The organism is Burkholderia sp. APQ4-4ca, from assembly GCF_057837105.1.
This window is the reverse complement of the sequence record NZ_JBYQCG010000243.1, coordinates 179428-265107: the sequence shown is the minus strand read 5'-3', so window position 1 is coordinate 265107 and position 85680 is coordinate 179428. Positions and strand designations below refer to the sequence as shown.

The window sequence follows — 85680 nt, the reverse complement described above, 5'->3', positions numbered from 1 at the left end:
CGCTACATCGACGTCTGGGAGTATCCGGATGGTCGGATCGAGATCCAGGCTGATGGCGAGGTATTGCGATGTCGTCTTTACGACAAACTGGCAGAGGTCGATCAAGGCGCGATCATCGAACACAAGCGCCTGAGCCACGCGCTGCAAGTGGCTGAAGCGATTCAAGCGCAGCGCGATAACCGGCGGATTTCGGGTTCCCCGTCGCGCGCCAATCGAGGGCTACCGGTACGAGCCAAGGCATCGTTGCCAGGTGCCAAGAAACAGCGCGCGTTCACGGAAACTGATATCGAAGCAGCCATCCTGCAGGTCGCTTCACAAACACATCAAACGGAATCGAATCGGCGGTCTGCGAAGGCCCGCGGGTGAACGTAAGCGCCCTGCTGCTTCAAGCTCGGCGCTTCAACGTTAAAGGGATGGAAAGGCCGATGAAACATGCGACATCTGTATTTAGCTGGCGCTACGACATCTGAATCCGGGTATGACAAAGGGGGCGAATCGATGTTTCGACTCCGATCGGGCCGCTTTTGTCGGAGTTAGAATAGCGCCCCTTCACATGGGAGACGACAATGTCCTGGTTCGTTTATGAAGTGCCCGAATATCACGAAGACGCCGCGCGCATCGAACCCTTCAGCGAGCTGCGTAGCCGTGTGCTGAAAGCCGGTGGGCCGGCCATGGCAGACGACCTGGAAAGCGTTCGTGAAAACGCCGCGGCGACAGCCGACACGCCGGAGCATCCGCTGCGTACGCCGGAAAATCCGCAGGTCTTTCCGATTCCTTACGCCGACTCCATGATCCTGGTCGGGTTCATCTTCGATCTGAAACGCGAATTCCGGCAACTGGTCGTGTCGCCCGTGGAAATGCCCTGGCTGAAAGACGCGTAAAACCTGACAGACGCGTAAAGCGTTGCGTCGACGTGATCGTGCTTTCGTCACGAGCCGGCCGGGGCGCCGCGTCCGCGTGGCCCGCGCCTTGCTCGCGTACACGGTGCGCAACATCCCAGGTTGCGACCAGGAGAGCAAGATGACACATCAACAGCCACAAGCAGACAAGCAGACAGGTAACGAGCAGCCCGCGGAGAAGCGCGACGATGGGCAGCAGACCTTCGAAACCGATATTTCCGAAACGGGCGACGACGGCACCACGGTGCGTCAGGCCGAGGTTCGCGAGGACGACCTGTCCGAAGTGAAGCCGCCGTCCGGGCCGTCGCGCTGAACGGAGGGACGCGACGGCGCAGGGACGCCGCCGCGTCTTTTCCAGCGTGCCATTGCAAATTCCGCCTTCTATCGCCGTGCTCCGATCCGCGCAACGTCGGCATGTCGGACCCGGCCATCTCGACGCCGACCATGCCGGCCGCTCCGACGACGATTTCCCACAGGGCACACGCACGTATCGACGGAATGCCGCCGCCCCTCCCCTTGAAATTCACGCGCCGTATCCTATTTTAGGTATCGCTCAAGGCAGTCGCGGTTGACGCGCTGCGTGTTTCGATTTGTTAGTCAGCGACCCTGTCGCGGATAGACGAACTGGAGCGCGTGGTCCGGTTCGTTCCCTCGCAGGGAGCACCCCCAGGAGCCAGTCATGAGCGATATCTTCTTCCCCACCGATCTGCTGGCGGAATTCGACCGCCTGCAACGGCAGATGGCCAGCGCGTTCACGGGTTTTCCGACCAGTCTGCGCGCCCCGCGTCCCGGTGCATTTCCACCGGTCAATATCGGCAGCACCGACGACACGGTCGAGATCGTCGCGCTCGCGCCGGGTCTCGACCCCGCGAAGCTCGACATCTCCGTCGATCGCCGGCTGCTGACGATCAGCGGCGAGCGCACGCCGCCGGACGATGGCGCGACCGACGACGAGCGGCGCATCTACGCGAGCGAGCGCTTCATGGGCGCGTTCCGCCGCGTGGTCGAACTGCCGCAGCACGCGGACCCCGACAAGATCGACGCGCGCTATGCGAACGGCTGCCTGACGATCAGCGTCGGCAAGTCGGAAGCATCGAAGCCGCGGGCGATTACCGTCCAGTAAACAGCACGGCGTCACGAACGCATGACGGAGGACATCATGAGTGACACGAACACCACTGAACTGACCGCCCGTCCGGCCGATACGCGAACGGCCGTGACGAACCGCGAGCCGGGTCGGCGCGACACGCCGCGCACGCGGATTGCGCCAGCCGTCGACATCGTCGAGGATGCGCACGGCATCACGTTGTACGCGGACCTGCCGGGCGTGCCGCGCGACAAGCTCGACGTTCGCGTGCACGACGGCCGCCTCGCCATCGACGCGGAGGCCGTCGTTCCGACGCCACCGGGATTGCGTCTGCAACACGGTGAAGTGCAGCATCCGCACTTCTCGCGCGCATTCACGCTGAGCCCGGATGTCGACGTGTCGCGAATCGACGCGCAACTGCGCGACGGCGTGCTGAAACTGCGCATCCCGCGGCGCGAAGAAGCGAAGCCGCGGCGGATCCAGGTGACGGCGGGGTGAATGTATCGGCCCCCGTCAGTCGGCGACGATTTCGATCGTCGCCGACTGACGGATCGCCACGCGACACAGCTGCAGGAACATCGGCGGGCAGCGTGTAGGTGGCATCCGTGACCACGTAGGGGTTCGGCGCCGGAGGCGCCGCCAGCCGCGGCAGCTCGCGCACGGCCTGCGCGAGCCGCGCGGCCATGCCGTCCGCCCGGGACGACAGCAGCCGGCGCAGCGTGCCGAGGCTCGGCGCATAGCCGTGGGCCGCGTAGAAAGTGCCGTAGTCGTCGCCGAGGTAGTAGCCGGTCGTGCCGTTGTTGTCGAGCCCGTGATCGCCGACGCGCACCGGCAACGACACCCGCGTCAGGCCGCCGTCCTCGTCCTTGCCGGTCGCGCTCCAGCTCTGCCGCACCCACGGCCGCCCGGCCACGCCGAACGACGTCGCCATGCGCACCACCGCGAGCAGCCGCCCGACCAGCACGGACAGGTTGCCGCTGTTCGGAATGCCCGACCCCGTCGGCAGGATCGACGCGAAATCGGCGGCGTCGAGCGTGACCAGCGTGGCCGAACCCGGCGGCACCGCCAGCGTGAGCGCGCTCAGCGTCTGGCCGGTGAAACGCCCGGTCGTGTCGCGCCACGCCAACGCCGTCGCATGGACGCCGCGACACGCCTGACCCCGCCGGAATCATGCAAAATGCTGCGCATCTGAGTGGCGGAGAGTGGCCGGTGGGCATCAATTTCGATTTGACGGACTTGCAGGCGTTTCGCGCGGTCGTGGAAACGGGCAGTTTCCGCAAGGCCGCCGAAGCGGTCAGCCTCTCCCAGCCCGCATTGAGCCGCCGGATCGACAAGCTCGAGGACGCGCTCGGCGTGCGGCTGTTCGAACGCACCACGCGCCGCGTCGCGCTCACCACCGTCGGCCGCGTGTTCGCGCAGAGCGCCGAACAGCTGCTCGACGATCTCGACGCCGCGCTGCTCGGCATCCGCGACGTGTCGTCGAGCCGCCTGGGCCATGTGACGATCGCGTGCGTGCCGTCGGTCGCCTACTACTTCCTGCCGCCCATCATCGCCCGCTATCATCAGCGCTTTCCGCGCATCCGGGTGAAGCTGCTCGACGCCAGTGCCAACGAAGTGCTGGGCGCGGTCATCAGCGGCGAGGCGGATTTCGGCGTGAGCTTCATCGGCAGCCAGGAGGCGGAGGTCGAGTTCAAGGTGCTGCTCCAGGAACGGTTCGTCGCCGCCTGTCGCCGCGACCACCCGCTCGCGCGCAAGAAGCGCGTGACCTGGAACGAACTCTACGAGCACGATTACGTGTCGGTGGACAAGACGTCCGGCAACCGCCTGCTGCTCGACCAGGCCCTGGCGGCCGTCGCGCCGCGCAAGCCGAGCGTCTGCGAGGCGCGCCACGTCACGACCCTGCTCGGGCTGATCGAGGCCGGGCTCGGCGTCGCCGCGGTGCCGTCGATGGCGATGCCGGGGTATGACCACCCTGTCCTCACGAGCGTGCCGCTCGTCGAGCCGGCCGTGAAACGGCGCGTGGGCATCGTCAAGCGGCGCGGGCGCTCGCTCACGCCGGCTGCCGAGGCGTTTCACCGGATGATCGTCGACGCGAAGCGCGGCGGCGCCGACGGCGGCGGTACATCGGCATGACGACGACGGAACGGAAACCAAGGAAGGCGGCATCGTGAGGTGGACCCGGCTGTTCAAATCGCTTTACGTGCAGGTCCTGCTCGCGATGATGCTCGGCATCGGCATCGGTCACGTGTGGCCGGCGGCGGGCGCGATGCTCAAGCCGCTCAGCGACGCATTCGTCGCGCTCGTGAAAATGACCATCGCGCCGATCGTCTTTTGCACGATCGTGTCGGGCATCACGTCGCTGTCGAACGGGCGGACCATCGGCCGCACGATCGCGCGGGCGCTCGCGCTCTTCTATCTGTTGACGGCCGCCGCGCTCGCGTTCGGGCTCGCCGCCGCCTACGTGCTGCAACCGGGCGCCGGCATGCACGTCGACGTCCGTCATCTGGATGCGAGCATCCTCGCGCCGTACGCGAAGCATGCGGAGCCGCGCAGCCTGGTGGCGTTCGCGCTCGGCGTGATTCCGGACACGATGCTCGGCGCGTTCGCGACCGGCGAAGTGTTGCCGGTGCTGCTGCTGTCGCTGTTGTTCGGCTTCTCGCTGAATGCGCATCCGCGCGCCGCCCGGCCCGTGCTTGCGCTGATCGACGGCATCGCGCAAGTCGTCTTTCGCGTGCTCGCGATGATCATGCGGCTCGCGCCGCTCGGCGCATTCGGCGCAATGGCGTTCACGGTGGGCCGCTTCGGCATCGGCTCGGTCGGCTCGCTCGCGAAGCTGATGGTGTGCTTCTACGTGGCCTGCGCGCTGTTCGTCGCGCTGGTGCTCGCCCCGCTCGCGCGACTGCACGGCTTCGCGCTGTGGCGGCTCCTGCGCTACCTGCGCGAAGAGTTGCTGATCGTGCTCGCGACCTCGTCCACCGAGCCGGTCCTGCCGCGCCTGATCGTCAAGCTGGAAGCGCTCGGCTGCGACAAGGGCGTCGTGGGGCTGGTACTGCCGGCCGGTTATTCGTTCAATCTGGACGGCACCGCGATCTATCTGACGCTCGCGGCGTTGTTCATCGCGCAGGCCTGCGACGTCCCGCTTTCCGCGCCGCAGGTCGCGACGATGCTCGCGATCATGCTGGTCACGTCCAAGGGCGCGGCCGGCGTGTCCGGCAGCGGGCTCGTCGCGCTGGTCGCGACGCTCGCCGTGATGCCCGACCTGCCCATCGCCGGGGTTGCGCTGCTGGTCGGCATCGATCGCTTCATGTCCGAAGCGCGCGCGCTGACCAGCGTGATCAGCAACGCGTGCGCGGTGATTTTCGTGTCGATGTGGGAAGGTGCGTGCGACCGGACGCATCTGGTGCAGCGGCTCGCGGCGGCCGGGCCGGCGTTGCCGGACGCGGCCGATGAGGACAGCGCCGCGGCGGACGGCGGCGGCGGTCGCGACGGGAAGACGATCTGATGCGCGCCCTCCCGTCGATCGGGCTCAGTGCGCGGAAACGGAATCCAGGCCGGTCGCTTTCACGTCGGCCTGCACGCCGGGCGACGCGAGATAGTCGAGCAACGCCTTCGCTTCCTTCGGATGCTGCGCGCCGACCGGGATGCCGGCGGCGAAGCGCGTGACGGACTGCAGCGATTCGGGAATCTTGCCGACGAAGGCCGCGCCCTTGACGGGCAGCAGCTCGCTGACCTGCTGGAAGCCGATTTCGTAGTCGCCGTTCGCGACGACCGACGCCACTGGAATCCGCGGAATCATCTTCGCCTTCGACTTCACCTGCTCCTCGATGCCGAGCTTCTTGAACAGCTCGCGCTCGATATACACGCCGCTCGCGCTGTCCGAATAGGCGATCGACTTCGCGTGCAGCAGCACCTGCTTGAGCCCTTCGGGGGTGCTGATGTCGGGCTTGGCCGCGCCGTCGCGCACGACCATGCCGATGCGCGAGTCGGCCAGATCGACGCGGGAGTCGGGGATGACCTTGCCCTGCTTGATCAGATCGTCCAGCGCGTAGCCGACCATGATCACGGCGTCGGCGGGCTCGCCGCGCGCGAGCCGGTTCGGAATCGCTTCGGGCGACTTGCCCATCGACGGGCCGAGCGCGGTCGCGAGCGTATTGCCCGTCGTGGACGCGAATCGCGGGCCGAGCACCTTGTAGGCGGCGGTGAAGCCGCCCGAACTCATCACGTGCAATTCGGCGGCCTGGACGTTGGCCGCGACCGCCGCGGTGGCGACGAGCGCGGTCGCGCAGCATTTCAGGAACAGGTTTCTCATGGTCGGGGTCGTGCGGATGCGTGGGTGGGGATGAACGTTGCGGATGGGCCGGACATCAATGCGCGGGCGTCAACGTCGCCGTGCGGTGACGATAGAGCGCGAACGTCGCGAGCAGCGCGCACACGGCGGCGAAGCTCATCCAGTAACCCGGTGCGGCCTTGTCGCCCGTCGCGTGAATGAGCGCGGTCGAGATGGCCGGCGTGAAACCGCCGAACACGGCCGTCGCGAGGCTGTACGCGAGCGAGAAGCCCGCGACGCGCACCTGCACCGGCATCACTTCGGTGAGCGCGACGACCATCGCACCGTTGTAGATCCCGTACATGAACGACAGCCAGAGCAGGACGAGCAGCATGTTGGCGAACGACGGCGCGTGAGCGAGGAACGACAGCGCCGGATAGGCGGTCACCACGGTGAGCATCGTCATGCCGACCAGCAGCGGCCGACGGCCGATCCGGTCGGACAGCGCCCCGCCGATCGGCAGCCACACGAAGTTCGACACGCCGACGCAGAGCGTCACGAGCAGGCTGTCGGCGGTGCTCAGGTGCAGCACGGTCTTGCCGAAGGTCGGCGCGTAGACGGTGATCAGATAGAAGCTCGTGGTGGTCATCGCGACCAGCATCATGCCGGCGATCACGACGCCCCAGTTCTGCACCAGCGTAGCGAACACTTCCTTCATGCCCGGACGATGCTGGCGGGCCTTGAACTCCTGGGTTTCCTGCAGGTTGCGGCGCAGCAGGAAGATGAACGGCACGATCATGCAGCCGACGAAGAACGGCACGCGCCATCCCCAGGCGGCGATCTGCGACGTGCTCAGCCACTGATTGAGCGCAAAGCCGAGGGCCGCCGCGATGACGATCGCCACCTGCTGGCTGGCCGATTGCCAGCTCGTGAAGAAGCCCTTGCGGCCGGGCGTCGCCAGCTCGGCGAGATAGACCGACACGCCGCCCAGTTCGGCGCCCGCGGAGAAACCCTGCAGCAGGCGGCCGATCAGCACGAGCACGGGCGCGAGCAGCCCGATCGTCGCGTAGCCGGGGACGAACGCGATCAGGATGGTGCCGCTCGCCATGATCGACAGCGTGACGATCAGGCCCTTGCGGCGGCCGACCTCGTCGATGTACGCGCCCAGCACGATCGCGCCCAGCGGACGCATCAGGAAGCCGGCGCCGAACACGGCGAAGGTCATCATCAACGATGCGAATTCGCTTTGCGCGGGGAAGAAGACGTTGGCGATCTGCGTGGCGTAGAAGCCGAACAGGAAGAAATCGAACTGCTCGAGAAAATTGCCGGCCGTGACGCGAAAGATCGCGGCGGCCTTCGAGCGTTCGGCCGGAAGGCTGGACGAGGGGTGCATCTGGGTGTCTCCTGAAAATCCTGGAATACGCGGGAGGGGCTGGTCGATTGTCGTTTTCCGGCATGTTGGCGCGGGATCGATCAAACGATAAGTGCGATTTTTGGAAGGATTGATGCAGTCCGGTTATCAATCGACGTGATCTGCGTGGGGCCGGGCCGCGCTCGGGCCGTCCCGCCGCATGGCCGCACACGTTTGCGTCGTCGCGTCGGGCCGCGGTCGTCGATGGGCTGTCGACGGGCGGCCTCGATTTTTCATTAACCGTGCCGTTAACCAGAACTGGACCCGCGCCGGCGCACGTGCAGCCGGCGTCTCAAAACGAGCGCGAGCATGCCCGCATTCACTTCGATCGAGAAAATCGCCGACTGGGCCGGACGCCACCCGTTCGTCGTCGGCGCGTTGGGCACGCTGATGTCGCTTGCGGCGCTCGCGATCAGCGCGGTGACGCTGTGGGTCGCGCGCAGCGGAATCATCGAGCATGCGCACGAGACGTCGCGCAACGTCGTCGCCGTGCTCGCGAGCCAGATATCGAGGACGGTCGACACGTCGAACACCGCGCTGCTCGCGCTGGCGGCCGATCTCGGCAAGCCGGCCGTGCAGCGCATGGACGCCGGGCTGCGGCACGATCTGCTGTTCGAGCGCACCGCGGCGCAATACATGACCGGCATGGGCGTGACCGACAGGCAAGGCCGGCTGATCGACGGGTGTTGCGGCACGGTCCACCGCTGGGACTTCAGCGATCGCGACTACTTCAAGGTCCATCGCGATGCGGACGACGTCGGGCTCTACGTGTCCCAGCCCTATCGCGCCCGCTCGCGCGGCGGCAAGGAGTCCATCGCGCTGTCGCGGCGCGTCGAGCGGCCGGATCATACGTTCGACGGAATCGCGGTCGTCGCCGTCGATCTCGCTTACTTCGAGCAGTTGCTGTCCCGCCTGGACGTCGGGCCGAACGGGGTCAGCGCGATCGTACGCGCGGACGGCACGATCCTCGCGAGAAACCCGTCGTTGAACGACGGCCAGATGAAACGCCTGCGCCGCTCGACATCCTTCAAGCGGATGGTGAACAGCGAATCGGGCTTCTATCCCGCGCGTTCGAGCATCGACGGCACCGTGCGGCTCTATACCTACCAGCGGATACCGGGCACCCCGCTGATCGCGGTCGTCGCGCCGGCCGAAGACGACGTGCTGGCCGGCATCCGGCGCCTGTCGTGGGCGGTCGGCGTGTCGGCATCCGTGATCTGCGCATTGTTCTGCGCGGTGGTCTGGCTGCTGGCCTTCGCGTTGCGCGACAACTTCCACAAGCAGACGCTGCTGACCGATCTCACGCGTACCGATCCGTTGACCGGCTTGCGGAACCGTCGCGCGCTCGATACCGCGCTGGCCGACGAATGGGAGCGGCTGCAGCGCGGCAGCGGCGGCACCCTGTCGGTGCTGTTCATCGACGCCGATCACTTCAAGCAGTACAACGACCGGCACGGGCACGCGCAAGGCGACACCGCGCTGCGCTTTCTCGCCGAATGCATCCGCGCGCATACGCGGCGGCGCGGCGACCTCGCCGCGCGCTACGGCGGCGAGGAATTCGTCGCGCTCTTGCCCGATACGGATGAAAACGGCGCCACACAGGTTGCCGAAGCGATTCGCCGCGAAGTCGAACGCAACCGGCTCGACGGGTTTGCGGAAACCGTGCCGGCTTTCACGGTCAGCATCGGCTGTGCGACCGGCCGGCGCACGCGGCATGCGTCCATGCTCGCGCTGTCGCACCAGGCGGACATGGCGCTCTACCGCGCAAAGCGCGAAGGCAGAAACCGCGTGTGTTGCGCGCAGACGGACCCGGTGTGAAAGCGCCGGTTCGATCGGGACCGACGGCAGCACGCGCGGCGCCGGTTCCGACGGCATCCCGCTCGGAACGTCGCGGCCACGCGCGTGCGCTGCCGCGACCGTGGCCGTTTCACTGCCCGGGTTCGATATACGCCGCCAGTTCTTCCGGCTCGCCCGACGGAAACGCGTCCTTCAGGTGATCGAGAAACGCGGACACGCGCGCGCTCAATAATCGCCTGGACGGATACAGCGCCCACAGCGCGATATCGGAACCCGGCACGTCGCCCCAACTGACGAGCGTGCCGGCGTCCAGGTCGCGGCCCACGAGCGATATCGGCAGGCACGCGGCGCCCAGGCCGAGACGGACCGTATCGCGCACCATGCTCAGCGACGACAGCCGCGCCACCGGTTCGACCGGGATGCGCGCGGCCCCGGCCGGCCCGGTGACCTCCCATGCAGTGCGCGTGTCGTTCGCGCCGCGCACCACGGCCGGTGCCGGCGTGGGCGCGTCGCCGCCGGGCCGCGCCAGCGCGGGCTTCGCGACGACGACCAGCCGGTCGCGCAGGATCACGCGCCCGATCAGGCTTTCGTCGGGGTCCGGGTTCACGCGGATCACGAGGTCGTACCCTTCCTCGATCATGTCGACGGGCCGGTCTTCGGTCGTTACCTCCAGCCGGACGTCCGGGTATTTCAGCGCGAACGTCGCCACCAGCTTCCCCATCGCGAACTGGGAAAATAGCATCGGCGCGCTGATGCGCAGCCGGCCGCGCGGCCGCTCGCTCCCCGCTGCGATCGCCGACGCGCTGTCGGCCAGCTCCGCGAGCAGCGCGCCCGTCCGCTCGTAGAGCGCGCGCCCTTCCTGCGTGAGTTTCACGCCGCGCGAGCCGCGCTCGAACAGACGCAGCGACAGGCTGTTCTCCAGTTCCGCGACACGGCGCGACAGCGTCGCCTTCGGGCGATCGGCGACCCGTGCGGCCTCCCCGAAGCTGCCATGGCGGGCGACGAGATTGAAATCGGCGAGAGCGAGCAGGTCCATGTGTTCCACCAGTGAGACGACACGTCTATTTATCACACCTTCCGGATCGTATGTGGATCACCTAACTTACGTGTGCAGTCAATCCCATCGTTATCTCAGGAGTGAACATCATGACCATTCTCGTTACCGGCGCCACCGGCCGTATCGGCCGCCAGCTCGTCCGTCAACTTGTCGATCGTGGCGCCGACGTGCGCGTGCTGGTGCGCGATCCGGCCAAGGCCGACTTTCCCGCGGCCGTGACCGTCGCGCAGGGCGACATGCTCGACGTCGACGCGTTGCGGGCGGCCTTCTCCGGTGTACGCACGCTATTCCTGCTCAACGGCGTGGCGGGCGACGAATTCACGCAGGCGCTGATCGCGCTGAACCTCGCCCGCGAAGCAGGCATCGAGCGCGTCGTCTATCTGTCGGTCCTGCACGCCGACCGCTTCGTGAACGTGCCGCACTTCGCGGTGAAATCCGGCGCGGAGCGGATGATCGAGCAGACGGGTTTCAGCGCGACGATCCTGCGGGCCTCGTATTTCATGGACAACGATGCGATGGTCAAGGACGTGATCGTCGGACACGGCGTGTACCCGATGCCGATCGGCGGCAAGGGCGTCGCGATGGTCGACGTGCGCGACATCGCGGAAGTCGCGGCGATCGAGTTGATCCGCCGCCACGATGCGCCGGGCAAGCTGCCGGTCGACACCCTCAACCTGGTCGGGCCCGACACGCTGACCGGCCCGCAGCTGGCGTCGATCTGGTCGGACACGCTCGGGCGCCCGGTTGCCTATGGCGGCGACGATCCCACGCCGTTCGAAGACAATTTCGCGAAATTCATGCCGAAATGGATGGCATACGAAATGCGGCTGATGGCCGAGCGCTACGTCAGCGACGGGATGGTGCCGGAGGCCGGCGACGTCGAACGGCTGACCGCGATCCTCGGCCGCCCGCTGCGGACGTATCGCGACTTCGTGGCCGCGCTCGTGCGTTGAGGGCGTGCCGAGCGTTCGTGCATCGGGCGGCAGAGCAGGCAGTCGCCAAGCGGTTGCACCGGCAGCGCGCGCGGCCGGTTCGTCCATCCGGTCACCCTGCCGTCGCCGGCGACGCGGCCACGGGGTGGCATCGCCGCGTGCGCGGCGGATTTCGCGGCATCCCGACATCCGGCAGCGAAGCGGCGGCGTCAATATAATCGGCTGTTCCTGCCGCGCGGCACGCAGCACAATCCGGTCGCCGACGACGAATGCTGGATCGTGCTGATCGAGCCCGTGCAGACCCGGCATACCGGCGACGTCCAGTCGCCGCTGACGCGCACGATCGACGAGCAACTGGGCCGGGCGCGCTGAATTCGCCGGGCGCGGCGGCGGCCGACGGCTACAACATCGCCTGACTGACCAGCCCGTACAGTCCGACTATCGGGTCGGCCGCGCCCTCGTGTGCCGCGGCCGGCGCGTTGCGAACCATCTTCGAACAGGTATCCACCTGCTTCAGTCCCTGTTCGCTCAACCAGTCCGGCAAACTGCTCCCGTCGGGCACATCGATACGCACGAATTCGCCGTCGCGTTTCGTCAGCCAATAGCCGATCAGCGCCTTCGCGCGCGCATCGTCGCTCGAACGCGGCGCGACCACCGGACCGACCACGTAACCGCGACCGAAGCGCCGCAGCACCGAAAACCCGATGATCTCGCCGTCGCGTTCGAGCACGACGCTTTCTCCCCGCGCCTGCAACGCGGACAACAGCGCTTCGCGCTCGAGGCCGGACGCACGCGCGTCGAGTTCGACCAGGCGTGGCCAGTCGGTCGGCGAACCCGCACGCAGACGCTCGCCGTCGGGCACCGCGACGGCGGCGGGCCGATCCACGTTCCCCTGATATTGGCCCAGCGAGCCGCACACGGTGAACCCCAGTTTCTCGTAGAGCGGCCGACCGGCCGGCGTCGCGTGCAGGAACGTGATGCGCGGCCCCAGTTCGTCGAGGAGCGTCTCCATCAGCTTGCGGCCGATTCCGCGGCCCTGATGCGCGTCGGAGACGATCACATGCCCGATCGCCGCGCGATCCGCACCGTACTTCCAGCACATCGCCGTGCCGATGACGACGCCGTTTTCCTCGGCCGCGAATGCGGTCGACGTTTCCGCGGAAAACTGCCAGTCTTCCGCCCGGAACGGCCAGCGAAGCGCCGTGGAAAGCGCATGGGCGGCGGGGACGTCCGCCGCGGTGAATCCGCGGTAGTGAAGCGCCGACGTCGCGCCGGCCTCGTTCATTTCGTGTTCCTGTTGCATCAAGCAGTCCTTCCAAACGGTGTTGTTTTGCAATGCGGCACGCAAGAAAAATGCGGCGCGCTCACATCGAAGGGACGGCAAATCGACGTTTGCGTCCCGATGTTCGAGATGCCCGGATCTCGCCGATTGGCGCGTGCGCCCGACGACCGGACGTCGACCGGTTTCCACGCCGCCCGACGCATCACGGCGATCGCGCGAAGTAATGCTGCGCCAGCGCGACCCAATAGCGGACGCCGGCCGGAATGATCTCGTCGTTGAAGTCGTATTTCGGGTGATGCAGCGCCGGTGCGCTCGCGCCGTCCTGCGCATTGCCGATCAACACGTACGCGCCCGGCCGTTCCTCCAGCATGAAGCCGAAATCTTCGGAGGTCATGTTCGGCGGCACGTCGCGATCGACGCGCGCGTCGCCGAACGTGTCGCGAATCACCGCTTCGCACAGCGCCGTCTCGGCCGGCGTGTTGACCGTCGCCGGGTAGTACTGAAAAAACTCCACGTCGACCTGCGCGCCATAGGCTCCCGCGAGCCCTTCGCACGCGAGCCGCACGTCGCGCTGCAGCTTCTGCTGCAAGGCCGACGACAGCGTGCGGATCGTGCCGCGCAGCTCGGCGGTGTCGGGAATCACGTTGTCCGTCGTGCCCGCATGGAACATGCAGACGGAAATGACCGCCGGGTCGACGGGATCCTTGTGCCGCGCGGCGATGGTCTGGCACTGCAGCACCATCGAGCATGCGAGCGGCACCGGATCGATGCCCAGATGCGGCTGCGCCGCGTGCGCGCCCTTGCCCGTCACCGTGATCCTGAAGCGCGAGCCGGCGGCCATGATCGCGCCGGTGCGCAACCCGAAATGCCCGGCCGGCAGACCAGGCCAGTTGTGCATGCCGAACACCGCTTCCGTCGGGTATTGCTCGAACAGCCCGTCGTCGATCATCCTGCGCGCGCCCGCGCCGCCCTCTTCGCCCGGCTGAAACACGAAATGAACGGTGCCGGGCAACTGCGGCAGTTCCTTCAGCACGCGTGCGGCGCCGAGCAACATCACGGTATGGCCGTCATGGCCGCACGCGTGCATGATCCCGTGCGTGCACGACGCGTGAGCGAAGTCGTTGGCTTCGTGGATCGGCAGCGCATCCAGATCGGCGCGCAACACGATGCCGCGGCGCGGATCCGCGCCGGGCAGGCTCGCGACGACGCCCGTGCCGCCGAGTCCGCGCGACACCGCATAGCCGAGCGCCTCGAGCTCGCGGGCGACGACGTCGGCCGTCCGGTGTTCTTCGAATCGCAACTCGGGATGCGCATGCAGGTCGCGGCGCAGCTTCGCCCAGTGCGCGTGATGCGCATGCAGCGACGAGTCGGGGATGACGGGATTGTCCAATTTCGGCACCTTCGGAATGTAGCGGGCTTCCAACTGTACTGCCGGCGCGAATCGCGCGCCGTGGCTGCGTCAGTCGTAATAGCCGACGATCGACTTGGTTTCCATGTATTCCTCCATCCCTTCGATCCCGTACTCGCGGCCGTTGCCCGACTGCTTGTATCCGCCGAACGGCGCCTGAGGGTCCCATGCCGGGTAGTTCAAGTGCACTTGGCCGGCGCGGATACGCGCGGCCACCGCGCGTGCACGCTCCTTGTCGGTGCCCTGCACGTGCGCGCCCAACCCGTAGACCGTGTCGTTCGCGATCGCGACCGCTTCGTCCACGGTGTCGTAAGGCAGGATCGCGAGCACCGGGCCGAAGATCTCCTGCTGCGCGATCGCCATGTCGGTGCGCACCTCGGAGAAAATCGTCGGCCGCGCATAAAAGCCGCGGTCGAGCCCCTTGGGCCGGCCTGGGCCGCCGGCGATCAGCTTCGCGCGTTCGTCGATGCCCACGTCGATCATCTGCGCAACGCGCCCGAACTGCGCGCGATTGGCGAGCGGCCCGTGCGTCGTGGCTTCGTCGAACGGATCGCCGACGACGAGCGTTTGCGCGGTCGCGACGGCCAGCGCCTCGACGTCACCGAGCACGGCGCGCGGCACGATCATGCGGGTCGGCGCACTGCACGACTGCCCCATGTTGCGGAACGCGGCGGCCACGCCGGGCGGGATCGCACGCGGCAGGTCCGCATCCGGCAACACGATATTCGGCGACTTGCCGCCCAGTTCCTGCGCGACGCGCTTGACGGTCGCCGCCGCCGTCTGCGCGACGAGCACGCCGGCGCGCGTCGAGCCGGTGATCGACACCATGTCGACCTCCGGGTGCGACGACAGCGCGGCGCCCACCGTTTCGCCGCTACCGCTCACGAGGTTGAATACGCCGGCGGGCACGCCCGCATCGGCAACCACTTCCGCGAACAGTAGCGCGCTGAGCGGCGACAGCTCGCTCGGCTTCAGCACCACCGTGCAGCCGGCCGCGAGCGCCGGCCCGACCTTCGCGGTGATCTGGTAGATCGGCCAGTTCCACGGGGTGATCAGCGCACATACGCCGACCGGCTCGCGCGCGACCGCGGTCGTGCCGCGCCGTTCGACGAACGGGTAGCGCGCGAGGTTGTCGCGTGCGACGCGGATATGTTCAGCCGCGAGCGGCACGTGCGCGCCGCGCGCATAGCCGATCGGCGCGCCCATCTCCAGCGCGAGCGCGGTGGCGAACAACTCGGCGCGCGCCAGCATCAGCGCATGGATGCGGTCGAGCAACGCCGCGCGTTCCTGCGGTGAAGTCGCGGACCAGCGTTCGAACGCACGGCGCGCGGCCTGCACCGCGCGATCGGCGTCGCGCGCGCTGCCGAGCGGGATCTCGCCCAGCGTGCCCTCCGTGGACGGGCTGATGACGGCAAACCGATCGCCGCCTTCGGGCATGACCCAGTCGCCGTCGATGAAGAAGCGATCGAGCCTTCCGGCTTGCATCAGGTGAACAACAGGGGAATTCATTGAAGAGTGTCCTTGAGTCGATACCAGGCGCCGACGAACGGCAGAAACCACGGTTTGCCGAAGTGGCCCGGAATCGCGGGCCAGCCGAAACCTTTCCACGGGTTCAGATCGGCGCGTCCGTCCATGATCTCGGCCATCAACGTGCCCATCAGCGTGGCCATGTGCGTGCCGTGGCCGCTATAGCCCATCGAGTAGTAAACGCCGTCGCGCTCGCCCGCGCGCGGCAACCGATTGGCCGTCATGTCGACCATCCCGCCCCAGCAGTAGTCGATGCGTACGTCGGCCAGCTCGGGAAACACGGCGGCCATCTGCTGCCGCAGGATCGCCCCGCTCTTTTCGTCGGAGCGCGGATTCGACGCGGCAAAACGCGCGCGCCCGCCGAACAGCATCCGGTTGTCGGGCGTGACGCGAAAGAAATTCACGAAGTTCTTCGTGTCGGTGGCCATCCGGCGCGTCGGCAGCAAGCGGTCGAGCAGGTCGTTCGGCAATGGCTCCGTGACGATGATGAACGCGCCGACCGGCACGATCCGGCGGCGAACCCAGCCGAACGGCCCCACCTGCGAAATGCCGCTCGCGAGCAGCACCTGGCGCGCGCGGATCTCGCCGAGCGGCGTACGCACCGCGTACGCGCCGCCCGCTTGCCGCTGCAGGCCGAGCACCGGCGCATGCTCGAGAATATGCGCGCCGCGGGCTTGCGCGGCGCGCGCGAGGCCGCGCACGTAACGGCCGACGTGCATCCCGGCGCTCTTGCCGAACAGCAGCCCGCCGTGATAACGATCCGAGCCGATCTCGTCGCGCAGCTCCGCCTTCGTGACCACGCGCGTGTCGGGGTCCACGCTCGCCGCGAGCAGCGCCTGACTGCGCACGAGCTTGTCGTAATGCTCGGGCTTCGCCGCGAGCTTCAGCTTGCCGCGGCGCACGAAATCGCAATCGATCGACTCCTCCCTGACCAGTCGCTCGACCGTGTCGACGCCCGCGTCGAACGCGAGATAGAGACGGTTGGCCAGTTCCGTGCCGAGGCGCTGCGACAGCGACGCGTAATCCTGCGCGAAGCCGTTGTTGCACATGCCGCCGTTGCGTCCCGATGCCGCCTGCCCGACGGTGCCCGCCTCGCAGACGATCACGCGCGCGCCTTTCTTGGCCAGCGCCAGCGCGGCGGCCGAACCGGTGATCCCGCCGCCGACCACCACCACGTCGCAATTTCCGTCATGCAACGCCGGCGAGCTGCTCACGAATGGCTCCGACGTATCGAGCCAGTAGGAACTGAAACGCATCAGGCACTCCTAAGCTGTCCATCGCACCGCACCGCACCGCACCGCACCGCACCGCACCGCACCGCACCGCATCGCACTGCACTGCGCTGTCAGGCTGCCGCGCCGATCGGTCGCTTGCCCGCGATCCGGATCGAAGCACGTCGTCCGCAGGCCCCCCCGCATCGGCGCGACGCGCCCTGCATCAGAAATCCGCGACCTTGCCCCAGGCGGACTCGCTGAACCGGCCGGGCCGGTACGGCGTCGGGTCCACGAACGGCTCCGCACCGGACGCGAGATCGGCGATCAGGTGCCCGGCGCCCGGGCCGATCCCGAAGCCGTGCCCCGAAAACCCCGCGGCGAGGATCAGCCCCGGCACGCCCGGCACTTCGCCGATGCCCGGCACGCCGTCCGGCGTGCTGTCGACGTATCCGGCCCACGCGTGCGTGATCTTCGCCTCGCGCAATTCGGGCAACAGTTCGGATGCGCGGCGGTACGTTTCGGCGACCGTCGGCATGTCGGGCTTCGGATCGAGAATGCGCACGGCTTCCATCGGCGTCGGCGCGTCCAGGCGCCAGCGCTTCAACGTTTCATGGCCGCCGCGCACGCCTTCGAGGCCGCCCGGCAGCAGATTGCGCCAGCGTTTCGCGAACATCGGCACGAATTGCGGCGCGAAGCGCAGGAACTGCGGCGTCAGGTCCACGCGCGCGCGGCCGCTGATCGCCAACGCGTAGCGTCCGTCGCAGCGACGCGTGATGGACACGCCGGACGTGTACATCGCACCCGGCAGCGGCGTATCGACGGGCGACACGCTCAGGATCGACTGACGGATCGACGCTTGCGGAAACCGGATGCCGAGCTGGCGGCAGAACGACGACGCCCATGCGCCGCCGGCCATCACGACCGTTCGGGTCTTGATGACGCCGGCCTCGGTGACGACGCCGGCGACACGGCCGCCTTCGAGCTCGATGCCGCGCGCCGCGCAGTGCTGGTGGACACTGCCGCCCAGCTTGATCAGCGCGGCGGCCACGGCCGGCGCGGCCTTGCCTGGATCGGCCGTGCCGTCGGTCGGCGAGAACACGCCGCCCTTCCATTGCCGCCCGGTTGCCCGTCCGCGCTCGGCGGCCTGCTTGCTGTCGAGCATGTAGGTGGTCACGCCCGCGGTCTTCGCGAATTCACCCCAGCTGGCCCAGCGGGACAGCTCGGCCTCGTCGTTGCTGAGATACAGCAGCCCGCAGCGATGAAAGCCGGTGTCTTCTCCGGATTCGGCGGCGAACCGTTCCCACAGATCGATGCTCTTGCTCGCCATCGGCAACTCGCGCGCGTCGCGGTTCTGCTGGCGGCACCAGCCCCAGTTGCGGCTCGACTGTTCGGCGCCGATGCGCCCCTTCTCGACGAGCGCGACCGATATGCCGCGGCGGGCCAGGTAGTAGGCGGTGAAGACGCCGATGATGCCGCCGCCGATCACGACGACGTCGGCCGCGGCCGGCGGCGTGGACAAGGTTTCGATATGGCGCAGCGGAGGGGACATGCTCAGTCTCGTTCGGTGGAGGGTTTGACGTTCTGCATCACGTAGAACTTCGCCACGCGTTCGCTGCTTTCCCACCCGATCGACGCGCCGCGCGGCACGAACAGCGCGTCGCCGTTACCGAGCGCCTGCACGCTGCCGTCGGGCGCCGCGAACCGGACGCCGCCGTCCAGCAGGAACATGAACTCGTTCGCGCGATGCGGCCGGACGATCCGGTGATACGGCGTCGAATCCCACGTGCCCGCGCAGTACCCGGCGCCGTCGTCGGTGAATACGTTGTCGCTGCGGCATTGCGGCGCGGGGCCGAGCAGCACGTCGGCCGGCAGCGTGGCGGACGGTTTGAAGTTCGCGTCGGCGTGCAGCGCGAAGAGGCCTTGTTTCGTCGGTGTCTCGCACGCTGCCGAGCAGAACGTTAGCCGCACGGGCGATTGCGCGGCGATGCGCAGCGCGGTGCCGCGGCCGATCACGACGCCTTGCCGCGGGCCGAGCACCAGCGGCGCGGCCCCGGCCGCTTCGAGCGTCAGTTCGCCTTCGACGACGACGAGGGTTTCGATGTGCGGAAAACTCGACACGTCCTGTTCGCCGACGAAGCCGATGCGCCCCGCGGCCATCGCGTCGGGGCCTTCCCACGCGATCTCGCGATGCGACGCGAACGGATCGCTCGCGCCGAACGCCTGCTTGCGGAACGCGGTGGAAGACGGTGCGCCGTCGGCCCGGTGCAACACGAAAACTGCGGTCATTTCTGCTCCTGTGCAGTGCGTGACGGATTCGTTCGAAAGCGGTCACGCGATATCGGAAATCGTCGTTCGCCGGCTCGCCTGCCGGACGTCCTCAGCGGGTCATGTCGTCCATGCACGTGTTACGCCGCGTGACACGACGCATCGCGGCGTTCGCCACGCAAGCGCGTCGATGGCGTTCGCACCGGCGCGCCGCCTGTTCTGGCGACCACGTAATCGCGCGGCGTGATCCCTAGCACGCGCCGGAAATGCCGGCACAGATGGCTCTGATCGAAGAAGCCGACGTCGGTCGCGACGACCGACGGCGCGAGACCGGCGCGCAACAGGTCCTGCGCCCGCCGTATCCGCACGAGACACAGATACCGGTGCGGCGACAGCCCGGTTTCGCTGCGAAAGCGCGCGGTGAAACGCGACACGCTCAACCCGGCCACCGCCGCGAGCGTGTCGAGGTTCAGCGGCTGCGCGAACGATGCATCGATCGTGCGCAGCACGTCGCCGATCGCCGGCGACACGGGCCGCGCGACACGCGGCGAGCCCACGAATTGCACTGTCATGTCGAGTTCTCCCGGCGCTTGCTTCAATGCAGGAAATCCTGCATCCGGTAATACGCGCCGACGAGCGGCAGGAACCACGCGTGCCCGAAATGGCCGGGTATCGCCGGCCATTCGAGCTCGCGCCACGGATTCGACGCGGCCGCGCCATACAGCACGTCGGCCATCACGCGGCCCATGTGCACCGACATCTGCACGCCGTGGCCGCTGTAGCCCATCGAGTAATAGAGCCCGTCGTGCTGGCCCGCGCGCGGCAGCCGGTCGGCGGTGATGTCGACGAGGCCGCCCCAGCAGTAGTCGAGGCGCACGCCGGCCAGTTCCGGGAAGTAGCCGGCCATGCCGGCGCGCAGGACGTCGCCGCTCTTCGCGTCGGAGCGCGGGCTCGACATCGCGAAACGGGCGCGGCCGCCGAACAGCAGCCGGTTGTCGGGCGTCACGCGGAAGTAGTTGCCGATCTGGCGCGACGTCACGTATGCGCGGCGGTGCGGAAACAGCCGGTTCAGCTGCGCATCCGGCAGCGGCTCGGTCACGACGATGAAGCTGCCGACCGGCGCGATGCGCCGCCGGAACCACGCGAACGGCCCGTGCTGCGATGCGCCGGTCGCGACCAGCACGCGATCGGCGACGATCGTGCCGCGGGCGCAGGTGACGCGGTGGCGCTCGCCGTCGAGTCGGTCGAGCTGCGTGACGGCCGCGTGCTCGTACACGCGTGCGCCGGCACGCACGGCCGCTTGCGCGAGGCCGACGCCGAACTTGCCCATGTGCATCTGCGCGCCGTTGCGCTGCAGGAGCCCGCCGTAGAAACCGTCGGATGCGATTTCATCGCGGATCCGCGACGGCTCGATCAGTTCGATGTCCGGATCGACGTCGCGCCGCAACGCATCGAACGTCTTCGCGAGCCCCGCGAAATGCTGCGGCTTCGCGGCGAGCTTGAGCTTGCCCGCGCGCCGGAAATCGCAGTCGATCGTCTGCTCGGTCACGATCGTCTCGACGCTCTTCACCGCGCTTTCGTACGCGAGATAAAACTGCTTCGCCTGCGCGGCGCCGATGCGAGCCGCCAGCGACGCGTAGTCCTGCGCGACACCCGTATTGCACTGGCCGCCGTTGCGGCCGGACGCTTCGCCCGCGACCTGCGCGGCCTCCAGCACGACCACCGAGACGCCGCGCTGCGCGAGCGCGAGCGCCGCCGACAAGCCGGTGAAACCGCCGCCGATCACGACCACGTCGGCGCGCCCTTCGACGGGCCCAACGCTGCCGTCGCGAAACGCGGGGCGGGTATCCAGCCAGTACGATTCCAGTTTCATCGGATCCTTCTCGAGCATTTCCGCAACGACGATCGGCGATCGTTCAATGAGAATCATTTAATCACCGTCAAAAACCGCAGTTGCCGCGTATTCGCGCGCGGCACGCGTGCAAATTGCCGTTTTGCGCGATCGCCGCGGCAGACTATGCGGCGGGCCGTCCACCGCACCGCGCGATGAACGGTTCGCGCGCCACGCGCTACAGCCGCACCGGCGCGACATCCGCGGGAACCGGCTCCGCCTGGAAACTCGCGAGATCTTCCTCGCTGCGATGGCACAGCACCTGCGCGCCGTTGCCGAGCGTGCGCAGCGACGGGGCCGTCCGGTTGCACACGCCGTCCACGCGCATCGCGCAGCGCGACAGGAACGGACACAGCTCGGCGTCGTTCTCGCGCGCGCCGATCGGCACCAGCGGCCGGTGGCAACGCTCGGCCGCAGCGTCGAGCCAGCCCGCGCGCAACTCCGGCGCGGACGACACCAGCAAATGCGAATACGGGTGATAAGGCGGCGCGCACAGCGCGTCGCGGCTGCCCGTCTCCACGCGGCGGCCCGCATACAGCACGACGATGTCGTCGCTGATCGCGCGCACCTTCGCGATGTCGTGCGTGATGAACACGTACGACACGCCGAGCTTCGCCTGCAGGTCGCGCAGCAGTTCGATGATCGCGGCGCCGACCACGGTGTCGAGCGCCGACGTGACCTCGTCGCACAGGATCAGGTCGGGCTCGGCCGCGAGCGCGCGCGCGAGGTTCACGCGCTGCTTCTGCCCGCCCGACAGCTCGCCGGTCCGCCGCGACGCCACCGCCGGCGGCAGCCGCACGAGTTCGAGCAGTTCCGCGACGCGCTGGCGTGCACGCGCGCCCTTGATCCCGTGGTAGAACGCCAGCGGCCGTGCGAGCGTGCGCTCGACGGTGTGCACCGGGTTGAGCGCGGTATCGGCGTTCTGGAACACGATCTGCACGCGGCGGTGCTGCTCCTTGGTGCGCTTGGCGATGTCGCGCGCGAGCGGCTCGCCGTCGAGCAGGATCGTGCCGCCGGTCGCCGGCACGAGGCCCGCGATCACCTTCGCGAGCGTCGTCTTGCCGGAACCCGATTCTCCGATCACGCCGACCGTCTGCCCGCGCCCGATGCGCAGGTCGACTTCGTGCAGGATCACCTTCGCGGGCCAGCCGTTCGCGGCGCGGCCGCCGTAGCCGGCGATCGCGCCGCGAACGTCGAGCAGCGGCGCCGGCGCGGCCGGCTCCGCTGCCTGTGCTTGCGCGGTGCGTTCGGCGTCGTTCGGCGTGACCGCCGCGATCAGGCTCTGCGTGTACGGGTGCGTCGGCGCATGCAGGATCTGTTCGGTGTGGCCCGCCTCGCGGATCACGCCGTCGCTCAGCACGACGATCCGGTCGGCCATCTGCGCGACCACGGCCAGGTCGTGCGACACGTACACCGCACTCATCCCGTAGCGCTTGATCACGTTCTTGAACGCCTGCAGCACGTCGATCTGCGTGGTCACGTCGAGCGCGGTGGTCGGCTCGTCGAGGATCACCAGCTCCGGATCGGTGATCAGCGCCATCGCGGCCATCAGCCGCTGCAGCTGCCCGCCCGACACCTGGTGCGGATAGCGCTTGCCGATCGTCTCCGGCTCCGGCAGCGCGAGCGCGCGAAACAGCTCGATCGCCTTCGCCTGCGCGTCGCGCTTCGTCATCGTCTTATGGATCAGCGCGCTCTCGATCACCTGGTCGAGAATCGTGCGCGACGGGTTGAACGAGGCAGCCGCGCTCTGCGCGATATACGCGACCTTGCGGCCGCGCAGCGCGGTCAGCGCCGCCGCGGACAGCGTGCACACGTCGGTGCCGTCGAGCTTCACCGAGCCGCCGGCGATCCGGCATCCGGTGCGCGCATGGCCCATCAGCGACAACGCGATCGTCGTCTTGCCGGAGCCCGATTCGCCGATCAGCGCGAGCACCTCGCCGCGCCCGATCTCGAAGTCGACGCCGTGGACGATCGTCGTTTCCTCGCCACCGGGCCGGCCGCCGACCACGCGCAGCCCGCGCACCTCGACGAGCGGATTCGATTCGTGTCGCATCAGTGTCCTCCGGCGGCGCCGGCCGCGCCCTTGCGGCGGCCGCGATGCGGCAGGCCGTCGATCATCAGGTTGACGCCCACCGTCAGGATCGCGATCGCGACCGCGGGAATGATCGCGACGGCCGAGCCGTCGCCGAGGCTCGCGATGTTCTCGCGCACGAGCGAGCCGAGGTCCGCGTAAGGCGGCTGCACGCCGAGCCCGAGAAAGCTCAGGCCGCTCAGCAGCAGCACGACGAACGTGAAGCGCAGCCCGGTGTCCGCCAGCATCGGGTGGATCATGTTCGGCAGCATCTCGACGCACGCGATGTACAGCGCGCTTTCGCCACGCGCCTTGGCCACCTGCACGAATTCGAGCGTGCTGATGTTGACGGCCAGCGCGCGCGCGATCCGGTACGAGCCGGGCATGTAGCTGACCGCGGCGGTGAGGACCAGCAGCGGCAGCGACGAGCCGAACGCGGCGACGAACATCAGCGCGAACATCTTCGACGGAATCGACGTGAGCGCATCGAGCAGCCGGCTCATCGTCTCGTCGACCGCGCGGCCCGACACCGTCGCGAGCAGCCCGAGCGTCGTGCCGGTCACCGCGGCGAGCAGCACCGCGGCCAGCGCGAGCAGCACGGTCAGCCGCGTGCCGTACAGGATCCGGCTCAGCATGTCGCGGCCGAGGAAGTCGGAGCCGAACGGCAGCTTCGCGCTGAACGGCGCAAATACGTCCGGCGTGACGATCGTGCCGACGTCATGCGGCGCGATCAGCGGCGCGAACACCGCGACGAACAGCATCAGGCCGGCCATCGCGAGGCCGACGCGGCCGCCGGTGGTCAAGGCGATGCGCGCGGCGCGGCGCTTGCGCGGCTGTTCGGGGGCAGGCGCGGCAGGCGGCATGCTGCCCCGCCCCAGGGGCGGGTCGCCGGAGGGCGGCAGCGCGCTGCTGCGTTGTACGGGTTCGATCGGTTGCATGGGCGGCATCTCGGAAGAAAGACGAAACACTCAGGTGCGCAGTCGCGGGTTCGACACGATCGAGCACAGGTCGGCGAGCAGCACGAGCGTCAGGTAAGCGACGCAGAAGATCAGCGTGCACGCCTGGACCAGCGGGAAATCGCGGTTGCTGACGGCGTCGACCATCAGGCTCGCGAGGCCCGGATAGTTGAAGATCGTCTCGACGACGATCACGCCGCCGAGCAGATACGACAGGCTCAACGCGATCGCGTTGGCGATCGGGCCGATCGCGTTCGGCAACGCATGGCGCAGCACGACGCGAGCCGGGCTCGCGCCCTTGAGCACGGCCATCTCGACGTACGACGCGCTCAACTGCTCGATCACCGCGGCGCGCGTCATGCGTGCCATCTGCGCGATTACGACCGCGCACAGCGTCAGCACCGGCATCGCATACGCACGCAGGAAATCGTGCAGGCTTTCGATCGGACCGCTGTACGACAGCGCGGACAGCCAGTGCAGCTTCACCGCGAACACGAGCACGGCGACGGTCGCGATCAGGAACTCCGGCGTCGCGACGAGCGACAGCGTGCCGAGGCTGATCACGCGGTCGACCACCGACTCGCGCTTGACCGCCGCGAGGATGCCGAGCAGCAGCGCGATCGGCACCGACACGGCGGTCGTGATCGCCGCCAGCGTGAGCGACTTCGGCAGGCGCCCGCCGATCAGCTCCGACACCGGCATGTCGCCGGAAAGCGACCGGCCGAAATCGCCGTGCAGCAGCCCGCCGAGCCAGTGCAGGTAGCGCACGTGCGCGGGCATGTCGAGACCGAACTGCTGGCGCAGCGCGGCGACCGTCTCCGGCGTCGCCGACTGGCCGAGCGCGGCCTGCGCGGCGTCGCCCGGCAGCAGGTTCGTGATCGTGAAGATGATCGCGGACACGATCAGCAGCGTCAGCGCGGTGACCGCGATGCGCCGGCCGATCAGCCCGATGAGGATTCGGTTCATGGAGCGAGACTCCGGAAAAAACCGCGCGTGGCCGGCGCGGGGGCCCGCACCGGCCGCGCGACGGCGGCCAGCGACAACGTCATGCGTTCCACCACACGTTCTCCGCGAACGTGAAGCCCATCATCGGGCCGGTCGGGATCGAACCGAGGCCCGCGAGACGCTTGTCGTATCCGTCGAGGAAGCTGATGAACGCCGGAATGCCGACCCGGCCCTGCTGCGACACGATCACCTGCATGTCACCGTACATCTGCTTGCGCTTCGCGTCGTCGGTTTCCGAACGCGCGGCAAGCAGCAACTGGTCGAACTTCGCGTTCTTCCAACCCGACTCGTTCCACGGCGCATCCGACTTGAAGAACTGCGTGAACAGCACGTCGGCGCTCGAGCGCGGATTGATGTTGCCGAAGGTGAGCGGGTGCTTCATCCAGTGGTTCGACCAGTAGCCGTCGGGCGACGCGCGGTTGACCTGCAGGTTCAGCCCGATCTTCTGGCCGGCCTGCTGCAGCAGCACGGCCATTTCGATCGACCCGTTCGCGTCGGACGTCGCGTAGATCGGCGGCAGCGTGGCGCCGAGCGCCCCCGCCTTCTGGAACAGGAACTTCGCCTTGTCCGGATCGTGCGCGCGCTGCGGCAGCGACGCGTTGAAGTAGCGATGCCCCGGCGGAATCGGCTGGTCGTTGCCGATCACCGAGTAGCCGCGGAACACCGCCGTGCGGAGCTGCTCACGATCGAACAGGTACTTCATCCCTTCGACGAAATCGGGGTTCGCGACGATCGGGTTGTCGCTGCGCATGATCAGGTCGGTATAGAGGCCCGACTTGGTTTCCTTCAGCGCGTAGCCCGGCGTCGACGAGACCCGCTGCGTCGAGCGCGGATCGATCGCGTTGATCAGGTGCACGTCGCCGGACAGCAGCGCGTTCAGGCGCGCGGCGCTGTCGCTGATGCCGATCAGCTCGATCTCGTCGAGATACGGCTTGCCCGGCTTGAAGTAGCTGTCGTTGCGCACACCGACGGTCGATACACCCGGCTTGAACGACTTCAGCTTGTACGGGCCGCAGCCGATACCGGTCGAGAAGTCGGTCGTGCCGTCCTTGACGATCACGAGCTGCGGCGTCGCGAGGATCACCGGCAGATCGGCGTTCGCGCTCGCGAGCGTCAGCGTGACTTCGTCGGGGCCGGTCGCCTTCGCATCCGAGAACTGTTCGGCGAGCGTCTTGACCTTCGACGCGGTGGCCGGGTTCTTGTGGCGCATCAGCGAAAACACCACGTCTGCCGGGCCGACGGGCTTGCCGTCGTGGAACGTGACGCCCTTGCGCAGCTTGATGATCCACGTCTTCGCATCGGTCGTTTGCAGCGACTCGGCGAGGTTCATCTGCGGCGTCAGGCTCGCATCGAGCTGCGTGAGGCCGCTGTAGAACATGAAGAAGCGCGTGTAGTCCGCGCCCGTCGAGCCCTTGGCCGGGTCGAGCGTATCGGCCGTCGAGCCGGCTTCGTTCGCGACCCGGATCTTGCCGCCGCGCTTCGGCGCGGGTGCGGCGAATGCCGAGCCGGGGGTCATCAGCAGTCCGCCGGCACCGGCGGCCATCATGCCGCCCGCCGCCATGACCTTCATCATGTCGCGGCGCGTCAAGCCGCCCTTGCCGCCATTGTCGATATCGTCGCTCATCCGAACTGCTCCTGACTGTGGAAAGTGGGTCCAAGGGTCCAGCGTGGTTGTTCAATCCCGCCGCGTCCGCTTGCTGGTGGCGGGCGCAACGTCGTACACATGCAATTCATTTAAGCATCGCCAAAATGCGGTTTGTCGCGATTCGGGCGGCCCGCACGATACGAATCGACCGTTTTGTGCCGCCCGCGCAGCATGAATTGCTGCGTGCGCGCCCGTGTCGCCGTGTGCCCGGCGGCGTGTCGCGGCGGCTGCCGCACCCGTGTCGATGAAGGAAATCGTAAAGCCGCAGCCGCCGCAGATTGCGCCGACAAAATTGCCCGTTCGGCATCCGGCGCGCGTTTGGCTCACGCAAACCGCACGTTTGTGTCGAATGCGTGTCCGCATGCCGACGACGGCTGAAGCGAGCGGTACGACGCGGCAGATCGCCGCGTGCACGGGCGTCGACGGTGGGGATCGCGACGGGATGTCGCGCAGGAAAGTTCAGAAGAATGCCGCTCGATCGGAACGGCCTGGCGGGAAGACGGGAAGATGACGGGACTGGCGGAAACCGGGTTCGTGCAGCCGTGAGGCGACGCGTGCGCGAGCGGCGACGCGTGCGTCACCGGCCTCTCGGCGCGCGCGCCGGCCAGGCGGCAGGATGACGCGCCGGCCGCGAGCGGCCGGCGCGAAGCCGTCACGCGGCGAGCCGGAATACCGACACGGCGGCTCGCAGGCGCGCCGCCTGCTCGTCCAGCGACGAGGCAGCCGCGGCCGCCTGCTCGACGAGCGCGGCGTTCTGCTGGGTGACTTCGTCCATTTGCGCGACCGCCAGCCCGATCTGTTCGATGCCGGTGCTTTGCTCGGCCGATGCCGCCGAAATCTCGCCCATGATGTCGGCCACCCGGTCGATCGACCGGACGATCTCCGTCATGCGCTCGCCGGCCGTCTCGACCAGCCGGCTGCCGCTGCCGGCCCGCTCGACCGACGCGTCGATCAAGCCCTTGATGTCCTTCGCGGCCGCGGCGCTGCGTTGCGCGAGCGAGCGGACTTCCGACGCGACGACGGCGAACCCGCGCCCCTCCTCGCCGGCCCGCGCGGCTTCCACCGCCGCGTTGAGCGCGAGAATGTTGGTCTGGAATGCGATGCTTTCGATCACGACGGTAATGTCGGCGATCCGCACCGATCCATCCGAAATCTGCCGCATCGTTTCGACGACCGCCTGCACGGCGGCGCCGCCGAGTTCGGTCGCATCCTTCGCGTGGGCCACGAGCGCATTCGCCTGGCGCGCGTTGTCGGCGTTCTGTTTGACCGTGGACGTGATCTGCTCCATGCTCGCGGCCGTTTCCTGCAGCGACGCGGCCTGCTGCTCCGTGCGCTGCGACAGGTCCAGGTTGCCTTGCGCGATCTCGCCGGTGCCGGTGGCGATCGAGTGGGTCGTGGTCTGGATTTCGGCGATGGTGTCGGTCAGCCGCGCCTTCATGTCGCCCAGCGCGACGAGCAGGCTGCCGGGCGCGGCATGCGCCGTATCGAACTGCACGTCCAGATCGCCGGCCGCGATGCGGGCGGCGATCTGCGTCGCATGCGCGGGCTCCCCGCCGAGCGTGCGCTTGACGCTGCGCAGCACGCCCCATGCGATGGCCGCGAGCGCCGCGGCGATGCCGAGCGCGACGGCGCCCAGCACCATCGCGAGCCGGGTGAACGCCGCATTGATGTCGTCGTAGAAGAATCCGGTGCCGATCCACCAGTTCCAGTCGGGAATCGCGACCACGCCCTGCAGCTTCGGCTCCAGGTCCGCGTCGGGGCTGCGCTTGACCAGCACGTCGACGAGCGCGAAATGCGCCTGCGCCATCCCCGCGCGATACGCCTCGCTGTCGGTCATGCCGCTGGTCGTGCGGTTGCCCTTCGCGCGCGTGCCGATGAATTTCGCGTTCGGGTGCACGAGGTTGACGCCATCGGACGTCGTGACCCAGAAGTAGCTCTTCGAATTCGCGTTGAGCGCCGACAGCGCGGCCTTGGCCTGCTGCTGCGCCTGCTCCTGCGTGAGCGCGCCGCTCGTCTGCATCGCGCGATACGAATCGACCAGATGCTCGGCCTTGGTCAGCAGAATCACGATCTCTTCGCGGCGGCTGTCGATCAGCGCGTCGCGCAACGTGTGCAGCGACAACGCGGCGAGCAGGACGACGCCGAGCAGCGCCGCGCCGACGAGCATCAGCAGTTTGGTGGACAACTTCATGCGAGGGGCCTCGAAATATTAACCGTTCGGTACATATATCGGCCTGGGCGGCCCCCGCCTTGAACGACTCCGTATCGGTAATTACCCTCGTTCAGTACGCTGATCGTACGCAGCGGGACGCGACGGCATCGCGGCCGCGCCCCGGCGCTCGATAGCCTGGCCGACGCAGGCGGCTTACAGCCCGAGCTGCGTCGCGAGCTGACCGATGTCCGACACTTCGTAATAGTTGTAGAACGGCGTGCCCGGCTCGTGGCCGCGGTTCACGAACGCCTTGTGCTTGATCCCGAGATCCTCGGCCGTCATCAGGTCGTAGCGCAGGCTCGACGACACGTGCAGCACGTCCTCGGGCTTGCAGCCGAGCTTGTCGAACATGTATTCGAAGCCCTGCATCCGCGGCTTGTACGACTGCGCCTGCTGCGCGGTGAACACGGCGTGGAACGGCGCGCCGAGCTTGTCGACGTTGCTCATGATCTGCTCGTCCATCGCGTTCGACAGGATCACCAGCTTGTACTTCGACGCCAGCCGCGACAGCCCGGCCGGCACGTCCGGGTGCGGGCCCCACGTCGGCACCGCATGATAGAAAAGCTCGGCCTCGGCTTCGTCGAACTTCACGCCGAGCCGCGCGCAGGTGCGGCGGATCGCGTTGACCACGACGTCACGGTACGGCTTCCACGCGCCGAGCACTTCGTCGAGCCGATAGGCGGCGAACGCGCGCACGAAGGCCTCCATCGTGGCCGGCGACAACCGGTCCGCATAGATTTCGCGCGCCGTCTCGGCCATCCGGAAATGGGTCAGCGTGCCGTAGCAGTCGAAGGTGATGTACTTCGGTTCAAACTGGATCATGGTGACGTCCTGTCGGTGTGAAGCCCCGGCAGGGCCGGGGATGGGCTGGGTTTAACGAAATTGAATCAGGGCAAAAAGTCGTTCGCGCATCGTTCGGCGCCGCTCAAAACGCAGAATCGCCGCGTGTTGCCCGCCCCATGCAGCACGATCTGCGGCGCGATCGGGCGCGCGGCGGCGGGGCCGGCCGACGGGTGCCGTGCGAGCGCGGCGGCGCCCGTCGGCCGGTGCGCCGTTCGACAAACGGCGGTGCCGCCGTGCATTGATCGTAGTGGCATTCCACAGCATGCGTGGCCGGATTGACCGGCCTCGCCAGCACGATCCGCGCGTTCGTTCGCGCCGACCGAGCCGGTTTGCATCGATCTCGCGGGCGCGCCCGCCGCCGCCGGAAAACAGGCGAATCGTCCTATCCGTGCCGCCACCGCGCTGGCAGAGTGACCGGACCATTCCCACCCATCCGGAGTCCGGCGTGTCCGACCTCAATCCTTCCCGCACGCTCATCTATCGCCCGTTCGCCGAAACCGACCTGCCCGCCGCCCATCGACTGTCGGAGGCGGTCAAGTGGCCGCACCGGCTCGACGACTGGCGCTTCGCGTTCCAGCTCGGCGGCGGCTTCGTCGCCGAAGACGAAACCGGCGTCGTCGGCACCGCGTTCGGCTGGCGCTTCGACGAATCGCACGCGTCGCTCGGCATGGTCATCGTGTCGCCCGAGCGCCAGGGCCGCGGCATCGGGCGCGAGCTGATGACCCGCGTGGTCGACAGCCTCGGCGCGCGGACCATTTTTCTGCATGCGACGCCGGCAGGCGAGCCGCTGTACGCGAAATTCGGCTTCGACGTGATCGATACGATCGATCAGCACCAGGGCGCCGCGTTCCAGCCTCCGCTGATCTCGCTGCCGCCGGGCGAGCGCCTGCGCCCGCTCGGCACCAACGACGGGCCGCGCCTCGCCGCGCTCGCGTCGCGCGCGGCCGGCTATGAACGTGGCGCGGTGATCGAAGCGCTGCTCGACGTCGCGAACGGCATCGCGCTCGACCGCGACGGCGAGCTGCTCGGCTTCGCGCTGTTCCGCCGGTTCGGCCGCGGCCACGTGATCGGCCCGGTGATCGCGCCGGATGCGCTGCGCGCGCAGGCGCTGATCAGCCACTGGCTCGCGCTGCACGAGGGCATGTTCGTGCGGCTCGACGTGCCGGGCGACAGCGGGCTGTCCGACTGGCTGCAGGGGCTCGGGCTGCCGCGCGTCGACACCGTCGTCGCGATGGCGCGCGGCGCGACGCCCGAACGCGATCCGGCGCTGCGCGCGTTCGCGATCGTGAACCAGGCGCTCGGTTGAGCGGAGCGCACGATGAGCTTTCTCTACAAGGCCGACCCGGTGCGCGGCGCGCAGTGGGCGGCGCGCTTCGCGCAACAGGCGCCCGATCTGCCGTTCCGGATCTGGCCGGACCTCGGCGACGCCGAAGCCGTCCGCTATCTCGCCGCCTGGCAGCCGCCGGACGACCCGGTCGCGCTGCTGCCGAATCTCGAGGTCGTGTTCTCGGTCGGCGCCGGCATCGATCAGTTCGATCTGTCGCGCGTGCCTTCGCACATCCCCGTCGTGCGGATGATCGAGCCGGGCATCGTCGAAGGGATGGTCGAATACGTGACGCAGGCCGTGCTGACGATCCATCGCGACCTGTTCGACTATGCGGCGCAGCAGCGCGACCAGGTGTGGCGCGAGCATCCCGTGCGCGCGGCCGGGTCGCGGCGCGTCGGCGTGCTCGGGCTCGGCACGCTCGGCCAGGCCGTGCTCGACATGCTGCGGCGCTTCGGTTTTCCATGCGCCGGCTGGAGCCGCACGCCGCGCGCGCTCGACGGCGTCGACTGTTATGCAGGCGATGCGGCGCTCGACGCGTTCCTCGCGCGCACCGACATCCTGATCTGCCTGCTGCCGCTCACCGACAGCACGCGCGGGCTGCTCGGCGCGCGCGTGTTCGACGCGCTGCCGGCCGGCGCGTCGCTCGTGCAGGTCGGGCGCGGCCCGCAGCTCGATGAAGCCGCGCTGCTCGCGGCGCTCGCGAGCGGCCGCCTCGACAGAGCGATCCTCGACGTGACGGATCCCGAACCGCTGCCCGCCGGCCATCCGTTCTGGACGCATCCGCGCATTCGCATCACGCCGCACATCGCCAGCGCGACGCGGCCCGACACCGCGGTGGACGCGGTGCTCGCGAACCTCGCCCGCCATCGCGCGGGGCAGCCGATGATCGGCGTCGTCGATCGCGCGCGCGGCTACTGACCCGACACGCGCGCCCGGCCCGCCGGGCGCGCAGCAGAAAATGCCGAAGCGCCCCGCACAAACGCCGCGCGCATACGTTTCGGGCCTCAAATTGAAGACGCATGCGGATTTCTCGCCCGTTAGCATGAACTCACCGCTGACACCTGACGAGAGTCCCGCCTTCCCATGAACCAAGCCGCGCTGATCGAAGCCGATCGTCAACACCTGATCCATCCCGTCGTCAATTACCGTGCGCACGAGGCGCGCGGCGTCACCGTGCTGGAATCCGCCGACGGCGTGTTCCTGCGCGACGCCGCGGGCCACACGCTGCTCGACGCGTTCTCGGGCCTGTGGTGCGTAAACGTCGGCTACGGCCGCGACAGCATCGTGAAAGCCGCCGCCGACCAGATGGCGAAGCTGCCCTACGCGACCGGTTATTTCCATTTCGGCTCGCAGCCGGCGATCGAACTCGCCGAGCGGCTCGCCGCGCTCGCGCCGCCGTCGCTGAACCGCGTGTACTTCACGCTCGGCGGCTCGGACGCGGTCGATTCCGCGATCCGTTTCATCACGCACTATTTCAACGCGACCGGCCGCCCGTCGAAGAAGCAGATGATCGCGCTGGAACGCGGCTATCACGGTTCGTCGTCGGTCGGCGCGGGCCTCACCGCGCTGCCCGCGTTCCACCGCCACTTCGACCTGCCGCGCGCGGACCAGCACCATATTCCGTCGCCCTACCCGTACCGCCATCCGCTCGGCGACGATCCGCAGGCACTGATCGCCGCGTCGGTCGCAGCACTCGAAGCGAAGGTCGCCGAACTCGGCGCGGACAACGTCGCCGCGTTCTTCTGCGAGCCGGTGCAGGGTTCCGGCGGCGTGATCGTGCCGCCGGCCGGCTGGCTGAAGGCGATGCGCGACGCGTGCAAACGCCTCGGCATCCTGTTCGTCGCCGACGAGGTGATCACCGGCTTCGGCCGCACGGGCCCGCTGTTCGCCTGCGAGGCCGAACAGGTCGACCCGGACCTGATGACCGTGGCGAAGGGCCTGACCGCCGGCTATGCGCCGATGGGCGCGGTGCTGATGTCCGACGAAATCTACGAAGGGATCGCGGGCGAGCGCGCCGATTCGCCGGTGGTCGGCCACGGCCATACGTATTCCGCGCACCCGGTGAGCGCGGCGATCGGCCTCGAGGTGCTGAAGCTCTATCACGAAGGCGGGCTGCTCGCGAACGGCCAGGCGCTGGCGCCGCGCTTCGCCGCGGGGCTCGATGCGCTGCGCGCGCATCCGCTCGTCGGCGACGCACGCTCGGTCGGCCTGCTCGGCGCGCTCGAACTGGTGGCCGACAAGGCGCACAAGACGCGCTTCGACCCGGCGCTGAACGTACCCGACAAGATCGCGGCCGCCGCGTACGCGAACGGCGTGGTGTTCCGCGCGTTCGGCGACGGCGTGCTCGGCTTCGCGCCGGCGCTGAGCTTCACCGCGGGCGAATTCGACCTGCTGTTCGAACGCGTGCGCAAGACGCTCGACGACGTGCTGGCCGACGCGGGCGTGCTGCGCGCGCTCGACGCCGCGCACGCGCAGCCGGCCTGAGCGGCCAAGGGAAAGCCGGGCTTGTGGCCGCCATCGTTCGACTCTAAAGTAACCGGACATTCCATTTTTGCCTTCTCACGTGAACATGACGGACAGCAAGCTGGATCGCATCGACCTGCGCATCCTCTCCCAGTTGCAGAAGCGCGGCCGCATGACCAACGTCGAGCTGGCCGATGCGGTCGGGCTGTCGCCCAGTCCATGCCTGATCCGCGTGAAGCGGCTCGAGAAGGCCGGCTACATCGGCGGCTACGGCGCGCACATCCAGCTCGAGAAACTCGGCGACGTGCAGGTCGTGTTCACCGAGGTCACGCTGGCCGACCACCGGCGCGAGGATTTCGACCGTTTCGTCGCGGCGATCCGCAACGTCGACGAGATCGTCGAATGCCATCTCGCGAGCGGCGGCTACGACTATCTGCTGAAGTTCATCACGCGCAGCGTGAGCCATTACCAGACGATCGTCGAAGGGCTGCTCGAGCAGAACATCGGCATCGAGAAGTATTTCAGTTACGTGATCATCAAATCGCCGTTCGTCAAACGGCACTACCCGCTCGAATCGCTGTTCGGCGAACGTCACTGACGCACCGGCGTGCGTCGCCCCGTCACGCGGCAGACCGCTGTCCGCGCAGGGGCGTCGCACGCCCGCTCCGCCATCGTTGCCGTCGTCGCCGAACCGCCTCATTCAAGGAACCGTCATGCCGCTTACGCTGTCCCGAACCGAACTCGTTCGCACCGCCAACCTGATCGACGGCGCCTGGCGCGATGCGCTCGACGGCCGCCGCTTCGCCGTCACCGATCCGGCCACGCTCGAGACCGTTGCCCACGCACCCGACAGCGCCGCCGCCGACGCGCGAGCGGCGACCGACGCCGCGGCCCGCGCGTTGCCCGCGTGGCGCGCGACGCCCGCGCGCGAGCGCGCCGCGATCCTGCGTGCCTGGCATGCGGCGATCGTCGCGCACACCGACGATCTCGCGAAGCTGATGTCGCGCGAACAGGGCAAGCCGCTAGCCGAAGCGCGCGGCGAAGTCGCGTACGGTGCGTCGTACGTGCTGTGGTTCGCCGAGGAAGCGACGCGCACGTACGGCGACCTGATCCCGCAGCAGCAGCGCGGCAAGCGGCTCAGCGCGGTGAAGGAGCCGATCGGCATCGTCGCCGCGATCACGCCGTGGAATTTCCCGCTCGCGATGATCGCGCGCAAGATCGCGCCCGCGCTCGCGGCCGGCTGCACGGTCGTCGCGAAGCCGGCGGAGGACACGCCGCTGACCGCGCTCGCGCTCGCGTTTCTCGCGCAGGAAGCCGGCGTGCCGGCCGGCGTGCTGAACCTGATCACCGCGTCGCGCGAGCGCGGCGTCGAAGCCGCGGCCGACTGGCTTGCCGACGGCCGCGTGCGCAAGATCACGTTCACCGGCTCGACGCCGGTCGGCAAGCTGCTCGCGCGCGAATCGGCGGCGACGTTGAAGAAGCTGTCGCTGGAGTTGGGCGGCAATGCGCCGTTCATCGTGTTCGACGATGCGGAACTCGACGCCGCGGTCGACGGGCTGATGGCCGCCAAGTTCCGCAACGGCGGGCAGACCTGCGTGTCGCCGAATCGCGTGTACGTGCAGGCCGGCGTCTACGACGCGTTTGCCGCGAAGCTCGCCGCGCGCGTCGCCGCGCTGAAGGTCGCGCCGGCGACCGACCCGGCCGCGCAGATCGGCCCGATGATCAACGCGCGCGCGGTCGACAAGATCGCGCGGCACGTCGGCGATGCCGTCGAACGCGGCGCGCGGGTGCTGACGGGCGGCAAGCGGCTGACCGAACTCGGCGCGAACTATTACGCGCCGACGGTGCTCGCCGACGCCACCGGCGACATGCAGCTGACCTGCGAGGAAACCTTCGGCCCGGTCGCCGCGCTGTTTCGCTTCGATACGGAAGACGAAGCGGTCGATGCCGCGAACGACACGCCGTTCGGGCTCGCCGCGTATTTCTATACGCAGGACGTGCGGCGCATCGCGCGCGTGTCGGCGCGGCTCGAAACGGGCATCGTCGGGATCAACGAAGGCGCGCTCGCGAGCGAGGCCGCGCCGTTCGGCGGCGTGAAGGAATCGGGCTATGGTCGCGAAGGTTCGCGCTATGGGCTCGACGATTATCTGTCGATCAAGTATCTGTGCCAGGGCGGGCTCGACTGAACCGGCGTCGGCGCGCGTTCGGTTTTCCGTTGCGCGTCCCGCGCCCGCTGGTCAGTCCTGGCGAGTTCGGGCGCCGCGAAACGGTAGGCGCGGGCGCGAAGCCGAATCATGCGTGCCCGACGCGTCGCCCCGTCGTCCCAGGTGGAACCGCGCCCGCAGCCACGGGTAAAAACGCATTGCCAACCGGAATTTGTGTGCGCATTGTCGGCGGACGCCTCGTCCATCGCCCCACTCGACCATGCATTCCGCTCCGTTGCCGTCCACCGCAGGCCTTGCCGACACCGCGCCTGACGCGCCGCCGTTGATCCGGCGCTTCGCCAGCGAGGATGTCGACACCCACGCGGAATGCACACACGGCTGGTCGATCCGGCTCGATCAACTGTCGCCCGGGCCGTTCCGCGGAACACTGCACGAAATCCGCTTCGACGGCATGCAGTTGCTGCGCGAACGCGTGAACCGCGCGCTGCTCAAGCGCGGCGACCAATGCGCCGGCAGGACGTCGTTCAGCATCCCGCTGGAAACCGCCGGCGCCGGCTTCTGCGGCGGCGCGCCGCTGCGCGACAAGGCCCTGCTCGTCTCCGGCGGCACCTCGTTGCCGGAATTGCGCACGCCCGACCATCAGGACGTCGTGCTGTTGACGGTGCCCAACGCCACGCTGCGCCAACTGGCGTGGCTCGGCGACCGGGACGAAAACGGCGACGGCGTATCGTCGAGCGAAACCCGCATCCTGAGGGTGCCCTCTGCCCGCCACGACGCGCTGACCGCGTTGCTCGTGGCCGGCTTCGAGGCGGCCGATACGCCGGAGCGCCCGCTTGCCCGGCCGCACACGCGCAAGTCGCTGCGCGACGCCATTCTAGTCGAACTCATGCACGCGACCGAGGCGGCCGGCCGCCCCGTCCGGCTCGATCCGTCCGCGCGGCACCGCGTCGTCGATCGCGTGCGCGAACTCGTCGCGGCGCGGCCCGATGTGCCGTTGACGGTGCTCGACGTATGTCGCGAAGTGGGTGCGAGCCGGCGCAAATTGCAGTATTGCTTCGAGGAAATCCTCGGCACCCACCCCGCGTGGTATCTGCGCGTGCTGCGGCTGAACGCGGTCCGCCGCGAACTGCGCGAACATTCCCCGGCCAGCGCGTCGGTCAGCGACGTCGCGTGCCGCTGGGGCTTCTGGCACCTGAGCCGGTTCGCGTCGCACTACCGGGAACTGTTCGGCGAGCTGCCGTCCGACACGCTCAAACGCGCGCCGCGATAATTACCAAAAGCGGATAACGCCCCGGATTTTGACGTTCCTAGACTCCGTACACATTTCAACTGTACGGGGAACGGCACGATGGAAATCCTCAGACGTCCGCACGGCGTGCGGCGCTGCCGCACACGCACCACCGCCGTCGCGATCGGCACGTTGGCGGCCACGCTCGCCTGCCAGCACGCCCATGCGCTCGAAAACGACGGCCCGATCACGCCGTTCGGCGTATTCGATTTCGGCGCGGGCATCACGCCGCCGCCCACGCCGAACGGCACGCTCGCCACCCGCTTCGCGTACTACTCGACCCGTACGATCCGCAACGGCGGCAACGCGGACTTCTCGCTGACGGTCGCGTCGTGGAGCCTCGCGTACATCCGGATGACGAACGCGAAGCTGTTCGGCGCAAACGTCGGCTTCGGCGCGATCGTGCCGTTCCTGAACATGAACGGGCACGTGAACGTGCCGACGCCGGTAGGCACGCTCGCGATGTCGGCCGCTCCGACCAACATCGGCGACGCGGACTTCCAGCCGCTGATCCTCGCATGGGCCTCGCCGAACCTGTTCGTCAACGTCGCCCTGCAGGTACAGGCGCCGACCGGCGCGTATCGCGCCACACGGCTCTTCAATCCGGGCGTCAACCATTGGACCTTCTCGCCGATCATCGGCGCGACCTACATCACCGATAGCGGATTCGAAATCTCGACCAGCATCGAGCTCGATCAGAACACGACCAACCACGCGACGAACTATCGCAGCGGCACCGGGTTTCGCCAGGAATTCGCGCTCGGCCAGCACATCGGCCCGTTCACGGCGGGCCTGGGCGGCTACATCGAGCGGCAGTTGACCAACGACCACGGCCCGAACGTCGACGGCAACCGCTCAAGCGTGAATGCGCTGGGCCCGGCGATCAGCTACGTCGAGCCGGGCAAGCCCGCGTTCTGGCTGCATGCATACAAGGAATTCGGCGCGCAGAACCGCGCGCAGGGTTACCAGATCGCGCTGCGTGCCGCGCTGTCGTTCTGATGTTCCGATTCGGGAGCTATCGATGAATCCGCTTTCTTCCGCGCAATCCGCACCCTATACGCATGCGGCCAGACAGGCCGGCGCAAGCCAGGGCGCCGTGCTGTTGCTCGGCAGCAGTCTCACCGTGATGGGCGCGGTCATGATCGCGCCCATCCTGCCGAAACTCGCGGCCGAATTCGTGCCGGCCGACCCGCGGTTGGCGGCGCTCGTCCCACTCGTCGCGACAGGCCCCGCGCTCGCGATCGCGCTGTGCGCGCCGCTCGCCGGCTGGCTGGCCGATCGGGTCGGACGCAAGATGTTGCTGTTGCTCGCGACGCTCGTGTACGGAGTCGTCGGCGCAGCGCCGGCGTGGCTCGACAGCCTCGCCGCGATCCTTGTGTGCCGGCTCGCGCTCGGTGCGGCCGAGGCGTGCGTGATGACCTGCTGCACGACGCTGATCGGCGATTACTGGCATGGCGAACAACGGGTGCGCTACGTGAACCGGCAGGTCGTCACGATCGGTATCGTCGGCACGGTGTTTTTCGTGCTCGGCGGCGCGGCCGGCGAGCACGCGTGGCGCTATCCGTTCTATCTCTACCTGCTGCCGATCCTGCTCGTGCCGGCGATTGCGGCCGTGCTGTGGGAGCCGCTGCGCGACGCTCAGCCCGCCGTGCCGGCCGACAGCGCGACGCCGCCGGCCGGAAACCGGCTCGTGCCGACGCGCGCGACCGGCTACGGACTGATCTGCATCGGCATGATCAGTTCCTTCGTGGTGCCGGTGCAGATGCCGCAGTTGATGGTCGACATCGGCCAGCGCTCGTCGACGATGATCGGCGCGGTCGCGGGCGTCGGCCTGCTGTCGACGTTGGCCGGTTCGATCGCGTGGCCCTGGTTGCGCGATGCGCTCGGCCGCCGCTTCGTCAACGTCGTGCTCCTGGCGCTGCTCGCGGCAGGCCTGACGCTGCTGGCCCGTGCGCAAACGGTGCCGGCCATCGTCGTGGCGGTCGTGATTCACGGCTTCGGCGGCGGCATGCTGGTGCCGAATGCGATCCTGCCGCTGATGCGCACGCTGTCGCTCGCGATGCGCGGTCGCGGCCTGGGCGGTTTCACGGCCGCGCTCTATCTGGGCCAGTTCGTCAGCCCGCTCGTCGTGCTGGGCTGTGCGCACGCATTCGGCGGGTTGCGCGCGGCTGTGTTCGCGGTTGCGGCGGGCACGGCCTTCACGGCGTTGCTGTGGTTGTTGCCGGCGCTTCGCCGTCGCGACGACGAATGACCCATTCACGTTTTCCTGTTCTTGAACGATCCCATCCATGACAGATTTCCAGACGCTCATCGCCACGCACGACGGTATCGCGCTCGCCGCGCTCGTACGTGCGAAAGAAGTGCAACCCACGGAATTGCTGGACGCCGTGCTCGCCAGTCTCGATACGCTCAACCCCGTGCTGAATGCCGTGGCGGAACGACTCGACGACTCGGCGCGACAGGCCGCCGCGTCCGTCACCGGACGCGAAAGCATCCTCGCCGGCGTCCCGACGCTGATCAAGGACCTGTTCATGCCGGTACGCGGCGCGCGGATGTCGAACGGATCGTTTTTGTTCGGCGACCACCGGCCGGACTTCGACGGCGAACTCGTGGCGCGGCTGCGGCGGGCCGGCATACCGATCGCGGGCACGTCGTTGTCGCCGGAACTGGGCACGTCTTATTGCACGTCATCGGCGCGTTTCGGCGTCACGCGCAATCCGTGGCATCCGCACATGAGCGCCGGCGGTTCGAGCGGCGCCGCGGCGGCACTCGTGGCCGCCCGCGTGCTGCCGTTCGCGCACGGCAACGACGGGGGCGGCTCGTTGCGGGTGCCCGCCTCCTGTTGCGGCGTATTCGGGCTGAAGCCGACGCGCGGCCGAACGCCGAATGGCCCGATGATCGGCGAGGGATGGGCCGGCATGGGCATCAACCACGCGATCACGCGCTCGGTCCGCGACAGCGCCGCGCTGCTCGATCTGACCGCCGGCGCCGATATCGGCGCGCCTTATGCGTCGCCGCATCAGGCCGACACGTTTCTCTCGGCCACGCAGCGCGACCCCCGGCCGCTGAAAATCGCCGTGATCGAGCGGGCGTCGCCCTGGCCGCTTGATCCGGCATGCCGGGCCGCGCTGGACCATACCGTCGGGTTGCTGCGCGCGCTCGGCCATCACGTCGAACCGCTCGCCAGCCCCGTCGATTCGGCCGTTTTCTATGACCGCGTGTTTACGATCATCGGCGCGCAAACGCGCGCGCTGCTCGATACGGTCGGCGACCAGCGCGGCACGCCGGTGCGCGACGACGAAATCGAGCCCCGCACCCGCATCATCCTGCGCGAAAAGGGCAACGTGAGCGGCGCCGAATACGCGAGTGCGGTCGACTGGATCCATGCATTGGGCAGGACGTTCGGCCGGCTGATGGAACGCTACGACGCGTTGCTGACGCCGACGCTCGCGATGCCGCCGCTCGCGCCGGCCGCACTCGCGACGGTGGACGACGCGCAATCGTTGAGCGACGTCATCGATCGGTCGCATCGGTTTTCGCCGTTCACCGCGTGGTTCAACGCGACCGGGCAGCCCGCGATGTCGGTGCCGCTTTACCAGGACGAGCACGGTTTGCCGATCGGCAGCCAGTTCGCGGCGGCATTCGGCGCCGAGTCCTTGCTGTTCTCGCTTGCTGCCCAGCTCGAACGCGCCGCGCCGTGGGCCGATCGAGCCCCGCCGGTGTGCGTCGGGCTGTCGGGCGCGGACCGGTTCGGTGGCGAGCGACAGGTGCGCGGCAGCCGGGTTTGAGCCTCGCGTGCGTCGCGTACCACCATCATCGGTGGCCAGAGCAGCCGGTGTGCCAGCCGTGGCCGACGTAACGTCGCGCGAACGCGCTACCGCCCCACACGGCGGCCGCGGCCGTGCCGTAATCCGTGCCAGGGCGGGCTCGACTGATCGGATGAATCCGGGCCGTCCGCGAGGACGGCCATCGCCGCGCCTAGTCGACATACGCACGTTGACATCGGAACCGATCGGTCCATATAATCCATCCAACTTCAGGCACCGCATCGTTTGCGAAACCGATCAATGGCAAATCCGGCTGGCGTGGGCCGTCCCCGCGAATTCGAACTTGGCGATGCCGCGCGCGACGCGATGGACGTTTTCTGGGACCGCGGCTATGAAGGCGCGTCCCTGCCCGATCTGATCGCCGGCACCGGCCTGTCGCGCGGCAGCCTGTACAAGGCGTTCGGCGACAAGAAGGCGCTGCTGCTGGCGGCGCTCGACCTGTACATGGCCGACGGGCTCAAGGCGACCGCCGACATCCTGTCGCAACCCGGTGCCGTGAAGGATGCGATTCGCGATTCGCTGCTGCGTTATGCGCGCCTGTCCGTCGGCGAGGCGGGCCGGCGCGGCTGTCTCGCAGTCGCGATGACCACGGAACTGGCCGCGCGCGACGCGGATGTCGCGGAACGCACCGGGCGCATGTTCCGGCGGCTGCAACAGCTCTATGCCGGTGCGATCGTCCGCGGCCAGGCGAGCGGCGAAATCGCCGAGCAGGACGAACAGGTGCTGGCGCGTTTGCTCGTCTGCCAGATCGAAGGCATGCGCGTGCTGGGAAAAACCGGTATGTCCGAGCCCGACATGCTCGCGCTTGTCGACCGCACGATGCGCATCCTCGACTGATATTTTTTTACCCATTTTGGAACCGACCGGTTCCGTATGGAGAGCCGTCCATGTCACGGAATGACCCCGTATCACCCGACCCGCGTCGCTGGGCCATGTTTGCGGTCCTGCTCGTCGGTGCGTTCCTGCCGCCGCTGGATTTCTTCATCGTCAACGTCGCACTGCCGTCGATCCGCGCGGAACTCGGCGCCTCGTCGTCGGCCGAGCAACTCGTCATTTCATCGTATGCGGGCCTGTACGCGGTGACGCTGATCACCGGCGGCCGACTGGGCGACCTGTTCGGCCGCGGCCGCGTGTTTTTCCTCGGATTGATCGGCTTTGCGATCGCCTCGACGCTGTGCGGTCTCGCGAGTTCGCCGTGGACGCTCATCGTCGGCCGCGCGTTGCAGGGCGTGACGGCCGCGATCATGGCGCCGCAGGCGCTCGCTTCGATCCAGGCGATCTTCCCCGAATCGGAAAAGCCGCTCGCGCTCAGCTTGTACGGCGCGGTGTTCGGCCTCGCCGCCGTGGTCGGGCAGGCGCTGGGCGGGATCCTGATCTCGCTGAACCTGTTGAATCTGGGCTGGCGCACGATCTTCCTCGTCAACCTGCCGCTGGCGATTCTGGTCGTCCTGTTCGGCATTCGACTGTTGAAGGAAACGCGTGCGCAGCATGCGCGCAAGCTCGACCTCGGCGGCACCGCGCTGTCGATGCTGACGCTGGGCGCGCTGATCGTGCCGCTGATCGAGGGGCGCGAAGCAGGCTGGCCCGTCTGGGCATGGGTGTCGCTGCTCGCGGTCCCGGCCCTCGCCGGGTTCTTCTGGCACTACGAGCGCCGGCTCGGCCGCCGCGGCGGCGCGCCGCTGCTCGATCCGGCCGCGCTGCGCGCGCCGGGGCTGGGGCGCGCGTTGCTGATCGCGCTGTTGCTGTACTCGATCGGCGCGTTCTTCCTGCTGTTCTCGGTGTATCTGCAGAATGCGTTGCACGTCGACGCGCTGAGCGCAGGCCTCGCGTTCTTGCCGTTCGGCGTCGGGTTCCTGCTCGGCCCGTTGTCGACGCCCTTCTGCTCGCGTGTCATCGGCGCTTACGTCAATCCGTTCGGCATGAGCCTGGAGATCGTCGGGCTCGTCGGCCTCGCGTGGTTGATCCATGCCACGCCGATCGGGATGCCGCTTGCTGCCGCGCCGCTCGCCGTCGTGCTCTTCGTCATCGGTTTCGGACAAGGTCTCGCGCTGCCGACGCTGATGCGCATGGTGACGGGACGCGTCGCACCGGCGCTGTCCGGCATGATCGCCGGCATCGCCAGCTCGACGCTGCAGGTCAGCACGTCGCTGAGCGTGGCGATCATCGGGGGCATTTTTTATACGACGCTCGGCACGCGCCAGGATCCGGCGGCCATCGCGCACGCGTTCATCGTCGCACTGCTGTCGATCTCGGTGTTCCTCGCGGTGGGCGCCGCGCTAGGCATCTCGCTTGCACGCGCGCCCGCCGCGCATACGTCGATGCGCGCCGCCGCCCGTTCGGGCTTCGGCCCTGAACGCAAACGGCCTTGATCGCCCGTATTTGCCCCTATCCGTCCGTATCGACACTCATCGGCGTATCAGTCCGACCTGGAGGTTCTTCATGTATCTCGTCGTTTCCTATCGCCGAGCCGCGGGCACGCGATTCGATGCCCGTTACTACGTCGAACAACACATTCCGCTGGTGGAAAAGTCCTGGAAGCCGTACGGGCTCGACTATATCGACGCTTTCTTTCCGGCACGTGAGGATAGCGAACTGATCGTCGTGGCGATGTGCCGCTTCAAGGACAGCGCGGCGCTGGACGCCGCATTCGCTGCCGCAGAGACGGCAGACGTCATGGCCGATATCGATGCGTTCACCGATATCGAGCCTGATCGGCAAGTCACGGATGCGTTATCGCGCGTGTCGTAGCGACGATCGCGCGCCGCCATGCAGCGGTTTCGGCCGGCGCCATCGGTCACTTGTCCGATAGCGCCGCGAAAGGTCGGGTGTCAGGATAGGCAATCGTCACGCGAATACCGGACCGGGAGGATCACCGCAATGTCCGTACGTCAGATCTTCATCGTTGCATTGGCGAACGGCCTGCCGCGTGCGTTCGGCGTGCTCGCTATCGTGTCGGGGCTGTTTCGGATTGGCGCAGCAATGCATCGCGGGAAGCACGCCGGCACGCCGGCGCAAGCGATCTCGGGTGGAGCGCGAACGGCGCTGGCGGGCGCGCTGCTTTCCTGCGAGGCAGTCGGTGCCGTCTACTTCGCAATCGCGGCGTTGGGGTACGGTTGGGCCGACGCCGAGGCTACAGCCCCCGATTGCAGGCAACGGATGAACGACTGGCCGACTTGAATGGGGCAACCGCCATCTGGGATACGCGGGATAAACCACCGGACAGGCGGAGCGTCAAAGCTCGCGCCGGCCTGACCGGCGGTCCGCGTACATACGAAAGCGAATGCGCATCAGAGCAGCCCCAGCGTAGACGCCTTGAGGGTCGCCGCGGCACGTGTCGAACATTCGAGCTTGCGGAACGCCTTCTCGACATGGGTGCGCACCGTGCTCGGACTCATCGCGAGCGCCTGTGCGACCTGCTTGTTGCTCGCGCCACGGGAGATCGCCCGCAGGACGTCGATTTCCCGTGCGGACAGGCGCGGGCCAGCGGCCGACGCGCCCGTGGCGATGCGCCGGAGCACGGGCGCCTCGCCCGTCACGAGCGCAGCCACCACTTCGCCGCATAGCCGGCCGCACACAACTTCTTCCTGCAACTGGCCGGAGGCGGCTGCATCGCTCAACGCCGCGCGCCACGGACGCGCCGAGCGCAACGCGACCCACGCCAGCGACGCCGCCAGCACGCGTGCTTCCAGCGTCAGCGCCGCATCGCGCGCGCCGCGGAAATAGCCCGAACCGTCCTGCCGCTCGTACGCATACGACGCAAGCATCGCGGCTTCGCCGAGCGCCCCCGTCTGCCTGCCGGCGCGCTCGGTCCAGTACGGTACGAGTCGCACCTTTTCCCATGCACTCGCAGGCAGCCGCGTCGGCAGATTCCACACGTCGTTCGGCACCGCGGCCCGGCCGATGCCATGAATCAGTCCGGCACGGTACACGCGTTCGCGCGCGGCTTCGTCCGGCGACAGACGGCCGTAACACGCGGCGGCCGTCGCGGCGACCGAACGCGAAAAACCCGTCATCCACGGCAATTTCAGATCGATGACGTCCGCGATCAATTCGGCGGACGTCGCGCCCTGCATGTCCGGCGTGGCCAATGCGGCGTCCAGGTCGGCGGGCGCCATGTGCTCGAGCGCCGCCAGCCAGCGCGGTGCGTCGCGCGTAGCCGTCTCGACGAGCGCGGCCGGATAGCGTGACTCCGCGCGTTGACCGATCAATTCGAGGGCCTGCTCGATGCCGTACGTGCGGCTGAGCACGTCGAGGTCCCCCGCCAGCGCGACGATCGACACGGCGGGCGGCACCTGTTCGCGCACGAGCCGAGCAGGCAGCCCGTTGCCGTCCCAGGTTTCGAAAATGTGCCGCAGCGCGGTTTCCGTCGCGCTGGACAGACCGAGTATTCGCGCCACCTCGCCCGAGACTTCGCAATGAATCTGCGCGAGCGGGATCAGCGCGGCACCCGCGCCGCCGACCGCTTCAGCCACGCCGGGCCGGCTCTCGAGCATCGAGGCGCGGATCGCGATGTCGTCGCCGAATACCTGCGCGAAGCCCGCGGCGTTCGCCGTGCAGCCCGACCAGCGCAACAGCGCCACCTCGCGAGCCGTGTCGCACACCGAGGCATCGAATCGTGCCGCGTGCGCGAGCTGCGCCGCCAGCCAGGCGGTGCGCGGCGAATGGTCGGTCGGCTGGCCCATGCTGAGGTCGCCGATGAAGGCCAGCGCGCGTACGGCGTCGACTATGCGCAGCGGGGCGTGGCGGGCTTCGGCGTCGGGCATCGGGTGGGCGCAGACATTCGCGAGGGCGGGAAAACGATCATACGCGACGGCGTCGCGGCGTGCATGAGCATGCGCGCCGGCGGCGCGCCGTGGCCAAGCCGGTGCGATGTTGGCCCTCGTCGGTGCAAGCCGCCTGTGGCCTTCGCCATCGGACATCTGACCGATGGCGGCAGGCGCGGACGATTGCGATACTCGGTGCACTGGAGATCCGGCCGGCGCCGCCCCCGAATCCGCACTGCGGACATGCTGCATGCCGGCCGGAACAACGATTCAATGCAAAAGGAGTACAAATGACTGATCGCTACCCCGAATTCCATGCGCCTGCCGACGAACACTGGCTGAAACGGTATTACTTTTCCCGGGCAGTGTTCTCGCTGATCTGGGTCGCGCTGGCGTTTTCCGTCGGCCGGCAGAGCGCGGCCGGCGCCGCGGTCCTGCTGGTCGTTTATCCGGCCTGGGATGCGCTCGCCAATTTCGTCGACCTGTCCCGCAGCGGCGGGATGGCGGCAAACCGCACGCAGGCGGTGAACGTCGCGATCAGCGTCGTCACGACACTGGCGGTATTTCCGGCGTTGAGTGCGGGCCTGCCGGCGGTACTCGCGGTGTTCGGCGTGTGGGCGATTCTGTCTGGCGCGCTGCAGCTCGGCACCGCCGTGCGGCGGTGGAAGCATGCCGGTGCGCAGTGGGTGATGGTGCTGAGCGGCGCGCAATCGGCGCTGGCCGGGTTGTTCTTCATTTTGCAAAGCCACGCGCCGATGCCGCCGGCGATCGTCAAGATCGCGGGTTACGCGGGAGTGGGTGCGCTTTATTTCCTGATATCCGCCATTTGGCTGCAGGTGCGGGGGATGCGGCGCAGGGTGTCGTAAGCGGTTGATCGAAAATGAAGATGTCACTGCACGGATTGTCATCGCCGTGCTTGCGGGCAACGTAAAGCGTCGTGCAAAGCATGCGCTCTTGCAGACGATCGTAGTCGTGAAAACAGGGTTTGTTTTGCGGTCGCGAACGGCTCTGAACGACCCGAAGCGGTCGGTCGGATTCGCCGGTAGCAGACATTCGCCGCGGAGTCAGGGCGCTGGTAGGATGCGAAATTTGATCGAGATGCCTCGCAATGAACCGATGAAATTCGAAGCTGAGGGTAAGGCGGGGATCACCACTCCTAGTCCAGCCCAAATCACAAAGGGGATCCGGACTTTGAGAAGCTACGGGAAGTCATCTTATGCGTCGTTGACCGATCCAGAAGGCAACTATGTTCAGGTGGCCGGCGGTGGCGTTAGTTGCCTGATCGAGCGTTTCGAAGTCAACGCGTCGCAACGATGGAGAGCATTCCACGATAGACCTTCCCCAGTGCGCCCAGATGGCACGCTCCTTGTCTTCCGAGCGGGAAGCATCCTGATGCGTGCAGATGAATGGTTCATATCTGATCAGGTTCTGGAAGTCTTCCTAGCCTTTCTCAAAGGCACGCCGTTCCCGGAAAATGTCCAATGGAGGCCATCCGTGGGCTTTTGACCTCTCAGGTTTGGTGAACATCGCGTGTCCGATACGCATAATCCGACCTGAGCAGACCTCAGATTTGTCGAAAGCAGCCGTTTATATATTTTTCCCGTGTCGTCAGGAAATCATCCATGCTCGCGAAAAGCATCGCATTTTTTATCGTGTGCACGTTGCCGTGCACGTCGTTTTCCCAGACTGATTCGTCGCGATTGGTACGCCCTGCCAGCCAACGTGAAATAGAGGGTGACTGGCAACTGGCGCGTTTCCCCGATGCACTCCAGGCGAAAATTCTTCGGGCGAACCCATGGCCATCAGAGTGTCAGTGGTTCGCTTACCGGAAAGATGGTGTATTCAAGAGCTTGAGCCGACCAGCTGCGCCTTGTCCTCCACTAACGGCTACCGACATGGACGCCCCGCCGTTTGCCTCACCACCGAATCTGCCAGAAATTTCATGGAAGTACGAAACAGTCGAGGCGAGTGGAGAAGGCTATATCGTCATAAGTCGCTCAGATAAGAAGGGTTATCACGAGATATGGCAAGCCGACATCGTTCAGAACAGCTTCCAGAAAGGCGATATCGACTTCGTGCAAGGCGACCTAATTCTCTCCCTTGTTGACCCCAAATCAAACAAGGCTCTCTGGTATCGCCATCTTCGGCATCTCGATTGACGCGATAGGCCACACGGTGTTTGTTGGCCGATTGTCGACAACCAAAGTCCGAATGACGAACGACCGGACAGCCGCCCGACACGTTTGACCGTCACCTCCCCGGAGAAACCGCCAGCCCCTGCGCAAACCAGCCTTTCGCACCGGTCGGTGCGCCCGGCGCGACCTGCATCCCTACCGCCTACTCAACGCCTGAGCCAGCGCATCGCCCGCCGCCAGAATATGCGCGGACAGCGCCGCACACGCCGCGTCCACATCGCCATCGCGTATCGCCTGCACGATGTCCCGATGCTCGTCGTTCGAGCGGTCCTGCCAGTCCAGTTGCTGCCACGTCGCATACAGATGCCGTGAACTGGCCCGATGCATGTCGCCAATCGCGGCGACGAGCCGCGGCATCCCGCACCGCGCGGTCAATGCGCGATGAAACCTCAGGTTCAGCGTGCCGAGCACAGCTATGCCGTGCGCCGCCGACTCCTGATCGAGGATCGCATCGAGTTCCTCCAGCGCATGTGCATCAAGAGCGGGCATCGCCTCCCGCAGCGCCAGCGCCTCGAAAGCAGCGCGCATCTTCGCCATTTCAAGCACGTCCGCCGACTCGAGCGGCGCCGCCCGCACGCCCCGCCGCGGCTCCACCACGGCCAACCCCTGCGCTTCCAGCCGTCTGAACGCCTCGCGTACCGGCACATGGCTCGCGCCGAACTCCGCCGCGATGTGGTCCTGACGCAGCCACTCCCCCGGCGCGATGACGCCCGAGATGATGCGGTCCGCCAAGGCGGCAGCGATCCGATCGGCCAGCGAGCGATCCTCCTTGACTTCAAAGTTCATTCCTACCACCATGCATATATTATCTATTAAATTGTAACAAAACCGGAGGCTCGATGCGCCACCACCGTCCTGTGCGCCTGCAGCACATTGCCGGCATCGGCGTCGATCGCATGGGTTCGATCGCCGATCATGCCGACGTCGACCTTTTGCGACTCGAAAATCTCGACACCGACATCCCACCCACTTCCGAGGCGCTCGCGTTCACCCGAGAGGCCATCCAGCGAGACTCGGCCAACTCCTATTTGCCGTTCGTCGGTCAGGACCGGCTGCGCGCGAGCGCTGCCGCCCACGTGTCGGCGCTGTCGGGGCAGCGCTTCACGGCCGACCAGGTGGTGGTGTCTGCGGGCGGGCTCTCCGGCATTCTGAACACGCTGCTCGCCACCGTCGAGACGGGCGATGAAGTCATCGTCACCGACCCGACGTACGCAGGTCTGCTGAACCGCGTCCGCCTGGCGGGCGGCGTGCCGCGCCAAGTGCCGTTCGCCTTCACGCCGGGCGGCGAATGGAAGCTGGACCAGGCCGCGCTGCGCGCAGCAATCGGCCCGAAAACGCGGGCCATGCTGCTGATGTCTCCGTCGATGCCTTCGGGCGGGTTCTTCGATACGTCCGACTGGCAACTGATCGCGAGCCTGTGTGTGGAGAACGATCTGCTGCTGATCCTCGACAGCGCGATGGAACGGCTGCTCTTTGATGGACGCGAGGTCATCCATCCCGCCGGCCTGCCCGGCATGGCCGAGCGTACGGTCACGGTCGGCGCCGCGTCGAAAGAGCTGCGCATGATTGGCTGGCGGGTCGGCTGGATCGTCGCGCCGGAATGGCTGATTCCCGATCTTGTGGCCGTGTCGCTCGCCAATGTCGTGGTGCCGGTCGGCATTGCCCAGGAGGCCGCGGCGGTGGCGCTCGAACACTCCGCATCCGATCTGCCTGGCTACGTGAGCGAACTCGAGAGACGGCGGGATGCGGTCGCCGCCGAACTGTCGGGGCTCCCGTTCGGCATGCCGGCGGGCGGCTGGTCGATGCTGCTGCGCGTGTCCGATTTCGGCCTGACCGGATCGCAGATGTCGGGGCGGCTGCTCCGCCGCGGCGTGTGTGCGACGGCCATGACCGGATGGGGTGCCGCACACGGCGAGCAGTACGTCCGTTTCGTGTTCTCGAACGAACCGGTCGAGCGGTTGCGCACGCTCGGGGGCAAAGTGCGCTTCGCACTGGAAGACGCATGACGCCCGCTCACGAGAAAGCGGCGTCGCGCGCAGGGCGTCACTGGCCGGAGGTATCCGGAATTCCGTGTGTGATGGTCGAGCGAACTCACACGAGATCAATCCACGTGACGCGATGCATCCGGCGCCGGGGCGACGCGATGCCCCAGCCCCGGCCGGACGTCACGTCGCGCGAACGCCCTATCGCCCCGCCGGCGGCCGCAGAATGTCGCGCGGAATCGACGCAATCAGCACGCAGCTGACCAGCAGGCAGGCGCCCAGCGCATAAGTCCCGTTGTTGATGTTGCCGGTCATCTGCTTGGCGACGCCGGTGATCATCGAGCCCGTGAAGCCGGACAGGTTCCCCACCGAGTTGATCAGCGCGATGCCGGCGGCCGCGGCCGTGCCGGACAGGATCTGCCCCGGGAAGGTCCAGTAGATCGGCATCAGCGCGAGGATGCCGCACGTGGCGATGGTCAGGAATACGATCGACAGCGCCACGTTCTGCGCGAACGCCGCGCTCAGGATCAGGAACACGCCGCCGATCAGCGCGGGAATGGCCGCATGCAGACGGCGTTCGCCGGTCTTGCGCGAGTGCGACGCGTTCCACACCATCGCGAAGATCGCCGTCAGGTACGGAATGGCCGTCAGCACACCGATGTGCAGCGGGCTCTGCACGCCCGACGCGCGGATGATCGACGGCAGCCAGAAAGCCAGCCCGTAGAAGCCGGTATTGAACGTCAGCAGGATGAAGGTGAGCAGCCAGACGCGCGGGCTGCGCAGCGCGGCGCCGATGCTGTGCGACTTGTGCGCGGCCTCGGATTCGAGGTTGCGCGACAGCACCGCTTTTTCGTCGGCGGACAGCCACTTCGCCGTCTGCGGCCCGTCGCCGAGGCAGGCCAGCACGATGAACGCGACCACGATCGACGGCAGCCCTTCGAGCAGCAGCATCCATTGCCAGCCGCTCATGCCCGACAGGCCGTGCGTCTGCTCCATCAGCCAGCCGGACAGCACGCTGCCGAGCGTCAGGCTCAGCGGGATCGCGACCAAAAAGCCCGACATCGCCACACTCTGGCGCCGCGCCGGAAACCAGTAGTTCATGTACAGGATGACGCCCGGGAAAAACCCCGCTTCGCACAGCCCCAGCAGGAAGCGCAACGTGTAGAACATCGTGGTCGTCTGCACGTGGAAAAACTGCGCGAGCGGCACGATGAACGCCATCGACGACGACACGATGCCCCACGTGATCATGATCCGCGCGATCCAGAAGCGCGCGCCATAGCGGTGCAGCAACAGGTTGCTGGGCATCTCGAACAGGAAATAGCCCCAGAAGAAGATGCTGGCGCCGAGCGCATAAACGCCGTCGCTCAGGTTCAGGTCGTCGAGCATCTGCAGCTTCGCGAAGCCCACGTTGACGCGGTCCAGGTAAGCCACGACGTAACAGAGCAGCAGCAACGGCAGGATGCGCCGCATGACCTTGCGGTAAAGGGCGTCTTCGGACGAGTCGGCCGCGGCCGGTGCAGCAGCGGCCTGCGTAAGGGATGGCATCGGTCTGTCTCCTGATTGTGTCGATCTTCTTCGTACCGTCGCGTGCGCTTCGCGCATCGATGTTACCGATAACATCCGGTGGCAAAAAAAGCCGACGATGCGACGGGAGCGATCTGCATGCTGATACCGGTAACAAAACTGAAGGTAGCATGCTGCGATACGCGCGTACAAGTGCCGCCGAACGCGTGGTTTCCCTAGTACGGCCCTCATCGCGACGGGCACGCCGCGACCGTGCCTGCGCGGTATGCCGCACCGGTATGATGTAGCCTTTCCGGCCTTCCCCCGATCGCGATTCCGATGCCCAGTCCCACCGCCGTCCGGCCCGCCGGGCCGCCCCGCATGTCCGACGTAGCGCGCCTCGCCGGCGTATCGAAGATGACGGTGTCGCGCGTGCTCGCCGGCCACAGCGTGGCCGCCGAGACGCGCGCACGGGTCTGCGAGGCCATCGACCAGCTCGGCTACGTGGCGGATGCCGCCGCCGGCGCGCTGTCGTCGGGGCGCTCGGAATTCGTCGCGGTGCTGGTGCCGTCGCTGTCGAGCTCCAACTTCTCGGACACCGTGCGCGGCCTCACCGACGCGCTCGAGCCGCACGGTCTGCAACTGCTGCTCGGCGATACCGACTACGACCTGGAACGGGAAGAACGGCTCGTGCGATCGATGCTGCGACACCAGCCGCGCTGCATCGCACTGACGGGATCGCAGCACACCGACGCGACGCGCAAGGTACTGGAGCGCTCGGCGATTCCCGTGGTCGAGATGTGGGACCTGCCCACGCGCCCGATCGACACCGCCGTCGGCTTTTCGAACGTGCGCGCCGCCCGTGCGATGGTGCGCCACCTGGCCGAGCGCGGTTATCGGCGCATCGGCTTTCTGGTCGGCGCGAGCGAGCTGGATCGCCGCGGCCTGGACCGGCTCAAGGGCTACCAGGCGGAGATCAAGGCGCTGGGCCTGGGCGAACCGCGCGTCGTGCGGCTGGGCGAATCGCCGATCACGATGAGCCACGGCGGGCCCGCGATGGCCGCGCTGCTGGAGCAATGGCCGGATACCGACGCGGTGATGTGCGTGAGCGACATGTCCGCATTCGGCGCGATCATGGAGTGCCACCGGCGCGGGCTCGCCGTGCCTGCCGACATGGCCGTGGCCGGCTTCGGGAACTTCGAAGTCGCGACGTGCTGCCACCCGACCATCACGACCGTGTCGGTCGACGCGTACGGCATCGGGCTGCGCACCGGCGAAGCATTGCTGGCGGCGCTGCAAGCGCGCGACGGCGGCGAGCGCACCGAATCGAAAAGCATTCGCATCGACTACACGATCATCGCGCGGGAAAGCGCCTGACGGGCCGACGGCCGCGCGCATTCCAGTACGCGACGCGTGCGGCCTCGTACCGCCTCTACCCCACGCCTTCGCCACGCGCGCACGAAATCCCTTCCGTGACGCAAAAAACCCGTGCTAACATCCAAGCGATGTTACCGGTATCATCCGGCACGCAAAATGAAAAAGGCCCTCAGGAGACAGCCTGCCATGTCACACACCCCTCGCCGCCTGCGCAGCCAGGAATGGTTCGACGACCCCGCGCACGCAGACATGACCGCGCTCTATGTCGAGCGCTTCATGAACTACGGGTTGACGCGCGAGGAACTGCAGTCGGGCCGCCCGATCATCGGCATCGCGCAGACGGGCAGCGACCTCGCGCCGTGCAACCGCCACCACATCGAGCTCGCCGAACGCACCAAGGCCGGCATCCGCGACGCGGGCGGCATTCCGATGGAGTTCCCCGTGCATCCGCTGGCCGAGCAGAGCCGCCGGCCCACCGCCGCGCTCGACCGCAACCTCGCCTACCTGGGGCTGGTCGAGGTGTTGCACGGCTTTCCGCTGGACGGCGTGGTGCTGACGACCGGCTGCGACAAGACCACGCCCGCGTGCCTGATGGCCGCGGCCACCGTCGACATGCCCGCGATCGTGCTGTCGGGCGGCCCGATGCTCGACGGCTGGCACGAGGGCAAGCGGGTCGGCTCGGGCACGGTGATCTGGCATGCGCGCAACCTGCTCGCGGCAGGCGAGATCGACTACGAAGGCTTCATGCAGCTGACCACGGCTTCGTCGCCGTCGATCGGCCATTGCAACACGATGGGCACCGCGCTGTCGATGAACAGCCTCGCCGAGGCGCTGGGCATGTCGCTGCCCGGCTGCGCGAGCATTCCCGCCGCCTATCGCGAGCGCGGCCAGATGGCTTACGCGACCGGCAAGCGCGCGGTCGAACTCGTCCGCGAAGACCTTCGCCCGTCGACGATCATGACGCGCGCGGCATTCGAAAATGCGATCGTCGTGGCCTCCGCGCTGGGCGCATCGACCAACTGCCCGCCGCACCTGATCGCGATTGCGCGCCACATGGGCGTCGAACTGAGCCTGGACGACTGGCAGCGCCTGGGTGAATCGGTGCCGCTGCTCTTGAACTGCATGCCGGCCGGCGAATACCTCGGCGAGAGCTTCCACCGCGCCGGCGGCGTGCCGGCCGTGCTGCGCCAGCTCGACGCGGCCGGCCTGCTGCGGCGCGACTGCCTGACCGTATCGGGCCGCGCGATCGGCGAGATCGCCGACACCGCGCAGGACGCCGACCGCGACGTGATCCGCACGCCCGACGCGCCGCTCAAGCATGGCGCCGGCTTCATGGTGCTGTCGGGCAACTTCTTCGACAGCGCGATCATGAAGATGTCGGTGGTGGGCGACGCGTTCCGCCGGACCTATCTTTCCGAGCCGGGCGCGGAGAATACGTTCGAAGCGCGCGCGATCGTGTTCGACGGCCCCGAGGACTATCACGCGCGCATCAACGATCCCGCGCTGAACATCGACGAGCGCTGCATCCTCGTGATCCGCGGCTGCGGCACGGTCGGCTATCCGGGCAGTTCGGAAGTCGTGAACATGGCGCCGCCGGCCGAACTGGTGAAGCGCGGCGTGACGTCGCTGCCGTGCCTGGGCGACGGACGCCAGAGCGGTACGTCGGCCAGCCCGTCGATCCTCAACGTGTCGCCGGAAGCCGCGGTCGGCGGCGGCCTCGCGCTGCTGCGCACGAACGATCGCGTGCGCGTCGACCTGAATCGCCGCAGCGTCGACGTGCTCGTCGACGAGGACGAACTCGCGCGCCGCCGCGAAACCGCCAGCTTCACCGTGCCGCAGGCGCAAACGCCGTGGCAGGAACTCTATCGCCGGTTCGTCGGCCAGCTGTCCACCGGCGGCTGCCTCGAACCGGCCACGCTGTACCTGAAGGTGATCGAGCAGCGCGGCAACCCGCGCCATTCGCACTGACCCCACCGCCCCCGACTCTTGCCGAGCTGACCATGCGTACTCCTTCCGTTTCCGACTGCCTGCCGCACGACCTCGACCACGCGCTGCTGATCGGCCGCGTCTGGCGGCACGACGGCGCCCACGCGGGCCCGAGCGTCGTCGCCGTGCGCGGCGGCGAAGTGTTCGACATCACGCGCACCGTGCCGACCACCGCCGACCTGTTCGACCGCGCCGATGCGCTCGCCATCGCGCGCACCGCTGCCGGCGAATCGCTCGGCCGCGTCGAGCCGCTGGTGCAGGCGGCGCTGGACGGCACGCCGGGCGTGACGCACCTGCTTGCGCCGTGCGACGTGCAGGCGATCAAGGCATGCGGTGTCACCTTTGCCGTAAGCCTGATCGAGCGTGTGATCGAGGAACAGGCCGGCGGCGATCCGGCCAAAGCACGGGAGGTGCGCGACACCATCGCCACGACCATCGGCACCGACCTGTCGAAGATCGTGCCGGGCTCGGAGGCCGCGCTGCGCCTGAAGGCGGAACTCGAGCGCCGCGGCGCGTGGTCGCAATACATGGAAGTCGGCATCGGCCCGGATGCCGAGGTGTTCTCCAAGGCGCAGCCGATGTCGGCGGTCGGCTTCGGCGCGGACGTGGGGCTGCTGCCCATATCGGTGTGGAACAACCCGGAGCCCGAGATCGTGCTGGCGGTCGCCAGCGACGGCCGGCCGGTGGGCGCGACGCTCGGCAACGACGTGAACCTACGCGACGTCGAAGGCCGCTCGGCGCTGCTGCTCGGAAAATGCAAGGACAACAACGGCTCGTGCGCGATCGGCCCGTTCGTGCGGCTGTTCGACGACGGCTTCACGCTCGACAGCGTGCGGCAATGCAGCGTGTCACTGCGCGTCGACGGCGCGGACGACGGCTTCGTGCTCGACGGCATCAGCCATATGCGCGAGATCAGCCGCGACCCGGCCGACCTCGTCGCGCAGACCTGCGGCGCGCATCATCAGTATCCGGACGGCTTCATGCTGTTCCTCGGCACGATGTTCTCGCCGATCCAGGATCGCGACGCGCCCGGCGGCGGATTCACGCATCACCTCGGCGACCGCGTCACGATCTCCACGCCCGCGCTCGGCGCACTCGTCAACACCGTGCGGCTTTGCACGGAGATCGCGCCGTGGACCTTCGGCGTGCGCGCGCTGTACGCGAATCTCGCGGCACGCGGGCTGCTTGCCTGAACGACACGACAGCGATACCGGCCTGCCCGCCCGCGATCGATCGCGGTCAGCCACGGCGTGAGCGACGCCTCCGCGGATCGGCGCCGGCAACGGGCGCGATCCTGCCCGTTGCCGGCGGGCATGCCGGCCGGACCGGCCGCGCGGCGCCACCCTGCTCCCGCGGTGCGGCGGACGAAGCCGGCGCTCGCCGGCCCGGTTCACCCGGCCATCACGCCGGCACCGCACGCTCCGCCAGCTTGAACTCGCCGACCGTCTGCGCGAGCCGGGCCGCCTGCTCGCGCAGCGACGTCGCGGCAGCCGCCGATTGCTCGACCAGCGCCGCGTTCTGCTGCGTCGTATCGTCGAGCTGCGACACCGCCTGATTCACCTGCTCGAGCCCCGTGCTCTGCTCCTTCGCGGCGACGCTGATTTCAGCGATCACGCTCGTGATGTTGCGCACGCCGTCGACGATTTCGTCCATCGTCGCACCGGCCGTCTGCACGAGCCCGGAGCCACCCTCGATCTTCTCGACCGACGAGTGGATCAGCTGCTTGATTTCGCGCGCGGCCTGCGCGCTGCGCTGCGCGAGCGCACGCACCTCGCCGGCGACGACCGCGAAGCCGCGGCCGTGCTCGTTCGCGCGGGCCGCCTCGACGGCGGCGTTCAACGCGAGAATGTTGGTCTGGAACGCGATGCCGTCGATCACGCCGACGATGTTGGCGATCTCTGCCGACGCCTGCGTGATGTCGTTCATCGTCGAGACGACGTCGCGCACGACCGTGCCGCCCCGCAGCGCGACATCCGACGCCGATTCCGCCAGACGGTTCACCTGGCTCGCCGCATCGGCCGAATTGCGGGCCGTGCCCGCGATCTCCTCGAGCGCCGCGGCCGTTTCCTGCAGGCTCGACGCCGCGTGTTCGGTGCGGGCCGACAGATCCTGGTTGCCCTGGGCGATCTCGGCGCTCGCGAGGTTGACGGACGTGCTGAACTCGCGGATCTGCAACAGGATCGCACTGATCTTCTCGGCGAACGCGTTGAACGCTCGCGCGATCTGCGCGGCTTCGTCCGCGCCGTCGGCGGGCAGGCGCTTCGTCAGGTCGCCGCTGCCGCTCGAAACGTCCGTGAGCGCGTCGCGCACCATCAGGATGCGTTTGAAGGCCGCGTTCGTCATCGCGCCGACGAGCGCGGCGGCGATGCCGGCCACGATCACGATCGCCAACAGCGTCGTCGTCGCGACCGCGCGCATGCCGGCCGTCACGTCGCCCTTGTCGAGCGCGAGCACCAGCGACCAGTCGGTGCCGGCGATCGGTTGTGCGCGCATCAGCTTGGCGGCGCCGTCGATATCGACCGCGACGGGCGCGGACGCCGTCTGCAGCGCGCCGAGGCGATCGGCATCGAGCTCCGGCGACAAACCAGTGGCCGGCTTCATGATCAGGTCGGTCTTGGCCGACGCGATCACGCGGCCGCCCTTGTCCACCAGGAACGCGAAGCTCGCCGGCGTCGGGTGAACGGAAGTCACGATCGAGCTCACGCTCTCCATGAACAGGCTGGCTGCCAGCACGCCCTTCACCGCGCCGTCGCGCACCACCGGCACCGCGAACGCGACGGCCGGCTTGCCGCTCGTCGCATCGCGGTAGAGCGCCGTCACGACCAGATGGCCCGCGCCGACGGCCTGCTTGTACCAGGGCCGCCCGGTCGGATCGTAGCCGGGCGCGAGCGGCACGTTAGAGAACGCCGTCTTGTCCGGCAGGCCGAGCGTCAGCACCTCGAAGCCGCCCGACTTGCCGAGCAGCTTCAACGCCGGCACCGGGTCGCCCTCGCCGATCGCGATCGTATCCGCGAGCGCCTGGGTTTCGCGCGACCGGCTGGCCACCCATTCGTCGATCGCCAGCGCGTGGCCGGCGAGGATCGACTTGTGATTCTGGTCGATGGCCTCGTCGTTGTGGGTCTTGACGACGTAATAGACGAGCCCACCGGTGACGGCCAGCGCCGTCACTACGATGGCGACACACGTCGCCAGTATCCGTGCGCGAATTGATGACAGCATGATGACTTCGGTCTCCGTTACCGCGTGATTGAACTGGATCGCTGAACAGGGCGACCCTGATCCGTTTAACGGCACCGGAGGCGGGAAGTTGAGCGATGCCGGCAGGACGGCGGCACGCAGGAGGCCGCAAGACGCGCTATCGCGCGAAGCGCGAACATGGATACCGGTTGTAACGTGCGGATCCGGAGCCGTTCGCGCGCTCGGCGTGACGAACGCGGACCGCGGTCGAATTTTTTTTGACGTCAGGCAACACGCAAACGATTGCCCGGAGAGCCCGTCCTAAACTGTTCGTTCTCCATTCCGTTAATCAGGAAATCTATTTGATACTCCCAACTGGATTCCTCCTATGAATGATCGACGATTGACGGTTCGCATGAAGCTGACCATGGCTTTCGGACTTCTTACATGCCTGGTCGTGCTCGTCTCGCTCCTCGGCATCATCTCGCTCGGCAACGCAAACGATGCCTTCGAGAATTACGTCAACGGCACCAACGCCCGCGCGAACCTGGCGGACAAGATTCGCTTCGCCGTCGACCGGCGCGCGATCGCCGCCCGCAACCAGGTCCTCGCGGCCAGCCCGCGCGATGCGGACCTCGAGAAGGAAGCGGCGCTGCAGGCCGACCGCGAAGTCGGCATGCTGATGAGCGAACTGACGAATGCGGTCCGCGACGGAAGCGGCGCGTCCGACAAGTCTCGCGAACTGGTTCGGCAAATCGGGGCGATCGAGACGCAGTACGGCCCCGTGGCGCGCGCCATCGTCGACGCGGCGGCGAACAACCGGCGCGACCAGGCGATCACGATGATCAACGAACAGTGTCGACCGCTGCTGGCGCAGCTTGTGGCGGCCACCGACACGTATGCGAAGTACTCGCGCTCGCGGGCCGACCAACTGGTGAAGGAATCGGACGACCGTTATACCTCGCGCCGACTGATGCTGATCGCCATCTGCATCGCCGCCGCCGCCGCGGCCGCGCTCTCGGGCCTCTTCATCACCCGCGGCCTGCTGCGCGCGCTGGGCACCGAGCCCGCCGTGCTCAGCGATATCGCCGGCCATATCGCCGCCGGCGATCTCGGCGCCGAATCCGCGACCGGCGCCGCGCCGGCCGGCAGCGTGCTGGCATCGATGCGCGACATGCAGGCGAACCTGATCCGCCTGATCTCGGAAGTCCGTACCGCATCGGGCAACGTCGCGACCGGCGCCGGCGAAATCGCGTCCGGCAACCAGGATCTGTCCTCCCGCACCGAACAGCAGGCCGCGTCGTTGCAGGAAACCGCGTCGAGCATGGAGCAACTGACGTCCACCGTGCGCCTGAACGCCGACAATGCGCAACAGGCAAGCGGCCTGGCCAACAACGCATCGGAGGTCGCGCAGCGCGGCAGCTCGGCGGTCGGCCTGATGGTCGACACGATGACCGACATCAGCTCGAGTTCCGCCAAGATTGCCGAGATCACCGGGATCATCGAAGGGATCGCGTTCCAGACCAACATCCTCGCGCTCAACGCGGCCGTGGAGGCCGCCCGCGCCGGCGAACAGGGCCGCGGCTTCGCGGTGGTGGCGAGCGAAGTCAGAAGTCTCGCGCAGCGTTCGTCGAGCGCCGCGAAGGAAATTCGCGAGCTGATCTCGCAATCGGTCCGGAAAATCCAGGACGGCTCGCATATCGCGAACACCGCGGGGGACACGATGAGCGAGGTCACGCACGCGATCTCGCGCGTGACCGACATCATGGGCGAGATCGCCGCGGCGTCGAGCGAACAGAGCCGCGGCATCGAGCAGGTCAATCTCGCCATTACGCAAATGGACGAGGTCACCCAGCAGAATGCGGCGCTCGTCGAGCAGGCAGCGGCCGCCTCGAAATCGCTCGAGGAACAGGGAAACCGGCTTGCCGAGGCCGTCTCGCTGTTCCGGCTGGACACGCGCACGGCAAGCGCGTAAGCCAGCTCCCGCCACCCTGTATCGGTGACGGACGACGCATCGATTCCGGCGTCCGTCATGTTCAGCACAGGAAATTAACCAGATAGTGGGAATTTTCGCCCGCTGCGTACGACGCGAAACAATTCCGTAACGACCGTGTAACGATCGCTCACCACAATCCTCCGTCTTCTACCCTCAGGATGGAGTTGTGCATGTTTGCGTCACCAAGCCGTTTCCCGCTGCACGTCGCGGCATTGTCGAGTGCGCTCGTATTGGCTGCCTGCGGCGGCGGCGACGACGTCGCGCCGACCGCCACGATCGCCGCGGCCGTTCCGGCGCCGCCCGCCGACCCCGGCTTCGTCGACAGCGCGCCGATCCCGAGCGCGCCCGCTTTCGTCGACAACATCGCGACCAACCAGCGCGGCGATGCGCGCTATGCGACGCTCTCGACCAACGCCGCGGTGCGCGTGTTGAGCCGTTTCCTCGATCTCTGGCAGCCGGCGACGATGCTGGTCGACGCAGGCGTGAGCGCGCCGGCGAACGGCGCGTTCCCGGCCATCTCGCCGTCGACCTGCTCCGGCCTGCCGAACAGCGGCGTGCCGTGCGGCACGATCCTGAACAATGCGGTGCTGTCAGCCAACGTGCAGTACGTGGTCAACGCGACGACCGCCCGCACGCCGCAGCAGGCCGATGCCGCGTACTACGACGACCGGCGCGGCAAGGGATACAGCGTGACCGACGGCATGGGCCCGCTCACCGCCGCATGGCGCACCGCGGCCCAGCAGACGACCAGCATCACCAGCGTGCCCGCCGATGCGACGACCGTGCTGTACAACGACTCCGGCAACAACGTCGGCGTCGGCAGCAGCAGCGGCAACGCCGGCTTCGGGAAGGTCGTCGACCTGCTCAACGAAATGGGCAACAACGCATCGACCGAACCGTCGAAGCGCTTCTTCAAATATGCGCGCCCGTACCGCTGGAGCTCCAGCGTGGTCGTCGCGCCGACGCTCGTGCCGGCCGAAAGCACGACGCCCGCGACCGACGGCGGCTTCATCAGCGGCCACACGGCCGAAGCGATGCGCGATGCGACGACGATGGCGTGGCTCGTGCCGGAACGCTTCCAGGAAATGGTCAGCCGCGGCCTCGAACTCGGCGAGAACCGGATTCTCGCCGGCATGCATTCGCCGCTCGACGTGATCGGCGGCCGCACGCTCGCGCTGGCCATCAGCGCGGCGAACCTGACCGCGTATGCGAGCGACGCGCAAGCCGCCTACACGCAAGCCCATCAGACGCTGCAACAACTGACCGGAACGAACGCCACGACCTTCTCCGCATTCGCGCACTCGGGCACGACGGCCACCGACCGGTTCGCCGACTACACGACGAACAAAGCCGCGTTCCTGCGCCGCATGACGTTCGGCTTCGGCGCGATCGAATCGACGAACGCACCGCCGGTCGTGCCGAAGGGCGCGGAGATCCTGCTGCAGACGCGCTTCCCGTATCTGAGCGCCGACCAGCGACGCGTCGTGCTGAAGACGACCGAACTGTCGTCCGGCTATCCGGTGATGGACGATGCGGAAGGCTGGGGCCGCCTGAACCTGTTCGCGGCCGCCGACGGCTACGGTGCGTTCAACGGCAACGTGATCGTGTCGATGGATGCGTCGCAGGGCGGGCTCAATGCCGCCGACCTGTGGCGCAACGACGTCGCGGGCGCCGGCAAGCTGACACTGCAAGGCAGCGGCACGCTGACGCTGGCGGGCAACAACGCGTACACCGGCGGCACGCAGGTGAGCGGCGGCACGCTGGCGGCCGCGTCGCCGACGGCGTTCGGCACGGGCGACGTGTACGTCGGCTCGGGCGGCAGCGTGCGGATCGCGGCCGCCGCGCCGGTGACGGTCGCCACCCGCTACACGCAGCTCGACAACACGACGCTCGAACTCGACATCGACGGCAACGGCGGTGGGCGTCTGCGCGTGGGCGGCCCGCTCACCGTCACGGGCGGCACGCTGCACGTGAAATTCGTGAACGGCTACGCACCGAAGGCCGGCGACACCATCGCGCTGATCGACGGTGCGGCGGGTGCCGCGAAGTTCGCGACGGTGACGGTCGAGGGGTTCAAGGCCACGCCGGTCTACACGGCGACGGGCGTGTCGATCAAGCTGTCGGCGGCGTAACCGGCAGCGAAGATCGATCCTGCAACGGCGCCGCTCACGGGCGGCTTCGGCTTGGACTACGCGAGGCGACCGGAGGCTGCCATGCCGGCGCCGTCCGGGCCGGATCGCGTACCGAAGCGCCGTTGCAGTTCGATGATCGTCGGCAGGTTGAAATCGTGAACGTCCGGCGCGGCGGCGCCCTGCCGCCGACTGACCTCCACGCAGAGCTCCAGCGCACGGGCCCGCGTCTCGGCGAGCAAGCGCAGCGCTTCGCCGAGCAACCCCTTCTCCAGTTCCGACAGCGAGCCGTCGTGACCGGCTTCGCCGATCGCCGGCTCGCTCATGCTGGTTTCCATCGCGGCTTCTCCTTCGCTGTCCGATTGCGCGCGCGGCAGCACGTCGCCTCACGCGTCACATGACCGCGCCGCGCAGCCACGGCACGAATTCGCGTTCGCCGATGCCGTTGTCCTCGCTGCGCGATCGCCGCCCGGAGGCGACGTCGAGCATCAGCCGGAACAGCCGCTCGCCCGCTTCGTCGACCGAGAGCGAACCGGCGACGATCCCGCCGCTGTCGAAATCCATGTCCGATTGCATCCGCTCGAACAGGCCGCTCGTCGTCGCGATCTTGATCGTCGGCACCGGCTTCGAGCCGAATACCGAACCGCGGCCCGTCGTGAAGCACACGAGATTCGCGCCGCCGGCGATCTGCCCGGTGGCCGACACCGGGTCGTAGCCGGGCGTATCCATGAACACGAGCCCGGCTTGCCGCACGGGCTCCGCATAGTCGTAGACCGCGCGCAGCGGCGAGCGGCCGCCCTTCGACACCGCGCCGAGCGATTTCTCGAGAATCGTCGTGATGCCGCCGGCGAGATTGCCGGGCGACGGGTTGTTGTTCATTTCGCCGCCGTTGTCGGCAACGTAGCGCTCCCACCACTGCAACCGACCGAGCAGGCGCTCGGCCACGTCGCGCGAGGCCGCCCGCGCGATCAGCAGATGCTCGGCGCCGTAGATCTCGGGTGTCTCGGACAGAATCGCGGTGCCGCCGTTGCGGACCAGCAGGTCGACGGCCGCGCCGAGCGCCGGATTCGCGGTGATGCCCGAGTAGCCGTCGGACCCGCCGCATTGCAGGCCGACCGTCAGCCGCGAGGCCGGCACGGCGCTGCGACGCGCGCCGTCGGCCGCCTCCACCAACTCGCGCACGATCGACACGCCTTTGGCCACGGTGTCGCGCACGCCGCCCTCGTCCTGGATCACCAGCGTGCGCACGGTGCCGGGCGCCGCCGCGTCGAGCCGTTCCGCGAGCGCGCCGACCTGGTTCACCTCGCAGCCGAGGCCGACGAGCAGCACGCCGGCGAAATTCGGGTTCCGTGCATAGCCGACGAGCGTGCGCCGCAGCAGTTCGATGCCGTCCCCGCTCGCGGACATGCCGCAGCCGCTCTGATGGGTGATCGCGACGACGCCGTCGACGTGACCGAACGCATCGAGCGCGCCGTGCCGGTATGCGTCGGCGATCGCATGACAGACGCTCGCCGAACAGTTGACGCTCGCGATCACGCCGACGTAGTTGCGGGTCCCCACGCTGCCGTCGGGCCGCACGAATCCGTCGAAGGTGTCGCGGCGATCCGCCGCAACGTCGTGCGTGTCGCCCGCAGGCCCATCCTCGTGCGCATGCCGATCAGGCATCCCGACGTTGTGCACGTGCACGTGCTCGCCCGCGGCAATGTCACGCAGCGCGACGCCGATCGGCTGCCCGCATTTGACGATCGCGTCGCCGCGCGCGATCGGCGCGGTGGCGACCTTGTGGCCGGCCGGCACCGCGGCCGCCGGCCGCAGCGGTGCGCCGCGCACGTCGATCGGCACGTCGGGCGCCAGCGCGTCGAGTGCGACGGCGACGTTGTCGTTGCCGTGAAGGATCACGATTGCCGGTTGCGTCACGATGTACCTCTTCCTGTCGTTGCGATGGCGGCCCCTGGAGCGCCGGCCGCCAGCTCATGGCGGGCGACGAGTTGCCGCAACCGCGATTGTTCGGCCGGCAGCGCCAGTGAATCCGCGAGTGCGAGCAGCGGCTCGATCCGCCGTGCCACCTTCTCGCGATGGTTCACCGCGATATCGGCGATGCGATGCGCGAGAAACGGATTGAGAAAGCGCTCGCGCACGCTGTCGACGTAGCGTTCGGCCGTTTCCCGCAAGCCCAGCGCGACGAACACCGGCGCGACTTCATCGCGCCACACGGCTTCGAGACCATCGCGCAGCCGCGCATCGTTCATCGCGTCCAGCACCGTTTCCGATGCGTCGCGCCCTGCCGTGAGCCATTGCTCCGCGAGCCAGCTGTGCCCGAGATTGAGGAAGAACAGCTTCAGCCGCTCGTGGCTGCGCAAATCGTCGGTGACGACAATCCGAGCATGCGTGCACGGTAGCGCCATGCCCGCACGTCGTTCGATCGCCCATAGCGCATAAGGCTCGGCGATCGCGCCGACCGGATGAAGCGGCTCGGACACGATGCGGTCGACGAGCGAGTTGATCCATACGCAGCGGTTGCACAGATAGTCGGCGAACGCGTCGGGCAGCCGCCACTGGCGCGCGAGGCCCAGCACGATGTCGCGCAGCGTGTCGCCGTTGTTCGTCACCAGTTCGCATGGCAGGATGGAAACGCCGTCATCAGGCCGCGCCTGCCAGCGCGCATGCAGCAGCGCGAGCAGCTTCGCCGGAAAACCGTGCGGTGCGTGCTCGGGCCGGGCCAGCAGATCCGCGGTGTCGCGCGGATCGGCGCGATAGCCTGCGTCGCCGGTGTTCGACACGATCACGCGCACCGTCTCGATCGCGGCGTCGCGTATCTCCGCCCAGTCGCGCTCGGCGTCCCATGCACGATGTACGGCGTGGCACTCGACGACTTCGTCGACCACGCCGCCGCGCTCGCGCCCGCGAATCCGCACCGGATAGCGACCGGTGGCGCGCAGCGCGTCGATGCGGGCGCGGCTGGCCGGATTGCCGGTCGTCTGCACGATGCCGATGCCGCCCATCGCGTTGCCGTCGTCCAGCGCCTGCGAGACGAACAGGTCGACGTGCGCGAGCAGGAAGCGGCTCGTGCCGAACTGCAGGATCGGTGGCGTCATCGCATGCGCTCCGCACGACGGATTCGATCGCTCAGCATTCGACGAGCGCCTTCACGACGGTCTGCCCCGCATCCAGCAAACGCGGCAGCGCGTCCGGCACCTCGTCGAGCCGCATCCGGTGCGTGTTCAGCGCGCGGTCCGGAATGCGCCCCGCGCGCATCGCGTCGAGCACCGTCGCGAAATCCTCGGCCGTCGCATTGCGGCTCGCGAGCAGCGTGGTCTCCCGCTTGTGGAATTCGGGATCCGAAAACGCGACGTGCCCGCGCACGATCGAGATCAACGTATATTTGCCGCCGTGCGCGACGAACTCGAAGCCGCGATTCATCGCATCGAGATTGCCCGTCGCGTCGAACACCGCATCGAAATACTCGCCGTTCGTCAACGACGCGAGACGCTCCGTGTCGCCTTCCCCCACCTCCACCGCCGCATCGACCGCCAGATGCTGCCGGCAAAACGCGAGACGGTCGGCCCGCGTGTCGAGGCACGTGACGTCGGCGCCGCGCAGCTTCGCGAAGATCATCGCGGCCATGCCGATCGGCCCGGCGCCAACGACCAGCGTGCGCTGCCCGGCGCGGACGTCCGCGCGCCGCACCGCATGCGCGCCGATCGCGAGAAATTCCAGCATCGCCGCCTGGTCGAGCGAAATGCCGTCGGCCTTGTGAACGAACTGCGCGGGCACGCTCAGGTATTCGGTCAACGCGCCGTCGCGATGCACGCCGAGCACCTTGATGTTCACGCAGCAGTTCGTGTTGCCGTGACGGCAGGCGATGCAGTGTCCGCACGACAGATACGGCATCACGTACACCGCGTCGCCGGCGGCGAGCCCCGACTCGGCTTCCGCCTCGACGACCACCGCCGACAGCTCATGGCCCATCACGCGCGGATAGTCGAGGTACGGCTGGTTGCCGGTGAAGATGTGCAGGTCGGTGCCGCAGATGCCGACCCGTTGCACGCGCAACAATACTTCGCCGCTGCCGCGCACGGGCGGTTCGCGATGCTGCACGCGCAGCACGCCGGGGGATTCGCAAATCACGCTGAGCATGTCGGGTTCCTTTCGTTCTGGTTCATTCGTCGTGGCGTGCGGTGTCGATCCGGTAGAAGCGGCGCGCGTTGCCGCCGAAGAGGCCATCCAGCGCCGCGGCGCCGAGCAACCGCGCGCAATCGTCCTCGCACGCGGCCAGCCATTCGCCGTAGCCGCCGCACGCCGACGCCAGCCGCAGCACCGGCCAGTCGCTGCCCCACATCAAGCGCGTCGGCCCGAACAGCTCGGCCAGCGCGTGGACGTACGGCCGCGTGCGCGTGCGGACGGCATCGGCGCCGGCCGACGGCCCCGCTTCGGTCCACAGGCCGGACAGCTTGCAATGAAGATTCGGCAGGCGCGCGAGCCGGCTCATCGCGGACAACCACGGCTGCAATTCGCCGCGCTCGATGAACGGCTTCGCGCCGTGATCGATCACGATCGGCAGCTCCGGATGGCGTCGCGCGAACGCATGCAGCGCATCGAGATGGCGCGGCATCACCAGCGCATCGAAACTCAGCGCATGCTCGAGCATCGCGGCGACCGCGCGATCCAGCCGCGGGTCGTCGATCCACGCATCGTCGGGCAGATCCTGCAGCATCGGTCGCAGGCCGCGCGCCTTCGGTGCGGATGCAAACGCCGCGATCCGCGCCGGTGCGCCGTCGGCCTTCAGGTCGACCCAGCCGACCACCGCGCCGACGGTCGGCGTGTCAGCCGCGAGATCGAGCAGAAAGCGCGTGTCGGCTTCGCTCGGCAACGATTGCACGAGGACGGTGGTATCGATGCGCGCGGCGTCGAGCAGCGGAGCCAGATCGGCGGGGCCGAAATCCCGGTGAATCGCATCGAGTTCGGCAGGCGGCCAGCAGCCGGCCCGCGCACCGATGCGCCAGTAGTGCTGATGGGCGTCGATCCGTGCGGTCATGCGCGAGCTCCCGGCACCGGCGCGTGCGCGTCGATCAGCCCTTCGTCGCGCAGCGCGTCCCACAGTTCGGCCGGCGCGGGGCGCTCGAACCAGTCGATGTTCTGCTGCAACTGCGCCACGCTGCGCGCGCCGACCACGCACGACACGACGGCCGGATGGCCGAACGGAAACTGCAGCGCGGCGGCGGGAAGCGGCACGTCGAAGCGCTCGCACAGCGCGCCGAGCCGCGTCGCCTTGTCGATCACGTCGGCGCTCGCGTCCGCATAGTTGAACTTGCCGTTGCCGGCGAGCAGGCCGGAATTGAATACGCCGCCGATCACGATTGCCGTCCCGTCACGGGCGCACGCGTCGAGCAGCGGTTCGAGCGCCGTCTGTTCGAGCAGCGTGTAGCGGCCGGCCAGCAGCACCGCATCGAGCGCCGCTTCGTTCAGCGCGTCGGCCGCCACTTCCCATTCGTTCACGCCGAGGCCGAATGCGCCGATCTCGCCGCCCGAGCGCAGCGCGTCGAGCGCGCGAAACCCGCCGCCGCGCGTCAACTGCTCCCAGTAGTGCGCGTGACGATCGCCGTGCGTCATCGCGCCGATGTCGTGCACGTACAGCATGTCGACGCGCGCGAGCCCGAGCCGTTGCCGGCTGTCGTCGTGCGAGCGCATGATCCCGTCGTAGCTGTAGTCGTAGACCGGCCGGAACGGCAGCGGCTCGGCCCAGCCGTCGTCGCCGGGGCGCACGCTCGCGTCGGCGCGCATCAGCCGCCCGACCTTCGTGCTGAGCGTGAACGCGCGGCGCTCGCGCGGGGCAAGCCCGGCCCCCACGCGCCGCTCGGACAGCGTGTAGCCGTAGTACGGCGCGGTGTCGAAATAGCGCAGGCCGGCCGCCCACGCGGCGTCGACGAGCGCGGCGGCGTCGGCGGCCGCCATCGGCCGATAAAGGCCGCCGAGTTGCGAGCAGCCGAGGCCGAGCGCCGACACCGTCAGCCCGCTGCGCGGCAAGGTGCGCGTATCGTGTGCGTTCATGAGGCGTGACTGGATACGGGGAAAGGGATCAGTACAGGACGTTCTTCGCCGCCTGCGAATCGAGGTTCTGCTTGTCGACCATCACGACGCCGGTATCGATCAGCTTCGGCGTGGGCTTGTGCTCGATCACGTCGAGCGCGGTGCGCACGCCCTGGTTCCCCATCTGCCACGAGCCCTGCACGGCGATCGCCTGCACGGTGCCATCGCGCACGAAGCCCTGCAGATCCTCGTTGCCGTCGAATCCGATCGCCACCACCTTGCCCGCCTTGCCCGACTGCTTCAGCGCACGGCCCATCCCGACCGCGGTCGGCTCGTTCGCGCCGAAGATGCCCTTCAGGTCCGGGTTCGCCGACAGCACGTCGGTCGTCTGGTTCAGCGCGGTCGCCATCTGCGATTGCGAGTAGTACGGACCGACGATCTGCAGCTTCGAATGGCTCTCGATGTATTTGCGGAACCCGCCGACGCGGCTGACCTCGGAGCCCGCGCCCGGCACGTACGACATGATCGCGATCTTGCCCGACTGCCCGACGCGGTCGATCAGCGCCTTCGCGCACAGCGCGCCCGCCTTCTCGTTGTCGGTCGACAGGAACGCCTGGTAGTACGGCTTGCCGGCGTCCGCGATCGCCGAGTCGATCAGCACGACCGGGATGTGCGCTTCCCACGCCTTCTTGATCGCGGGCACGAGCGCATCGGGATCGGACGGCGCGAGCACGATGGCCGCCACATGCCGCGTGACCGCGTTGTCGACCATGTTGACCTCCCCGCTGATGTCGGACTCGGCCGCCGGCCCCTGGAACGTCATCGTGTAGCCCTTGGCGCCGTCGAGCGCCGCCTTCGCACCTTTCTGCACGTTCTGCCAGTAGTTCGAATTGACCGTCTTGACGATCACCGCGATCTCGCCGCCCGCCGCATACGCGCCGCTGCTGCACACCGCGAACACGCATGCCGATGCCGCCAGCAGGATGGATTTGTTCATGTCTCGCTCCGCTTCTCGTTGGTAGGGACTGCTTGCTGCCGGTCAGGGCCGGCGGTTGCGCAACTGGTCGATCCACACCGTGCCGAGGATCACGACGCCGATGATGATCTGCTGGATGAAGCTCGATACGCCATTCATGTTCAGGCCGTTGCGCAGCACGCCGATCACGAACGCGCCGATCGCCGTGCCGGAGATCGTGCCGACGCCGCCCATCAGCGACGTGCCGCCGATGACCGAACTGGCGATCGCGTCGAGCTCGTACATCACGCCTTCGTTCGGCTGCCCGGTGACGAGCCGCGACATCAGCACGCAGCCTGTCACGCCCGCGAGCGCGCCCGACAGCACGTAGGTGAACAGCTTCACGCCCTGCACGTTCACGCCCGATAGCCGCGCGGCTTCCGCGTTCGACCCGACCGCGTAGATGTGACGGCCGAGCGACGTTCTCGACAGCAGCACGGACACCACGACGAACAGCACGATCATGATCACGACCGGATACGGAATGCCGGGAAACGTCGTGTCGGGGAACCCATCCGCGCCGATGTGCGAGATCCGCAGCAGCGCGCCGTTGCCGAGCGCGCCGAACGCGTCGCCGAGATCCGATACCGGCCGCGCGCCCGTGATCTGCAGCGCGATGCCGCGCGCGACGAGCATCATGCCGAGCGTCGCGATGAACGGCGGCAGGCCCATCTGCGTCACGCAGATGCCGTTGACGAGCCCGCACAGCGCGCCGACCAGGACGCCGGCCGCCATCGCCGCGGGCACCGGCACGCCGACCTTGACCAGCAGCGCGGCACAGACGCCGGCCAGCGCGAGCACCGAGCCGACCGACAGGTCGATGCCGCCGGTGATGATCACGCAGGTGGCGGCCACGCCCAGATAGGCGATGGAGGTGACCTGCAGGCCGACGGTCATCAGGTTGTCGACGGAGAAGAACGCCGCGCTCGATATCGAGAACGCGAACACGAGCACGACGAGGCTGCCCAGCGCCGCGAACTTCTGGATCAGGTCGCGCCGCCGCTGTCGCGCCGCCCGCTCGTCGGCCTGGCTTCGATCGGATGTCATTTCAAGCATGGGAACGCCCCGACGCGTAGTGCATGATCTCCTCCTGACTGGTGTGTTTCGTATCGAGAAATGCGGTCAATCGACCTTCGTGAAAAACGGCGATCCGGTCGGTCATGCCGAGCAGTTCGGGCAGTTCAGAACTGATCAGCACCACGCCGACGCCGTCGGCCGCGAGCCGGTCCATCAGCCCGTAGATCGCAAATTTCGCGCCGACGTCGATGCCGCGTGTCGGCTCGTCGAAGAACAGGATCTTCGAGCCGCGGTAGAGCCATTTGCCGATGACGACTTTCTGCTGGTTGCCGCCGGACAGGTTGCGCACGCGCTGGTGCACGGACGGCGTGCGAATCGCGAGGTCCTGCACGTAGCGGCGCGCGACGTCGAGTTCGTCGTCGAAGCGCAGGAACCCGAAACGTGACGTGATGCCGCGCACGTTCGCGAGCGTGAGGTTCGCCGCGACGGGCATCGGCAGCGCGAGCCCCTCCTTCTTGCGATCCTCCGACAGATACGCGATGCCGTGCCGGATCGCCTCGCGCGGCGAACGGATCGTCACGGGCCGGCCGTGCAGCGCGATCGTGCCGCCGTCGGGGCGGTCCGCGCCGAAGATCGCGCGGGCGATCTCGGTGCGCCCCGCGCCCATCAATCCCGCGAAACCGAGGATCTCGCCGCGGCGCAGCGCGAACGACACCGGCCCGAACACGCCGTCGCGGCGCAGGTCCCGCACGTCGAGCAGCACCTCGTCGGTCGGCACCGATTGCCGCGACGGATAGGCGTCGTCGAGCGTGCGTCCGACCATGCGCGCGACGATGTCGTCGATGCTCACGTCGGCGAAATCGTCCGTCGAGATGTGGCGCCCGTCGCGCAGCACCGTCACGCGATCGACGATCTGCGCCATTTCGTCGAGCCGGTGCGAGATATACAGAATCGCGACGCCGTCCGCACGCAGTTCCTCGATGATGCGAAAGAGCTGCACCGTCTCCGCTTCCGTCAGCGACGACGTGGGCTCGTCCATGATCAGCACGCGCGCGTCGTGCGACAGCGCCTTCGCGATCTCGACCATCTGCTGCTGCGCGATCGACAGCACCCCGACCTTCGTCGTCGGGGCCACGTTCAGGCCGATGCGCGCGATGCAGCGCGCCGCATCCGCGTTCATGCGCTTCGTATCGACGAACGGCCCGCGCCGCGGCTCGCGCGCGAGGAACAGGTTCTCCGCCACGCTCAGGTGCGGAACGAGATTGAGTTCCTGGTGAATGATCGAGATGCCGGCCGCCTGTGCTTCGGAAGCCGAACGAAACCGCACCGGCGCGCCGCGATAGTGAACGACGCCGTCGTCGGGCAGGTACTGGCCGCTGATGATCTTCATCAGCGTCGATTTGCCCGCGCCGTTCTCGCCGCACACCGCATGCACCTCGCCGCGGCGCAGGTCAAGGCGAATCCCGTCGAGCGCGAGCACGCCGGGGAAGCGCTTGCGAATCCCGTCCAGGCGCAGGATCTCCCGGTCCGCTTCGTCGTGCGCGGCCTGACCGGGCAGATTGCGAGGCATTGCCATTGCGTCTCCTTGGGGTGGATCGACCTCGGCACTATCCGGTCAGTCCAATTTGGATGAATTACAGCAATCAAACCACTTTTGGTCAAGCCAATTTAACTATTCACATCCGATCTTACCAATAGTGAAAACCCGGACATCCGGAGGACCGCGCCGCCACACGGGGCGATGCGGCAAGCATGATAGACTCCGCGACACGCACTTTCGCCCAAAGCGCATCGATCCCTATCAATCGGATGAAATCGACAGAACCCAAGCGGCTTTACCAATCGGTCGCGGCCCAGATCGTCGCGTTGATTCGTCAGGGCGAATTCGCCATCGGCGAGCGGCTGCCGCCGGAACGCGAGCTGGCGCTGACGCTCGGCGTATCGCGCCCGTCGCTTCGCGAGGCGCTGATCGCGCTGGAAATCGGCGGCCAGATCGAAATCCGGATGGGCTCCGGCGTCTATGTGCGCGACACGGCGGCCGACGCTGTCGGCACGATGGTCACGCTCGGCGACAGTCCGTCGGAATTGATGCAGGCGCGCGCGGCCGTCGAGGGCAGCGTCGCCGCGCTGGCCGCCGCGCGGATGACGGCGGCGATGCTCGAGCGCTTGCGCCGCACGGTGCAGCGCATGAAGCGGCTCGCGGAAGCCGGCAAATCGCCGGTCGAAGCCGACCGGCAGTTCCACATGCTGATCGCGGAAGCCGCCGGCAATTCGGTGCTCACCCGCTTCGTCGGCGAGCTGTTCGACAGCCGTCACGACCCGATCGCGACCGCGATGCGCGGGCACGCGGAGAATCCGCAAACGTGGACCGCCGCCGTGCGCGAGCACGAGGACGTTCTGCTTGCGTTGCAGGCCGGCGATCCGATCGCGGCCCAGACGGCCATTCGCGCGCACCTTCGCGCATCCGAAGCGCGGTGGATCGAGGGTGGGCTGAAAGCCGATCCGGATTGAGCGTGCGCTGGCGCGGACACGCGTCGGCGATCACGCAGCCTCGGCTACGCGCTATTCAACGCCCTGCCACGCGGCCCGTTCGCTCGCCGTGCGGCGCGACGGCAGCGTGCGCGGCACCAGGCTCGTCACCAGCACCGAGCCGACCACCAGCAGCCCCGCGACCACCGCGAACCCTGCATACGGGGCGCCCGTACGTGCGAACAGGACGCCGACCAGCCACGAACTGAACGCGCCGCCGAGCGAACCCAGCATGCTGATCACCGCGATGCCGGCTGCCGCCGCCCGGCCGGTCAGCTGGGCAGCCGGAATCGTCCAGAACACGATCGGTACGGTGAACGCGCACAGCTGCGCGATCGCAAGCAAGGCCACGGTGATCCCTACATGGCCGACCGAGAAGCGCAGCAGCAGCAGGCTGCACGCGGTGACGAGCATGCAGGCCACCGTATGCCAGCGGCGCTCGCCGTATCGGTCGGAACTCCATGCGATCGCCACGTTGCCGATCATCGTGAACACGGAAATCAGTCCGGACAACCAACCGATTCCGGTGACGCTCGCCACCCCGGCCGCCTTCAGCACCGTCGGCGACCAGAACGTCACCGTCCCCATCCCGACGTAGACGCAGAAATAGATCGCCGCGAGCCCCAGCACGCGCGCGTTGCGAACGATGTCGAGCACGCCCGCCCGGTCATGGCCGACCACGGCCGACGCACGCTCCGCGTCCAGATCGCGCAAGAGCGCCTGCCGGTCCGCAGGCGACAGCCATGCCGCCCGCTCCGGCCGGTCGCTCAGCATCAGCGGCGCGACCAGCCCGAGCGCGATGGCCGGCAATCCCTCGATCAGGAACAGCCACTGCCATCCGCGCAACCCCATCGTGTCCTGCAGGTGCGCCATGATCCAGCCGGACAGCGGTCCGCCGATCATCCCCGCGACCGGCACGGCAAGCAGCAGCACGCTGTTGACGCGGGCGCGCACCGCATCCGGAAACCAGTACGACAGATACAGGATCAGGCCCGGAAAGAAGCCGGCCTCGGCGGCGCCGAGCAGAAAGCGCACCACGTACAGCGACACGCTGCCGGTCACGAACATCTGCGCCACGGTACACAGGCCCCACAGCACCATGATTCGCATCAGCGTGCGGCTCGCGCCGATGCGCGCCAGCACCAGGTTGCTCGGCACCTCGAAGGCGGCGTAACTGATGAAGAAGATGGCCGTCGCGGAGCCGAATACGGCTTCGCTCAAGCCGAGATCCTGCAGGAACTGCAGCTTGGCGAAACCGATGTTGACGCGATCGACGAAGTTGATCACGTAGCAGACGAACAGAAACGGAATCACGCGCAGCGCGATCCGACGATACAACAAGGCAGGGGGTGACTCGGACATGGACCGCTCCCGGTATGTGGACATGCGTCACGAACAGGCGAGGCGTGGCGGGACAATTATACAAATCCCGTATTTCGGGATTTATTGGTAGTTAACACGAGGCGAGCTGTTGCATGCCGCCTGTGCCAGGTTGTCGGCCTTCATTCATCAGTTTTATAATAAATTCTTGACCCTTCTCGATTGCCTTGACCGTGAAGCCCACGTTACCAGGTCGCGCGGGACACCCTATGTAAACCCCACCTCATAAATAAACCCAATCCCTTATAATGAGATTAATAAAAAATATTGGTTGTCAACGACATTCGCTGGCCGATATCGCCCGGCACCCCCGCATTTCTTTCGATTTAGTTACGCTCCGTCACCTTCCGCGGGGGTGTTCGCTCGACGAGCGCCCGCAGGCTCTTCGATCGCGTCACGCGGTGTTTTTTTCTGGATATGATCGTCGGCAGGACTGACCGCATTGCACCGCGCGTTCGGAAGCCATCCGGGCCGCGCGCGCATGGCACGATCGCGCTGCCCGCGCCAGCAGCATGAGCCGGCTTCGGCCGGCATCGAATTTGAAACGGGATGCATTCGCCACGCCATGAACCTGCGCGCTGAAACACTGTGCTTCTCGGATGTGTTCCTCCATTCCCAGGCGATCGTGAACTGGTCGCAGCACTACGACCAGATCAGTCCGGGCACCGCGACGACCACGCTGCGCCAGGTCGCCGGCCAGCGTTTTCACGTCTTTCGCGAACGCATCAACCAGCGCGTGATGCAGCACGGCCTCGCGCCGCGCGACCGGCTCTGCTTCGCGCTGCCGATCGCCAGTGCGGTCGCGCCCGTGGTCCAGGGGCGCACCGTCGAGCGCCCGAGCCTGCTGACGCTGCGCGGCGGCGAGGAGTTCGTCGCCCATCTGCCGTGCGACACCGAGGTGCTCGCCTTCACGATCGACCGCACGCTCGCGGCCGATCGCGAGGTGGATGAACTCGCGAACCTGCCCGCGCGTTTCCTGAAGCAGCCGGTGCTGCCGATCTCGCCCGCGCGCTACCGCAACGCACTGGACGGCCTCGAACGCGTGCTGGGCCAGGCGCTCGACAGCGGTTCGCTCACCGCCCGCGATGCGTTCGACGAACGCGTGCTCGCGCACAGTCTGGTCGGCATCCTGCTCGACCTCGTGCAACCCGACGACCCGGATGCCGGTGCGCTGCCGTCGGCCTCGACGCAAAGCTACATCGTGCGCCGCAGCCAGGAAATCGCGCTGGAATCCGACGACGTGCCGACGGTGATCGATCTCTGTCACCATCTGCGGATCAGCCGCCGCACGCTGCAATACAGCTTCCAGAACGTGGTCGGCACCACGCCGACCGCCTATCTCCGCTCGATCCGGCTGAACGCCGTGCGCCGCTTCCTGATGACGACGCCCGACACGATACGGATCGGCGACGCGGCAGCGCAATTCGGCTTTTGCCACTTCGGACGCTTCTCCGCCTACTACCAGCAGCATTTCCACGAGCTGCCGTCGCATACGCCGCGCCTGAGCTGAGCCCGCAACGGGCGCATGGCGGCGTCGCATGCGGGTAATCCCCTGCCGCCGCCGCGCATGCGGATTGCCGATTACGGACAACGCCCGTTTTTTCGGCACCGTAAATTTTTGTCGTCGGCCCTGCTCGCATGCGCGCTGCACCGCATCGAGCGGCCGTCCAAGCGCACACCCGTGTCGTCGGCGAACGTCGGCATCGCTTGCCGGCGCGTCAGGATCGGCGCGCGGCACGGGGCTATCGATCAGGCATGCCGGTGTCGACTCCTGACGGACGATCCGGCCAGCGGGACTACTCATGAACGAATCGTCACCCCGGTCCGAAGCGGGGCTCAGCAGGAACGCCGTCGGACTCTCCCACATCGTCTTCTTCGTCGTCGCCGCGGCCGCGCCGCTCACCGCGATGGTCGGCGCGACGCCCGCGGCATTCTCGCTCGGCAACGGCCCCGGCGTGCCCGGCGTATTCGTGCTGGCGGGCATCATGTACCTCATCTTCAGCATCGGCTATGCCGCGATGAGCCGGCACATCTCCAATTCAGGCGCCTTCTATGCGTACATCGCCAACGGACTCGGACGCCCCGCCGGCGTGGGCGGCGCGTTCGTCGCGATCGTCGCGTACAACGCGGTGCAGATCGCGATCTACTGCATGTTCGGCTTCTTCCTGAACGACAGCATCCAGCGGCACTACGGCGTCGACGTGCCGTGGTGGGCGTTCGCGCTCGCGTGCGTCGTCGCGGTCCACTTCTGCGGCGCGCGTCGCATCGAGTTCAGCGGCCGGCTGCTCGGCATGCTGATGATCGGCGAAATCGCGATCGTGATGCTGCTCGATCTCGCGATCGTCGTGCACGGCGCGAGCGCCGGCGGCTTCAGCGCGAAACCGTTCAGCCCCGCGATGGTGTTCGCGCCCGGGCTCGGCACCGCGCTCGTGTTCGTGCTCGGCTCGTACATGGGCTTCGAGGCGACGGCGATCTTCTCCGAGGAGGCGCGCGACCCGAAGCGCACGATTCCGCGCGCCACCTATCTGGCCGTGATCCTCATCATGGCGTTCTACGCGCTGTCGTCGTGGGCGATCGTCGAGGCGTGGGGCGAGCGCGCGATCGCCGCGCAGGCCGCGCGCGATCCGGCCAATCTCTGGTTTGCCGTCAGCGGCCGGCTGCTCGGCGGCATCGCGACGGACGCGATGAACGTGCTGCTCGTCACGAGCCTGTTCGCGGCCATCCTGTCGTTCCACAACACGATCACGCGCTATTTCTACGCGATGGGCCGCGAACGCGTGCTGTGGCGCAAGCTCGGCCATACGTGCCCCGTACATCGTTGCCCGGACGTCGCCGGCAAGGTGCAGACGTCGATCGCGCTCGCGGCCATCGTCGGGGCGGCCGCGTTCCGCCTCGATCCGTTCGCGGTCGTGTTCTCGTGGATGAGCGCGCTGGCCACGATCGGCATCATCGCGGTGCAGATCCTGGTGGCGGCGTCGGTGATCGCGTTCTTCGCGCGCGATCACCGCGACGCCGGCGTCGTGCATCGGCTGATCGCGCCGCTCGTCAGCGTGATCGCACTGGGCGCGTGCCTCGTGCTGGTCGTGCGCAACCTGTCCGTGCTGAGCGGATCGGATTCGACCTTCGTCGCGATGTTTCCGTATTTCCTCGTCGCCGTCGGCGCGCTCGGCATCCGCGCCGCGCTGCGGTTGAAGCGCAGCGACCCCGACCTGTATCGCGAACTCGGGCGCGCCGCCCAGTAACCGCCGCCCGGACGGTGCCGCGCCGCACCGTCGTCTCGTTGCGCCCTCCCCGAGCATTTCCCGCTGCCGACGCGACCCGCCATGCGTCGCGCCGGCGCGGGTATTCCCTATCCCGCTCGCGCCGCAACGATTGCCGATAGCGGACAAGGCGGGCGTTTTCATCGACATACAGTGAATGCGACGTCGAAGCCGCGCCGCGGGCAGTTGCCATCGCCCTCACCCGTTCGGCCCGACGATTCGCCCCTCGGAAACACGGAACACCATGATGAAAATTCAGAATCTGATCGACGGCAGGCATTGCGACGCAGCGGCCGGCCGTACCTTCGAAAAGCTGGCGCCTGCGACCGGCGACTACGTCGCCGCCGTGCCCGCATCGACCGCCGAAGACGTCGATCGCGCGGTGCGTGCCGCGCACACCGCGCTGCACGGCGACGCGTGGGCACGCGCGGGCGGCCCGGCCCGGGCCCGCTGGCTGCTTCGGCTGGCCGACCTGGTCGAGCGCGACCGTGACGCGCTGGCGGAATGCCTGGCCGTCGAACAAGGGCGCCCGCTTGCCGAGATGCGGATGATGGACCTCCCGATGTGCATCGACACGCTGCGCTATTTCGCCGGCTGGGCCGACAAGCTCGAGGGCCGCACGATTCCGACCGACGGCTTCATGGGCCGCCCGACGCTCAGCTACACGCGGCGTGCACCGGTGGGCGTCGCCGGTCAGATCATCCCGTGGAACGCGCCGTTGATGATCGCGGTGTGGAAGCTCGCGCCGGCGCTCGCGGCCGGCTGCCCGGTGGTCGTCAAGCCGTCGGAGGACGCGCCGCTGGCCGTCGCCCGGCTCGGCGAACTCGTGTGCGAAGCCGGCCTTCCCGCCGGGGTGGTCAACATCGTCCACGGCGTGGGCGCGGAAGTCGGCGCCGCGCTGGTCGCGCACCCGCTCGTCAACAAGATCAGCTTCACCGGCAGCACCGAAGTCGGGCGCGCGATCGCGGGCGTGGCGGCGAAGACCTTCAAGCGCGTCACGCTCGAACTCGGCGGCAAGGCCGCGCAAATCGTGTTCGCGGATGCCGATCTCGACCGTGCGATTCCGTCGCTGATGGCCGGCATGTTCGCGAACCAGGGGCAGACGTGCGCGGCCGGCTCGCGCGTGCTCGCGCACCGCTCGATCGCGCAGGCACTCGAAGAACGGCTTGCCGACGCGGCCCGCGCGATGCGCGTCGGTCCGCCCTCGGAGCCGGGCGTGCAGATGGGCGCACTGATCAACCCGCGCCACCTCGCGCGCGTCCGGGCGCTCGTCGACGGCGCGCTCGCCGAAGGCGCGGTGATGCTCGCAGGCGACGAACAGGTGCCGCCGCGCGGCTGCTTCATGCGCCCGACGATTCTGGGCGGCGTCCATCCGGGCATGCGGATCGCCCGCGACGAGGTGTTCGGCCCGGTCGGCATGGTGATGCCGTTCGAGACCGAGGACGACGCCGTTCGCATCGCCAACGACACGCCGTTCGGCTTGTCCGCGTCGGTGTGGACGCAGGACGTCGGCACCGCGCACCGCGTCGCCGAGCGGCTCGACGTCGGCGCGGTCGCGATCAATGCGTGGAGCCCGATCGACGCGCGCCTGCCGTGGGGCGGCACCAAGCAAAGCGGGATCGGGCGCGACCTGTCGAAGGCCGCGCTCGATTCGTACCTCGAGGAAAAGATCGTCACCGCAGCCCTGTGATCCGGCGGCGCACACCGCGCCGCCCCCTGTTCAAGCACTTCGTAAGAGAGACGAGAGACACCATGGACTATCAAAAGCGTCAAAAACGATTCTGGCACCCGATGAGCTCGGCGGCCGCCGGGCATACGACGCCCACCGTGATCATCGAGCGCGGCGACGGCAACTACGTGTACGACGTCGACGGCCACCGCATGCTCGACGGCGTCGGCGGACTCTGGAACGTCAACGTCGGTCACAACCGCCCGGAAGTGAAAAGCGCGATCGCGCGGCAGATGGACGAGCTGTCGTACTACCAGACCTTCGACGGCGTCGCCCATCCGCGCGTCTACGATCTGGCCGACCGCCTGTGCGCGATGTTCGCGCAGGAAGACATGCAGCGGGTGATGTTCGGCAGCGGCGGCTCCGACGCGATCGAGACCGCGCTCAAGATGGCGCGCCAGTACTGGGTCGCCGCGGGCGAGCCGTCGCGCACGAAATTCCTGTCGCTGCGCAACGGCTATCACGGCGTGCACATGGGCGGCACGTCGATCGGCGGCAACGGCGTCTACCATTACAATCATGGCCCGCTGCTGCCCGGCTGCGTGCTGCTCGACACGCCGTGGCTCTATCGCAATCCGTGGAATTGCGAAGATCCGCACCAGCTCGTCGAGCACTGCATCCGGCAGCTCGAGGAAACGATCGCGTTCCACGGCCCGCAGACCATTGCCGCGTTCGTCGCCGAGCCGGTGCAGGGCGCGGGCGGCCTGATCGTCCCGCCGGCCGATTACTGGGCGCGCGTGCGGGCCGTGTGCGACCGCAACGGCATCCTGCTGATCGCCGACGAGGTGGTCACCGGCTTCGGCCGCACCGGCAGCCTGCTCGGCAGCCGCGGCTGGGGCGTCGCCGCCGACATCCTGTGCGTCGCCAAGGGCATTTCCGCCGGCTACGTGCCGCTCGGCGCGACGCTGTACAACGGGCGGATCGCCGACGCGATCGAACACGGCGCGGGCTTCTCGCACGTGGTCATGCACGGCTATACGTACAGCGGGCATCCGCTCGCGTGCGCCGCGTCGCTCGCGGTGCTCGACATCGTCGAGGCCGAGGATCTGCCGGGCAATGCGGCACGGGTCGGGCAGCGCCTGCTCGAGCAATTGCTGCCGCTGAAGGCCGACTTCGAAACCGTCGGCGACGTCCGCGGCAAGGGGCTGATGCTGGCGCTCGATCTGGTGACCGACAAGGCCAGCCGCACGCCGCTCGATCCGGGCAAGGGGTTCGCCGCCCGCGTGGCCGATGCCGCGCGCCGGCGCGGCGTGCTGGTGCGCGCGATCGCGAACAAGCTGGTGATGTCGCCGCCGCTGACGCTGCAGCAAGGCGAAGCCGACTTCATGGCCGTGACGCTGCGCGAGGCATTGCAGGAGTGCTGCGCGGATTCGCGCGCGATCGCCTGACCTCGCGAAACAGCCTGGCGCACGGGCCTTTCGTCGAAGGTCCGTGCGTATCGCCATCCGGCCTCGGTTCGACGAAGATCGCCGCGGGACGTCGAAGTCGACGATCGGCATCCCGCCCGTCGCAGTGTCGTTTCAAAGGAAGACAAGTCAAATGGACAACCAGGCCATTGCATTCCCCGCGGAGAAATACCCGCTCGCGCTTCGGCTGCTGCACTGGGTCAGGGCGATCCTGATCGGCGCGCAACTGTGGACCGGCTGGACGATGGTCCGGCTCGACGACAACCTGCCGGCCAAGTTCGACTGGTACTACCCGACGCACAAGGAGTTCGGCGTACTCACGCTGCTGGTGGTCGTCACGCAACTGGCGATTCGCTCGATGAAGCCGTTGCCGCCGCTGCCTTCCACGCTGCCGACGCTCGACCGCAAGCTCGCCAAGATCGGCCACTACCTGCTGTATGCGCTCGCGATCATCGTGCCGCTGATGGGCTATTCGATGTCCAGCACGTATACGCAGAGCGACGGCGTGCCGTTCTTCTTTTTCCGCGTACCCGAGCTGCTGCCGAAGAACGACCATTGGTTCGAGGCGTTTCAGTGGTTGCACAAGACGCTCGCCTATACGTTGCTCGCGCTCATCGTGCTGCATGTCCTTGGCGCGCTGAAACACCGGTTCTTCGACCGCAACCCGGAAAACGACGTGCTGCGGCGGATGCTGTAGCGCCGACGCCACGCGGAACCGCGAGCCCTGCGCGGTTCGTCATTCGGTCCGCTCAGTCGCGCGGACCTCTTTTCTTCAAATTTTATATTTCGTTTTACTAACAAGAAGCGGACCCACTGCATGCGTCCGGTGCTGGCGTATGCCGTCTGAAATCGCACCACGCCGCGTGGGCCGCCACACCTGGAGATCGACGATGAAGAAGATGATGGCGGCCATATCGGCCGCGAGCGCGATGGGATGCGGCCTGACGGCCCACGCGCAAAGCACCGTGACGCTGTACGGCCTGATCGACGAAGGCGTCAATTTCACGAGCAACGCGGGCGGCAGCAAGGCTTACCAGATGGTCAGCGGCGATACCGTCGGCAGCAACTGGGGGCTGAAAGGCACCGAGGATCTCGGCGGCGGGCTGAGAGCACTGTTCCAGCTCGAGAACGGCTTCAACGCGAGCAACGGTGCGCTCGGCGTGACGTCGCGGATGTTCGGCAGGCAGGCCTACGTCGGCCTCGATTCCGACCGGTTCGGCACGCTCACGTTCGGCCGCCAGTACGATCCCACGCTCGACATGTGGAGCCCGTTCACGGCCACCGGCAACTGGCTCGGCGATTTCGGCGCGCACCCGTACGACAACGACAACGCCGATTGGGACTACCGCATCCAGAACAGCGTCAAGTACGTGTCGCCTTCCTACGCCGGCTTCAAGGGCGAAGTGCTCTACGGGCTCGCGAACCAGGCGGGCGGCTTCGCGCGGAACCGCGTCTATAGCGCCGCCGTGCAGTACCAGGCGGGCGCGTTCTCCGCCGCCGTCGCGTACCTGAAGGCCAACAATGGCGGCGCGACCGCGGGCGGGGCATTGTCGAGCGACGACACCGTCTTCAGCGGCCGCTCGCAGCAGAACATCGATGCGGGTGCCTCGTACAAGTTCAGCGACAAGCTGACGCTGTCCGCCGCGTATTCGCACGTCGACGTGACCGACCCCGAATCGAATCTCTACTTCGCGAACCAGCCGGCCGCAGGCTCGCAGAACGCGTGGAAATTCGACAACTTCGAGGTCAACGGCCAGTATTTCTTCCGGCCGGACGTCTGGCTCGGCGCCGCCTATACCTACACGCATGCACACGTCGCGACGGCGGCGGGCGATGCGTCGCCGAACTGGCACCAGGTGTCGATGATGCTCGACTACGATCTCAGCAAGCGAACCTCGACGTACATCCAGGGTGCGTACCAGCACGCGACCGGCCATACCGGCACCGACTTCGACTACGCGCACGTGCTCGGCACCGCTGGACAATCGTCGGGCCGCAACCAGTTGGCGCTGCGCGTCGGGATGATGCATCGCTTCTGAACCGAGTGGGAAAGCACGGGCTCTCGCGCGACGGACGCGGCAGCCCGTGTTTCTCGCGCGTCGTCAGAACTGATGCCGCAAGCCGAGCCGAACCGCGGTCTGCGTCGAGCCGGACGCCGCCCCGCCGAGCGCCGCCTCGACCTGCGCGCCATACGCACTGTCGTGCCCGCGTGCGAATACCGCGTAAAGGCCGGTGCGTTTCGACAGCGAATAGTCGGCGCTCAACGTGACCTGGTTGGCCGAGCCGACGTCGCCGCCGCGCTGCTGGTACTGGAAGCCGCCGCCCAGCTGCAACGACGACGTGACGGCATAGGTCAGCCCGGCGTCATAGGTGGTGGCCCGCAGCGGCGCGGCCGCGCTGATCCGCACGTCCGACACCATGCCGAAGACGCGAAACGGCCCGACGTTGTAGCCGGCACCGCCCGAGAAATTGCGCAGATTGCCGCCGGCAGTTACGTCATGCTGGCCGAAATAAGCCAGCGCGGCGCTGAACGCGCCTTGCGTGTAGGACAGCATCGCGCTTTGCACGCTGCTGCGCGCGACCGTGCCGGGCACGTTGCCGAAGCCCCACAGGCCGCCGAACGCCACACCGCCGAACGACGGGCTCACGTACTTCACCGCATTGTTCACCTGAACGCCCCACACGCGGTTGTCGAGCGCGCCGCCCGCCGACGCGTTCGCCGGCAAGCCCCACGCGAGCAAACCGGCCGGCGTGTTCGCGCCGATCGCGAACGCCGGCAGCAGATCGCCGACGAAATCGAACTGGCGCCCGAGCGTCACGGTCCCCCAGTCGCCGCCGAGCCCGACGTACGCTTGCGAACCGAACGCGGCGCCCGGCACGGTCAGCGCGCCGTCGGAGGTCTGAAACTGGCTTTCGAGCCGAAAGACCGCATAGTTCGCGCTGCCAAGATCCTCCCTGCCCGTCAGGCCCCACACGTCGTTGCGCGACACGCCGGCCTGCAACGCGAGCTGACGCCCGCCACGCGGCGCGGACGCCACGTCGCTCGTATAGGTCACGCCCGTGTCCAGCGAACCGTAGAGCGTCACGCTCGATTGCGCGAATGTCGGTGCAACGGCACCGCAGCCGCACCATGCCACCATCCTGAGCCACCCCTTCATCTGCTTCTCCTCATCGAATTTTCCCGGCCGATGCGCGCGTGAACCGACCGGCGCGCCAGCAACATCGATCCAGTGCGATTTCCTCGTTAAAAGTAGGAATCCCTATCAATCGGCGTCGAAACGAACGACCTGGCCACGGCCGGCATGCTGACCGCATATGCATCGATGCGGTTGCGGTTCCCGTTGCCGCCCGCACGACTTAAGTTAGACTACGGCCTGTCGCCCGCGGCACTGCATGCCGTGCCGCAGCGCGGCAACCCCGAAACCGCCTTCGTCGTTTACATTCCATAGCCGCAAGCCGTCTGAGCCCGGATTACGTCATGTCGAGCCTCACCAAAATGCTGTCCATCCTCGACGTCTTTTCTTCGTCCGCGACGTCGATGACCGCCGAGGAAATCGCTGAACACATGGGCTTTTCGCGCACCACGTGCTATCGCTACGTGAAGGAACTGGCATCGGTCGGCCTGCTCGTCGGCACCAACGGCCGCTATACGCTGGGCCCGCGCATCATTCATCTCGACTACAACATGCGGCAGTCGGACCCGACGCTCACCGCGGCGAAGCCCGTGATCCAGAAGCTGGTTCACGTCACCGGCGGCGATGCGCTCGTATCGACACTGTTCGACGAGCAGATCATCAACGTGATGCACGAAACCGGCGCCGAGAATCTGCAACTGGGCTTCGGCCGCGGCCGCATCATGCCGTTGTTCCAGGGTGCTTCGTCGAAGGTGATCGTCGCCGCGATGTCGCGCGCGCGGCTGAAGCGCCTGCACGAACGGCACAACGCCGAGCTGGGCGAGTTCGCGGCCGACTGGACGCAGTTCTGGCGCGCCTGCCAGCAGATCGTCGAGGCCGGATACTGGATCTCGCGCGGCGAGCTCGACGCCGGGTTCGTCGGCATCGCCGCGCCGATTCGCACCGCCAGCAGCGGCGAGGTCAACAGCAGCCTGTCGCTGGTCTTTCGCGCCGAACACTTCGCGCTGTTCGACGAACACGTGCTCGGCAAGCTCCTGATCGACGCCACCGCCGAGATCGGCGACGCGACCTGAGCATGCGCGCGGCATCGCGCACGATGCCGTGCCCGGTCGCCCACGTGCGCACGGTCAGTTCATCTGCGTGATGAACTTGGTGACCAGGTAACCGTCGAACGTCTCCGTGCCGCCCTCGCTGCCGAAACCGCTGTCCTTCACGCCGCCGAACGGGATCTCCGCCGGCCCCATCCCGAAGTGATTGATGTTGACCATGCCGGCCTCGAGCGCCCGGCCGATCCGGTGCGCATCGCGCGCCGACGTCGTGAACGCGTACGATGCAAGGCCGAACGGCAAGCGGTTCGCTTCATCGAGCGCATCGTCGAGCGCGTCGAACGGCACGATCCCGACGATCGGACCGAACGGCTCCTCGTTCATCAGCCGCGTGTCGCGCGCCGGGCCCAGCACGACCGTCGGCGCGAAGTAGTGCCCTGGCCCCGCCCCCGGCAAGCGCGTCCCGCCCGCGGCAATCTCCGCCCCTTTCGCCTTCGCGTCGGCGACGAACGCGTCGATCTCGGATACGCGTCGTGCGTGCGCAAGCGGCCCCATCGTGGTCCCCTCTTCCAGCCCGTAGCCGACGCGAATCTTGTCGACCGCCTCGAGATACGCGCCGACGAACCGGTCGAACACCGGGCGCTGCACGAAGAAGCGCGTCGGCGACACGCAAACCTGTCCGGCATTGCGAAACTTGTACGCGGCCAGCATCGCCGCCGCACGTTCGATTTCCGCGTCCGCGCAGACCAGCACGGGCGCATGCCCGCCCAGCTCCATGGTCATGCGCTTCATGTGCGACGCGGCGAGCGCCGCCAGTTGCTTGCCGACCGGCACCGAACCCGTGAACGAGATCTTGCGCACGAGCGGCGACTCGATCAGTTGCCTGGACACGTCGGCCGGCACGCCCCAGACGATGTTCAGGCAACCCGCGGGCAGGCCCGCATCGTGAAAGATGCGCGCGAGCGCGACGATCGCGCTCGGCGATTCCTCCGGCCCTTTCAGCACCAGCGTGCAGCCCGACGCAAGTGCGGCCGCGATCTTGTGCATCGCCTGGCTGAACGGAAAATTCCACGGCGAGAACGCCGCGCACACGCCGATCGGCTCGCGCAACACCATCTGCGCGACCTCCGGCGAGCGCGACGGCACGACACGGCCGTACGTGCGACGCCCCTCCTCCGCATGCCATT

General features: G+C 67.7%; 71 protein-coding genes and 2 pseudogenes (1 of these 73 only partly in view). 40 read left to right on the top strand and 33 right to left on the bottom strand.

The features are described from left to right. From AC3IFE_RS33675 to dctA, 7 genes and pseudogenes are all read left to right on the top strand, one after another. Nucleotides 1–366 (top strand): annotated as a pseudogene (locus tag AC3IFE_RS33675) (ISNCY family transposase); the annotation flags it as partial. A 200-nt stretch (nucleotides 367–566) separates the two neighbouring features. Next, the gene (locus AC3IFE_RS33670) at nucleotides 567–881 is read left to right on the top strand and encodes a helicase (protein WP_489194693.1); all 315 of its coding nucleotides are present in this window, start codon (nucleotides 567–569) and stop codon (nucleotides 879–881) included. Between the two features lie 139 nt (nucleotides 882–1020). Further along, a complete protein-coding gene (locus tag AC3IFE_RS33665) occupies nucleotides 1021–1212 on the top strand; it encodes a hypothetical protein (RefSeq protein WP_489194691.1) in 192 nt (63 codons plus the stop codon). A 366-nt stretch (nucleotides 1213–1578) separates the two neighbouring features. Beyond that, entirely contained in the window at nucleotides 1579–2022 is a 444-nt protein-coding gene (locus AC3IFE_RS33660) for an Hsp20/alpha crystallin family protein (RefSeq protein ID WP_489194689.1), read from the top strand. Between the two features lie 36 nt (nucleotides 2023–2058). Beyond that, nucleotides 2059–2484, top strand: coding sequence for an Hsp20/alpha crystallin family protein (locus AC3IFE_RS33655; protein WP_489194687.1), 426 nt, complete (start codon nucleotides 2059–2061; stop codon nucleotides 2482–2484). Nucleotides 2485–3195: 711 nt separating this feature from the next. After that, nucleotides 3196–4119 carry a LysR family transcriptional regulator gene (locus AC3IFE_RS33650; RefSeq protein ID WP_489194685.1) on the top strand — a complete coding sequence of 308 codons (924 nt, stop codon included), beginning with the start codon at nucleotides 3196–3198 and terminating at the stop codon, nucleotides 4117–4119. 34 nt (nucleotides 4120–4153) lie between these two features. Beyond that, the gene (gene dctA / locus AC3IFE_RS33645; protein ID WP_489194683.1) at nucleotides 4154–5488 is read left to right on the top strand and encodes a C4-dicarboxylate transporter DctA; all 1335 of its coding nucleotides are present in this window, start codon (nucleotides 4154–4156) and stop codon (nucleotides 5486–5488) included. 24 nt (nucleotides 5489–5512) lie between these two features. On the opposite strand, the gene AC3IFE_RS33640 is transcribed toward dctA, so the two are convergent. Beyond that, a complete protein-coding gene (locus AC3IFE_RS33640) occupies nucleotides 5513–6295 on the bottom strand; it encodes a substrate-binding domain-containing protein (RefSeq protein WP_089471308.1) in 783 nt (260 codons plus the stop codon). A 55-nt stretch (nucleotides 6296–6350) separates the two neighbouring features. Then, a complete protein-coding gene (locus AC3IFE_RS33635; RefSeq protein WP_089471309.1) occupies nucleotides 6351–7646 on the bottom strand; it encodes an MFS transporter in 1296 nt (431 codons plus the stop codon). Between the two features lie 327 nt (nucleotides 7647–7973). Between AC3IFE_RS33635 and AC3IFE_RS33630 the strand changes: the two genes are divergently transcribed. Further along, entirely contained in the window at nucleotides 7974–9482 is a 1509-nt protein-coding gene (locus AC3IFE_RS33630; protein WP_489194680.1) for a GGDEF domain-containing protein, read from the top strand. Nucleotides 9483–9591: 109 nt separating this feature from the next. On the opposite strand, the gene AC3IFE_RS33625 is transcribed toward AC3IFE_RS33630, so the two are convergent. Further along, the gene (locus tag AC3IFE_RS33625; RefSeq protein WP_489194678.1) at nucleotides 9592–10497 is read right to left on the bottom strand and encodes a LysR family transcriptional regulator; all 906 of its coding nucleotides are present in this window, start codon (nucleotides 10495–10497) and stop codon (nucleotides 9592–9594) included. 110 nt (nucleotides 10498–10607) lie between these two features. Between AC3IFE_RS33625 and AC3IFE_RS33620 the strand changes: the two genes are divergently transcribed. Together AC3IFE_RS33620 and AC3IFE_RS33615 are read left to right on the top strand one after the other, a co-directional pair. After that, nucleotides 10608–11471: an SDR family oxidoreductase gene (locus AC3IFE_RS33620; RefSeq protein WP_489194676.1), complete on the top strand. Its 864-nt coding sequence runs from the start codon at nucleotides 10608–10610 to the stop codon at nucleotides 11469–11471. A gap of 207 nt (nucleotides 11472–11678) precedes the next feature. Then, a pseudogene (locus AC3IFE_RS33615) lies at nucleotides 11679–11822 on the top strand (cupin domain-containing protein); the annotation flags it as partial. Between the two features lie 28 nt (nucleotides 11823–11850). On the opposite strand, the gene AC3IFE_RS33610 reads toward AC3IFE_RS33615, so the two are convergent. The 14 genes from AC3IFE_RS33610 to AC3IFE_RS33545 all read right to left on the bottom strand — a co-directional run bounded on the left by AC3IFE_RS33610 (nucleotide 11851) and on the right by AC3IFE_RS33545 (nucleotide 29748). After that, nucleotides 11851–12753, bottom strand: a complete 903-nt coding sequence (locus AC3IFE_RS33610) for a GNAT family N-acetyltransferase (RefSeq protein ID WP_489194705.1) — start codon at nucleotides 12751–12753, stop codon at nucleotides 11851–11853. Nucleotides 12754–12934: 181 nt separating this feature from the next. Then, on the bottom strand, nucleotides 12935–14122 hold the full coding sequence (locus AC3IFE_RS33605) for a M20 aminoacylase family protein (protein ID WP_089471710.1): 1188 nt from the start codon (nucleotides 14120–14122) through the stop codon (nucleotides 12935–12937). Between the two features lie 69 nt (nucleotides 14123–14191). Continuing rightward, on the bottom strand, nucleotides 14192–15649 hold the full coding sequence (locus AC3IFE_RS33600) for an aldehyde dehydrogenase family protein (RefSeq protein WP_489194674.1): 1458 nt from the start codon (nucleotides 15647–15649) through the stop codon (nucleotides 14192–14194). Continuing rightward, a complete protein-coding gene (locus AC3IFE_RS33595) occupies nucleotides 15646–16923 on the bottom strand; it encodes an NAD(P)/FAD-dependent oxidoreductase (RefSeq protein WP_489194672.1) in 1278 nt (425 codons plus the stop codon). Before AC3IFE_RS33595 ends, AC3IFE_RS33600 begins: the two co-directional genes overlap by 4 nt. Before the next feature lie 181 nt (nucleotides 16924–17104). Further along, nucleotides 17105–18430 carry an NAD(P)/FAD-dependent oxidoreductase gene (locus AC3IFE_RS33590; protein ID WP_089471313.1) on the bottom strand — a complete coding sequence of 442 codons (1326 nt, stop codon included), beginning with the start codon at nucleotides 18428–18430 and terminating at the stop codon, nucleotides 17105–17107. 2 nt (nucleotides 18431–18432) lie between these two features. Next, the gene (locus AC3IFE_RS33585) at nucleotides 18433–19167 is read right to left on the bottom strand and encodes a cupin domain-containing protein (RefSeq protein WP_489194670.1); all 735 of its coding nucleotides are present in this window, start codon (nucleotides 19165–19167) and stop codon (nucleotides 18433–18435) included. 119 nt (nucleotides 19168–19286) lie between these two features. Continuing rightward, nucleotides 19287–19718, bottom strand: coding sequence for a helix-turn-helix domain-containing protein (locus AC3IFE_RS33580; RefSeq protein WP_089471315.1), 432 nt, complete (start codon nucleotides 19716–19718; stop codon nucleotides 19287–19289). A 23-nt stretch (nucleotides 19719–19741) separates the two neighbouring features. After that, nucleotides 19742–21019 carry an NAD(P)/FAD-dependent oxidoreductase gene (locus AC3IFE_RS33575; RefSeq protein ID WP_489194667.1) on the bottom strand — a complete coding sequence of 426 codons (1278 nt, stop codon included), beginning with the start codon at nucleotides 21017–21019 and terminating at the stop codon, nucleotides 19742–19744. Nucleotides 21020–21215: 196 nt separating this feature from the next. Beyond that, a complete protein-coding gene (locus AC3IFE_RS33570; protein WP_489194665.1) occupies nucleotides 21216–23090 on the bottom strand; it encodes an ABC transporter ATP-binding protein in 1875 nt (624 codons plus the stop codon). Continuing rightward, complete coding sequence (locus AC3IFE_RS33565) at nucleotides 23090–24046, bottom strand: ABC transporter permease (protein WP_089471318.1); 957 nt, start codon at nucleotides 24044–24046, stop codon at nucleotides 23090–23092. The genes AC3IFE_RS33570 and AC3IFE_RS33565 overlap by 1 nt, the downstream gene beginning before the upstream one ends. Before the next feature lie 30 nt (nucleotides 24047–24076). Then, the gene (locus tag AC3IFE_RS33560) at nucleotides 24077–25030 is read right to left on the bottom strand and encodes an ABC transporter permease (protein WP_089471319.1); all 954 of its coding nucleotides are present in this window, start codon (nucleotides 25028–25030) and stop codon (nucleotides 24077–24079) included. A gap of 79 nt (nucleotides 25031–25109) precedes the next feature. Continuing rightward, nucleotides 25110–26693 carry an ABC transporter substrate-binding protein gene (locus AC3IFE_RS33555; protein WP_089471320.1) on the bottom strand — a complete coding sequence of 528 codons (1584 nt, stop codon included), beginning with the start codon at nucleotides 26691–26693 and terminating at the stop codon, nucleotides 25110–25112. Between the two features lie 673 nt (nucleotides 26694–27366). Next, the gene (locus tag AC3IFE_RS33550) at nucleotides 27367–28905 is read right to left on the bottom strand and encodes a methyl-accepting chemotaxis protein (protein ID WP_489194662.1); all 1539 of its coding nucleotides are present in this window, start codon (nucleotides 28903–28905) and stop codon (nucleotides 27367–27369) included. Between the two features lie 174 nt (nucleotides 28906–29079). Continuing rightward, entirely contained in the window at nucleotides 29080–29748 is a 669-nt protein-coding gene (locus AC3IFE_RS33545; protein WP_089471322.1) for a haloacid dehalogenase type II, read from the bottom strand. 466 nt (nucleotides 29749–30214) lie between these two features. Between AC3IFE_RS33545 and AC3IFE_RS33540 the strand changes: the two genes are divergently transcribed. The 13 genes from AC3IFE_RS33540 to AC3IFE_RS33480 all read left to right on the top strand — a co-directional run bounded on the left by AC3IFE_RS33540 (nucleotide 30215) and on the right by AC3IFE_RS33480 (nucleotide 44016). Next, entirely contained in the window at nucleotides 30215–31075 is an 861-nt protein-coding gene (locus tag AC3IFE_RS33540; RefSeq protein WP_089471324.1) for a GNAT family N-acetyltransferase, read from the top strand. A 12-nt stretch (nucleotides 31076–31087) separates the two neighbouring features. Then, a complete protein-coding gene (locus AC3IFE_RS33535; protein WP_489194660.1) occupies nucleotides 31088–32014 on the top strand; it encodes a 2-hydroxyacid dehydrogenase in 927 nt (308 codons plus the stop codon). Nucleotides 32015–32179: 165 nt separating this feature from the next. After that, entirely contained in the window at nucleotides 32180–33580 is a 1401-nt protein-coding gene (locus AC3IFE_RS33530; RefSeq protein WP_489194658.1) for an aspartate aminotransferase family protein, read from the top strand. Nucleotides 33581–33665: 85 nt separating this feature from the next. Beyond that, entirely contained in the window at nucleotides 33666–34157 is a 492-nt protein-coding gene (locus tag AC3IFE_RS33525) for an Lrp/AsnC family transcriptional regulator (RefSeq protein ID WP_006749694.1), read from the top strand. A 115-nt stretch (nucleotides 34158–34272) separates the two neighbouring features. Next, nucleotides 34273–35745: an NAD-dependent succinate-semialdehyde dehydrogenase gene (locus AC3IFE_RS33520; RefSeq protein WP_489194655.1), complete on the top strand. Its 1473-nt coding sequence runs from the start codon at nucleotides 34273–34275 to the stop codon at nucleotides 35743–35745. Between the two features lie 253 nt (nucleotides 35746–35998). Beyond that, nucleotides 35999–36994, top strand: a complete 996-nt coding sequence (locus AC3IFE_RS33515) for a helix-turn-helix domain-containing protein (protein ID WP_489194653.1) — start codon at nucleotides 35999–36001, stop codon at nucleotides 36992–36994. Between the two features lie 78 nt (nucleotides 36995–37072). Then, nucleotides 37073–38011 carry a SphA family protein gene (locus AC3IFE_RS33510; protein WP_489194651.1) on the top strand — a complete coding sequence of 313 codons (939 nt, stop codon included), beginning with the start codon at nucleotides 37073–37075 and terminating at the stop codon, nucleotides 38009–38011. A 22-nt stretch (nucleotides 38012–38033) separates the two neighbouring features. Beyond that, entirely contained in the window at nucleotides 38034–39263 is a 1230-nt protein-coding gene (locus AC3IFE_RS33505) for an MFS transporter (protein WP_489194649.1), read from the top strand. 37 nt (nucleotides 39264–39300) lie between these two features. Then, the gene (locus AC3IFE_RS33500; RefSeq protein ID WP_489194647.1) at nucleotides 39301–40800 is read left to right on the top strand and encodes an amidase; all 1500 of its coding nucleotides are present in this window, start codon (nucleotides 39301–39303) and stop codon (nucleotides 40798–40800) included. A gap of 279 nt (nucleotides 40801–41079) precedes the next feature. Next, on the top strand, nucleotides 41080–41676 hold the full coding sequence (locus AC3IFE_RS33495; protein WP_089471332.1) for a TetR/AcrR family transcriptional regulator: 597 nt from the start codon (nucleotides 41080–41082) through the stop codon (nucleotides 41674–41676). A gap of 50 nt (nucleotides 41677–41726) precedes the next feature. Further along, complete coding sequence (locus AC3IFE_RS33490) at nucleotides 41727–43208, top strand: MFS transporter (RefSeq protein ID WP_301736966.1); 1482 nt, start codon at nucleotides 41727–41729, stop codon at nucleotides 43206–43208. Nucleotides 43209–43278: 70 nt separating this feature from the next. Next, nucleotides 43279–43587 carry an EthD family reductase gene (locus tag AC3IFE_RS33485; RefSeq protein WP_301736967.1) on the top strand — a complete coding sequence of 103 codons (309 nt, stop codon included), beginning with the start codon at nucleotides 43279–43281 and terminating at the stop codon, nucleotides 43585–43587. Nucleotides 43588–43716: 129 nt separating this feature from the next. After that, nucleotides 43717–44016, top strand: coding sequence for a hypothetical protein (locus AC3IFE_RS33480; protein ID WP_301736968.1), 300 nt, complete (start codon nucleotides 43717–43719; stop codon nucleotides 44014–44016). A gap of 110 nt (nucleotides 44017–44126) precedes the next feature. Here the strand turns inward: AC3IFE_RS33480 and AC3IFE_RS33475 are convergent, their stop codons facing one another. Continuing rightward, the gene (locus tag AC3IFE_RS33475) at nucleotides 44127–45602 is read right to left on the bottom strand and encodes an HD domain-containing phosphohydrolase (protein ID WP_489194644.1); all 1476 of its coding nucleotides are present in this window, start codon (nucleotides 45600–45602) and stop codon (nucleotides 44127–44129) included. Between the two features lie 290 nt (nucleotides 45603–45892). Here AC3IFE_RS33475 and AC3IFE_RS33470 point away from each other — a divergent pair, with 290 nt between their 5' ends. The 3 genes from AC3IFE_RS33470 to AC3IFE_RS33460 all read left to right on the top strand — a co-directional run bounded on the left by AC3IFE_RS33470 (nucleotide 45893) and on the right by AC3IFE_RS33460 (nucleotide 47761). Further along, nucleotides 45893–46468, top strand: a complete 576-nt coding sequence (locus AC3IFE_RS33470; RefSeq protein ID WP_089471336.1) for a DUF308 domain-containing protein — start codon at nucleotides 45893–45895, stop codon at nucleotides 46466–46468. Nucleotides 46469–46718: 250 nt separating this feature from the next. Then, nucleotides 46719–47108 carry a hypothetical protein gene (locus AC3IFE_RS33465; RefSeq protein WP_089471337.1) on the top strand — a complete coding sequence of 130 codons (390 nt, stop codon included), beginning with the start codon at nucleotides 46719–46721 and terminating at the stop codon, nucleotides 47106–47108. Nucleotides 47109–47224: 116 nt separating this feature from the next. Then, entirely contained in the window at nucleotides 47225–47761 is a 537-nt protein-coding gene (locus AC3IFE_RS33460; RefSeq protein ID WP_144030184.1) for a hypothetical protein, read from the top strand. A gap of 171 nt (nucleotides 47762–47932) precedes the next feature. On the opposite strand, the gene AC3IFE_RS33455 is transcribed toward AC3IFE_RS33460, so the two are convergent. Beyond that, the gene (locus AC3IFE_RS33455; RefSeq protein ID WP_256979812.1) at nucleotides 47933–48583 is read right to left on the bottom strand and encodes a GntR family transcriptional regulator; all 651 of its coding nucleotides are present in this window, start codon (nucleotides 48581–48583) and stop codon (nucleotides 47933–47935) included. Between the two features lie 53 nt (nucleotides 48584–48636). On the opposite strand from AC3IFE_RS33455, the gene AC3IFE_RS33450 reads away from it, so the two are divergent. Continuing rightward, entirely contained in the window at nucleotides 48637–49803 is a 1167-nt protein-coding gene (locus AC3IFE_RS33450) for a pyridoxal phosphate-dependent aminotransferase (protein WP_489194639.1), read from the top strand. Between the two features lie 177 nt (nucleotides 49804–49980). On the opposite strand, the gene AC3IFE_RS33445 is transcribed toward AC3IFE_RS33450, so the two are convergent. Next, nucleotides 49981–51327 (bottom strand): MFS transporter, encoded by a 1347-nt coding sequence (locus AC3IFE_RS33445; protein ID WP_489194637.1) that lies wholly within the window; start codon nucleotides 51325–51327, stop codon nucleotides 49981–49983. Nucleotides 51328–51624: 297 nt separating this feature from the next. Between AC3IFE_RS33445 and AC3IFE_RS33440 the strand changes: the two genes are divergently transcribed. The 3 genes from AC3IFE_RS33440 (at nucleotide 51625) to AC3IFE_RS33430 (ending at nucleotide 55841) form a co-directional block, all read left to right on the top strand. Then, nucleotides 51625–52662: a LacI family DNA-binding transcriptional regulator gene (locus tag AC3IFE_RS33440; protein ID WP_489194635.1), complete on the top strand. Its 1038-nt coding sequence runs from the start codon at nucleotides 51625–51627 to the stop codon at nucleotides 52660–52662. A gap of 186 nt (nucleotides 52663–52848) precedes the next feature. Continuing rightward, on the top strand, nucleotides 52849–54630 hold the full coding sequence (locus AC3IFE_RS33435; RefSeq protein ID WP_489194633.1) for an IlvD/Edd family dehydratase: 1782 nt from the start codon (nucleotides 52849–52851) through the stop codon (nucleotides 54628–54630). 32 nt (nucleotides 54631–54662) lie between these two features. Further along, the gene (locus AC3IFE_RS33430) at nucleotides 54663–55841 is read left to right on the top strand and encodes a fumarylacetoacetate hydrolase family protein (protein WP_089471343.1); all 1179 of its coding nucleotides are present in this window, start codon (nucleotides 54663–54665) and stop codon (nucleotides 55839–55841) included. Nucleotides 55842–56049: 208 nt separating this feature from the next. Here AC3IFE_RS33430 and AC3IFE_RS33425 read toward each other — a convergent pair whose 3' ends face one another. Beyond that, nucleotides 56050–57867, bottom strand: a complete 1818-nt coding sequence (locus AC3IFE_RS33425) for a methyl-accepting chemotaxis protein (protein ID WP_489194630.1) — start codon at nucleotides 57865–57867, stop codon at nucleotides 56050–56052. Between the two features lie 346 nt (nucleotides 57868–58213). Between AC3IFE_RS33425 and AC3IFE_RS33420 the strand changes: the two genes are divergently transcribed. After that, complete coding sequence (locus AC3IFE_RS33420) at nucleotides 58214–59800, top strand: methyl-accepting chemotaxis protein (RefSeq protein WP_089471345.1); 1587 nt, start codon at nucleotides 58214–58216, stop codon at nucleotides 59798–59800. A gap of 191 nt (nucleotides 59801–59991) precedes the next feature. Next, nucleotides 59992–61953: a phosphatase PAP2 family protein gene (locus tag AC3IFE_RS33415; RefSeq protein ID WP_489194628.1), complete on the top strand. Its 1962-nt coding sequence runs from the start codon at nucleotides 59992–59994 to the stop codon at nucleotides 61951–61953. Between the two features lie 56 nt (nucleotides 61954–62009). Here the strand turns inward: AC3IFE_RS33415 and AC3IFE_RS33410 are convergent, their stop codons facing one another. From AC3IFE_RS33410 to AC3IFE_RS33370, 9 genes are read right to left on the bottom strand one after another with little or no spacing between them, the layout of a single operon-like run. Then, entirely contained in the window at nucleotides 62010–62288 is a 279-nt protein-coding gene (locus AC3IFE_RS33410; RefSeq protein ID WP_089471346.1) for a hypothetical protein, read from the bottom strand. 55 nt (nucleotides 62289–62343) lie between these two features. After that, complete coding sequence (locus AC3IFE_RS33405; protein WP_489194625.1) at nucleotides 62344–63867, bottom strand: UxaA family hydrolase; 1524 nt, start codon at nucleotides 63865–63867, stop codon at nucleotides 62344–62346. Continuing rightward, nucleotides 63864–65045 (bottom strand): mannitol dehydrogenase family protein, encoded by a 1182-nt coding sequence (locus tag AC3IFE_RS33400; RefSeq protein ID WP_489194623.1) that lies wholly within the window; start codon nucleotides 65043–65045, stop codon nucleotides 63864–63866. The genes AC3IFE_RS33405 and AC3IFE_RS33400 overlap by 4 nt, the downstream gene beginning before the upstream one ends. Nucleotides 65046–65076: 31 nt before the next feature. Further along, nucleotides 65077–66087: a zinc-binding alcohol dehydrogenase family protein gene (locus AC3IFE_RS33395; RefSeq protein ID WP_089471349.1), complete on the bottom strand. Its 1011-nt coding sequence runs from the start codon at nucleotides 66085–66087 to the stop codon at nucleotides 65077–65079. Between the two features lie 22 nt (nucleotides 66088–66109). Further along, a complete protein-coding gene (locus tag AC3IFE_RS33390) occupies nucleotides 66110–66985 on the bottom strand; it encodes an amidohydrolase family protein (protein WP_489194621.1) in 876 nt (291 codons plus the stop codon). Beyond that, entirely contained in the window at nucleotides 66982–67998 is a 1017-nt protein-coding gene (locus tag AC3IFE_RS33385; RefSeq protein ID WP_489194619.1) for an aldo/keto reductase, read from the bottom strand. The genes AC3IFE_RS33390 and AC3IFE_RS33385 overlap by 4 nt, the downstream gene beginning before the upstream one ends. A 28-nt stretch (nucleotides 67999–68026) precedes the next feature. Then, the gene (locus AC3IFE_RS33380; RefSeq protein WP_489194617.1) at nucleotides 68027–68974 is read right to left on the bottom strand and encodes an ABC transporter substrate-binding protein; all 948 of its coding nucleotides are present in this window, start codon (nucleotides 68972–68974) and stop codon (nucleotides 68027–68029) included. A 42-nt stretch (nucleotides 68975–69016) separates the two neighbouring features. Further along, nucleotides 69017–70048 (bottom strand): ABC transporter permease, encoded by a 1032-nt coding sequence (locus AC3IFE_RS33375; RefSeq protein ID WP_489194615.1) that lies wholly within the window; start codon nucleotides 70046–70048, stop codon nucleotides 69017–69019. Next, complete coding sequence (locus tag AC3IFE_RS33370) at nucleotides 70041–71585, bottom strand: sugar ABC transporter ATP-binding protein (RefSeq protein WP_489194613.1); 1545 nt, start codon at nucleotides 71583–71585, stop codon at nucleotides 70041–70043. Before AC3IFE_RS33370 ends, AC3IFE_RS33375 begins: the two co-directional genes overlap by 8 nt. A gap of 233 nt (nucleotides 71586–71818) precedes the next feature. Here AC3IFE_RS33370 and AC3IFE_RS33365 point away from each other — a divergent pair, with 233 nt between their 5' ends. Further along, nucleotides 71819–72520 carry a FadR/GntR family transcriptional regulator gene (locus tag AC3IFE_RS33365; protein WP_089471355.1) on the top strand — a complete coding sequence of 234 codons (702 nt, stop codon included), beginning with the start codon at nucleotides 71819–71821 and terminating at the stop codon, nucleotides 72518–72520. Nucleotides 72521–72571: 51 nt separating this feature from the next. Here AC3IFE_RS33365 and AC3IFE_RS33360 read toward each other — a convergent pair whose 3' ends face one another. Then, entirely contained in the window at nucleotides 72572–73900 is a 1329-nt protein-coding gene (locus AC3IFE_RS33360) for an MFS transporter (RefSeq protein ID WP_489194611.1), read from the bottom strand. Between the two features lie 583 nt (nucleotides 73901–74483). Between AC3IFE_RS33360 and AC3IFE_RS33355 the strand changes: the two genes are divergently transcribed. The 6 genes from AC3IFE_RS33355 (at nucleotide 74484) to AC3IFE_RS33330 (ending at nucleotide 82352) form a co-directional block, all read left to right on the top strand. Next, a complete protein-coding gene (locus tag AC3IFE_RS33355; RefSeq protein ID WP_089471357.1) occupies nucleotides 74484–75428 on the top strand; it encodes a helix-turn-helix domain-containing protein in 945 nt (314 codons plus the stop codon). A 292-nt stretch (nucleotides 75429–75720) separates the two neighbouring features. Then, nucleotides 75721–77160, top strand: a complete 1440-nt coding sequence (locus AC3IFE_RS33350; RefSeq protein WP_301736986.1) for an APC family permease — start codon at nucleotides 75721–75723, stop codon at nucleotides 77158–77160. 262 nt (nucleotides 77161–77422) lie between these two features. Then, nucleotides 77423–78868 (top strand): aldehyde dehydrogenase family protein, encoded by a 1446-nt coding sequence (locus tag AC3IFE_RS33345; protein ID WP_301736987.1) that lies wholly within the window; start codon nucleotides 77423–77425, stop codon nucleotides 78866–78868. 62 nt (nucleotides 78869–78930) lie between these two features. Then, nucleotides 78931–80295, top strand: a complete 1365-nt coding sequence (locus AC3IFE_RS33340; RefSeq protein ID WP_489194608.1) for an aspartate aminotransferase family protein — start codon at nucleotides 78931–78933, stop codon at nucleotides 80293–80295. 151 nt (nucleotides 80296–80446) lie between these two features. After that, nucleotides 80447–81010, top strand: a complete 564-nt coding sequence (locus tag AC3IFE_RS33335; protein WP_226120798.1) for a cytochrome b — start codon at nucleotides 80447–80449, stop codon at nucleotides 81008–81010. 193 nt (nucleotides 81011–81203) lie between these two features. Further along, nucleotides 81204–82352: a porin gene (locus AC3IFE_RS33330; RefSeq protein WP_489194605.1), complete on the top strand. Its 1149-nt coding sequence runs from the start codon at nucleotides 81204–81206 to the stop codon at nucleotides 82350–82352. Nucleotides 82353–82415: 63 nt separating this feature from the next. Here the strand turns inward: AC3IFE_RS33330 and AC3IFE_RS33325 are convergent, their stop codons facing one another. Further along, nucleotides 82416–83471 (bottom strand): porin, encoded by a 1056-nt coding sequence (locus AC3IFE_RS33325; protein ID WP_489194603.1) that lies wholly within the window; start codon nucleotides 83469–83471, stop codon nucleotides 82416–82418. A gap of 320 nt (nucleotides 83472–83791) precedes the next feature. Here AC3IFE_RS33325 and AC3IFE_RS33320 point away from each other — a divergent pair, with 320 nt between their 5' ends. After that, nucleotides 83792–84520 carry an IclR family transcriptional regulator gene (locus AC3IFE_RS33320; protein WP_089471363.1) on the top strand — a complete coding sequence of 243 codons (729 nt, stop codon included), beginning with the start codon at nucleotides 83792–83794 and terminating at the stop codon, nucleotides 84518–84520. A gap of 54 nt (nucleotides 84521–84574) precedes the next feature. Here AC3IFE_RS33320 and AC3IFE_RS33315 read toward each other — a convergent pair whose 3' ends face one another. Beyond that, on the bottom strand, nucleotides 84575–85680 hold the 3' portion of the coding sequence (locus tag AC3IFE_RS33315) for an NAD-dependent succinate-semialdehyde dehydrogenase (RefSeq protein ID WP_489194601.1). 352 nt of this gene lie beyond the right edge of the window; only the last 1106 of its 1458 coding nucleotides appear in the window; its start codon lies beyond the right edge, outside the window — the gene reads right to left on this strand; it ends in the stop codon at nucleotides 84575–84577.

Excerpts from the sequence above, each read along its gene's own strand:
- AC3IFE_RS33670 (WP_489194693.1), top strand. The coding sequence starts at position 567 with ATGTCCTGGTTCGTTTATGAAGTGCCCGAATATCACGAAGACGCCGCG.
- AC3IFE_RS33665 (WP_489194691.1), top strand. The coding sequence starts at position 1,021 with ATGACACATCAACAGCCACAAGCAGACAAGCAGACAGGTAACGAGCAG.
- AC3IFE_RS33660 (WP_489194689.1), top strand. The coding sequence starts at position 1,579 with ATGAGCGATATCTTCTTCCCCACCGATCTGCTGGCGGAATTCGACCGC.
- AC3IFE_RS33655 (WP_489194687.1), top strand. The coding sequence starts at position 2,059 with ATGAGTGACACGAACACCACTGAACTGACCGCCCGTCCGGCCGATACG.
- AC3IFE_RS33640 (WP_089471308.1), bottom strand. The coding sequence starts at position 6,295 with ATGAGAAACCTGTTCCTGAAATGCTGCGCGACCGCGCTCGTCGCCACC.
- AC3IFE_RS33635 (WP_089471309.1), bottom strand. The coding sequence starts at position 7,646 with ATGCACCCCTCGTCCAGCCTTCCGGCCGAACGCTCGAAGGCCGCCGCG.
- AC3IFE_RS33630 (WP_489194680.1), top strand. The coding sequence starts at position 7,974 with ATGCCCGCATTCACTTCGATCGAGAAAATCGCCGACTGGGCCGGACGC.
- AC3IFE_RS33625 (WP_489194678.1), bottom strand. The coding sequence starts at position 10,497 with ATGGACCTGCTCGCTCTCGCCGATTTCAATCTCGTCGCCCGCCATGGC.
- AC3IFE_RS33620 (WP_489194676.1), top strand. The coding sequence starts at position 10,608 with ATGACCATTCTCGTTACCGGCGCCACCGGCCGTATCGGCCGCCAGCTC.
- AC3IFE_RS33610 (WP_489194705.1), bottom strand. The coding sequence starts at position 12,753 with ATGCAACAGGAACACGAAATGAACGAGGCCGGCGCGACGTCGGCGCTT.
- AC3IFE_RS33600 (WP_489194674.1), bottom strand. The coding sequence starts at position 15,649 with ATGAATTCCCCTGTTGTTCACCTGATGCAAGCCGGAAGGCTCGATCGC.
- AC3IFE_RS33595 (WP_489194672.1), bottom strand. The coding sequence starts at position 16,923 with ATGCGTTTCAGTTCCTACTGGCTCGATACGTCGGAGCCATTCGTGAGC.
- AC3IFE_RS33590 (WP_089471313.1), bottom strand. The coding sequence starts at position 18,430 with ATGTCCCCTCCGCTGCGCCATATCGAAACCTTGTCCACGCCGCCGGCC.
- AC3IFE_RS33585 (WP_489194670.1), bottom strand. The coding sequence starts at position 19,167 with ATGACCGCAGTTTTCGTGTTGCACCGGGCCGACGGCGCACCGTCTTCC.
- AC3IFE_RS33580 (WP_089471315.1), bottom strand. The coding sequence starts at position 19,718 with ATGACAGTGCAATTCGTGGGCTCGCCGCGTGTCGCGCGGCCCGTGTCG.
- AC3IFE_RS33575 (WP_489194667.1), bottom strand. The coding sequence starts at position 21,019 with ATGAAACTGGAATCGTACTGGCTGGATACCCGCCCCGCGTTTCGCGAC.
- AC3IFE_RS33570 (WP_489194665.1), bottom strand. The coding sequence starts at position 23,090 with ATGCGACACGAATCGAATCCGCTCGTCGAGGTGCGCGGGCTGCGCGTG.
- AC3IFE_RS33565 (WP_089471318.1), bottom strand. The coding sequence starts at position 24,046 with ATGCAACCGATCGAACCCGTACAACGCAGCAGCGCGCTGCCGCCCTCC.
- AC3IFE_RS33560 (WP_089471319.1), bottom strand. The coding sequence starts at position 25,030 with ATGAACCGAATCCTCATCGGGCTGATCGGCCGGCGCATCGCGGTCACC.
- AC3IFE_RS33555 (WP_089471320.1), bottom strand. The coding sequence starts at position 26,693 with ATGAGCGACGATATCGACAATGGCGGCAAGGGCGGCTTGACGCGCCGC.
- AC3IFE_RS33550 (WP_489194662.1), bottom strand. The coding sequence starts at position 28,905 with ATGAAGTTGTCCACCAAACTGCTGATGCTCGTCGGCGCGGCGCTGCTC.
- AC3IFE_RS33545 (WP_089471322.1), bottom strand. The coding sequence starts at position 29,748 with ATGATCCAGTTTGAACCGAAGTACATCACCTTCGACTGCTACGGCACG.
- AC3IFE_RS33535 (WP_489194660.1), top strand. The coding sequence starts at position 31,088 with ATGAGCTTTCTCTACAAGGCCGACCCGGTGCGCGGCGCGCAGTGGGCG.
- AC3IFE_RS33530 (WP_489194658.1), top strand. The coding sequence starts at position 32,180 with ATGAACCAAGCCGCGCTGATCGAAGCCGATCGTCAACACCTGATCCAT.
- AC3IFE_RS33525 (WP_006749694.1), top strand. The coding sequence starts at position 33,666 with ATGACGGACAGCAAGCTGGATCGCATCGACCTGCGCATCCTCTCCCAG.
- AC3IFE_RS33520 (WP_489194655.1), top strand. The coding sequence starts at position 34,273 with ATGCCGCTTACGCTGTCCCGAACCGAACTCGTTCGCACCGCCAACCTG.
- AC3IFE_RS33510 (WP_489194651.1), top strand. The coding sequence starts at position 37,073 with ATGGAAATCCTCAGACGTCCGCACGGCGTGCGGCGCTGCCGCACACGC.
- AC3IFE_RS33505 (WP_489194649.1), top strand. The coding sequence starts at position 38,034 with ATGAATCCGCTTTCTTCCGCGCAATCCGCACCCTATACGCATGCGGCC.
- AC3IFE_RS33500 (WP_489194647.1), top strand. The coding sequence starts at position 39,301 with ATGACAGATTTCCAGACGCTCATCGCCACGCACGACGGTATCGCGCTC.
- AC3IFE_RS33495 (WP_089471332.1), top strand. The coding sequence starts at position 41,080 with ATGGCAAATCCGGCTGGCGTGGGCCGTCCCCGCGAATTCGAACTTGGC.
- AC3IFE_RS33490 (WP_301736966.1), top strand. The coding sequence starts at position 41,727 with ATGTCACGGAATGACCCCGTATCACCCGACCCGCGTCGCTGGGCCATG.
- AC3IFE_RS33485 (WP_301736967.1), top strand. The coding sequence starts at position 43,279 with ATGTATCTCGTCGTTTCCTATCGCCGAGCCGCGGGCACGCGATTCGAT.
- AC3IFE_RS33480 (WP_301736968.1), top strand. The coding sequence starts at position 43,717 with ATGTCCGTACGTCAGATCTTCATCGTTGCATTGGCGAACGGCCTGCCG.
- AC3IFE_RS33475 (WP_489194644.1), bottom strand. The coding sequence starts at position 45,602 with ATGCCCGACGCCGAAGCCCGCCACGCCCCGCTGCGCATAGTCGACGCC.
- AC3IFE_RS33470 (WP_089471336.1), top strand. The coding sequence starts at position 45,893 with ATGACTGATCGCTACCCCGAATTCCATGCGCCTGCCGACGAACACTGG.
- AC3IFE_RS33465 (WP_089471337.1), top strand. The coding sequence starts at position 46,719 with ATGAAATTCGAAGCTGAGGGTAAGGCGGGGATCACCACTCCTAGTCCA.
- AC3IFE_RS33460 (WP_144030184.1), top strand. The coding sequence starts at position 47,225 with ATGCTCGCGAAAAGCATCGCATTTTTTATCGTGTGCACGTTGCCGTGC.
- AC3IFE_RS33455 (WP_256979812.1), bottom strand. The coding sequence starts at position 48,583 with ATGAACTTTGAAGTCAAGGAGGATCGCTCGCTGGCCGATCGGATCGCT.
- AC3IFE_RS33450 (WP_489194639.1), top strand. The coding sequence starts at position 48,637 with ATGCGCCACCACCGTCCTGTGCGCCTGCAGCACATTGCCGGCATCGGC.
- AC3IFE_RS33445 (WP_489194637.1), bottom strand. The coding sequence starts at position 51,327 with ATGCCATCCCTTACGCAGGCCGCTGCTGCACCGGCCGCGGCCGACTCG.
- AC3IFE_RS33440 (WP_489194635.1), top strand. The coding sequence starts at position 51,625 with ATGCCCAGTCCCACCGCCGTCCGGCCCGCCGGGCCGCCCCGCATGTCC.
- AC3IFE_RS33435 (WP_489194633.1), top strand. The coding sequence starts at position 52,849 with ATGTCACACACCCCTCGCCGCCTGCGCAGCCAGGAATGGTTCGACGAC.
- AC3IFE_RS33430 (WP_089471343.1), top strand. The coding sequence starts at position 54,663 with ATGCGTACTCCTTCCGTTTCCGACTGCCTGCCGCACGACCTCGACCAC.
- AC3IFE_RS33425 (WP_489194630.1), bottom strand. The coding sequence starts at position 57,867 with ATGCTGTCATCAATTCGCGCACGGATACTGGCGACGTGTGTCGCCATC.
- AC3IFE_RS33420 (WP_089471345.1), top strand. The coding sequence starts at position 58,214 with ATGAATGATCGACGATTGACGGTTCGCATGAAGCTGACCATGGCTTTC.
- AC3IFE_RS33415 (WP_489194628.1), top strand. The coding sequence starts at position 59,992 with ATGTTTGCGTCACCAAGCCGTTTCCCGCTGCACGTCGCGGCATTGTCG.
- AC3IFE_RS33410 (WP_089471346.1), bottom strand. The coding sequence starts at position 62,288 with ATGGAAACCAGCATGAGCGAGCCGGCGATCGGCGAAGCCGGTCACGAC.
- AC3IFE_RS33400 (WP_489194623.1), bottom strand. The coding sequence starts at position 65,045 with ATGACGCCACCGATCCTGCAGTTCGGCACGAGCCGCTTCCTGCTCGCG.
- AC3IFE_RS33395 (WP_089471349.1), bottom strand. The coding sequence starts at position 66,087 with ATGCTCAGCGTGATTTGCGAATCCCCCGGCGTGCTGCGCGTGCAGCAT.
- AC3IFE_RS33390 (WP_489194621.1), bottom strand. The coding sequence starts at position 66,985 with ATGACCGCACGGATCGACGCCCATCAGCACTACTGGCGCATCGGTGCG.
- AC3IFE_RS33385 (WP_489194619.1), bottom strand. The coding sequence starts at position 67,998 with ATGAACGCACACGATACGCGCACCTTGCCGCGCAGCGGGCTGACGGTG.
- AC3IFE_RS33380 (WP_489194617.1), bottom strand. The coding sequence starts at position 68,974 with ATGAACAAATCCATCCTGCTGGCGGCATCGGCATGCGTGTTCGCGGTG.
- AC3IFE_RS33375 (WP_489194615.1), bottom strand. The coding sequence starts at position 70,048 with ATGCTTGAAATGACATCCGATCGAAGCCAGGCCGACGAGCGGGCGGCG.
- AC3IFE_RS33370 (WP_489194613.1), bottom strand. The coding sequence starts at position 71,585 with ATGGCAATGCCTCGCAATCTGCCCGGTCAGGCCGCGCACGACGAAGCG.
- AC3IFE_RS33365 (WP_089471355.1), top strand. The coding sequence starts at position 71,819 with ATGAAATCGACAGAACCCAAGCGGCTTTACCAATCGGTCGCGGCCCAG.
- AC3IFE_RS33360 (WP_489194611.1), bottom strand. The coding sequence starts at position 73,900 with ATGTCCGAGTCACCCCCTGCCTTGTTGTATCGTCGGATCGCGCTGCGC.
- AC3IFE_RS33355 (WP_089471357.1), top strand. The coding sequence starts at position 74,484 with ATGAACCTGCGCGCTGAAACACTGTGCTTCTCGGATGTGTTCCTCCAT.
- AC3IFE_RS33350 (WP_301736986.1), top strand. The coding sequence starts at position 75,721 with ATGAACGAATCGTCACCCCGGTCCGAAGCGGGGCTCAGCAGGAACGCC.
- AC3IFE_RS33345 (WP_301736987.1), top strand. The coding sequence starts at position 77,423 with ATGATGAAAATTCAGAATCTGATCGACGGCAGGCATTGCGACGCAGCG.
- AC3IFE_RS33340 (WP_489194608.1), top strand. The coding sequence starts at position 78,931 with ATGGACTATCAAAAGCGTCAAAAACGATTCTGGCACCCGATGAGCTCG.
- AC3IFE_RS33335 (WP_226120798.1), top strand. The coding sequence starts at position 80,447 with ATGGACAACCAGGCCATTGCATTCCCCGCGGAGAAATACCCGCTCGCG.
- AC3IFE_RS33330 (WP_489194605.1), top strand. The coding sequence starts at position 81,204 with ATGAAGAAGATGATGGCGGCCATATCGGCCGCGAGCGCGATGGGATGC.
- AC3IFE_RS33325 (WP_489194603.1), bottom strand. The coding sequence starts at position 83,471 with ATGAAGGGGTGGCTCAGGATGGTGGCATGGTGCGGCTGCGGTGCCGTT.
- AC3IFE_RS33320 (WP_089471363.1), top strand. The coding sequence starts at position 83,792 with ATGTCGAGCCTCACCAAAATGCTGTCCATCCTCGACGTCTTTTCTTCG.